At 46.7% G+C, this 115343-nt stretch carries 93 protein-coding genes, 6 tRNA genes, 9 rRNA genes, 2 pseudogenes and 1 riboswitch (2 of these 111 cut by a window edge); of the genes and pseudogenes, 74 read left to right on the top strand and 36 right to left on the bottom strand.

Annotation, left to right across the window (positions count from 1 at the left end):
* From CTT30_RS14990 to CTT30_RS14975, 4 genes are all read right to left on the bottom strand, one after another.
* Positions 1–1970, bottom strand: the 5' portion of a protein-coding gene (locus tag CTT30_RS14990) for a LodA/GoxA family CTQ-dependent oxidase (RefSeq protein ID WP_252035525.1). It extends 58 nt beyond the left edge of the window; only the first 1970 of its 2028 coding nucleotides appear in the window; the start codon lies at positions 1968–1970; its stop codon lies beyond the left edge, outside the window.
* 36 nt (positions 1971–2006) lie between these two features.
* Positions 2007–3362: a hypothetical protein gene (locus tag CTT30_RS14985; RefSeq protein WP_252035524.1), complete on the bottom strand. Its 1356-nt coding sequence runs from the start codon at positions 3360–3362 to the stop codon at positions 2007–2009.
* A gap of 430 nt (positions 3363–3792) precedes the next feature.
* Positions 3793–5148: a glutathione-disulfide reductase gene (gorA, locus tag CTT30_RS14980; protein WP_252035523.1), complete on the bottom strand. Its 1356-nt coding sequence runs from the start codon at positions 5146–5148 to the stop codon at positions 3793–3795.
* A 173-nt stretch (positions 5149–5321) separates the two neighbouring features.
* On the bottom strand, positions 5322–6161 hold the full coding sequence (locus tag CTT30_RS14975; protein ID WP_252035522.1) for a 23S rRNA (adenine(2030)-N(6))-methyltransferase RlmJ: 840 nt from the start codon (positions 6159–6161) through the stop codon (positions 5322–5324).
* A gap of 160 nt (positions 6162–6321) precedes the next feature.
* Here CTT30_RS14975 and prlC point away from each other — a divergent pair, with 160 nt between their 5' ends.
* Entirely contained in the window at positions 6322–8364 is a 2043-nt protein-coding gene (gene prlC, locus CTT30_RS14970) for an oligopeptidase A (protein ID WP_239876833.1), read from the top strand.
* Between the two features lie 58 nt (positions 8365–8422).
* On the opposite strand, the gene CTT30_RS14965 is transcribed toward prlC, so the two are convergent.
* The 4 genes from CTT30_RS14965 to bufA1 form a co-directional block, all read right to left on the bottom strand.
* Positions 8423–8878, bottom strand: a complete 456-nt coding sequence (locus tag CTT30_RS14965; RefSeq protein ID WP_239869720.1) for a DoxX family protein — start codon at positions 8876–8878, stop codon at positions 8423–8425.
* Between the two features lie 17 nt (positions 8879–8895).
* On the bottom strand, positions 8896–9657 hold the full coding sequence (locus CTT30_RS14960; RefSeq protein WP_252035521.1) for an HvfC/BufC N-terminal domain-containing protein: 762 nt from the start codon (positions 9655–9657) through the stop codon (positions 8896–8898).
* Positions 9654–10514 (bottom strand): MNIO family bufferin maturase, encoded by an 861-nt coding sequence (gene bufB, locus CTT30_RS14955; RefSeq protein ID WP_252035520.1) that lies wholly within the window; start codon positions 10512–10514, stop codon positions 9654–9656. The genes CTT30_RS14960 and bufB overlap by 4 nt, the downstream gene beginning before the upstream one ends.
* A gap of 71 nt (positions 10515–10585) precedes the next feature.
* Positions 10586–10846 carry a BufA1 family periplasmic bufferin-type metallophore gene (bufA1, locus tag CTT30_RS14950; protein WP_006957632.1) on the bottom strand — a complete coding sequence of 87 codons (261 nt, stop codon included), beginning with the start codon at positions 10844–10846 and terminating at the stop codon, positions 10586–10588.
* 308 nt (positions 10847–11154) lie between these two features.
* Here bufA1 and uvrD point away from each other — a divergent pair, with 308 nt between their 5' ends.
* A complete protein-coding gene (gene uvrD / locus CTT30_RS14945; RefSeq protein WP_252036655.1) occupies positions 11155–13329 on the top strand; it encodes a DNA helicase II in 2175 nt (724 codons plus the stop codon).
* 719 nt (positions 13330–14048) lie between these two features.
* Here the strand turns inward: uvrD and ggt are convergent.
* The 4 genes from ggt to rarD form a co-directional block, all read right to left on the bottom strand.
* The gene (gene ggt, locus CTT30_RS14940; protein ID WP_252035519.1) at positions 14049–15797 is read right to left on the bottom strand and encodes a gamma-glutamyltransferase; all 1749 of its coding nucleotides are present in this window, start codon (positions 15795–15797) and stop codon (positions 14049–14051) included.
* A 95-nt stretch (positions 15798–15892) separates the two neighbouring features.
* Positions 15893–16561: a LysE family translocator gene (locus CTT30_RS14935; protein ID WP_252035518.1), complete on the bottom strand. Its 669-nt coding sequence runs from the start codon at positions 16559–16561 to the stop codon at positions 15893–15895.
* Positions 16562–16624: 63 nt separating this feature from the next.
* A complete protein-coding gene (locus CTT30_RS14930; protein WP_252035517.1) occupies positions 16625–17425 on the bottom strand; it encodes an AraC family transcriptional regulator in 801 nt (266 codons plus the stop codon).
* A gap of 71 nt (positions 17426–17496) precedes the next feature.
* On the bottom strand, positions 17497–18411 hold the full coding sequence (gene rarD, locus CTT30_RS14925) for an EamA family transporter RarD (RefSeq protein ID WP_239869706.1): 915 nt from the start codon (positions 18409–18411) through the stop codon (positions 17497–17499).
* A 153-nt stretch (positions 18412–18564) separates the two neighbouring features.
* On the opposite strand from rarD, the gene recQ reads away from it, so the two are divergent.
* The 3 genes from recQ to CTT30_RS14910 all read left to right on the top strand — a co-directional run bounded on the left by recQ (position 18565) and on the right by CTT30_RS14910 (position 21629).
* On the top strand, positions 18565–20400 hold the full coding sequence (recQ, locus tag CTT30_RS14920) for an ATP-dependent DNA helicase RecQ (RefSeq protein WP_252035516.1): 1836 nt from the start codon (positions 18565–18567) through the stop codon (positions 20398–20400).
* The gene (locus CTT30_RS14915) at positions 20393–20713 is read left to right on the top strand and encodes a DUF3630 family protein (protein WP_252035515.1); all 321 of its coding nucleotides are present in this window, start codon (positions 20393–20395) and stop codon (positions 20711–20713) included. Before recQ ends, CTT30_RS14915 begins: the two co-directional genes overlap by 8 nt.
* 247 nt (positions 20714–20960) lie before the next feature.
* Positions 20961–21629, top strand: coding sequence for a 7-cyano-7-deazaguanine/7-aminomethyl-7-deazaguanine transporter (locus CTT30_RS14910; RefSeq protein WP_252035514.1), 669 nt, complete (start codon positions 20961–20963; stop codon positions 21627–21629).
* Between the two features lie 60 nt (positions 21630–21689).
* Here CTT30_RS14910 and gppA read toward each other — a convergent pair whose 3' ends face one another.
* Complete coding sequence (gene gppA / locus CTT30_RS14905; protein ID WP_252035513.1) at positions 21690–23180, bottom strand: guanosine-5'-triphosphate,3'-diphosphate diphosphatase; 1491 nt, start codon at positions 23178–23180, stop codon at positions 21690–21692.
* Positions 23181–23187: 7 nt separating this feature from the next.
* A complete protein-coding gene (rhlB, locus tag CTT30_RS14900) occupies positions 23188–24489 on the bottom strand; it encodes an ATP-dependent RNA helicase RhlB (protein WP_239838688.1) in 1302 nt (433 codons plus the stop codon).
* A 112-nt stretch (positions 24490–24601) separates the two neighbouring features.
* On the opposite strand from rhlB, the gene trxA reads away from it, so the two are divergent.
* From trxA to CTT30_RS14850, 10 genes are all read left to right on the top strand, one after another.
* Positions 24602–24928: a thioredoxin TrxA gene (trxA, locus tag CTT30_RS14895; protein WP_239838687.1), complete on the top strand. Its 327-nt coding sequence runs from the start codon at positions 24602–24604 to the stop codon at positions 24926–24928.
* A gap of 202 nt (positions 24929–25130) precedes the next feature.
* Positions 25131–26390 (top strand): transcription termination factor Rho, encoded by a 1260-nt coding sequence (rho, locus tag CTT30_RS14890; RefSeq protein WP_004745495.1) that lies wholly within the window; start codon positions 25131–25133, stop codon positions 26388–26390.
* Positions 26391–26493: 103 nt separating this feature from the next.
* Positions 26494–27489 (top strand): hypothetical protein, encoded by a 996-nt coding sequence (locus CTT30_RS14885; protein ID WP_239876845.1) that lies wholly within the window; start codon positions 26494–26496, stop codon positions 27487–27489.
* Between the two features lie 81 nt (positions 27490–27570).
* A complete protein-coding gene (gene ubiD / locus CTT30_RS14880) occupies positions 27571–29427 on the top strand; it encodes a 4-hydroxy-3-polyprenylbenzoate decarboxylase (protein WP_252035512.1) in 1857 nt (618 codons plus the stop codon).
* Complete coding sequence (locus CTT30_RS14875) at positions 29424–29693, top strand: 2Fe-2S iron-sulfur cluster-binding protein (protein ID WP_021458071.1); 270 nt, start codon at positions 29424–29426, stop codon at positions 29691–29693. Before ubiD ends, CTT30_RS14875 begins: the two co-directional genes overlap by 4 nt.
* A 14-nt stretch (positions 29694–29707) precedes the next feature.
* Positions 29708–30421: an NAD(P)H-flavin reductase gene (gene fre, locus CTT30_RS14870; RefSeq protein WP_043006652.1), complete on the top strand. Its 714-nt coding sequence runs from the start codon at positions 29708–29710 to the stop codon at positions 30419–30421.
* A gap of 519 nt (positions 30422–30940) precedes the next feature.
* A 16S ribosomal RNA gene (locus tag CTT30_RS14865) occupies positions 30941–32492 on the top strand.
* Between the two features lie 315 nt (positions 32493–32807).
* Positions 32808–35697: ribosomal RNA gene (locus tag CTT30_RS14860) — 23S ribosomal RNA — on the top strand.
* A gap of 164 nt (positions 35698–35861) precedes the next feature.
* Positions 35862–35977, top strand: a 5S ribosomal RNA gene (gene rrf, locus CTT30_RS14855).
* Together the 16S, 23S and 5S rRNA genes with 1 tRNA gene alongside form the textbook arrangement of a ribosomal RNA operon.
* A 31-nt stretch (positions 35978–36008) precedes the next feature.
* A tRNA-Asp gene (locus tag CTT30_RS14850) sits at positions 36009–36085 on the top strand.
* Between the two features lie 408 nt (positions 36086–36493).
* On the opposite strand, the gene CTT30_RS14845 is transcribed toward CTT30_RS14850, so the two are convergent.
* Genes CTT30_RS14845 through hemC form a run of 4 tightly spaced genes read right to left on the bottom strand, consistent with a single transcriptional unit; the run spans position 36494 to position 40563 of the window.
* Complete coding sequence (locus CTT30_RS14845) at positions 36494–37672, bottom strand: heme biosynthesis protein HemY (protein ID WP_252035511.1); 1179 nt, start codon at positions 37670–37672, stop codon at positions 36494–36496.
* Complete coding sequence (locus CTT30_RS14840) at positions 37672–38877, bottom strand: uroporphyrinogen-III C-methyltransferase (RefSeq protein WP_252035510.1); 1206 nt, start codon at positions 38875–38877, stop codon at positions 37672–37674. The genes CTT30_RS14845 and CTT30_RS14840 overlap by 1 nt, the downstream gene beginning before the upstream one ends.
* A 14-nt stretch (positions 38878–38891) precedes the next feature.
* Positions 38892–39620 carry a uroporphyrinogen-III synthase gene (locus tag CTT30_RS14835; protein WP_252035509.1) on the bottom strand — a complete coding sequence of 243 codons (729 nt, stop codon included), beginning with the start codon at positions 39618–39620 and terminating at the stop codon, positions 38892–38894.
* 4 nt (positions 39621–39624) lie between these two features.
* Positions 39625–40563, bottom strand: coding sequence for a hydroxymethylbilane synthase (gene hemC, locus CTT30_RS14830; RefSeq protein ID WP_252035508.1), 939 nt, complete (start codon positions 40561–40563; stop codon positions 39625–39627).
* A gap of 335 nt (positions 40564–40898) precedes the next feature.
* On the opposite strand from hemC, the gene CTT30_RS14825 reads away from it, so the two are divergent.
* Positions 40899–43427 (top strand): class I adenylate cyclase, encoded by a 2529-nt coding sequence (locus tag CTT30_RS14825; protein ID WP_252035507.1) that lies wholly within the window; start codon positions 40899–40901, stop codon positions 43425–43427.
* Between the two features lie 61 nt (positions 43428–43488).
* Here the strand turns inward: CTT30_RS14825 and cyaY are convergent, their stop codons facing one another.
* On the bottom strand, positions 43489–43803 hold the full coding sequence (gene cyaY / locus CTT30_RS14820; protein WP_239838972.1) for an iron donor protein CyaY: 315 nt from the start codon (positions 43801–43803) through the stop codon (positions 43489–43491).
* Between the two features lie 74 nt (positions 43804–43877).
* On the opposite strand from cyaY, the gene lptM reads away from it, so the two are divergent.
* The 6 genes from lptM to yigB are packed head-to-tail and all read left to right on the top strand — an operon-like array spanning position 43878 to position 48471.
* On the top strand, positions 43878–44000 hold the full coding sequence (gene lptM, locus CTT30_RS23460; protein ID WP_006957333.1) for an LPS translocon maturation chaperone LptM: 123 nt from the start codon (positions 43878–43880) through the stop codon (positions 43998–44000).
* Between the two features lie 23 nt (positions 44001–44023).
* Positions 44024–45277, top strand: a complete 1254-nt coding sequence (gene lysA / locus CTT30_RS14810) for a diaminopimelate decarboxylase (RefSeq protein WP_239838973.1) — start codon at positions 44024–44026, stop codon at positions 45275–45277.
* Between the two features lie 10 nt (positions 45278–45287).
* On the top strand, positions 45288–46118 hold the full coding sequence (dapF, locus tag CTT30_RS14805; RefSeq protein WP_239876592.1) for a diaminopimelate epimerase: 831 nt from the start codon (positions 45288–45290) through the stop codon (positions 46116–46118).
* 25 nt (positions 46119–46143) lie between these two features.
* A complete protein-coding gene (locus CTT30_RS14800; RefSeq protein ID WP_252035506.1) occupies positions 46144–46848 on the top strand; it encodes a DUF484 family protein in 705 nt (234 codons plus the stop codon).
* Entirely contained in the window at positions 46820–47749 is a 930-nt protein-coding gene (gene xerC / locus CTT30_RS14795; protein ID WP_252035505.1) for a tyrosine recombinase XerC, read from the top strand. Before CTT30_RS14800 ends, xerC begins: the two co-directional genes overlap by 29 nt.
* Positions 47749–48471, top strand: coding sequence for a 5-amino-6-(5-phospho-D-ribitylamino)uracil phosphatase YigB (gene yigB / locus CTT30_RS14790; protein ID WP_252035504.1), 723 nt, complete (start codon positions 47749–47751; stop codon positions 48469–48471). The genes xerC and yigB overlap by 1 nt, the downstream gene beginning before the upstream one ends.
* Positions 48472–48499: 28 nt before the next feature.
* Here yigB and CTT30_RS14785 read toward each other — a convergent pair whose 3' ends face one another.
* Positions 48500–49099, bottom strand: coding sequence for a tRNA-uridine aminocarboxypropyltransferase (locus CTT30_RS14785; RefSeq protein WP_252035503.1), 600 nt, complete (start codon positions 49097–49099; stop codon positions 48500–48502).
* A 1-nt stretch (position 49100) separates the two neighbouring features.
* Positions 49101–50621, bottom strand: a complete 1521-nt coding sequence (locus CTT30_RS14780; RefSeq protein ID WP_252035502.1) for a COG3650 family protein — start codon at positions 50619–50621, stop codon at positions 49101–49103.
* A gap of 39 nt (positions 50622–50660) precedes the next feature.
* Between CTT30_RS14780 and CTT30_RS14775 the strand changes: the two genes are divergently transcribed.
* Positions 50661–51119: an EVE domain-containing protein gene (locus CTT30_RS14775; protein ID WP_239871249.1), complete on the top strand. Its 459-nt coding sequence runs from the start codon at positions 50661–50663 to the stop codon at positions 51117–51119.
* On the opposite strand, the gene CTT30_RS14770 is transcribed toward CTT30_RS14775, so the two are convergent.
* Positions 51120–51947 carry a Cof-type HAD-IIB family hydrolase gene (locus CTT30_RS14770; RefSeq protein WP_239876599.1) on the bottom strand — a complete coding sequence of 276 codons (828 nt, stop codon included), beginning with the start codon at positions 51945–51947 and terminating at the stop codon, positions 51120–51122.
* 113 nt (positions 51948–52060) lie between these two features.
* Positions 52061–53050 carry an alpha/beta fold hydrolase gene (locus CTT30_RS14765; RefSeq protein ID WP_252035501.1) on the bottom strand — a complete coding sequence of 330 codons (990 nt, stop codon included), beginning with the start codon at positions 53048–53050 and terminating at the stop codon, positions 52061–52063.
* Between the two features lie 86 nt (positions 53051–53136).
* On the opposite strand from CTT30_RS14765, the gene rhtB reads away from it, so the two are divergent.
* From rhtB to CTT30_RS14725, 8 genes are all read left to right on the top strand, one after another.
* Positions 53137–53754: a homoserine/homoserine lactone efflux protein gene (rhtB, locus tag CTT30_RS14760; protein ID WP_239871243.1), complete on the top strand. Its 618-nt coding sequence runs from the start codon at positions 53137–53139 to the stop codon at positions 53752–53754.
* Positions 53755–53775: 21 nt separating this feature from the next.
* A complete protein-coding gene (gene cdgJ, locus CTT30_RS14755) occupies positions 53776–55002 on the top strand; it encodes a cyclic di-GMP phosphodiesterase CdgJ (RefSeq protein ID WP_239838984.1) in 1227 nt (408 codons plus the stop codon).
* 107 nt (positions 55003–55109) lie between these two features.
* Positions 55110–55451 carry a metalloregulator ArsR/SmtB family transcription factor gene (locus tag CTT30_RS14750; RefSeq protein ID WP_239838985.1) on the top strand — a complete coding sequence of 114 codons (342 nt, stop codon included), beginning with the start codon at positions 55110–55112 and terminating at the stop codon, positions 55449–55451.
* Between the two features lie 23 nt (positions 55452–55474).
* Positions 55475–56476: an ArsJ-associated glyceraldehyde-3-phosphate dehydrogenase gene (locus tag CTT30_RS14745; RefSeq protein ID WP_252035500.1), complete on the top strand. Its 1002-nt coding sequence runs from the start codon at positions 55475–55477 to the stop codon at positions 56474–56476.
* A 12-nt stretch (positions 56477–56488) separates the two neighbouring features.
* Complete coding sequence (locus CTT30_RS14740) at positions 56489–56980, top strand: cyclin-dependent kinase inhibitor 3 family protein (RefSeq protein WP_252035499.1); 492 nt, start codon at positions 56489–56491, stop codon at positions 56978–56980.
* 74 nt (positions 56981–57054) lie between these two features.
* Positions 57055–58275, top strand: a complete 1221-nt coding sequence (arsJ, locus tag CTT30_RS14735; protein ID WP_252035498.1) for an organoarsenical effux MFS transporter ArsJ — start codon at positions 57055–57057, stop codon at positions 58273–58275.
* 97 nt (positions 58276–58372) lie between these two features.
* Positions 58373–59386, top strand: coding sequence for an acyltransferase (locus CTT30_RS14730; protein WP_252035497.1), 1014 nt, complete (start codon positions 58373–58375; stop codon positions 59384–59386).
* Positions 59387–59558: 172 nt separating this feature from the next.
* A complete protein-coding gene (locus CTT30_RS14725; RefSeq protein ID WP_252035496.1) occupies positions 59559–60536 on the top strand; it encodes an amidohydrolase family protein in 978 nt (325 codons plus the stop codon).
* Position 60537: 1 nt separating this feature from the next.
* Here CTT30_RS14725 and CTT30_RS14720 read toward each other — a convergent pair whose 3' ends face one another.
* Entirely contained in the window at positions 60538–60867 is a 330-nt protein-coding gene (locus CTT30_RS14720) for a DUF2500 domain-containing protein (protein WP_239838991.1), read from the bottom strand.
* A gap of 307 nt (positions 60868–61174) precedes the next feature.
* Between CTT30_RS14720 and CTT30_RS14715 the strand changes: the two genes are divergently transcribed.
* The 4 genes and pseudogenes from CTT30_RS14715 (at position 61175) to CTT30_RS14700 (ending at position 64084) form a co-directional block, all read left to right on the top strand.
* The gene (locus CTT30_RS14715) at positions 61175–61540 is read left to right on the top strand and encodes a DUF4145 domain-containing protein (protein WP_239838992.1); all 366 of its coding nucleotides are present in this window, start codon (positions 61175–61177) and stop codon (positions 61538–61540) included.
* 938 nt (positions 61541–62478) lie between these two features.
* The gene (locus CTT30_RS14710) at positions 62479–63102 is read left to right on the top strand and encodes a lysoplasmalogenase (RefSeq protein ID WP_239871223.1); all 624 of its coding nucleotides are present in this window, start codon (positions 62479–62481) and stop codon (positions 63100–63102) included.
* A gap of 63 nt (positions 63103–63165) precedes the next feature.
* Positions 63166–63401 (top strand): annotated as a pseudogene (locus CTT30_RS14705) (YecH family metal-binding protein).
* A gap of 98 nt (positions 63402–63499) precedes the next feature.
* Complete coding sequence (locus CTT30_RS14700; RefSeq protein WP_239871217.1) at positions 63500–64084, top strand: YhgN family NAAT transporter; 585 nt, start codon at positions 63500–63502, stop codon at positions 64082–64084.
* A 52-nt stretch (positions 64085–64136) separates the two neighbouring features.
* On the opposite strand, the gene CTT30_RS14695 is transcribed toward CTT30_RS14700, so the two are convergent.
* Entirely contained in the window at positions 64137–64403 is a 267-nt protein-coding gene (locus CTT30_RS14695) for a DUF1145 domain-containing protein (protein ID WP_239871214.1), read from the bottom strand.
* Positions 64404–64415: 12 nt separating this feature from the next.
* Entirely contained in the window at positions 64416–65015 is a 600-nt protein-coding gene (gene rsmD / locus CTT30_RS14690; protein ID WP_252035495.1) for a 16S rRNA (guanine(966)-N(2))-methyltransferase RsmD, read from the bottom strand.
* Positions 65016–65225: 210 nt separating this feature from the next.
* On the opposite strand from rsmD, the gene ftsY reads away from it, so the two are divergent.
* The 6 genes from ftsY to glpG all read left to right on the top strand — a co-directional run bounded on the left by ftsY (position 65226) and on the right by glpG (position 70685).
* On the top strand, positions 65226–66413 hold the full coding sequence (ftsY, locus tag CTT30_RS14685) for a signal recognition particle-docking protein FtsY (RefSeq protein ID WP_252035494.1): 1188 nt from the start codon (positions 65226–65228) through the stop codon (positions 66411–66413).
* A gap of 28 nt (positions 66414–66441) precedes the next feature.
* Positions 66442–67116, top strand: a complete 675-nt coding sequence (ftsE, locus tag CTT30_RS14680; protein ID WP_239871204.1) for a cell division ATP-binding protein FtsE — start codon at positions 66442–66444, stop codon at positions 67114–67116.
* Entirely contained in the window at positions 67106–68074 is a 969-nt protein-coding gene (ftsX, locus tag CTT30_RS14675; protein ID WP_239839000.1) for a permease-like cell division protein FtsX, read from the top strand. The genes ftsE and ftsX overlap by 11 nt, the downstream gene beginning before the upstream one ends.
* Positions 68075–68244: 170 nt before the next feature.
* The gene (gene rpoH / locus CTT30_RS14670; protein ID WP_239839001.1) at positions 68245–69102 is read left to right on the top strand and encodes an RNA polymerase sigma factor RpoH; all 858 of its coding nucleotides are present in this window, start codon (positions 68245–68247) and stop codon (positions 69100–69102) included.
* A gap of 417 nt (positions 69103–69519) precedes the next feature.
* Positions 69520–69846 (top strand): thiosulfate sulfurtransferase GlpE, encoded by a 327-nt coding sequence (gene glpE / locus CTT30_RS14665; RefSeq protein ID WP_239839002.1) that lies wholly within the window; start codon positions 69520–69522, stop codon positions 69844–69846.
* An 8-nt stretch (positions 69847–69854) separates the two neighbouring features.
* Positions 69855–70685 carry a rhomboid family intramembrane serine protease GlpG gene (glpG, locus tag CTT30_RS14660; protein WP_252035493.1) on the top strand — a complete coding sequence of 277 codons (831 nt, stop codon included), beginning with the start codon at positions 69855–69857 and terminating at the stop codon, positions 70683–70685.
* Positions 70686–70719: 34 nt separating this feature from the next.
* On the opposite strand, the gene CTT30_RS14655 is transcribed toward glpG, so the two are convergent.
* Entirely contained in the window at positions 70720–71127 is a 408-nt protein-coding gene (locus tag CTT30_RS14655) for a flagellar basal body-associated protein FliL (protein ID WP_239839004.1), read from the bottom strand.
* 164 nt (positions 71128–71291) lie between these two features.
* Here CTT30_RS14655 and CTT30_RS14650 point away from each other — a divergent pair, with 164 nt between their 5' ends.
* Positions 71292–71831 carry a chorismate lyase gene (locus tag CTT30_RS14650; protein WP_252035492.1) on the top strand — a complete coding sequence of 180 codons (540 nt, stop codon included), beginning with the start codon at positions 71292–71294 and terminating at the stop codon, positions 71829–71831.
* Positions 71832–72688, top strand: a pseudogene (gene ubiA, locus CTT30_RS23425) (4-hydroxybenzoate octaprenyltransferase). It begins immediately after the preceding gene.
* A gap of 55 nt (positions 72689–72743) precedes the next feature.
* Here the strand turns inward: ubiA and plsB are convergent.
* Positions 72744–75179: a glycerol-3-phosphate 1-O-acyltransferase PlsB gene (plsB, locus tag CTT30_RS14635; RefSeq protein ID WP_252035490.1), complete on the bottom strand. Its 2436-nt coding sequence runs from the start codon at positions 75177–75179 to the stop codon at positions 72744–72746.
* A gap of 205 nt (positions 75180–75384) precedes the next feature.
* Between plsB and CTT30_RS14630 the strand changes: the two genes are divergently transcribed.
* The 4 genes from CTT30_RS14630 to dinF all read left to right on the top strand — a co-directional run bounded on the left by CTT30_RS14630 (position 75385) and on the right by dinF (position 78851).
* Positions 75385–75747: a diacylglycerol kinase gene (locus CTT30_RS14630; protein WP_252035489.1), complete on the top strand. Its 363-nt coding sequence runs from the start codon at positions 75385–75387 to the stop codon at positions 75745–75747.
* A 98-nt stretch (positions 75748–75845) separates the two neighbouring features.
* Positions 75846–76460 carry a transcriptional repressor LexA gene (lexA, locus tag CTT30_RS14625; RefSeq protein WP_239839009.1) on the top strand — a complete coding sequence of 205 codons (615 nt, stop codon included), beginning with the start codon at positions 75846–75848 and terminating at the stop codon, positions 76458–76460.
* 195 nt (positions 76461–76655) lie between these two features.
* Positions 76656–77468: a class I SAM-dependent methyltransferase gene (locus CTT30_RS14620; RefSeq protein WP_370689706.1), complete on the top strand. Its 813-nt coding sequence runs from the start codon at positions 76656–76658 to the stop codon at positions 77466–77468.
* Between the two features lie 27 nt (positions 77469–77495).
* Positions 77496–78851, top strand: coding sequence for an MATE family efflux transporter DinF (gene dinF, locus CTT30_RS14615; RefSeq protein ID WP_252035487.1), 1356 nt, complete (start codon positions 77496–77498; stop codon positions 78849–78851).
* Positions 78852–78893: 42 nt separating this feature from the next.
* Here the strand turns inward: dinF and sthA are convergent, their stop codons facing one another.
* Positions 78894–80294 carry a Si-specific NAD(P)(+) transhydrogenase gene (sthA, locus tag CTT30_RS14610; RefSeq protein WP_239876612.1) on the bottom strand — a complete coding sequence of 467 codons (1401 nt, stop codon included), beginning with the start codon at positions 80292–80294 and terminating at the stop codon, positions 78894–78896.
* A gap of 282 nt (positions 80295–80576) precedes the next feature.
* Between sthA and fabR the strand changes: the two genes are divergently transcribed.
* Positions 80577–81218: an HTH-type transcriptional repressor FabR gene (gene fabR / locus CTT30_RS14605; protein ID WP_239871174.1), complete on the top strand. Its 642-nt coding sequence runs from the start codon at positions 80577–80579 to the stop codon at positions 81216–81218.
* The gene (locus tag CTT30_RS14600) at positions 81218–81595 is read left to right on the top strand and encodes a YijD family membrane protein (RefSeq protein WP_252035486.1); all 378 of its coding nucleotides are present in this window, start codon (positions 81218–81220) and stop codon (positions 81593–81595) included. The genes fabR and CTT30_RS14600 overlap by 1 nt, the downstream gene beginning before the upstream one ends.
* A 59-nt stretch (positions 81596–81654) precedes the next feature.
* Here the strand turns inward: CTT30_RS14600 and trmA are convergent, their stop codons facing one another.
* On the bottom strand, positions 81655–82764 hold the full coding sequence (gene trmA, locus CTT30_RS14595; protein ID WP_252035485.1) for a tRNA (uridine(54)-C5)-methyltransferase TrmA: 1110 nt from the start codon (positions 82762–82764) through the stop codon (positions 81655–81657).
* A 190-nt stretch (positions 82765–82954) separates the two neighbouring features.
* Positions 82955–83157: riboswitch (cobalamin riboswitch) on the top strand.
* Between trmA and CTT30_RS14590 the strand changes: the two genes are divergently transcribed.
* The 3 genes from CTT30_RS14590 to murI all read left to right on the top strand — a co-directional run bounded on the left by CTT30_RS14590 (position 83157) and on the right by murI (position 86589).
* Positions 83157–85031, top strand: coding sequence for a TonB-dependent receptor domain-containing protein (locus tag CTT30_RS14590; RefSeq protein ID WP_252035484.1), 1875 nt, complete (start codon positions 83157–83159; stop codon positions 85029–85031). It overlaps the preceding riboswitch by 1 nt.
* Positions 85032–85080: 49 nt before the next feature.
* Positions 85081–85752, top strand: coding sequence for a Dph6-related ATP pyrophosphatase (locus tag CTT30_RS14585; protein ID WP_252035483.1), 672 nt, complete (start codon positions 85081–85083; stop codon positions 85750–85752).
* A gap of 45 nt (positions 85753–85797) precedes the next feature.
* Positions 85798–86589, top strand: a complete 792-nt coding sequence (murI, locus tag CTT30_RS14580) for a glutamate racemase (protein ID WP_252035482.1) — start codon at positions 85798–85800, stop codon at positions 86587–86589.
* Here murI and CTT30_RS14575 read toward each other — a convergent pair.
* Positions 86555–86995 carry an RNA recognition motif domain-containing protein gene (locus CTT30_RS14575; RefSeq protein WP_239871100.1) on the bottom strand — a complete coding sequence of 147 codons (441 nt, stop codon included), beginning with the start codon at positions 86993–86995 and terminating at the stop codon, positions 86555–86557. The two genes, murI and CTT30_RS14575, sit on opposite strands and share 35 nt — an antisense overlap.
* Positions 86996–87549: 554 nt before the next feature.
* Between CTT30_RS14575 and CTT30_RS14570 the strand changes: the two genes are divergently transcribed.
* From CTT30_RS14570 to CTT30_RS14520, 11 genes are all read left to right on the top strand, one after another.
* A 16S ribosomal RNA gene (locus tag CTT30_RS14570) occupies positions 87550–89101 on the top strand.
* 335 nt (positions 89102–89436) lie between these two features.
* A 23S ribosomal RNA gene (locus tag CTT30_RS14565) occupies positions 89437–92325 on the top strand.
* Between the two features lie 90 nt (positions 92326–92415).
* Positions 92416–92531: ribosomal RNA gene (gene rrf / locus CTT30_RS14560) — 5S ribosomal RNA — on the top strand.
* 381 nt (positions 92532–92912) lie between these two features.
* Positions 92913–94464 (top strand): 16S ribosomal RNA (locus CTT30_RS14555).
* 89 nt (positions 94465–94553) lie between these two features.
* Positions 94554–94629, top strand: a tRNA-Glu gene (locus CTT30_RS14550).
* Between the two features lie 2 nt (positions 94630–94631).
* Positions 94632–94707, top strand: a tRNA-Lys gene (locus CTT30_RS14545).
* A 28-nt stretch (positions 94708–94735) separates the two neighbouring features.
* A tRNA-Ala gene (locus CTT30_RS14540) sits at positions 94736–94811 on the top strand.
* A gap of 35 nt (positions 94812–94846) precedes the next feature.
* Positions 94847–94922 (top strand) — tRNA-Val (locus tag CTT30_RS14535).
* A 281-nt stretch (positions 94923–95203) separates the two neighbouring features.
* Positions 95204–98092: ribosomal RNA gene (locus tag CTT30_RS14530) — 23S ribosomal RNA — on the top strand.
* Positions 98093–98252: 160 nt separating this feature from the next.
* A 5S ribosomal RNA gene (gene rrf / locus CTT30_RS14525) occupies positions 98253–98368 on the top strand.
* A 31-nt stretch (positions 98369–98399) separates the two neighbouring features.
* A tRNA-Asp gene (locus CTT30_RS14520) sits at positions 98400–98476 on the top strand.
* Positions 98477–98715: 239 nt separating this feature from the next.
* On the opposite strand, the gene argE is transcribed toward CTT30_RS14520, so the two are convergent.
* A complete protein-coding gene (gene argE / locus CTT30_RS14515; protein WP_252035481.1) occupies positions 98716–99852 on the bottom strand; it encodes an acetylornithine deacetylase in 1137 nt (378 codons plus the stop codon).
* A 155-nt stretch (positions 99853–100007) separates the two neighbouring features.
* On the opposite strand from argE, the gene argC reads away from it, so the two are divergent.
* The 4 genes from argC (at position 100008) to argH (ending at position 105262) form a co-directional block, all read left to right on the top strand.
* Positions 100008–101012, top strand: a complete 1005-nt coding sequence (gene argC / locus CTT30_RS14510) for an N-acetyl-gamma-glutamyl-phosphate reductase (protein WP_252035480.1) — start codon at positions 100008–100010, stop codon at positions 101010–101012.
* A 23-nt stretch (positions 101013–101035) separates the two neighbouring features.
* The gene (gene argB, locus CTT30_RS14505; protein ID WP_252035479.1) at positions 101036–101830 is read left to right on the top strand and encodes an acetylglutamate kinase; all 795 of its coding nucleotides are present in this window, start codon (positions 101036–101038) and stop codon (positions 101828–101830) included.
* 95 nt (positions 101831–101925) lie between these two features.
* The gene (locus CTT30_RS14500; RefSeq protein WP_019276996.1) at positions 101926–103140 is read left to right on the top strand and encodes an argininosuccinate synthase; all 1215 of its coding nucleotides are present in this window, start codon (positions 101926–101928) and stop codon (positions 103138–103140) included.
* Positions 103141–103387: 247 nt separating this feature from the next.
* Positions 103388–105262 (top strand): argininosuccinate lyase, encoded by a 1875-nt coding sequence (argH, locus tag CTT30_RS14495; RefSeq protein WP_252035478.1) that lies wholly within the window; start codon positions 103388–103390, stop codon positions 105260–105262.
* A gap of 189 nt (positions 105263–105451) precedes the next feature.
* On the opposite strand, the gene CTT30_RS14490 is transcribed toward argH, so the two are convergent.
* Positions 105452–105712 carry a DUF3624 domain-containing protein gene (locus CTT30_RS14490; protein WP_206376273.1) on the bottom strand — a complete coding sequence of 87 codons (261 nt, stop codon included), beginning with the start codon at positions 105710–105712 and terminating at the stop codon, positions 105452–105454.
* A gap of 64 nt (positions 105713–105776) precedes the next feature.
* Between CTT30_RS14490 and CTT30_RS14485 the strand changes: the two genes are divergently transcribed.
* Complete coding sequence (locus CTT30_RS14485) at positions 105777–106124, top strand: RidA family protein (RefSeq protein ID WP_252035477.1); 348 nt, start codon at positions 105777–105779, stop codon at positions 106122–106124.
* Positions 106125–106181: 57 nt separating this feature from the next.
* Here the strand turns inward: CTT30_RS14485 and CTT30_RS14480 are convergent, their stop codons facing one another.
* Positions 106182–107639: a dihydrolipoyl dehydrogenase gene (locus tag CTT30_RS14480; RefSeq protein WP_252035476.1), complete on the bottom strand. Its 1458-nt coding sequence runs from the start codon at positions 107637–107639 to the stop codon at positions 106182–106184.
* Between the two features lie 133 nt (positions 107640–107772).
* Positions 107773–108504: a redoxin family protein gene (locus tag CTT30_RS14475; protein WP_239838580.1), complete on the bottom strand. Its 732-nt coding sequence runs from the start codon at positions 108502–108504 to the stop codon at positions 107773–107775.
* 173 nt (positions 108505–108677) lie between these two features.
* Between CTT30_RS14475 and oxyR the strand changes: the two genes are divergently transcribed.
* Entirely contained in the window at positions 108678–109568 is an 891-nt protein-coding gene (gene oxyR, locus CTT30_RS14470) for a DNA-binding transcriptional regulator OxyR (RefSeq protein WP_252035475.1), read from the top strand.
* Between the two features lie 54 nt (positions 109569–109622).
* Here the strand turns inward: oxyR and CTT30_RS14465 are convergent, their stop codons facing one another.
* Entirely contained in the window at positions 109623–112136 is a 2514-nt protein-coding gene (locus tag CTT30_RS14465) for a penicillin-binding protein 1A (protein ID WP_252035474.1), read from the bottom strand.
* A gap of 139 nt (positions 112137–112275) precedes the next feature.
* On the opposite strand from CTT30_RS14465, the gene pilM reads away from it, so the two are divergent.
* The 5 genes in view from pilM to CTT30_RS14440 are tightly spaced (at most 6 nt apart) and all read left to right on the top strand, a layout consistent with a single transcriptional unit that may run on beyond the window.
* Entirely contained in the window at positions 112276–113193 is a 918-nt protein-coding gene (gene pilM, locus CTT30_RS14460; RefSeq protein ID WP_252035473.1) for a type IV pilus assembly protein PilM, read from the top strand.
* Complete coding sequence (locus tag CTT30_RS14455) at positions 113183–113740, top strand: PilN domain-containing protein (protein WP_252035472.1); 558 nt, start codon at positions 113183–113185, stop codon at positions 113738–113740. Before pilM ends, CTT30_RS14455 begins: the two co-directional genes overlap by 11 nt.
* Complete coding sequence (locus tag CTT30_RS14450; RefSeq protein WP_252035471.1) at positions 113733–114314, top strand: type 4a pilus biogenesis protein PilO; 582 nt, start codon at positions 113733–113735, stop codon at positions 114312–114314. Before CTT30_RS14455 ends, CTT30_RS14450 begins: the two co-directional genes overlap by 8 nt.
* Positions 114304–114798, top strand: a complete 495-nt coding sequence (locus tag CTT30_RS14445; RefSeq protein ID WP_252035470.1) for a pilus assembly protein PilP — start codon at positions 114304–114306, stop codon at positions 114796–114798. The genes CTT30_RS14450 and CTT30_RS14445 overlap by 11 nt, the downstream gene beginning before the upstream one ends.
* 6 nt (positions 114799–114804) lie before the next feature.
* On the top strand, positions 114805–115343 hold the 5' end (the start) of the coding sequence (locus CTT30_RS14440) for a type IV pilus secretin PilQ (protein ID WP_252035469.1). The gene runs 838 nt beyond the window's last position; only the first 539 of its 1377 coding nucleotides appear in the window; the start codon lies at positions 114805–114807; its stop codon lies off the right edge, out of view.

The raw sequence follows: 115343 nt of genomic DNA, 5'->3' as shown, positions 1-115343 counted from the left end.
TACTGGCTAGCGACTTCAATGAACTTGTCTACTCCGTAGTTGTTCCCTTGCTCAGCTTTGACTTGTATCCCTTGGATCACGAAACCTGTTTTGTGCCAGTTTTCAACGTAATCAATGTATCTTTGAAAGCGACCACGATTTTGTGGGTAATCGGTTTCTGTTCCTTCCCCGCGAACGCTGAAGAGCTGCCTGCCGAGAGACCAAGTCTGGCTGCTCTCGTCGAATGTGCATAAATCTACGGGATAGACTTGTACAGGGCGCTGCGCCGGCCAAGACCAATAAAGCGTATTGTTCCCCGGTGGATTAGGATCTGGCTCGTGTACTGCACAACTGTTGTAGTCGGTATGCCAAGGCTGAGCCATGAATTTAGATAGATCCCCAGGCTCGACAGGGTCTTTGTTTAGTGGAATGTAACCTATGTTTAGGAAGGGTTGATCAGGAGTGGCATCTTGATAATCGAGTCTTTGTTGGTTAATGCGAAATGGCCCTGCTTCTCCTTGCCACTTCTGCTGGTAAAGGTTTACATCACGAACAATGAAGGTGAGATCGATTCCGGGTGAATAACGTCCTCCCAAGCAGTTTTCTAAAACCACTTTATCCAGTTTTTCCCCAAGGCTGAGTGATGGGGCTTCAGCTTCGCTTATGCCGTTATGCCATTGCTTTAAAAGAAAATATTGAGTTGTGGAAAGTGATAAAAAGCTTTTTTGCGCATCACCTAATGAAAGCGGCATCATACGACCTTGCTCACTTTGAGCGGGATCGTTGGGATTGCGAATCAAACTGTCAAAGTTGGGAAATTTTACCTTAGGATCGTCAGACGGTTTGATTGCAGCTACAAACCGGTGACCGTTAATCGCTTGTCCGGGAAGATTGGTATTCCACTGTTGCAAAAAAGCGCCGTGAAATACTGGGAGTACATCTCCATAGAAAGAGGCGGCGTATTCAGGGTTGTATTTGCCATCAGCAAAAAGGTTTGGGATGAGATCTAGCTGTTCTACCCAAGTATTGAAAATATCATCCCAGGTTGAGACGACATTACGTGTCTGTGGCGCGTAGCTTGGATCGGTGCAGACAAACCATCCTGCAACAACGCTTGCTTGGCTACCATCATTAAATTTAATGATCGCGTTTACCGGACCGTCTGAGACATCATCGAACCAACCATCGTTATCGAGTGGATCTTCTAATGTTGGCTTATTGCCATCTGCATCGACAAAGGCAAATGCGTTACCGTAGCCCCCTGTAATGATCAATCTGCCGGTATCTGGCTCAATTTGTAATTGTCCAAGAGTGGTAATGTCCCCTGAGTTTGGGTTTTGATTTTCAAAATGATCGGCGGGGAAGCTAACTGGGTAATCGCAACTGGCTATATTACCTTCACTGTTGATATAGGTGCTCGGTGTTTTGGCGTCAAACTCGACAATTTTTCCTGACTCGGAAGATTGAATAGTGCGTGGTCCTGGGTCAATGACCAGTTTTGTCATTCTGTCATTGGTGTTTAGTACAGTGCCGTAAGAAGGATTACGAATTGGTGGTGTCTGACCATTGCGATAGGCATTTATGCCTTCTTCTTGCCCATTGGAGCTCTGGATTCCCCAGTTGTTGTTCTTTTTGTTGGCAACATGTACTGACCAGATAATGTCTTCGATGGTTTTGCCATTGACTACATCACCAATTTTCACTTCTTTACCGGCAGTATTACTCGGATAGCTATGTTGCTCGTCACTGTAGGCGAAAATACGAAAACGAGCTGCTTGACGTTTCACTTTTTTGTCGGGAGTGGAGTCGCGGAAGTCTTCGGCAGTGATAGGGGTATCTTCAGTGCCTGGTTTGATTGGTAATCCACCGAAGAGCCCTGTGTCTTTGTCTAACAACTCGCCCGCAGCGGTCTCTGGCGCAATGTAATACTCTTCACTGTTTCCGACTCGTGCGAAATTGATAGCCGGATGTACTCTAAAAATACTTGTCATAATTGTCTTTCCTTAGTGTTTGACTATTGCCCGTCATTACTTAGCTTTTTTGGCTTGCTTCAACTCTTGATCCCAGAAGTAGATATTCATAAAGGCATGGCTGATATTAAGGTTCGTTCCGGGTAGGGGATCCAAATTGACGGCTGGGGGAAAACGTTGTGATGTATTGTGACAGCGAAAGCAGTTGTTCATTGTGCTCTGGCTTTGAGTAAAGGTTTCAATAGTTGAGTTTGATAAACGTAACCCTCCAATAAGCAACTGGTTACCTGATGAGTCGACATCAGTCTGTAGATCCATATCAGGGACGAGGGCGTTCTCTTGGCGGAACCAAATTGCAGAAACCTCGAAGTAGTTTGACCAAACATCATTCTTATTCAGTTTACCGAGAACACTTTCATTCAGTTGATTGACGACTTTGATATTCGTTGGAACTGCAAACGACATTTGGGTTGCGAGATTGCCATCTTCGAATTGTCGACACACTTGCGTTACTGGCGATAGCTCTTGTGTTGCTTCATCGAGGGTGAGTGCACCGCCTTGGTTTAAATTACATTGCGAAAATGGAGTCTTCGCTTGATAAAACGTCCAATCCTTGTCAGATATAATGGTGCTTGGTGAATATTTAGAGGGAACGTTAGGAGCATTATTTTTATGTTCGAACGTTGCCCAGATCATTTCAGGGTGGTTTTTAACGACGCCTGCAATATGAAAACCGACTAGTGCCAATTTAACGTTAAGTGATTTGGAATCATCAACGACAATTTTGCCTCCTGAGTTTTTTAGCGCATAGACTGATGAGTCCATAGTATAAAAACCCGAAACATCTTCATTCGGCTGAACTATTTTCCAAGAAGCTTTAAATTCAGCCACATTGATTGGGAAAGTAGTTTCAGGATGCTCTTTTGCAAGCTTTTGAACCGTTTTATAGTTGGTTAAGTCGCTATCTTTCATGAAGTTAACGAATTCGGGGTTGATGTATTGAGAGTAGTAAACGGCACGACCATCTTGGTCCACTAATATTCCTTCCGTACCTGCTTGTAGGTATTCATCCATACTGTGAGCGGTCATGGTTTTCGTCATGCGAGGCATTAAATGTTCGCGATCAGAAATTCCAAGTAGATCATAGGGAGTGTCGAAGCCAAGAAACCTGGGTTTACCGTTTTCTTCTTGCGTTAGCCATAAAAACATTTGCCAAGACCAGCGATGAAAGTCGCAGCTAGTGTCATCTGAAAATTCATTACCATCAGGGAACGGGGTTTGTTCGTGTGGAAACCAATTGGTTTCGGCGACACATTGCTTATCGGAAGCGGGAGGCTCTGAGTCGGCGTATGCGACGGGAGCAGTAAGGGTACATAGTAGGCCTAGCCATGCGCAGTGTATTTTGTTGAGCATTTTTTATCTCCGTGTGAATGTTTATATTCAACTGATTTATTATTCATGGTTGAGTATAGGCCGGAGCTTATGGTTGGCCGGTTAAGGGAGGATTATTTGGCTTGGAATGGTCAAAATATATTCAAGTATTAGATTTAAAGCACAATAAATGCCCACTTAAACTTCAGCAGTATCAATAGCTCCTTAACGACTGCCTATTGTTTTAAGTGTTTGCTTTTAAATGATGTTTTTGTTTTTAATGAGGGAATTTGAAACGAATGACGCGAACTTTTTGACTAATGTTAGATAAGAGGCTAAGAGGATTAAAACTCGTGTGTGATGGTTTGGAACGGTATGAGTATTGAAGTAGTGAAAATCAAGCAGCACAGCAAGACCTGATTGCTGTGCTGCTTCCAGTATTATTTACCTGTGTAGGATGTTTTTCCTAGGGCTATCTCATAGTAACAAACTCTTCTGAGCCTGTTGGGTGGATAGCCACCACAGAGTCGAAGTCGGCTTTGGTTGCGCCCATCTTCATTGCTACACCGAAGCCTTGGATCATTTCATCTACCGTGAAGCCGATGCCGTGTAGGCCGACGACGGTTTCTTCTTCACCGGCACAGACGAGCTTCATCTTACATGGTTGACGATGCTTAGTAACCGCTGTGTACATTGCGGTAAAGCCAGACGTGTAGACTTTAACGTTGTCTTTACCGTACTTCTCTTCGGCTTCTTGGGTTGTTAGGCCGATAGTGCCGATTGGCGGGTGGCTGAATACCACCGTTGGCACTAGGTTGTAGTCCATCTTGGCTTCTGGTTTGTTGTTAAACAGACGCTCAGATAGCTGACGACCCGCTTTAACGGCCACTGGCGTTAGCTCAATACCGCCTTCCATGATGTCACCGACACAGTAGATACCAGGCACGTTGGTCTGCTGGTATTCATCGACTTTGATGTAACCACGGTCATTGGTTTCAACACCTGTTGAGGCTAGGTTGATAGCATCGGTTGCCGGATGACGACCAATCGCCCAGATCAGCGTATCGACGTTTTGAGTATTGCCGTTCTCTAGGTGAAGCGTTAGGCTGCCATCGGCTTCCTTAACCACTTCTTTTGGTACTGAGTGAGTGTGCAGTGTTGGGCCTTCCGCTTCCATCACTTCAACCAGCGTCTCAATGATCATCGGATCAAAGCTACGCAGTGGTGATTCTTTACGGCAGAACAGGTGAGTCTCTGTGCCAAGAGCGCTTAGTACGCCAGCAATTTCAACGGCGATGTAACCCGCGCCAATAACTGCTACGCGTTTTGGTTGCTCGCTCAGCTCGAAGAAACCGTTTGAGTCGATGCCGTGCTCTGCACCTGGGATGTTAGGAATCGTCGGGCGACCACCTACAGCGATTAGGATGTGATCAGCGGTGTAGTGCTCGCCGTTCACTTCTACCGTTTTCTCATCAACAAACTTAGCGAAACCTTTAATAACATTAACTTTGTTGTTGCCAAGTACGCGATCGTAAGATTGGTGAATGCGACCGATGTAAGCTTGACGACTTTCAACCAGTTTGCTCCAGTCGAAGCCTTTCACATCAACATCAAAGCCGTAGTCTTCAGCGTATAGGTTCATCGCTTCGGCCACCTGCGCACCATGCCACATGACTTTCTTCGGAACACAACCAACGTTGACACACGTACCGCCTAGATCCTGAGCTTCAATCAACGCAACTTTAGCACCATACATCGCTGCTCGGTTTGCTGAAGCAATACCACCACTACCGCCACCGATACAGATATAGTCAAAATGAGTCGCCATTACTTTCTCCAATTATTTGCGGGATGAAGCTGCTGTGCGATATGAGCTGCCCAGCGACAAACTCCCTGCGAGTTTTAATTCATTGTCTTTGATATGGAGGATAGATCGGTTGAACTCAATCTATCCTGTTTAATTTTTCTTCTGCCCACGCTGTATCTGAGCGCGAGTGTCCGTTATTCCGGTACGATCCAGTCTACTTTGAAATGACCGGTTGCAGGCGCGATGGCTTCTTTGAGGAAAGGCAGAATGGCGTTCATCTGGCTCTCCAGCTTCCATGGTGGATTAATCACAATCATGCCTGATGCGGTCATCCCGTGCTCATTACTGTCTGCCGCGACACCCAGCTCAATTTGTAAGATCTTACGGATGCCAAGGGCTTCAAGACCTTCAATCATGTCTTCAATGTCGCAGCGATTAACGACCGGATACCAGATAGCATAGATGCCCGTGGCCCAGCGTTTATAGCTCTGATAAATCGCTTGGACGACATCACGGTATTCCTTCGCCAGTTCGTAAGGCGGGTCAATCAGTACCAGCCCACGACGCTCCTGTGGCGGTAAACTTGCCTTGAGGCGCTTGAAGCCATCTTCCTTATAAATACTGACCTGACGGTCGCGATGAAATTCCTGCTCCAAAAGTGGGTAATCGCTTGGGTGAAGCTCCGTCAAGACCATGCGGTCCTGTGGGCGCAGGTGCGCGCGAGCCACTCGCGGTGAACCAGGGTAGTAACGCAGTTTGTCACCGTTATTCAGTGCCTTGATAGATTCAAGGTAGCTTTGGATATCTTGTGGAATCTCAGTTTGTTGCCAGACACGTGCGATACCATGCTTGTACTCACCTGTCTTTTCTGACCATTCGTGGGTTAAGTCATAGCGACCCACTCCTGAGTGGGTATCATGGTAAACAAATGGTTTATCTTTTTGCTTGAGCGCATTAAGGATAAGGCTTTGAACAATATGCTTAACCACGTCAGCATGATTGCCTGCGTGGAAACTGTGGCGATAACTTAACAAATTGACACTCTCTAACGGGTGACCGCACTGGGTAATTTAATGGCTGATAGTATACGCCACTATTGAAAATTGCTGAACCTACCTATATTTACTATTTAAGACGAACTAGCAATAACCTAGACGAACTCGTCAGTTCGCTTTGCCAATAAAAGGAATCTTTATGTCTAATCCTCTTCTTAGCTTTACCGATTTGCCCCCATTTTCTGAAATCAAACCTGAACATGTGAAACCAGCCGTTGAACAGGCGATAGCAGATTGCCGTGCAAAAATCGAACAGGTATTAGAAGGAAACAGCGACCCAAGTTGGGAAAATGTCGTTGCGCCAATTGAAGAAGTGGATGATCGTCTCAGCCGCATTTGGTCACCCGTGAGTCATATGAATTCGGTGATGAATAGCGATGAGCTGCGTGAAGCGTACGAAAGCTGCTTACCGCTACTGTCTGAATACGGCACTTGGGTTGGTCAGCACAAAGGTTTATTTGAAGCTTACAAAGCGATTAAAGCGAGCGAAGCGTTTGCAGGTCTGACGCAGGCACAGCAGAAAACCATCACAGATTCCTTGCGTGATTTTGAGCTATCAGGCATTGGTTTGCCAGCGGATGAACAGCACCGCTATGGTGAGATCAGCAAGCGTATGTCCGAGCTGGGTTCTAAGTTCTCCAACAATGTATTGGACGCGACTATGGGTTGGACCAAACATGTTGAAGATGAAAAACAGTTGGCAGGTATGCCGGAGTCTGCGTTGGCAGCTGCCAAAGCAGCAGCGGAGTCTAAAGAGCTGGAAGGTTACCTGCTGACGCTGGATATTCCGTCTTACCTTCCGGTGATGACTTACTGTGACAATCAGGAATTACGTAAAGAGCTGTATGAAGCTTACGTCACCCGCGCCTCAGATCGTGGCCCTAACGCAGGAGAGTGGGATAATAGTGAAATCATTAACGAGCAGCTAAAGCTGCGTTATGAAATTGCCCGTATGCTGGGCTTCAATACTTACAGTGAGAAGTCTCTGGCGACCAAGATGGCCGAAACGCCATCGCAAGTCTTGGGTTTCCTCAACGACCTTGCCAGCAAAGCCAAGCCGCAAGGCGAGCGTGAAGTTGAAGAGCTACGTCAGTTTGCCAAGAGTGAGTTTGGTGTTGAAGAGCTCAACTTATGGGACATTGCTTACTACAGTGAAAAGCAGAAGCAGCACCTGTTCCAGATTTCTGACGAAGAGCTACGCCCTTACTTCCCAGAACAAAGAGCTGTCAGTGGCTTGTTTGAAGTCCTCAACCGCGTATTCGGTATGAGTGTCAAAGAGCGAGAGGGCGTTGATGTTTGGCATGAGTCAGTACGATTCTTTGATATTTTCGATGCCAATGATCAGCTTCGAGGCAGCTTCTACCTTGACCTGTATGCGCGTGAGCACAAGCGTGGCGGTGCATGGATGGACGAATGCCGTGTGCGTCGAATCAATGCGAAAGGTGAGCTGCAGTCTCCTGTCGCGTATCTGACTTGTAACTTTAATAAACCGATTGGTGATAAGCCTGCGTTGTTTACTCACGATGAAGTGGTGACTTTATTCCATGAGTTTGGCCACGGTATTCACCACATGCTGACTCAGGTCGATACTGGGGCAGTTTCAGGTATTAATGGCGTGCCATGGGATGCGGTCGAACTGCCAAGTCAGTTCCTAGAGAACTGGTGTTGGGAGGAAGAGGCACTGGCGTTTATCTCCGGTCACTTTGAAACGGGGGAGCCATTACCAAAATCGATGTTGGATAAGATGTTGGCAGCGAAGAATTTCCAGTCGGCGATGTTTATTCTTCGTCAGCTAGAATTCGGTTTATTTGATTTCACGCTGCACACCGAATTTGACCCTGAAATGGGGCCTCGCGTGCTAGAAACCTTGGCTGAGGTCAAATCTAAGGTCGCAGTCTTGCCAAGCCTAGAGTGGAATCGATTCTCACACAGCTTTAGCCATATTTTTGCCGGTGGCTACAGTGCAGGCTATTACAGCTACCTATGGGCAGAAGTGCTTTCTTCGGACGCGTTCTCCCGCTTTGAAGAAGAGGGTATTTTTAACACAGAAACCGGTAAGAGCTTCCTAAACAACATTCTTGAAATGGGTGGTAGTGAAGAGCCAATGGAGCTATTCAAGCGGTTCCGTGGCCGTGAGCCGCAAATCGATGCCTTGCTGCGTCATTCAGGGATTCGTGCTTAAGCACTAAGGTTTGAGACTAAAATCGCCCTCCAACTAGGAGGGCATTTTCGTATGGGGTTTAGCCTTGTAACTTACTCTTAATTAGCTTATCAAGAGAAACCAAGCCCGGTCCCCAGACTACAACGTTGAGAATCATCAGGCCCCACAACTGATGGTCGTAAAAGCCTTTCTCCCACAGCAGTGGGTAGGATACGACGGCAATGATATTGAACACGAACAAGATGGCCGCCATTGGGCGGGTCAACAGGCCGAAGGCGATAAAGACAGGCAAGATCAGCTCAGCGGCGGTACCCATGTAAGCCGCTAATTGCCAAGGTAAAATCGGCACCTGATATTCGTACTCAAATAGGTACAGAGTACTGTCCCAAGAGGCAATTTTGGTCAGGCCAGAATTGAAAAAGACCCAAGCAACCCAGAGTCGACAAAACAGCAGTAGCAGAGGCACAAAGACGCATTGGGCTTTATCGACTAAGGCGTCGTAGCTCTCGATCATATTTTTTATTGCGTTAGACATAGTAACAATCCTTATTCTTATTGGGCGAGAGAAAACCCAGAAATTAACTGGTTCTCCAGCAGCACTCCCAGATAAGGCAGGTGTGTTTCCGGGATTTCCCCTAGCGTGCAACCTGAGCTGAGATACTGAAGCAGTTCAAAAGGCAGCTGTTCGAGTGACATAGTCCAACATTGACCGTCGGGTTGACTGATGATCACGCCGTATTCAGCCTGATTGAGCGTCAGCTGTTCGAAATCATTATTCTCAATGGCCAGACGCAATGAGTACACCGCGTAGGGCGAATGAAAAGGCAAAGTGCCGGGCGAAAGATGAAAATGGATGTAAGGCTGCTGTTGCTCTGCGACTTCCGCCAGGCGAGCAATTGGCAAAATATCCTCTGGTGCTTTGACACCACCTTGAAGTTGTTGAGAGACATCGATTTGCCATTCAAAACGCGCCACATCCGCTGCATAAGGCGCAGCCTCAACCACGGCAGGGAAAGCTTCTATGGTGGTTGCGAAATGTTCACCATAGTAAGTCACGTCGCCAGAGCGAAGAGGGTGGTTGAGCACATGCTGACGAGCTAATTGTTCAAAGCACTCTTCACCCACCAGCGCCAGCACCATAGGGTAAGTGGCCTGAAGTACTTCGCTTAAGCTGATGATAAAATTGTTGCGGTAAATCTGGATTCGTTCGTCGGCACTGAAGGTATCAGAGCAGATATCACAGGTATCACCCGTTGCCTGATAGTGCAGAGCACTGGCAAAGTTTTTTTGCAGTTCTGCTAGGGATTGAGTCATGACGCCTTTCTCCCCTGCAGAGCGTCAAACTGAATCAGCCTCTCACTGGCTTTATGACATTCTGCCAGTAATACGTCAGGCTGGGGAATATCCAGATCCCATTCAATCAGCGTATGGCGTGGACCGTGAGTTGTCAGCCATTGTTCGTATAGCGTCCATACTTCATCAGAAACAGGCTGACTGTGGGTATCAATCCAGATTTCACCTTTTTCCAGCTGCTTAATCGTAAAGCCTGCCAAATGAATTTCATCGACTTTATCGGCGGGAATCGCGTTGATGTAGGTCTGGCTATCAAAACCGTGATTAAAGGCGGAAACGTGAATATTGTTGAGATCAAGCAGTAGTCGGCAGTCGGTGCGCTTTTGTACTTCAGCCAGAAATTCCCACTCGGCAATCGTAGAGTGAGCAAATTTCACATAGCTCGAAGGGTTTTCTATCAGCATTGGGCGCTGAATATAATCCTGAACTTCGATGACATTGCGACAAAACACTTCCAAGGCTTCTTCTGTATAAGGCAGTGGCAGAAGATCATTGAAATAGTGGCCGCCATTTTCACTCCAGCTGAGATGATCGGAGACCAAAAATGGGTCGACTTCATCAATGAGCGATTTGAGCTGTTTAAGGTGATTGGGATTGACTCTTTCAACGCTGCCCAGCGATAAACCAATACCGTGACAACTGATCTGGTAGTCATCCATCAGTTTGCGCAGGCTTTGTCTGGCTGGTGAATAGGGCTGAAAGTAGTTTTCACTGTGGATCTCCAGCCAAGATACGGCAGGCTTATTGTCAGTGAAATAATTGATATGAGGAGAGCGCAGTCCTACACCCACCTGGTCGTGGTAGTTGTCCTTATTCACGAACTCTTCCTATGCGAGTAAAACAAAAATAAAGGCGACCGGGTTGAGCCTAGGTCGCCTTATCCAATCGATTAAGAAGACTGAGTGCTACCGCCAGCTAGCTTGCCACATAGCCCTTTAGGAACGACTACAAAAGCATCTTTCTGGTTATCTTCTTTTGCAGTACCTGCACAAGAACTGGTTTTGGTTGCACAATCATTTTTACCTGCTTTCGAAACGCCGTAGCATTTCTCTTTTTCTGCAGCAACAGCCGGTGCAGCAGTGAGCATTGTGCCACCTAGAGCGAGTAGACCAGTAACAGCAGCAGTAACAGCAAGATTAGACTTTTTCATAGTAATTTCCTCAGACTTTTCCTTTCTTAGTGAATACCCAAGTAATCTCCGTCAAAGCGGTTCTTTAGAGGTCACTTGGGTATTTTTCACAAGCTAATTCATCAACTTGCTTAATTAAAAGGATAGAAAAAGCGCAAATAAACTTTCAGAAAAATAATAAAAAAACACTCTCTTATTACTTTTGTATATTTAAGATTATGTTTTTTAAAGAAAATGCAACATAAAAAATTTGTGTTTTTTCTTCTGAAATAGGCAGGGTGTTTAGGTTATAATCGATTTTCATGTATAGATAACCAGTAGCTGAATTCATAATGGATCCTTCATTACTTCTTGACGGCCTTAACGATAAGCAGCGTGAAGCTGTTGCCGCTCCACTTGAAAATTTACTTGTCCTAGCGGGCGCGGGGAGTGGTAAAACCCGGGTGCTGGTGCACCGTATCGCTTGGCTGATGTCGGTGGAGCAGGCGTCTCCTTTTTCCATTATGTCGGTGACGTTTACCAATAAAGCCGCAGCGGAAATGCGAGGCCGTATTGAAGAGCTGATGATGGGCAGCGCTTCTGGGATGTGGAACGGTACCTTCCATGGTATCTGTCATCGCATTCTGCGTGCGCATTACCTTGATGCCAAGTTACCGGAAGATTTTCAGATCATCGATAGCGATGATCAGCAAAGGCTGTTGCGCCGTCTCATCAAAGCGCAAAATCTGGATGAGAAGCAGTGGCCAGCGCGCCAGGTGAGCTGGTGGATCAACGGCAAGAAAGACGAAGGCCTGCGTCCAAATCATATTGATGCTTACCATGATCCTGTGACCAAAACCTATCTGCAGCTCTATACGGCTTATCAGGAAGCGTGTGACCGTGCGGGTTTGGTCGATTTCGCTGAAATTCTTCTCCGTGCTCATGAGTTGTTGCGTGATAACAAGTTTATCCGCGATCACTATCAGGCACGCTTTAAACATATCTTGGTAGATGAGTTTCAGGATACCAATAACATTCAGTACGCTTGGCTGCGAATGATGGCTGGTCCAGAGTCACACGTGATGATTGTCGGAGACGATGACCAGTCTATATATGGTTGGCGTGGCGCTAAGATTGAAAACATTGAGAAGTTCACCCGCGAGTTCCCAAGTGTAAATACCATTCGTCTGGAGCAAAACTACCGCTCGACCAAAACTATTCTGGAAGCTTCCAACACTCTGATTGCCAATAACACAGAGCGTATGGGTAAAGAGCTATGGACTGATGGTGTCGAAGGTGAGCCCATCTCTGTTTACTCTGCTTACAATGAGTTGGATGAAGCCCGCTTCGCAGTCAACAAAGTTAAAGAATGGCAGGAAAAAGGTGGTGCACTGAATGATGCTGCCATGCTTTATCGTAACAACGCCCAGTCTCGTGTACTGGAAGAAGCGTTAATTCAGGCCGGCTTGCCATATCGTATTTACGGTGGCATGCGATTCTTCGAGCGTCAGGAGATCAAAGATGCGCTGAGCTATCTACGCTTGATGGCGAACCGCAATGATGACGCGGCGTTTGAGCGTGTGGTTAATACGCCAACACGTGGTCTCGGGGATAAAACCCTAGAGACGATTCGCTTCGCGGCTCGTGATCGTGGCTGCACTATGTGGGAAGCCAGTGTTGCTTTGTTGGATGAAAAAGTCTTGGCGGGTCGAGCGGCGGGTGCTTTGGGCCGTTTTGTTGAGCTGGTTAATGCATTGGAAGATGATACCTGTGAAATGTCACTGCATGAACAGACCGACCACGTGATCAAGTACTCTGGTTTGTTTGCCATGTACGAGCAGGAAAAAGGTGAGAAGTCCAAAGCACGCATTGAGAACTTGGAAGAGCTGGTAACGGCAACGCGTCAGTTTGAAAAGCCGGAAGAAGCGGAAGAGATGACCTTGCTTACGGCATTCCTGACCCATGCTGCACTAGAGGCGGGTGAAGGTCAGGCCGATGAATTCGACGATGCGGTGCAACTGATGACCTTGCACAGCGCAAAAGGCCTGGAGTTCCCATTGGTGTTTATGGTCGGCGTCGAAGAGGGCATGTTCCCAAGCCAGATGTCCGCTGAAGAAGCCGGGCGTTTAGAAGAGGAACGTCGACTTTGCTACGTGGGGATGACACGAGCGATGGAGAAACTCTACATCACTTACGCTGAGATACGTCGCTTGTACGGTCAGGACAAATACCATAAACCATCGCGCTTTATTCGCGAATTACCAGAAGGCTGCTTAGATGAAGTGCGTATGAAAGCACAAGTCAGTCGCCCGGCAAGTTCGGGGCGCTTTAGCCAGACTGTGGTCAAAGAGAGCTTCAATGAAACGGGCTTCAGCCTAGGTGCAAGAGTGATGCATCCTAAGTTTGGTGAAGGGACGATCATCAATTTTGAAGGTAGCGGTCCACAGAGCCGAGTTCAAGTCGCTTTTAATGGTGAAGGCATTAAGTGGCTGGTGACGGCTTATGCCAAACTGGAAAAGATGTAGATTAGAGAGATGTTTCAGAGGATGGCTCTTTGACTCGACTACATCGAGCCTGATCCTGTGCATAGGAAGCCAATGTACAGGGGCAAAACCTGAAGAAAAATAGATAAAGAAAACCCCGAGGGCTTGCGCCCATCGGGGTTATAGTCTTACTCGCAGCAATCCGGCTACTAGAAGTGCTCCATGCATCAAATCCTTGATAGTATGCTGACGTCCTTCAGCTTAGTCCATTCATCGCCATCCTAGCGGTGTCCTTGACCCTATCCTGGTCTGCTAACAATCCTCGTTAGCTCACTTCGCTTGTTCCTTGAGCGGTGTCCTTTTCATCATCCTGATGATAAGTCCTTTCCTCGTCCAGAGGTGTCCATTTCCCATCCTTAGTAGTAACCATCCTAGTTACTATTGAGTCCGTTCAATGTCCTATTTGCTATCCTTGCCGATTGTTCATCCTGAACAACCGAATCTTCTTCCTGAAGATTACCAAATCCGTGGTAATTCCTGTTCCGTGTCAGCATCCTTCCGACAGGTTTAATATTACGTTTTTGACGGTATTCAGCAATAGCACAGAATTTGACTTATTGAATAAAAGTTTGGTTAAAATTAGAACGTTTTCTTTTATTACAATGACATACGCTTCGTAAGTTGTAATCTTCTCACTAAAAAAGCTATTTTTGCTCACCAGCCTGTAAGAGATCTCGCACAAGCTGGTGAGCAGATCGACGCTATTGGCCGATAGCGGCACCTTCGCGTCTTGGGTCTGCAGCGCCTTCTAATTCATTATTTTTGAATAGAATTGCGTGTAGGCCAGAATTCAAGTCACGAATATTCACTTCGAAACCCATTTTCTCTAACTCTGATTTGAATTTTTCTGCCTCTGTTCCTTGCTCAATATCTAATGTACCGAAGCGATTTAGCAAGTGTGGCTGGTTGATGGCTTGTTGAATATCCATATCCCATTGCGTGTGAGCAATGATCGCTTGGGCAACATAACCTATGATACGGCTGCCACCCGGAGAACCGATCGCCATATAAGGTTTATCGTCTTGCATGATGATGGTCGGTGCCATTGAGGAGCGAGGGCGTTTGCCCGGCTCTAAGCGGTTGGCGATAGGGTAACCATCTTTGTGTGTACGGAAAGAGAAGTCGGTCAGCTCGTTATTGAGCAGGAACCCATTGGTCATCAAGCGTGAACCAAACGCGTTCTCAATCGTGGTTGTGATCGACACCACGTTGCCCTCTTTATCAACCACATTGAAGTGGCTGGTAGATGGCAGTTCGATGGATTCATCACGGCTTTGGCGCTGAGCGTAGTCCCAAGGTGGTGTGCCTGCTGGTGCTGACTCCAGTGCTTTCCCTGGCGTGATCAGTTTCGCGCGCTGTTTAAGGTAGTCTGAATTGATCAAACCTTGAGTTGGCATAGGGACAAAATCTTCATCGGCCATGTACATGCCGCGATCCGCAAAGGCTAAGCGTGAAGCATCGGCGATAACTTGCCAAGATTTTGCGTTATCAGGACCCCAGTTTTTGAGGTCAAACTGCTCTGTCATCGCCAGAATCTGACCCACGGTAAGGGCGCCAGAACTTGGTGGACCCATTCCACAGATGTCGTAGCTTTGATAAGCGGAACAGACAGGTTGACGCTGTTTGATTTGGTAAGCATCGAAATCGGCTTGCGCTAGTACGCCCGGGTTGCCAGCGGCTGACTGAACGGTGTTGATAATATCGCTAGCAATCTTGCCTTGATAAAACGCATCCGCACCACCTTTGGCGATGGCTTCGAGTGTCGCCGCGTATTCAGGGTTCTTAAGTAATGTGCCTTGCTGTTTGGCAGAGCCATCACTATTAAAGAAGTAGGCTTTTGTGGCAGGGAAACGCGACAGGCGCTCTGCATCTTTTTCAATTAAGGTTGCTAGACGAGGGCTGATAGTAAAACCGTTCTTAGCGACTTCGGCCACAGGTTCAATCAGCTTTTTCCATTCAAGCTTGCCGTATTTCTGATGAGTATCCCACATCAGTTTTACGGTACCTGGCGTACCGACAGAACGGCCACCTACGACGGCATCGTAAAACTGCATCGGTTCGCCCTTCTCATCTTGGAATAGGCGAGGGGTTGCGGCTAGAGGTGCGGTTTCACGGCCATCATAAGTCGTTAACTGCTGCTTTTTGGCATCCCAGTAAACCAAGAAAGCACCGCCACCAATCCCTGAGGATTGCGGTTCAACCAGACCCAGCATGAGCTGAGTGGTGACCATAGCATCGATAGCGTTACCGCCTTGCTTGAGGATATCAGCGCCCGCTTGTGTCGCGAGCGGGTTGGCGGCGGTGACCATCCAGTCTTTGGCCTTAACCAGTTGCTTTTGTTCTAAGCCACTACTGTGTTCTGGGGCAACTGAATCGGCAGCCTGATTCGCGGCAGCACCAACGGACGTTAATAATAGGCATGTCGTTAGAAAAGTACGTTTCCACTGCATCTTGTTCTCCTTGTTATTTATGCAGCGACAAGAGTGACAGTGGAGTAACTTTGAGTCTAAGGATTTGTTATGAAAATGTAATCTCGAATCAAATTTTAGACACTTGAGAGCAGGGCAGACAGGGATTGCCACAAAATGCTCAGGCCGATAAGGGTGAATAGGACGCCACAAAGGCTATCGATATATACGGCCAGAGAATGAATTTTTCGCTGCATACGTTGAGTTGATAAGGCCCAAGCAAGAAATGAGAACCACAGTAAAGACAGCCCCCAAAGAATAACCAATGCCATTCCTTTACCGGTTAGTGACATGCTGGCTGGCACTAAGCTCGACATCAGGCTGACAAAGAACACCAACGCCTTTGGGTTGAGGATGTTGGTGGCAAAGCCGCGCGAGAAAGCCTGACGCTTGTTACTCAGTAATAAGCTGGTTTGAGCGGATGGTTCGTCGTTTTGCTTGTTGTTACGTAGTATTGACCAACTGGCCTTGAGTGCGCCATAGCCTAGGTAGAATAAGTAACTGCCGCCAGCGAGTTGCAGCACCGCAAATAAAGTCGGCTGCTGGTGAACAAGGTAGCTGACGCCCGTTAGGCTCAGTACTGAGTGAAGCAGAATGCCAAACGATAAGCCAAGTGCAATGTATAAACCGGTCTGGCGACCGTAACGTGTTGCGTTTTGTACCACTAGCGCGAAATCCGGCCCCGGGCTCATTAAAGCGATAAAGTGTACAGTGGCTAACGTGGCAAGAATGGTCAGTTCGTTCATGGTAATACTCTTTGATAATTTATGACCGGATTGTGCCCTGTTCGAAAGCACAATAATTGTAAATTATTGGCACTGAACCTTAGAAGGGGGAACACCATAAGTGGCTTTAAACGCTTTGCTGAAATGGGCTTGGTCGTAGAAGCCAATCTGGTGTGCCACTTCGGTACCGCAGACACCGCTTTTGAGTAGCTTAAACCCCTGCTCTAAGCGCAGGCGGCTCAGCCAGGCGTAAGGTGTCAGACCTACTTTGGCTTTGAAGTGGCGCTGGAATTGCGTTGGGCTGAGGTCACACAACTGGGAGAGTTGTTCAAGTCTGACCGGCTGCGCCAGATTCTCCATCAGATAGTCTTTTAACGTTGAGACTGACTGATTACCTAGCGGGACGATAGGCTTTTGATCCAAAGCGCCATAATGAGTGAAAAGCTGTTCAAAGCCTTCATAAGGCAGGCAGTCTTTCGCCAACTGACTGAGTTGGTTATCGGCTAATGCACTGTGCAGCTGAGCGAGAGGGTTGAAGATGCGCGAATTGGAGACAATCAACTGATTGAATTGGATCTGAGCATTGTTTTGCTTCAGCTCGGCTAATTCACTGAACCATTCCGGCTCGACGGAGAACACACGTACTTGATAGCCGCTGTCGAGCATTGAGCGCCCATCATGCAGTTCATCTGGTGGCATGATGACGATTTGCCCGGCACCAACATTGTGGCTCTGACCTTGATAATGGAATTTTTGCTGGCCATGTGTGATCAACCCGATATGAAAATCAAGATGATAGTGGCGCTGAAAGGCAAACTTCTGATAGTTGGCTTCAATCAGGCTAATCTCTTTATTTTGTGTCGTGTGGTAGTTGACCTGATCCATAAAACAAAAAAGCTTGGTGAAACTTTCACCAAGCTTATATCGGTTGTGTCACATTGTCTTGTAAAAAACGATCACTTTACCGTTGCGATTTTTCGTGATTGTTTATTGGTCTTAAGCCCGTCAAAGCTAAATACCATGAGTGCGCCCCAGATAAAGGCAAAGGTAATGGCCTTGTCTGTGGTAAAGGCTTCGCCATATACCAGTACTGCCAGTAAGAACATCAGGCTTGGGCCAATGTACTGAAAAAAGCCTAAAGTGGAGAGCTTAAGACGGGTAGCAGCCCCAGTGAAACACAGTAGTGGCAAGGTCGTAATGATCCCAGCGGAGATTAGCAGCAGGTTAAGGTTCATCGGGTTCGCTGCAAAATCGGAAGTGGAAGAGTCAGCAATCCACAGTAAATACACCGCGGCGGCAGGTAGCATGATCAAAGTCTCAATAAATAAGCCTGTTTGGGCATCTAGGCTGACTTTCTTACGTAATAGTCCGTAAAAACCAAACGTCAGTGCCAGAGCAATGGCGACGGTGGGGACTGAACCAAAAGCGATCAACTGAACCATGACACCGCAAGCCGCAAGTGCAACGGCAAACCATTGTAGCTTGCGCAGTCTTTCGCCTAAGAACAACATACCGAGCAGGACATTAATCAAGGGGTTGATGTAGTAACCGAGGCTGGCATCTAACATGTGATTGGCATTCACTGACCAGATGAAAATTAACCAGTTCACTCCCACGAGCAGTGAGGTAGAAACCAGAAATAGCATTTTGGTTTTGGAGCGGATCACATCGCGCACACCACGCCAGCGACGGCCAACGTGCAGTAACACGGCCAGTAGAACAAAAGACCACACAACGCGGTGACCTAAGATTTCAAACGGTGAAACTTCACTGATGGTTTTAAAATAGATCGGTGCAATCCCCCACATGGTGTAGGCACCGATGGCGAGAAGGACGCCTTGCCGTGCTCTCTGTTGCTCTTCTGCTGTCATTGACGTTTACTCAAAGGGTGATTTTTAAAAAGGAAGCATCCAGTATACGAATGAGTCAGTTAATCACCTAGCAATTTGCGGTTTTATTCATATCGTAACACTACTACAATGTGCCCTTTGCTTTCCTCCACTCTTGGCGCTATCGAGATATCAATGACCGCGACGCTGCTTGCTGAACAATCTGACCCTTCACTGACACCACAAAGCGTACTTGAGGATGTGTTTGGTTATCAGTCATTCCGAGACGGCCAACAGGAAGTAATCGATGCCGCTGTTGATGAACAGGACAGTTTAGTCATCATGCCGACGGGTGGCGGTAAGTCACTCTGTTATCAGATCCCAGCACTTGTCCGTGATGGTCTAACTTTAGTGATTTCGCCGCTGATTTCATTAATGAAAGACCAAGTCGATCAGCTTAAAGCCAATGGTGTGGCGGCGGAGTGTGTCAACTCAGCTATGCCTCGTGAAGATTTGGTTTCTGTATATAACCGTATGCGTTCAGGTCAGCTTAAACTGGTGTATGTGTCACCAGAGCGTGTCTTGATGCGTGACTTTCTCGAGCGCCTGGAAAGCTTATCCCTGTCGATGATTGCTGTAGATGAGGCGCATTGTATTTCCCAGTGGGGGCACGATTTTCGGCCGGAATACGCCTCACTCGGGCAAATCAAACAACAGTTTCCTCATGTGCCTTTTATGGCGCTGACAGCAACGGCCGATGATGCAACACGCAGTGACATCATGCACCGTCTGCAGCTCAATGACCCACACATCTATTTGGGCAGTTTTGATCGCCCTAACATCCGCTACACCTTAGTAGAAAAGCACAAACCGATTTCTCAGGTGATCCGGTTTCTCGATACACATAAAGGCCACTGTGGCATTATTTATTGTGGTAGCCGCAAGAAAGTCGAGATGGTGACAGAAAAACTGTGCAACAACCATATACGTGCGGCCAGTTATCATGCTGGGTTGGATGTTGATGAACGTGCCTATGTGCAAGAAGCGTTTCAGCGTGATGATATTCAAATTGTCGTCGCGACTGTGGCGTTTGGTATGGGGATCAACAAACCCAACGTGCGCTTTGTGGTTCACTTTGATATTCCGCGCAACATTGAATCCTATTATCAAGAAACTGGTCGTGCAGGTCGGGATGGCTTACCTGCGGAAGCGATGATGCTGTATGACCCAGCGGACATCAGCTGGCTAAGGCGCATGTTGGATGAAAAAGATGACGGGCCGCAAAAGCAGGTGGAAGCGCATAAACTCAATGCGATGAGTGCTTTTGCTGAAGCGCAGACGTGCCGCCGTCAGGTGTTACTGAATTATTTTGGTGAGTACCGTGAGCAGCCTTGTGGCAACTGCGACATCTGTTTGGACCCGCCCAAGCATTTTGATGCCACCGAGCAGGCACGTAAAGCCTTGTCTTGTGTCTATCGGGTCAATCAGAGTTTTGGTATGGGGTATGTGGTTGAAGTTCTGCGCGGAATGCAGAATATCCGCATCCGTGAAAATGGCCACGACAAGCTGACTACTTATGGTATCGGGCGTGAAAACAGCCACGACTATTGGGTGAGTATTTTCCGTCAGTTGATCCATAAAGGGATGCTGTTCCAGAACATTACTCGCAACTCGACCTTACAGCTTACTGAGGAAGCGCGCCCACTATTGCGTGGAGATACCGCTCTTGAATTAGCCGTGCCTCGTCTGGATACCGCCGCAAGAGCGGCTAAGTCCGATAAGCTCACCAGTAAAAACTACGACAAAAAGCTGTTTGCCAAGTTGCGTAAGTTACGCAAAGCCATTGCCGATGAAGATGGCTTACCACCGTACGTGGTATTCAGTGATGCCACCTTGATTGATATGGCGGAAATTTTGCCAACCTCTTATGGTGAAATGCTAGCGGTCAATGGAGTAGGGCAACGTAAGTTAGAAAAATACGCGGACCCATTCTTAGATTTAATTCAGGAGCACATTACTCATCATGGTTGATTCAGGGCAACAAACGGAATTTGGTTTACTTGAGTATCAAGCGCAGCAAGGTCGTATCATCATTCGAGCTCCGCGTTTTGATTTTGATAGTTTTCCTCAGCTGGCCGATAAGCTAATAAAACTCCTCTCTGCGTCTGTGATTGAAAAGCAATGGGATGCTGATATTCACTCATGGTTGATTGATTTTGAGGGGTGTCAGCTGTTTCTTAAGTCCGAGCATTACAGCGAAAGTATCTGGTTGGAAGCTCTGAGTATAGATGCCAGCAAAGAAGAGTTAGATTACCTAGCGGGCCTGTTTCAGCGTGGATTTTAGCTAGGTTAACGATTGCGTAAAACCTGCCTATTGCGACTCATATTGGTTAATGTATAATCGCCCGCCGCGATATTTGTCGTGTCGGAGGTTTTTGCAATGTAATAGCTGAGTGTCAGTTTGCACAAACGGTACGACTTAAATATCACATTGATTTTTCATTTTACATTGTTGGTCAGAGTCCTTCCGTGGCTTGGAAGTGATTCGATTTGGGTTCCCTCACCCCCAAACCAAACTAAAAAGGTATCGCATGAGTAACTTTACCCCTGCGCAGCAGCGCAAAGCCCTTTTCTTATTAGTCCTGTTCCACCTGATCATTATTGCATCAAGTAACTATCTGGTTCAGCTTCCGTTCACCGTGTTCGGGTTTCATACCACTTGGGGCGCTTTCACTTTCCCGTTTATCTTCCTAGCGACCGATTTGACGGTGCGGATTTTTGGCACGCAACTAGCTCGTAAGATTATCTTCTTGGTGATGCTGCCAGCTCTTGCGGTGTCTTACGGCCTATCCGTTCTCTTCTATGAAGGTGCATTCCAAGGCTTTAGCCAATTAGGCGAGTTTAACTTGTTTGTGGCACGAATCGCGATTGCGAGCTTTATGGCTTATTTGCTGGGTCAGATTTTGGATGTGCACGTATTTAACCGTCTACGCCAGCTAAAGCAGTGGTGGGTTGCCCCAACGTGCTCAACCTTATTTGGTAATGCGCTCGACACCATTGCGTTTTTTGCGATTGCGTTTTACCAGAGCCCTGATCCATTTATGGCCGAGCACTGGACAGAAATAGCGCTGGTGGATTATGGATTCAAACTGGTGATCAGCTTAGGTCTGTTTGTGCCTATGTATGGCGTCTTATTGAATTATTTGGTGAAGAAGCTGACAGCCGTTAACCCAGAATTTAAAGTGGTCGGCGCTCAGTAAGCGTGAATCAAAACAAAGCCCGGTGGAGAATACTCTGACCGGGCTTTTTTATCGGGCTTGCTACTTAGCAATGATATTCAAGGGCCAGCCAATATCACTTTGGCGGTTGGCTTCAATTTCTAACTCTGCGGCAGTCAGAGGGTTGGCTTTCAGCCATTGTTCCGCGATAGTCAAAGTTAGCTTATCGCCTTGAGATTGAAGAGTGATGCTTGGTTCTAAATCTGGGTTGCGACGATGAGTGAGAAGAACCGCCAAACGCAACAGGCGCAGGACTCGTTTAGCACTATTACCCGACAGTGCGTGTTGCTCTGGTAGAGATGTGAGCTGCTCACGGTAACGACGCGAGATTTCACCTAGAAAGTGTTTTTGTGCTCGGGTATAACCCGGAAGATCAAGGTTTTGTAGCAGGTAAGCACTGTGTTCGCCGCCTTTCTTGAAATCAATCGTCAGACCGATCTCGTGCAGCTTGGCCGCCGTTTCGAGCAAAATACTTCCCTGAGCTTCTGTAATCCACTGGGCTTCACATTGATCAAGTAATTTACTGGCTAAAGTAGCCACTTGCTCCCCGTATGCGGTATCAATCTGATAGCGACTTTGTACACTGGCAATTGTGCGAGCACGAATGTCATCTTGCTTGAGCTCATCGACCATTTCATACACTAAGCCCTCACGTAATGCGCCGCCCGCCAGTGTCATCGAATCAATTTCTAGCAGTTCAAAGATAGCGATGAGAATCGAAAGACCGCTTGGGAATACCAATGCGCGCTCTAGCGTTAGCCCTTCAATCTCCAGCTCTTCCAAATGATCCGCCAGCATGGCTTGTTTTTGCAGACGCTTGAGTTTGGCGTGAGTAATGACCTCGTCCATACCTTGCGCCAGCATAATTTCCTGCAAGGCCTGAACGGTACCAGAAGCACCAACGCACACGTCCCAGCCAATTTGAGTGTATTGCTCAAGGATAGGTCTCAGCGCTTCTTTGGCCGCTTCAATCGCATGATTAAAATTGGTTACGGTGAGTTGACGGTCTTTAAAGTGACGTTCCAGCCAAGTGACACAACCCATCTTCAGGCTGGTCAGCGCTTTGGCTTCAAAACCTTGACCGATAATAAGTTCAGTACTGGCACCGCCAATATCGACCACCAAACGTCGTCCGCAGCCACCTGATGTGTGGGCGACCCCTTTATAAATGGTCGCGGCTTCCTCCTCACCGCAGATAACGTCAATCTTGTGGCCGAGAATCTGATTCGCTTTCTCAACAAAGACATCCGCATTGGTTGCGGTGCGCAGTGTAGCGGTACCCACAATGCGAATGTGTTGAGCTGGGATATCCTGAAGTCGCTCGGCAAAGAGACTCAAGCAGTCCCACCCGCGTTGCATGGCCTCTTGGCTTAACGCATTGTTGCTGTCTAACCCTGCGGCAAGACGAACCTTACGTTTGATTTTGGCCATAGTTTGAACGCTGCCATCAATATGACGCACAACGAGCATGTGAAAACTGTTCGACCCGAGGTCGATGGCAGCGTAGAGCGGAGAAGAAACTGCTTGGCTCATAGACGACTTAAGAATCCTTTTGTTGACGTTGACGAGAGCGGTTGTGGTTACGACGGTTGCCTGAGCGTGAGCCACCAGTATTAGTGCGACGTTGCTGCGGACGGTTAGAGCGCAGACGTAACGGTGCTGGTAGATCTTCAATCAAAGCACTTGGGTCGTAGTCAGACACAGGAATCGTGTGTTCAATATACTCTTCAATTGGCGGAAGGTTGATCGCATAATCTTCACACGCAAAGCTGATTGAGTGACCACTGGCTCCTGCTCGACCTGTACGACCGATGCGGTGTACGTAATCTTCGCAATCGTCAGGTAGGTCGAAGTTAAACACGTGAGTCACTTGAGGGATGTGGAGACCACGAGCTGCCACGTCTGTCGCCACTAGCAGGTCAACTTCACCTTTAGTGAACTGCTCTAAGATGCGTTCGCGCTTCTTCTGTGGTACATCGCCCGTCAATAGGCCTACACGGTGGCCATCAGCGGCTAGGTGACCCCATACGGATTCACATTTGTGTTTGGTATTAGCAAAGATGATCGCGCGCTCTGGCCACTCTTCTTCAATAAGAGTTTGTAGCAGAGACATCTTGTGTTCGTTAGACGGGTAAAACAGCTCTTCCTGAATGCGGTGACCGGTTTTGACTTCCGGTTCCACCACAACGTGCTCTGGGTTGTGCATATGTTCGAAAGCCAGCTCTTGAACACGGTATGACAGTGTTGCTGAGAACAACATGTTCAAGCGCTCTTTGGGTTCAGGCATACGGCGGAATAGGAAACGGATGTCTTTGATGAAACCAAGGTCGAACATGCGATCGGCTTCATCAAGCACAACAGCCTGAATATTGTTCAGGTTGAAGACTCGTTGCTTATAGAAATCAATAATGCGACCTGTAGTGCCAATGAGTACATCGACGCCTTGCTCAAGCTTCGCCAACTGCTTGTCGTAGCTTTCACCACCGTAAGCTAAAGCTGCTTTGATGCCTGTGCTTTGGGTGAGAGGTTCTGCATCGTTGTAAATCTGAATTGCCAGTTCACGGGTCGGTGCCATGATGATGGCACGTGGTTGCGTTGGTTTACGACCCTCGTGCTCTGGAGTGTTCAGCAAATGGTTAAAAGTAGCCGTCAGGAAGGCTAGGGTTTTCCCTGTACCTGTTTGAGCCTGACCTGCGATGTCTTGGCCGGTGAGCAGTACCGGCAACGCCAAAGCTTGGATTGGGGTACAAAACTCGAACCCTTTTTTCTCCAAACCTTCAGTAACTTGGGGGTGTAAACCCAAATTGGCGAACTTTTGCTCTGTGATATGCGTCTTTTTCATGGCTATAGAATATCAGCTTAAGCTTGCAATACGAAAGTAAATACATTCCAATAGGGCATCTAAATACTGGTTATCATCCAACCAGTTCCGAAAAAACACATTGGAGTGGAAGATGAGTGATAAGATTTTGCAGCTAACTGATGACGGTTTTGAAGCCGACGTACTAAACGCTGCAGGCCCGGTTCTTGTTGATTTTTGGGCAGAATGGTGTGGTCCTTGTAAGATGATTGCTCCTATTTTGGACGAAATCGCCGACGAGTACGAAGGCAAACTCACTATCGGTAAACTGAATATCGACCAAAACGCAGGTACTCCACCGAAATTTGGTATTCGTGGTATCCCAACGTTACTACTTTTCAAAGATGGTAGCGTGGCAGCGACGAAAGTAGGTGCTTTATCTAAGACTCAACTAAAAGAGTTTTTGGACGCGAACCTATAAATAAGTTGTTCAGATAAGACCGTACATTGACCTCAATGTGCGGTTTTGTTTTTGAAGGCTAACAAAATCTAGACTAGGCTAGTATTTAGTGCTAATTTATCGCACGTTAAATAAACAAGTATCTCTTCTTGGTCGATCCTGTGACCAAATTCATCTTAACTAAATAACAGATCCTATTTTGACTAAAAAAGTATCCACCACAATGAATCTAACAGAACTGAAGAACAGACCTGTGTCTGATCTTGTCAAACTTGGCGAAAGCTTGGGCCTTGAAAACCTGGCACGTCTAAGAAAGCAAGACATCATCTTCGCCATCCTTAAAGCACATGCAAAAAGTGGAGAAGATATTTTTGGCGACGGGGTTCTGGAAATACTTCAAGACGGTTTTGGCTTCTTGCGTAGCGCAGACAGTTCTTACTTGGCAGGTCCAGACGATATCTATGTCTCTCCAAGTCAAATCCGCCGTTTCAACCTTCGTACTGGTGACTCGATTGCCGGTAAGATTCGTCCACCAAAAGACGGCGAGCGTTACTTTGCTCTGTTGAAAGTTAATACAGTTAATGATGACAAGCCGGATAACGCACGTAATAAGATTCTATTTGAAAACTTAACGCCACTGCACGCCAATGAGCGTATGGTGATGGAACGTGGTAACGGTTCGACAGAAGATATTACAGCTCGTGTTTTAGACTTAGCCTCTCCAATCGGTAAAGGTCAGCGTGGTCTAATCGTAGCTCCGCCAAAAGCGGGTAAAACAATGCTGCTGCAAAACATTGCTCAAAGCATTGCTTACAACCACCCTGAGTGTGAGCTAATGGTACTGCTTATCGACGAGCGTCCAGAAGAAGTAACCGAGATGCAGCGCCTGGTTAAAGGTGAAGTGGTTGCGTCAACGTTTGATGAGCCAGCGTCTCGTCACGTACAAGTTGCTGAAATGGTGATCGAGAAAGCGAAACGCTTGGTTGAACACAAGAAAGACGTAGTTATCTTACTTGACTCTATCACTCGTCTAGCTCGTGCATACAACACGGTAGTTCCTTCATCAGGTAAAGTTCTGACTGGTGGTGTCGATGCAAATGCCCTACATCGACCTAAGCGCTTCTTCGGTGCTGCACGTAATGTAGAAGAAGGTGGTAGCCTAACGATTCTTGCGACGGCTCTAGTTGATACTGGTTCTAAAATGGATGAAGTTATCTACGAAGAATTTAAAGGTACAGGTAACATGGAAATCCACCTGAACCGTAAGATCGCTGAGAAACGTGTTTTCCCTGCTATCGACTTCAACCGTTCAGGCACTCGTCGTGAAGAACTTTTGACTAAGAATGAAGAGCTGCAGAAGATGTGGATTTTGCGTAAGATTGTTCATCCGATGGGTGAGATCGACGCGATGGAATTCCTAATCGATAAGCTCGCAATGACTAAGACCAATGATGAGTTCTTTGATGCTATGCGTCGTCAGTAAGAATTTGTGATTCCAAACGCCATCGACATTGTCGGTGGCGTTTTTGTTTGCATTCTCATTTGATAGGGCTCACAATGAGCGAGAATGTTAAGAGGAGGTTAACATGCAACAAGGAATGTTGTCGTCGGTTCTCCTATGCACATCTTTATTGATTGGAGCGCCAACGGTTGCTGCGATGGAAATGCATCCAGACAAAGCCGAACAGTTACTTCAGGATCAGCAGATTCACTATAAAGTCGCTGAACTTCTCCAATATGCTGTCGAAAATAATATCGACTCGCTCAATTTCGCTCTCGAAAGATTGTCGCTTCCTCAACAAGAAGTGGCTCGCTACCTTTTACTCAAGAAAATTGAAGACCAAAATGTCATCTTGACACCGAAAATGGCTTTATTCGTTGAACAGCAAAAAGCCATGGTGCCGACCTATCAGGTGCTGGAAAGAGGGGACGGATATGAATTTTCTGTTCCTGCGTTTAATTATCCGGCAATAGCCAGTCGGTTGCTCAAGCAGTGGCACCAAGATCAGTCCACGCTCGATTTTGTTCTGAGTGCCGAGCGCGGTGAATTGGAACTGAAAAAGTGGCTGTCTGGTAGTGATTACCAGGTACAGGCTCGGGAAGCATTACTCATCCGTGAGTTGGACAGCTTATCACCTGAGGCGGTTGATAATTTAGTCGTTCAGTTGACCGGAGAAGCGGTTACCAGCTGGTTACCCTCTTCTCAAGTCATGGTTCGTTTAGCTCAGGTCAGTGAAAATCCAGAAGTCTATAAACTCCTTTGGTTGATGCGAGCAGATTTCCACAGCGAGACGGAGCTAAGCCGATTAGCTAAGGTGGGTGATGTCTTTGCAGTTAACCAGATCATGCATGCTGCTCATAACCCCAGTCTTAAAGAGCAAGCCATTAAAGAGTTGACTCGAATTAAACCCATGACTGAAGAAGTGAAAGCCTTCTTGATCGATAGAATGGCGATTCGTGATGAGGCCTCCATGGTGGCCACGGAATTAGCCAACCAGGGTTATTCCACTTGGCTAGAAGAGCTTGCTAGCCATAATCAAAAGGTACGTAGCAGCGCGATTTTGAACGTATTATCACAATAAAAATAACCTTATAGAAAAGAGGGATCGGAAGATTCCTCTTTTTGTTATACTGCTTGCACTTTAATCAGTCACAGAAGACCTATGAGTTTTAAGGATTTACGCGACTTTATCGCTCACCTTGAGCAGGAGGGGAAGCTTAAACGCATTTCCGAGCCTGTCGATCCACATTATGAAATGACAGAGATTAGCGACCGTACTTTACGTGCAGGTGGCCCGGCATTGTTGTTTGAAAATCCCATTGGCTACGATGTACCTGTGCTGACCAACCTGTTTGGCACCCCTGAGCGGGTCGCGATAGGTATGGGGCGCGAAGACGTCAAAGATCTGCGTGAAGTGGGTAAATTGTTGGCTTATCTCAAGGAGCCCGAGCCACCACGTGGTTTTAAGGACGCGTTAGAGAAACTGCCTGTTTTTAGACAAGTCTTGAACATGCCTGCCAAAAGGCTACGTAAAGCTGCGTGTCAGGAGATTGTTTGGCAAGGTGACGAAGTTGATCTCGATAAAGTCCCGGTGATGAGTTGTTGGCAAGATGATGTTGCGCCTCTGCTTACGTGGGGGTTAACCGTGACTCGAGGGCCACATAAAAAGCGCCAGAATCTAGGAATTTACCGTCAGCAGAAAATTGGTAAGAACAAGATCATCATGCGTTGGCTAGCGCACCGTGGTGGAGCCCTTGATCTGCGTGACTGGATGGAAACCAACCCGGGAGAACCCTTCCCTGTTTCAGTCGCATTTGGTGCTGACCCAGCCACCATATTAGGCGCGGTAACACCAGTACCAGATACCTTATCTGAGTATGCGTTTGCGGGCTTGCTTCGTGGCAGCAAAACTGAAGTGGTTAAATCTGTAAGTAATAATCTTGAGGTGCCTGCTAGCGCAGAGATTGTGCTTGAGGGTTACATTGACCCGAATGAGTATGCGGACGAAGGGCCTTATGGTGACCACACTGGTTATTACAACGAAAAAGAAAAACACCACGTCTTTACTATTACTCACATTACCATGCGTAAGGACCCGCTCTATCACAGCACCTACACAGGGCGTCCGCCAGATGAACCTGCTGTATTGGGTGTTGCGTTAAATGAAGTGTTTGTTCCTATTCTGCAAAAGCAGTTTCCTGAAATAGAAGACTTCTATTTGCCACCAGAAGGCTGTTCGTACCGCATGGCGGTGGTAACAATGAAAAAGCAATACCCAGGGCATGCTAAGCGAGTAATGATGGGGGTATGGTCTTTCCTTCGCCAGTTCATGTACACCAAGTTCGTTGTAGTGTGCGATGAAAGTGTTAATGCGCGCAGTTGGGATGATGTCGTGAAGGCCATGTGTGAGCATATGGAACCTGTTCGCGATACCTTAATGATTGACAACACGCCTATTGATTCTCTCGATTTCGCCTCACCAGTAGTGGGACTTGGCTCTAAGATGGGCTTGGATGCAACGATTAAATGGGATGCCGAGAAGGCTTCTGATCCAGAGTTAACATCCGCAAGCCAAACAGCGATTACGGATGAGCAGCTACAACAACTTCGTCAGGCATTTCCGGAAATTGTTGATATTGCTTTACCAGAATCTGCTGGCGCCGATCGCTTCATGGTGGTATCGATGAAGAAAACGCACGCGATGCAATCGAAAGCGGTGCTCAATGGCGTGTGGGAGTTTCTCAAGCAGTATACGGATGCCAAGTTTGTTATTCTCTGCGATGATGACGTCAATGTGCACGATTGGAATGACATTATCTGGGCAATTACCACGCGAATGGACCCTAATCGTGACACCGTAAAAATAGAAGCAAAAGAAGGTCGCAGTTCTAAGTTAGGTTTGGATGCGACCAACAAGTTTGAGGGAGAAGTCCAGCGAGAGTGGGGCATCCCAATCAAGAAAGATTCTCAGTTAGTTGCGCAGGTCGATGCAAAATGGAGTAAGCTGGGAATATTATGAGCCATTTGGTGACCTTGCAGCCGCAGAATATACAGTTCGATGTGCAGGAAGGGGAAACGGTATTGGAAGCTGCGCTCAACAATAACATCAGCTTCCCAAACCGTTGCCAAGTGGGAGCGTGCGCAGCGTGTCTGTGTCGGAAAATAGAAGGTCGAGTCACTTACCAGCTTGAGCCAATGCTCACAGAGAAAGAGCAGCAACAAGGCTGGGTGTTTGCTTGTCAGGCCTTCGCAGAAAGTAATTTGGTACTTACTTTTGAGGAGTAAGTAAGAGGAATAACATGACCATCCAATGTAAAGTAAAGTCTATTGAGCCGTTAGCTTGTAATACCCATCGAATTCTGTTGCATCCAGAGACACCAGTCAGCTTCAAAGCTGGCCAGTATCTAATGGTTGTGATGGGAGAAAAAGATAAACGTCCATTCTCTATTGCAAGCAGCCCTTGCCGTCATGAAGGCGAGCTAGAGCTTCACATTGGTGCAGCAGAGCATAACGCGTATGCTCTTGAAGTTGTCGAAGCGATGCAAAACGCATTGGAAAATGATGGTGACATCAGTATTGATGCGCCTCATGGCGATGCCTGGGTTAAAGAAGAGAGTGAACGTCCTCTACTTTTGATTGCTGGTGGTACAGGATTTAGTTACGTACGTTCGATATTGGACCACTGCGTGGCTCAAAATAAAACCAATGAGATCCACCTTTATTGGGGTGGCCGAGATGAACGCCAACTATATGCTAAGGACGAACTGGATGGTATCGCGGCACAGTTCAGCAACGTGCATTTTATTCCAGTAGTAGAAGAAGCGACTTCTGAATGGCAAGGCAAAGTCGGAAACGTACTTCAAGCCGTCAGTGACGATTTTGATTCTCTTGCAGAATATGACATCTACATTGCTGGACGTTTTGAAATGGCGGGTGCGGCTCGTGAACAATTTACCCAGAACAAAGGTGCTAACAGCGACCGCATGTTTGCTGACGCGTACGCATTCATTTAAAACTGAATGAAATAGATAGATAAAAGAGGGCTTTTTGCCCTCTTTTTTGTTGTTTTGAACACATTTTCAACGAGCGATGAGTTTTTTCAATTTTTTTTGAAAAAGGGCTTGCGCTATCAGAAGGACTCCCTATAATGCGCATCCACTGACACGGCAGACGCCACAAGGCTTCAGCAGTGTTAGAGAGGTGAAAAGCTTCTGAGAAAATAAGTTTGAAAAAGTGTTTGACTCTTCAAATTATCTCGCTAGAATGCACCTCCGCTTTGAGAGGAAGCCTCTTGAAAAGCACAGCTCTTTAACAATATAAACCTATCAATCTGTGTGGGCACTCGTTGATGATAATCCAAATAGTTTCTTCGGAAACAATTTAGGTTTCAATGATACGAAGTGACCATTCGAATTGGGAAGCAGCCTTGAGCTGTTTTGTTTTACTTTTTCAAAAGTGAAAACCAATAAGAGCACAGTCAATTCAAACATTACTTATGTAATGTTCAGTATTCATTGAGCCGACAAAATCTTAAATTGAAGAGTTTGATCATGGCTCAGATTGAACGCTGGCGGCAGGCCTAACACATGCAAGTCGAGCGGAAACGAGTTAACTGAACCTTCGGGGAACGTTAACGGCGTCGAGCGGCGGACGGGTGAGTAATGCCTGGGAAATTGCCCTGATGTGGGGGATAACCATTGGAAACGATGGCTAATACCGCATAATAGCTTCGGCTCAAAGAGGGGGACCTTCGGGCCTCTCGCGTCAGGATATGCCCAGGTGGGATTAGCTAGTTGGTGAGGTAATGGCTCACCAAGGCGACGATCCCTAGCTGGTCTGAGAGGATGATCAGCCACACTGGAACTGAGACACGGTCCAGACTCCTACGGGAGGCAGCAGTGGGGAATATTGCACAATGGGCGCAAGCCTGATGCAGCCATGCCGCGTGTATGAAGAAGGCCTTCGGGTTGTAAAGTACTTTCAGCAGTGAGGAAGGTTCATACGTTAATAGCGTATGGATTTGACGTTAGCTGCAGAAGAAGCACCGGCTAACTCCGTGCCAGCAGCCGCGGTAATACGGAGGGTGCGAGCGTTAATCGGAATTACTGGGCGTAAAGCGCATGCAGGTGGTTTGTTAAGTCAGATGTGAAAGCCCGGGGCTCAACCTCGGAATAGCATTTGAAACTGGCAGACTAGAGTACTGTAGAGGGGGGTAGAATTTCAGGTGTAGCGGTGAAATGCGTAGAGATCTGAAGGAATACCGGTGGCGAAGGCGGCCCCCTGGACAGATACTGACACTCAGATGCGAAAGCGTGGGGAGCAAACAGGATTAGATACCCTGGTAGTCCACGCCGTAAACGATGTCTACTTGGAGGTTGTGGCCTTGAGCCGTGGCTTTCGGAGCTAACGCGTTAAGTAGACCGCCTGGGGAGTACGGTCGCAAGATTAAAACTCAAATGAATTGACGGGGGCCCGCACAAGCGGTGGAGCATGTGGTTTAATTCGATGCAACGCGAAGAACCTTACCTACTCTTGACATCCAGAGAACTTTCCAGAGATGGATTGGTGCCTTCGGGAACTCTGAGACAGGTGCTGCATGGCTGTCGTCAGCTCGTGTTGTGAAATGTTGGGTTAAGTCCCGCAACGAGCGCAACCCTTATCCTTGTTTGCCAGCACTTCGGGTGGGAACTCCAGGGAGACTGCCGGTGATAAACCGGAGGAAGGTGGGGACGACGTCAAGTCATCATGGCCCTTACGAGTAGGGCTACACACGTGCTACAATGGCGCATACAGAGGGCGGCCAACTTGCGAAAGTGAGCGAATCCCAAAAAGTGCGTCGTAGTCCGGATTGGAGTCTGCAACTCGACTCCATGAAGTCGGAATCGCTAGTAATCGTAGATCAGAATGCTACGGTGAATACGTTCCCGGGCCTTGTACACACCGCCCGTCACACCATGGGAGTGGGCTGCAAAAGAAGTGGGTAGTTTAACCTTCGGGGGGACGCTCACCACTTTGTGGTTCATGACTGGGGTGAAGTCGTAACAAGGTAGCGCTAGGGGAACCTGGCGCTGGATCACCTCCTTATACGATGATTATTCACGATGAGTGTCCACACAGATTGATGGTTTTGAAGCGAAAGCTTCGAGCTATGATTGCTCTTTAACAATTTGGAAAGCTGACGAATAACAACAATCCCCATCTCTATGAGATGCGTTGTTATTCAATTAAAAGTTCTCAAATCCTAAATCTTTATGATTTAGGTACCAACACACATTCAAGTGTTCTTGGAAGTATCGAAAGATACTTAATATTTGAGTCCGGCAAAATCGAGTCTGCATCATGTTTAAATAATTGCAGACAACTTTGGTTGTTTGACTAGAAGACCCTTTGGGGTTGTATGGTTAAGTGACTAAGCGTACACGGTGGATGCCTTGGCAGTCAGAGGCGATGAAGGACGTATTAACTTGCGATAAGCCCAGATTAGACAGTAAAAGTCATTTGAGTCTGGGATTTCCGAATGGGGAAACCCAACTGCATAAGCAGTTATCATTATCTGAATACATAGGGTAATGAGGCGAACCGGGGGAACTGAAACATCTAAGTACCCCGAGGAAAAGAAATCAACCGAGATTCCGAAAGTAGCGGCGAGCGAAATTGGATTAGCCCTTAAGCCTATAATGCGTCAGGTGAAAGTTCTGGAAAGGTCTGCGATACAGGGTGATAGCCCCGTAACCGACAGCGCATTTTAGGTGAAATCGAGTAGGGCGGGACACGTGATATCCTGTCTGAATATGGGGGGACCATCCTCCAAGGCTAAATACTACTGACTGACCGATAGTGAACCAGTACCGTGAGGGAAAGGCGAAAAGAACCCCTGTGAGGGGAGTGAAATAGAACCTGAAACCGTGTACGTACAAGCAGTAGGAGCACCCTCGTGGTGTGACTGCGTACCTTTTGTATAATGGGTCAGCGACTTATATTCAGTAGCAAGGTTAACCATCTAGGGGAGCCGTAGAGAAATCGAGTCTTAACTGGGCGTCGAGTTGCTGGATATAGACCCGAAACCAGGTGATCTAGCCATGGGCAGGTTGAAGGTTGAGTAACATCAACTGGAGGACCGAACCGACTAATGTTGAAAAATTAGCGGATGACTTGTGGCTAGGGGTGAAAGGCCAATCAAACCTGGAGATAGCTGGTTCTCCCCGAAATCTATTTAGGTAGAGCCTCGGACGAATACTACTGGGGGTAGAGCACTGTTAAGGCTAGGGGGTCATCCCGACTTACCAACCCTTTGCAAACTCCGAATACCAGTAAGTACTATCCGGGAGACACACGGCGGGTGCTAACGTCCGTCGTGGAGAGGGAAACAACCCAGACCGCCAGCTAAGGTCCCAAATTACAGCTAAGTGGGAAACGATGTGGGAAGGCTTAGACAGCTAGGATGTTGGCTTAGAAGCAGCCATCATTTAAAGAAAGCGTAATAGCTCACTAGTCGAGTCGGCCTGCGCGGAAGATGTAACGGGGCTAAGCTGTAAACCGAAGCTGCGGCAATACCATTTATGGTATTGGGTAGGGGAGCGTTCTGTAAGCCGTTGAAGGTGGATTGTAAAGTCTGCTGGAGGTATCAGAAGTGCGAATGCTGACATGAGTAACGATAATGGGGGTGAAAAACCTCCACGCCGGAAGACCAAGGGTTCCTGTCCAACGTTAATCGGGGCAGGGTAAGTCGACCCCTAAGGCGAGGCCGAAAGGCGTAGTCGATGGGAAACGGGTTAATATTCCCGTACTTCTTACAATTGCGATGGGGGGACGGAGAAGGCTAGGTGGGCCTGGCGACGGTTGTCCAGGTTCAAGTGCGTAGGCTTGAGAGTTAGGTAAATCCGGCTCTCTTTAAGGCTGAGACACGATGTCGAGCTACTACGGTAGTGAAGTCATTGATGCCATGCTTCCAGGAAAAGCCTCTAAGCTTCAGATTGTAAGGAATCGTACCCCAAACCGACACAGGTGGTCGGGTAGAGAATACCAAGGCGCTTGAGAGAACTCGGGTGAAGGAACTAGGCAAAATGGTACCGTAACTTCGGGAGAAGGTACGCTCCTGTCGGTGAAGTCCCTTGCGGATGGAGCTAACGGGAGTCGCAGATACCAGGTGGCTGCAACTGTTTATTAAAAACACAGCACTGTGCAAAATCGTAAGATGACGTATACGGTGTGACGCCTGCCCGGTGCCGGAAGGTTAATTGATGGGGTTAGACGTAAGTCGAAGCTCTTGATCGAAGCCCCGGTAAACGGCGGCCGTAACTATAACGGTCCTAAGGTAGCGAAATTCCTTGTCGGGTAAGTTCCGACCTGCACGAATGGCGTAATGATGGCCACGCTGTCTCCACCCGAGACTCAGTGAAATTGAAATCGCTGTGAAGATGCAGTGTACCCGCGGCTAGACGGAAAGACCCCGTGAACCTTTACTACAGCTTGGCACTGAACATTGACCCTACATGTGTAGGATAGGTGGGAGGCTTTGAAACCGGTACGCCAGTATCGGTGGAGCCGTCCTTGAAATACCACCCTTGTAGTGTTGATGTTCTAACTTAGACCCGTTATCCGGGTTGAGGACAGTGCCTGGTGGGTAGTTTGACTGGGGCGGTCTCCTCCCAAAGAGTAACGGAGGAGCACGAAGGTGGGCTAATCACGGTTGGACATCGTGAGGTTAGTGCAATGGCATAAGCCCGCTTGACTGCGAGAATGACAATTCGAGCAGGTGCGAAAGCAGGTCATAGTGATCCGGTGGTTCTGTATGGAAGGGCCATCGCTCAACGGATAAAAGGTACTCCGGGGATAACAGGCTGATACCGCCCAAGAGTTCATATCGACGGCGGTGTTTGGCACCTCGATGTCGGCTCATCACATCCTGGGGCTGAAGTCGGTCCCAAGGGTATGGCTGTTCGCCATTTAAAGTGGTACGCGAGCTGGGTTTAGAACGTCGTGAGACAGTTCGGTCCCTATCTGCCGTGGGCGTTGGAAGATTGAAGGGGGCTGCTCCTAGTACGAGAGGACCGGAGTGGACGAACCTCTGGTGTTCGGGTTGTCATGCCAATGGCATTGCCCGGTAGCTAAGTTCGGAATCGATAACCGCTGAAAGCATCTAAGCGGGAAGCGAGCCCTGAGATGAGTCTTCCCTGACCCCTTGAGGGTCCTAAAGGGTTGTTCGAGACTAGAACGTTGATAGGCAGGGTGTGTAAGCGTTGTGAGGCGTTGAGCTAACCTGTACTAATTGCCCGTGAGGCTTAACCATACAACACCCAAAGGGTTTTGATGGACTCAAAGCAAGAACAGATTGAATGTGTAAACACAGAACTTAAAACAGCTTTCCGAATTATTCGATTTGCAAGCAAATCTCACCCTAAAGGGCCGCACTAAAGTGCGTTTGAATTTGCGAGCAAATTGATAAAGAATTTGCTTGGCGACCATAGCGTTGTGGACCCACCTGATTCCATGCCGAACTCAGAAGTGAAACGCAATAGCGCCGATGGTAGTGTGGGGCTTCCCCATGTGAGAGTAGGACATCGCCAGGCTTTACATTTAGACTTAGTGTCTAACCAGTGCGGAGCGGTAGTTCAGTTGGTTAGAATACCGGCCTGTCACGCCGGGGGTCGCGGGTTCGAGTCCCGTCCGCTCCGCCACTTATTCAGAGAAAGCCCTAACAGAAATGTTAGGGCTTTTTCGTATATGAAATATTATTGTTGGTCTGTGGCCAACGACTCCCCTCCCAGCTGTCCATAATCCTGAACTAAGTCTTTCCACTACTGCTAGCCACTTATTGAGAAATTCAGCCCGAAGGCTGGGTTTGTTGTTTAGAGACAATGGTGTCGATTATTCGAAAAGTGGCAGAGCCTCCCACGATAAATCTCCGGCCTTTGACTCTTAATGCTTTGCCATTCTAAGGCGACAACCTTAGTGACGAAGCCTTTGTTTATAGTGATTTGTTGTGTGGAACCACTTAGTTTGATGACTAGGTGTAGTCACGAATATTACTCATACGCACAAAAAAGCCGACCATCAGGTCGGCTGAAGATAATATCGCTAGGGTGCTAAGCTTGGACTAACGTCAATGCTTTCTTTGATACTTCATGAGCAGCCTTCGTCATGTTTTGTTTTTCTAACGCATCAGCTAAAGATGAATAATCCGCTACGCTTGAGCGAACAGAAAGCGCTTTTTCTAAATGCTGTTGTGCCTCAGACCAGTTTTCATTTCTTAAATGGAACTGAGCAAGGGCACTGTGTGCGTGGGCGTTGTTACCATCTTTTTTGAGAGCCTCTTCTAGGAAGACTATAGCTGGATGTTCATCGGCCAAATTCATATCGGGTAATAAAGTGTATAGGTTGGAAGCTGGATGTTTCTTAAGACTCTCTTTTACCAACGTGAAGGCCTCATTGTCTGCTTTACGAGCCATTAGCTGTTTTGCAAAACATTCGACTAAATGAGTATCGTTTTTTTGTTTACGGGCAAGACTGTTCCAATGGGTGAGCAGCCCTTCACTGCCTTTTTGTTCAGCGACTTGCTCTAACAGACCGCACTGAGCACGTTGGTTCAATTGCTCCTGCTCATCTTTCGCAATGATTTTATTTTTTGCTAGGGTAGGCAAAGTGTCCAGCAGTGGCTGCCACATTTTTAGCTCGACATAGACAGTCTTAAGTAGGTTAAGAACAATGCGGTTTTCTGGGTAGTCGGATTTTAGTTTGGTTAGGGTGTCTAAGGCATGTGTGTATTGCGCTTCTCTTACCTGCTGTTTTGCTCTGGTCAATTCAACGGCCAGTTGAGCATTTTCCTGCTCAGATGCCAGCGTTAAGTAGTAATCACGTTTTTTCTTATCGCCCATTCCTTGAGCTGCTTCAGAAGCGACCAAGTAGCATAGTAGGGGCATGTCGTGATGATTAGCCCAGCGAGTGGCTTTCTTCTCTGCCGACTTGAAGTCACCTTCAAGTAATTTGATGATCCCTTCATTGGTATAGCGGCGAGAACGGCGCATCTTACGCACACTGAAATAGTTCCAAGTTGCTGAGCTGGCCGAGAACGTTTTCTTGATTAAAAATTCCAAGCCAAAAAGTGAGGCTAAAGTTGCAATCATGAAGATTACTAACGTTGTGACACTCATCTCGATGGTTTTATCGGCCACCGAGATCAGTACGTAGCCCTGCTGACCCGCATATTGGGTTCCGGCAAACAGCCCAGCCCCTAAGACAAGGAAGAGAAAAATGATTCTGAACATTATTTTTCCTCCGTAACCAGAGTGGTGACTTCACGGCGCAGGCGATCACGAATCACGTCGGACAGAATTTGCTGTGTTTCAAGTTTCACTGGGTAGTCGACTTGTACATTCTGCTTGCTTAGCATTTCCAGAGTTTTATTGAACTCGATAACGGTGTTGGCGTCTTGGTTGAAGAATGCACTCGACCATTTGTCGGCAGTGGTTAATGCTGTTTGATAAATATCTTGCTGCTCAACGTACACCGCTTTAATCGCTGTTTCTAATTTGGCCTTAATGTTTTCTTTAAGATAAAAATGTTGTTCAGGCGATAACAGAGGAATGACATTGCCATCTCGAGTGCGGAAGGTAATGAAATTCTCCGAGAAGTCTTTGAGTGAAGTCATCAGGTTATCTTTCCAATCATAGATGTCTTCGGAGACCTGTTGCTCTTTCTGCTCTGGTGCCTCAGGAAGAATGGCATTGGCTAACGGCAGGCTGTCAACTTGCTGTTGTAGTGCTGTTAATCTGAGAACAAGGCCCTCGCGGTCGATAATGGGCACAGACTTAAGCTTCGTAATGTCATTCGCCATTGATTTACGTAACGGCACCAAGCTTGGGTCATTCAGTGCTGCGATACGCTGATCGGCACTTTCCATCAATTTAGTGGCACTGACTGCATCATGTTCTAGAAATAACTTACGGCCTGCTAGTTTGACGAGGTAGTCTGCCTCGGCAAGTAGCCAATCGTTGGGGCGACGGCCTTTGACATCAGCAATTGCAAGTTGCAAGCTTTCGATACTTTTCTGCTGTTGCGATAAAGCGGTTTCGGTTTTATGAGTGATTTCCGTTGCTTTTTCTAAGGTTACTTTCTGAGTAGCAATGAGGTCTTGCTTAACGGAGGCTGTGGTTTGCTCTAGTTGTGTCCTAAGTGATTCAATTTGGGATTGATATTGAGCGCTTTGTTGCTCCATCTGAATGGTTAAGCCGCCACCAAATATCAGTGAAATCACAATGGCGGCAGCACCGAGTTTAACCCCGCGCTTTGCATTTTTTTCTTGTTTGGCAGTGTCTGTTGACGCTGTAGGCTCAGACTTTTTATCGGAAGACGTAGAGGGAGATTCAGACGCATTGGAAGTATCGTTGGAAGACTGTTGAGTCTCAACAGGTGATGCTGTTTCTTGGTCTTTCTCAGGTTCAATGTGGTCGTTTTTATTTTTACTTGTCATTGGTCTTGTCCTGTTCACTTTGGCCGGAGAGTAGCCAGTAAATCTTTATTGGAAGCGCTGCCGGTATTATTTACATGGAGAAACCCCAGCTGTTGCGCTTCATTCGCGATACGTTCACTCGGTACATAGAGTTGCAACCCGAATGCCCAGTTCAATTGCGCTGGCGTCAACTGAGATACAAAGTAACTTAGCTGACCTGAACTGGTGATGACTAATTGTTGAATGTCTTTATCCTGCCATAGAGGTACCAACAAATCTGAGTCAAAAGCGAGGTTTTCTCGTTTGTATACCTCAAAGTAGCGGACTTGAGCTCCTCTGGATTTGAGCGATTCATAGATGAGTTCTCGACCACCATTGCCTCGTAGGATAACCACCTTTTTGTCTTTGACGTTTTTAAGTATGTCCAGCTTGAGCAGGTGCTCGCTGTCACCAACGTCAGGGTAGTGTACTTTTTGCTGGCTAAGTTTGCTTAAAACATGTGCGGTTTTTTGACCGACGGCAATGTAGGACGCTGCTTTCGGCCATTTTTGTTGAGGTAGGAAAGCCTTTTGTGTGAGCGTTACCGCATGTTGACTGACAGCAATAATGAGGTCGAATTGTGCGAGCTGAGATGAAATGCTGGGGAGATCTTCCCCAGGTCGAATTTCAATAAGACAATGGTGTAACGCGCAGACTCCTGCGCGATTGAGTTGATGGCAGAGTGCGCGGCCTTGTTCACCGGGCCGAGTGACCAACACTGCCATCGGCTTACTCGTGATCCGCGTACAGTCTGGTCAATATATCACGCGCCCCATCGTCAAGTAATTGATTGGCTAAAGTGACACCCAGCTTTTCGGCTTCGGTACGTGGACCTTTGATCTCACCACGCACAATCTTTGAACCATCGGGCTCACCGACTAGAGCTCGAAGCCAAATATCATCACCATCTAGAAGAGAATAACTACCAATAGGCACCTGACAGCCACCTTCTAGTGTGAGGTTCATGGCGCGTTCGCACAGAACGCGATCGGCGGTATCTTTGTGGTTGAGTGGCTCAAGTAGTTTGATCAGACGCTCGTCATTAAGGCGACATTCAATGCCAACAGCCCCTTGTCCTACAGCAGGCAGAGATTGCTCTGGTTCGATAAAGCTGCGGATTCGTTCTTCAAGTTCGAGGCGTTTTAGGCCTGCTGCGGCAAGGATGATGGCATCATATTCTCCGGCATCAAGTTTACCCAAACGCGTTCCAACGTTGCCGCGAAGCTCTTTAATCACTAAGTCAGGACGATATTCTTTAATCTGGCACTGACGACGCAGGCTGCAAGTACCCACTATTGCACCTTGTGGTAATTCGTCAATGTTGTTGTAGGTATTGGATACGAAAGCATCACGCGGGTCTTCACGTTCGCAAATCGTGACCAGCCCTAAGCCCTCTGGAAAATCAACGGGCACGTCTTTCATTGAATGGACCGCCAAATCTGCGCGTCCTTCTAACATGGCGACTTCAAGCTCTTTTACGAATAAACCTTTACCTCCAACTTTCGCCAGAGGAGTGTCGAGAATAACGTCACCTTTGGTGACCATGGTGACAAGTTCAACTTGTAAGCCGGGGTGTGCAGCTTGAAGTGCATCTCGTACATAATAGGCTTGCCAAAGGGCGAGAGGGCTTTTGCGTGTGGCAATTCGAATTGGAGTCGATTGTGTCATGATGGTCTTTGGATAACAGTTTAGATGAGGCTAATCCTACCATTCTCTAAGAAAAAGTCTTCCTGCTAGATCGTCTCGTTGAAAGTGAGTTATTGGGCTAGCAGAAAATATTCAAAATAGTGTGATGAGTATCTCGTTTGTAAAATGGGCTATTATTACAAAAGGTAGATACGTACCACACTATGTCGCGAGAATATTGATGAACAAAACAGTGTCGATTCGATCGTACATTTCTTTACCAAACGAAATAAAAGTGTTAAATTGATCACGTTTTGTTAGTGCTTTAGAGCAATTTATCGTCAGAGCACAGTTAGGAATTAACCAAGGAATCACCCTTGCAGGCTTATACAAAGACGCTTATTCAAAGACTTGATAATCTAAACCAGCAGCGTATTGAGCGCGCGCTGGCTCTTATGGATATGCAAAGTCAGCGTGTATTCCATCTTATTCCTACTCTTCTTCATTTCAATCATCCAGTCATCCCAGGTTATTACGACTCCCAAGTCCCTTTTGGTGTATACGATCTCGAATTTAATGAGGTGCAACAGCAGTTTGTCGAAGACACAGAATTGACGATTGGTCAGTCACTTCGAACCAGCGTTGAGCCCGCTATTCTTGGCTTGTATACCATGGGAAGTACTTCTTCCATTGGGCAGAGCACTTCAAGCGATCTCGATATCTGGGTATGTGTATCTCCCTCAATGAGCTGTGAAGAAAGAGAATGCCTGACCAATAAATGTTTGTTGATCACCGATTGGGCTCAGAGCCAAGGGGTTGAGGCGAACTTCTTCCTGATGGATGAAGAACGTTTTCGCACCAATCGTTCTGAAGAAATGACAGGGGACAACTGTGGCTCATCCCAGCACCTACTATTGTTAGATGAATTCTATCGTTCCGCGGTTCGTCTTGCGGGCCAGCGTTTGTTGTGGCAAATCGTGCCACCAGAGATGGAAGAGTGCTACGACGAATACGTGCGTGATCTGTGCAGCCAAGGTTACATTGATTGCTCACAATGGATTGATTTTGGTCAGTTGAATCGCATTCCGGCTGAAGAGTATTTTGGCTCGAACTTATGGCAGTTGTATAAGAGCATCGACTCTCCATATAAGTCCGTGCTAAAAGCCATCTTGCTTGAAGCGTATTCATGGGAATACCCTCATACGCAACTTCTCAGTCTTGATACCAAACGTCGCTTCTTTGCTCATGAGCCAGATCTCTACGGCATGGATGCTTACTACTTGATGCTTGAAAAGGTGACCCGCTATCTTGAACGCATTGGGGACTACAATCGTCTTGATTTGGTACGTCGCTGTTTTTATCTCAAAACGCACGAGAAGTTGTCTCGCGAACCTGGAATGGGTTCCGTTGCTTGGCGCCGTGAAGCGATGAGCGACATGATCAAAACATGGAATTGGGACCACTCCGTGCTTGTTGAGTTGGACGATCGCCGTAACTGGAAAGTAGAGCAAGTTAAAGTGGTTCACCATGCTTTGCTTGATGCTTTGATGTTGAGCTACCGCAACCTGATTCAATTTGCTCGTCGTAATGACATCACTTCTGCCATCAGTCCACAAGACATCAGTATCCTAGCGCGTAAGCTCTATGCGGCGTTTGAGGTTTTACCGGGTAAGGTAACTTTGCTGAACCCGCAAATTTCTCCTGACTTACACGAGCCAGACCTGAGCTTTATTGAAGTCAGGCCGGGCCGTACAAACCGAGCGGGTTGGTATCTCTATAAGCAACCCCTTCAGCCCGATCGTATCCTTGGTCAACCATTCCTTGAGCACAATGAATATCTCAGTAAGTTGGTTGCTTGGTCATTCTTTAATGGTTTGATTACAGAATCGACGCGTCTGCACTCAGTGGTTCGCGATGCTCATCTGGATATTGATAAGTTTTATCAGATGGTCAGTGATTTGCGTAATACCTTCTCATTACGTAAACGCCGCCCAACGATGCAGGCCCTGGCGAGTCCTTGTGAAATTAGCCAACTGGCGATGTTCATCAACTTTGAGGATGACCCAACAGCGGAGCTGAGTGGCCGTGCTCTGAAGGTAGATCTGAAAACGACCGATATTTTTAGCTTCGGCTCAAAGCAGACTTGTCTGGTCGGTAGTGTTGATCTGGTGTATCGCAATTCTTGGCATGAAGTCCGTACGCTGCATTTCAAAGGTGAAACGGCCATGCTCGATGCGCTGAAAACCATTCTGGGTAAAATGCACCAAGATGCGTTGCCTCCTGAGTCAGTTGATGTGTTCTGCTACAGTAAAAATCTACGTGGTGTGATGCGCAACATGGTGTATCAACTACTGGCGGAGTGCATAGATTTGCGTCTCAAGCCGATTGAACAAGAGAAGCGTCGTCGCTTTAAAGCGCTGCGTATTGCTCAGCAAACCTATGGCTTGTTTTTTGAGCGTCGGGGCGTGTCTGTGCAGATGTTGGAAAACTCTATTGATTTCTATCGCAGCATCTCGACCAGCAAGTTAAAAGGACCACCGTTGCTGGTCTTGGATAAAGAACAGGACTACCAGTTGCCGGAGATCGTTGACAGTTTTGCCAGTGAGGGGCTGATTCAGTTCTTCTTTGAAGATTCTGAACAGGGCTTCAATATTTACGTGCTGGATGAAGCGAATCGCGTTGAGGTATACCATCAGTTCAGCGGTATGAAAGATGAGATGATCGCCAGTGTGAATAGTTTTTACACGTCAGTCAAAGATGACAATCAGTTGTCGACTCAGTTTATTAACTTTAATTTACCGCAGTACTATCAAATTGTTCACCCTGAAGAAGGGGATTCTTATATCGTGCCATATCGTAATGATGGCGCGAACTATTCCAAGCCAAGTCGGGCGGTGAATGCGTAATTCGAATCGATGAAAAAGAGCACGTTATGTGCTCTTTTTTGTATCGGAGTTTTACAGGGAATTAAACCCACTCGATCTCTTCATCTGAATGCTTTTCACATTCCTGCTTAACCATCGCAATCAACTCTAGGCCTGTTTTGGAACAAACCCATTGTTCGTTGACCATCGCGAAGTGGAAGCCACCAGATTTGGATGCCAGCCAGATTTCTTTCATTGGTTCTTGGCGATTAATAATGATTTGGCTGCGATCCTCAAACTCTAGAGTCATTACATTGCCAGACGTTTCGTAATCAATGTCCGCGCCTGAATCATCAATCATTTCTTCGATGATTTGCATTTGAACATCTGCCTGCTGATGAAATTCAGTCTCGTTCATCTTTTTATCCTATTGCTTTTCCTGAGTGTGGTGCGATTATAGGGGGCATTGAAAGATTAATCACGACACAACCCATGAAAAAATCACTCATCGCTCTGTTTCTTTTATCTGTTCTGGGTTTGGCCGGCTGTGGTCAGACAGGTCCTCTTTATATGCCTGAAGATGCCTCCCAGAATGAGCAGCCTTCACAACAATAAATAACAACATAAGGGATAGCATTTTGGATTACTTCAACTATCAGGATGATGGCCAACTTTGGGCCGAAGATGTTCCACTGACAGACTTAGCAGAGCAATTTGGAACGCCACTATACGTATATTCCCGCGCAACGTTTGAGCGTCACTGGAATGCATTTGATAAATCCGTGGGTGAGCACCCACACCTAGTGTGTTATGCGGTCAAAGCGAATTCGAATTTAGGTGTGCTCAATACGCTGGCTCGTCTAGGTTCCGGCTTTGATATCGTTTCAGGTGGTGAACTGGAACGTGTTATTGCTGCAGGTGGTCAAGCAAGTAAAGTGGTTTTCTCCGGTGTGGGTAAGACAGCGGCTGAAATGAAACGCGCCCTAGAATTGGGTATCAAATGTTTCAATGTTGAATCTGAACCGGAACTAGAGCGCCTTAACAAGGTGGCGGGTGAGCTAGGGGTGAAAGCGCCTATTTCACTACGCATTAACCCAGATGTTGATGCCAATACGCACCCTTATATTTCAACGGGTCTGCGTGATAATAAGTTTGGCATTGCCTTTGATCGCGCGCCTGCGGTATATCAGTTTGCACAAAGTCTCGAGAATTTGGAAATCAAAGGTATCGACTGCCACATTGGCTCTCAGCTTACAGATATTGAACCATTTATTGATGCCACTGATCGCTTGTTGGCGCTTATTGATGATTTAAAAGCGCAAGGTGTCAATATTGAACACCTTGATGTGGGTGGCGGTCTAGGTGTGATTTATCGCGATGAATTACCACCTGAGCCTTCTGAGTATGCCAAAGCACTTCTAGGTAGACTGAAGAATCACCAAGATCTAGAACTTATTTTTGAACCGGGCCGTGCTATCGCTGCTAACGCTGGGGTGTTACTGACCAAGGTTGAATTCCTAAAACATACCGAACATAAAAATTTCGCCATTATCGATGCTGCGATGAATGACCTGATGCGTCCGGCTTTATATCAAGCATGGCAGGACATCGTCCCTGTCATTCCTCGTCAAGGGGAACCTGTGACATACGATCTGGTTGGCCCTATTTGTGAGACAGGCGATTTCCTTGGTAAAGATCGTGCTTTGGTGTTGCAAGAGAATGACTTGCTTGCGGTTCGTTCAGCTGGTGCGTATGGCTTTGTGATGTCATCGAACTACAATACACGTACCCGGGTCGCTGAAGTGATGGTCGATGGCAATAAAGCTCACCTAGTACGTCAGCGTGAAGAGCTGTCGAGCCTTTGGGCCCTAGAAAACATTCTTCCGGAGTAATTGGCGTCTTATGCATTTCCACTTTTCTAAAATGCATGGTTTGGGTAATGACTTTATGGTCGTTGACTGCATTACTCAGAACATCTTCTTTTCTCCTGATTTGATCCGTCGCTTGGCGGATCGTCATACAGGAGTCGGCTTCGACCAGCTTTTGGTGGTGGAAGCCCCTTATGATCCCGAAACCGATTTCCACTACCGCATCTTCAATGCCGATGGCAGCGAAGTGGAGCAGTGTGGTAACGGTGCGCGCTGTTTTGCCCGCTTTGTGCGTATGAAAGGTTTGACCAATAAATACAGCATTAGTGTCAGCACTAAAAAAGGCAAGATGGTTCTCAATATCGAGGAAGACGATCAGGTGACGGTTAACATGGGTGTACCGGAATTTGAGCCAAGTAAGATCCCATTCAAAGCCAAACAGACTGAAAAAACGTACATCTTACGAGCTGAAGACAAAACTTTGTTCTGCGGTGCGGTGAGCATGGGTAATCCTCATGTTGTGACCGTGGTTGATGACACTCAAACCGCCGATGTGGATACTTTAGGCCCACTGCTGGAATCTCACGAACGCTTTCCTGAAAGAGTCAATGCGGGTTTTATGCAGGTGTTAAGTCGCAATGAAGTCAATCTCAGAGTCTATGAGCGCGGTGCCGGAGAAACTCAGGCGTGTGGCAGTGGTGCTTGTGGTGCGGTTGCAGTGGGCATTGTGCAGGAACTGTTGGATGAGAAGGTCACCGTCAATCTGCCCGGTGGATCGCTAAAAATTAGCTGGCAAGGACCAGGTAAACCACTTTACATGACTGGCCCAGCCACACATGTATTCGATGGTCAGCTAAGCTGTTAATAAGAAAATAATTAAAGGAACGAACGTGTCGCAGATTGAAGCGGATGCGCTGACCGCAGAGGTTGTTGCTGAATATTTACGTGACAACCCAGATTTTTTTAGTACCCGATGTGACTTAGTTGATCGCCTTGCTTTACCCAATCAGGAGCAGAGCGCCGTTTCGTTGGTCCACGTCCAAATGACTAGGCAGCGCCAACGTATCGAAGAGTTGGAAGAAGAGATCACGACTCTGATGTCGCTGGCGAAAAACAATGACCGTACTTTTCATGAATTTATGAGCCTACAGGAGCATGTTCTGACTTGTGATGCGCTGCTTCCTGCGATAAAAGCCGTGGAAGAAATGGCGAAATCTCTAGGCTTAGTCGCCTATGTACGTTTGCTAGACAGTGAATCGTCGTATTATTCGCTCGATAAAGACAATTATCATCGATTCGCGACCAATCATCTCAATGGTAAAAGCGCTTATTTGGGAAGAATGCGTAAAGCGGATCGAGAGTTGTTATTTGGTGAAACAACGCGTGCGCCAGAGATGGGGTCTTACGTTGTGTTGCCACTGAACAAGAAAACACTACAAGGTGTTTTAGCCTTTTCCAGCAGTGATGGCGGACATTTCCAGCCGCACATGGACACTTTATTCTTGCGCCATCTTGCTCTGGTGCTTTCTCACTTGATTGAAACCCTTCCATGGCAAAGCGATGACCATGAGCGACTCAGTAATACCTCTGCCTAACGGACTCCAAAGCCCTCTCAATCGCTTCTACGAGTATTTGAGAAGTGAGAAAGGGCTGAGTCTTCATACCCAGCGTAACTATAAGCAACAACTGGAAACCATGGCCCATCACCTAGTCTCTATGGGATTGAAAGATTGGTCTCAGGTCGATGCTGCTTGGGTGCGTCAGCTGGCAAGCAAAGGCATGCGTGATGGCATGAAAGCGAGCAGCTTAGCGACCCGATTGTCGGCGCTGCGTAGTTTTTTTGATTTCCTAATCCTGCGTGGTGAGTTGACTGCAAACCCTGCTAAAGGGGTATCGGCTCCACGTAAGAAAAGGCCTTTACCCAAGAATCTTGATGTGGATGAAGTGGGTCAATTACTTGAAGTGAATGAAGATGACCCGCTGGCGGTACGTGACCGCGCCATGATGGAACTCATGTATGGGGCTGGTTTACGTCTGGCGGAAATGGTCAGTGTTGATGTTCGCGATGTGAGCCTATCATCGGGTGAGATACGCGTTGTAGGTAAAGGCGACAAAGAGCGCAAAGTGCCTTTTGCTGGGATGGCGGAGGAGTGGGTAGCAAAGTGGCTCAAAGTTCGTAGTGCATTGGCTAATGCCGATGAAACTGCCCTGTTCGTGTCTAAACTGGGTGTACGGATTTCGCATCGAAATGTGCAGAAACGTATGGCGGAATGGGGACAAAAGCAGTCTGTTGCGAGCCATATTAGTCCGCATAAACTTCGTCACTCATTTGCTACTCATATGTTGGAGTCAAGTAATAACCTCAGAGCCGTTCAGGAATTGCTAGGACACGAGAATATTTCTACTACTCAGATCTATACGCATTTGGATTTCCAACACCTTGCTGATGTTTACGACCAAGCCCATCCAAGAGCCAAAAAGAAAGAGAGCGAGTAATGCATTTCTATCGTCAGCTGCCGGTCATTGAAGCGATGACGTTTGACCTTGATGACACCTTGTATGACAACCGCCCAGTGATACGTCGAGTCGAGAAACAGGTGACGACTTGGTTGCACAAACATCATCCGTTGTCTGCCAGTAAGCCTTCAAGCTGGTGGCGTGAATTGAAGATGGAGTTGGCAAAGGCCGATAGCTGGCTGATGAATGATATGACGCTATGGCGTCAGACTCAGATTAAACAAGGCCTCTATCGCCTTGGTTATGAGCAAGCCGAGGCTAAGCATGCTGCTGAGCAAGCGATTGAAGAGGTCCTCCGTCTACGCAGTGATTTTTCAGTCCCAGAGCAAACGCATCAAGTGATGCAGCAACTGGCGAAACGCATGCCTTTAGTCGCCATCACCAATGGTAATGTGGATGCTGAGCGAATCGGTCTTTCCCCATACTTTTCTTTAATCCTCAAAGCTGGCCCCGATGGATTTGCTAAACCTCATCCACAGATGTTTAATAAAGCAGCCCAACATCTTCAATGCCCTGCTCATCGCATTTTGCATGTAGGTGACCATTTGGTGAGTGATGTCCAAGGAGCCAAGCGTAGCGGTTTGTCGGCATGTTGGTTTAACGATCAGAATGCCAGCCTTATGCAGCATCGTAGGGCTCGGACCCTACCTGATGTTGAGATTGCCAGTTTGTCAGAGTTACTGTTGTTGATTGAGAGCTAAGTGATGCCTTGATAAACAAGGCATTTGGCTATTTTAATCGGTGGCCGCTTTTGTCAGCTTGGAATGCTTGCATGTAGTGGCGGAGAAATGCACGCAGTTGCTCAGCTTGATGTTGTTGCCCTAAAGTGCGGATGATTTCCGCTCCTACTTCCAGTGTACAGAGGTTTCCCGCCTCCTGATTCCGTCTGAGCTGGTAGCAAGACTCACTCTCAGGAGCGAGGTGAACGCTTGTCAATTCTCTGAGCCATGGGCTTTTGCGCAGCATCTTTTTGGCTTCCTGCCAAGTCCCATCCAAAATAATGAACAGTGGTATTCTTCCTTGCTGGCTGGCGTTCTCAGCCTTAGCCTTCAGAGGCTGACTTTCCTCACTGGGAAACACCAACAGTGGTTGATATTGTTCATCCGAGATGAGTCTGCTCAGTTCAGGGCAGGGCAGTGTACGTTGCCAAACATGTTGGCTGCTTGGTTGAATGGCTTTGAGTAGCCAGCGTCCGGTATTGGTTACGCGGTGTTGCTCATTTTCGTGTATGAGTGTTGCAATATGAAAAGAAGCACTCACGGAGGGTAAGTGCTCACATACACAATTATAGTTTAGTAAACAGCCTGGGCATGGAGTGAGGGCTTCCATATTAAAGTGTGACTCCACCCTGATGCGGCGTCAGTCCATCGGAAAAAAGTTGAACTGGGCTGATGTCATCATAATTTGCCACTGGAGCCATGCTTGGATTGAGTGGGTATTGGTTACCGTCAAATTGCAACGTATGTTGATTAGGGACGGCACCTCCGCCACTGACAAACATCACCAAGTCACGCCAATGATGATGCTCTTGTGTCCCCAGATTTAATGGGGTTTGAACCAGCGTGATGCGACTGTTGAATTGCCACTTCTGATTAACATGGTTAAAAATCAATAAAGTGCAACCACCTGAGCCACACCAGTCTAACTGAGCCAGTAGCTCTTTTTGGCCATCACCATTGAGATCATAGGTGAGCCAGCGGTAGCGTGTTCCCGTTGGATCTTGTTTTTCGCTTTTGAAGTAGTCACGTAATGCCCGATCAACCTGGGGATTGAATTCGGCATTGGATGGAATTTTATTACCGCTCTCACTGGTGGTAGGGGGCAAGTGGACGTCGTTCGCCTTAAAAAGTGTCAGTCCACCATCGGCAATATCGTAGATAACGTCACCTACTTTTTCCTGTGCAGCATTCAATTGATTGTTCTTTTTGGTGTAGATACGCTCTGACTTTAATTTCTGTCCTTGTAGGTGAGTACTTACAACCTGGACTTGATGGCGGTTTAACTGTTGCCAGAAACCTTTCTCTACGGTATCTGCACCGCCATTTGGATAATGATAAGTGGTACTCGCAGTGTGATCTGAGTTCATAGACAAAGTAACGCTAAATGGAGAGCTTTGACTGGCTTGCGCTTGGTACGTGTCGGCCCATTGCTGAGTGGCGTCTTGATTAGACAGTGTGGAGCAGCCGCGATAGGTTTTCTCTCCTACCTTTAACGAAGCACGCCAACCATACAGACTGTCACTCATACCATCATTGCAACTGCGTTGATTTAGCTCTAATTCACCCTGTTGGAACGTATAACGGCGGCGATCAGCTTCAAGTTTGGTTGAGGTCAGTTCAAATTGTTGTGCTTCCTCACCCATCACAGTGAATTTCAAAGCATTACCCACAAATTGTACCGACCAAAACGGTTCATTACCGAATGCTTTGGTGGGTTGAGTTGGTTGAGTGCAGCGATGAGGGTTTTCAGCTGTGAGTAAGTTGATTTTGTCGACTACAAAGCGTGCTGCATAGTCAGCATCGAAGCCCTCTTTCCCTGGGGCTTCAAGATGACCAATCACTTCACCATACAAGGGTGAATAAGGCGAGCGTACGAGCTTCATTCCTTGCTGGAAACGGTCTGCAGGTAGATCCAACCAATATTGCTGTTGGCTATCACAGGGGACAATGGAGCGGACTTCATGACCAAGGACGACTTCGCCACGCATAACAAAAGTCTGAGGTTTGATTGAGGAAGGGTTATTCAGTGACGCTTGTGGAGCCTGTAACTTTTCTGCATCGGATTGAAAACCGGAACAGGCCTGAAGGGCCAGTAAGATCGTGAGTGCGACTGGGTTTCTTAACGCCTTCATGCTATATCTTCCTCATCATAAAATCATTCGGACGTCATTATGGCATATTGGCTATTCAAAACAGAACCTGACACTTTCTCTATTGACACACTTCGAACACAAAATATCTCTTGCTGGGAAGGTGTGCGTAATTATCAGGCGCGCAACATGATGCGAGATGAGGTGAAAGAAGGTGATTTGGTATTGATTTACCACTCCTCTTGCAAAAAGGTTGGTGTGGCTGGGATCGCAAAAGTCGTCAAAGAGGCTTATCCGGATCATTTTGCCTTTGATCCTGAGAGTGATTACTTTGACCCTAAGTCGTCACCAGACAAACCTCGCTGGGTCATGGTCGACGTTGAATTCGTGCGTAAGACCAAGCGATTGATTCCTTTGTCGGTCATGAAAGCGATGCCAGAACTAGAGAACATGCCGCTAGTGAAGCGAGGCAATCGCCTGTCGATCATGCCGGTGACTGAGCAGGAATGGCAGGCGATCCTAGAGAAGGAAGTACTCTGACTAGAACAGGTGAGTATGTAGGTAGTGAGCGACCGCATCGTCGGCATTGCTACCTATCACTTCATTCTCTGGTAAAGCCTGTTTTACTTTAATGTGGGACGTTTCCATCACTAAGCCTTTCCCTGCCATTGACAACATCTCGACATCGTTCATGCCATCACCAAAAGCAATGCAGTTTTCCAGTGTCAGATTGAGAGACTCAGCGACAACTTTAAGGGCTTCTCCTTTCGATACCTCAGCGGCCATTACCTCAAGACACCAAGGTGTGGAGAACGCGATATTGAGCTGGTCACCAAACTTGTCATTTAACTGTTGCTCAAACTTAACCAAGTGCTCGTGATCTTTGGCTGGATGAGTGAAGAAGATTTTTGCAATCCCGTCTGTGGGTGCGGCCTTTGCTTCAAAGAGTTGATAGGCAAAACCGGAGTCGCTATGAAATTTCGCTAGCATGTCGTCTTCACGGTCCAGCAGCCAGCTTTCGTTTTGGTACATGTGGATAAAAATGCCCGGATCTTGCCTGATCACATCGATCACTGGCTGCACAAGTTCTGATGGGACATTATGGCTGTACATCAGGTTGTCATGCTGATCATGAACCCGAGCCCCATTGGAAGTGATCATGTAGGCTGGGATCGCCGTTTGCTTTCGGATGCCCGCTACATCGACGTGGTGACGACCTGTCGCAAAGATAAAGGTGTAGCCTTTCTGATGCAGTTCACTCAGCGTTTGTTTCGAGAATTCACTGAGCTGGTGGTTAGGGGCCAGTAAAGTACCATCAAGGTCGGAAGCAACCAATTGGAAAGGCGTCTCTTTGTGTGTGTCTGTCATATCACCCTCATGCGTAATGCGTTAATAGCCCCCGGAAAGGCAGAACCGTCATTCTACTGGAACTGAAAGGGGAAAAAGAGGGTAAAGTTCACTCTCCATTGTTTCCTGTTTTATCAATGCTGATGGAAGAAAGATAGGATAGCGTCCAAGGCTTGATCGCGATATTCATCTTTCTCAAACAATACTTCATGACGAGCGTTGTAGATGATTTTGAGCGCACATTGATAATTGGTTTTAGCTAATTTCTTGATGAATTTGATCTGGGCTGGATTAGAAACAATTTGATCACCGCTGGCTTGAAGTAACAACAATGGAATCTTGATATGGCGAGTCATCAAGTGACACTTTTTGGCAGCCATCAACCCTTGCCATACCCACTGTGTACTGGCACCACCAATTTTCAGTTCAGGCTTTTGTTCATAGAGATCACGAAACCAGTGGTAGCGAATCTGGCTTTGAGTGAGGAAGTTACCGTCAAATGGTTTTGGGTAATAGGGAGCCTGACCGGGGGCAAAAGTCGGCTTAGGCGCAAGCGCTGTCATGATTTGGCCAAGGGGGATTGCGATTGGTTTTAGATGCCAGGGCAGATTGACGCCAAACATGGGTGCACTGAGTGACACCGCCGAAAATGAATGATCTGGATAGCTCTGCAGGTAACGAGTGGCGATATTGCCTCCCATTGAATGGCCGAGCAAGTAACGTTTATCGTAACCACTTAAGTCAAAGTGCTGAATCAAACCATGTAAATCTTGCACATAGTCTTCGAAATCCTCGACATAACCCATTTGCTGGTCTTCAATCAGTCGATCTGACAGGCCCTGACCTCGATGGTCGAAGGAATAGATATCATAGCCTTGTTGGAACAGGTCATAGAATAATTCCTGATATTTCCAGGTGCACTCTATACGGCCATTAACCACGACGATCGCTTTGGTGTGCTCAGAAGAGGTAAGTTTCACCCAGAACAGCCGGGTTTTATCAAATGATTTAATAAACCCTTCTTCACGAGAGTGCCAGAATTGAGCAATATTGCTATTGATTGCTTGCTCAAAATTCGACTCTTGAGTATAAGGTGACTTAATGCTGAAGCTCGATTCATTCATGATATCGGGGGCCTGCTTTCAATACAGAGAAGTGAACACGTCTAAATTATGTGTGGCTAAAGTATTTTAGTCGAGAGGAAAACACGATGGATATGCATGTTTGGTTAGCCTATGTCGTTACCGCAGTGGTATTCAGCCTTGCACCAGGTTCAGGCACCGTCAATTCAATCAGTAATGGTTTGAGTTACGGAACTCGTAAATCTTTGTCAGCAATAGCGGGGCTTCAGATTGGTCTGGCGTTGCACATTGTGTTGGTTGGGGCCGGGATTGGTGCCTTGGTGGCTCAATCGGCAACAGCCTTTACAGTGATTAAATGGGTGGGTGCGGCGTACTTAGTATGGCTAGGTATTCAGAAGTGGCGTGATACGTCGGGTCTGGCTACCGCTACTGAAGGGCAGAGCCTGTCGGGTAAAACCTTAATGCGCAACGCCGTACTGATTAACCTGACTAACCCTAAATCGATCGTGTTCTTGGTTGCATTATTCCCGCAATTTATTGACCCAGCCAAAGATCAACTGACGCAATTGGCAGTGTTGGGAGTGACGACGGTCGTGATTGATTCGATTGTGATGCTAGGATACACCTCGTTAGCCTCCCAATTGGGGCGTTTTATCCGCTCTGATAAGATTATGAGTAAGATCAACAAGGTATTTGGTTCCATGTTTGTCGGTTGTGGGGCATTATTAGCGGCTGCCAAAGCATAGTATTTGGGGATGTAATAGCGAATGCGCGATACCTATGTGGCTCGTCAGCCCATTTTTAACGCCAAAAGACAAACTCTCGGCTATGAATTGTTGTTCCGTGACGGAGAAAACAATGCATACCCAGCTCATGTCGATTCCAACCGTGCAACGTATCGTTTAATTGTTGAGAACTTTCTATCTCTGGGTATGAATCCCGCTTTGCCGCAATCACGCAGTTTTATTAACTTCCCTTATAAGAGCCTGATCCGCCGTTTACCACTTGTGCTGCCTAAAGAGCAGATTGTTGTGGAAGTGTTGGAAACCTGCCCGCCAACGGATGAGTTGTATGAGGCAATCAAAGAGCTCAATTCCTCAGGGTACATCATTGCTTTAGATGACTTTGTATATAGCCCTGAATGGGAGCGCTTTCTGCCGTTCGTGCAGATCATTAAACTTGATATCATGGCGATGGGTTTAGAGGCGGCTTGCGAATTTGTCAAAGAACGGCGCTCCCGGGGTATTCGACGTAAATTTCTTGCGGAGCGGGTGGAAACCGAAGAAGAGTTCTTAACTACACGCTCTGCTGGCTTTTCGTTTTTTCAAGGCTTCTTCTTCAGTAAACCTGAAATCATTCGTCAGCAGTACATCAGCCCAGAGCAAGTGATCGCAATGGAGCTGCTCAGTGAGGTGTGCAAGACCAACGTCGATTTTGAAAAGGTCGAAGCGATTGTTGCCAAAGATGTCGCCTTATCTTACAAATTACTTCGCTTTGTCAATACGATGTCGGAGAGGCTCGAAGTCACCATCTCATCGTTTAGGCAAGCTTTGGTGTACCTTGGCGAAGATAAGCTACGTATTTTTGTCTCACTGGCGGTGGCGTCGTTTATCTCCGCTAAAAAGCCTAAAGAGCTGTATAACCTTTCCTTACAACGAGCTCAGTTTTGCCAGTTGATGGCGAACGAAAACCCTTTCAGCCAGTTCCGTGAACAGGCGTTTTTGATAGGTCTATTCTCTACTCTAGACGCTTTACTGGATTTATCGCTTGAAGAGTTAGTTCAGCAATTACCTCTTAATCAGGCGATTAAGGTCGCTTTACTTGAGCGCCAAGGGCCTTATGGCATCTTGCTTGGATTGGAAGAGTGCTATGAACGCGCAGACTGGCAGGGTATGCAAGATGCGTGTCAACAGCTCAACCTTTCCGTTGATGATGTCATGCCGCGCATTTCAGAGGCGCAGCGCTGGAGTCAGGATATCAACCGCCTCGTGTAAAGCGGCTTCTCCATTGTGTGAATATTTTATGACAATCTGACAGGGACATTGATCTTCACTTTTATTTAAATAAATATATACGCATATCCGTATATGAGTATGTATAAATGCTACCACATCAGTTTTTCAAATTATTATCCGACGAAACCCGAGTTCGCTGCCTGATGCTGATAGAACGTGAAGAATGTTTATCGGTCGGGGAGCTGACAGAAGCCCTTCAAGAAAGCCAGCCGAAAATTTCTCGTCATCTTGCTCAGTTACGCTCGAGTGGAATTCTGGTTGACGTTCGTCAGGGCCAATGGGTGTTTTATCGTTTATCTGCAGATTTACCGGGTTGGATGAAAAAACTGATTGATGATCTTGTCGCGTCTAACTGCCTGAAAACAGAGTACCAACAAGATATAGAAAGACTTCATGCTATTCAGGCTCGTCCTGTTTGCTGCCAGTAATTTGAAATAAGAGAGATAGAAAGATGACAGTTAAAGTCGGAATTAACGGTTTTGGTCGTATTGGACGTTTAGCGCTACGGGCGGCGTTTGATTGGGAAGAGCTGGAGTTTGTGCAGATCAATGATGTGGCGGGTGATGCTGCAACACTCGCACACCTGCTGGAGTTTGATTCAGTTCAAGGACGTTGGAGTCACGAAGTCAAAGCGGAAGGCGATAACATTTTGATTAACGGTCAGGTTATCAAAACGACGCAAGAGAAAGACATCGATGCTATCGACTGGTCTGGTTGTGACGTCGTGATCGAAGCGACCGGTAAACACCGTAATACCTCGCTTCTTAACAAGTATCTAGCTCAAGGTGTGAAACGAGTCGTGGTTTCTGCGCCGGTTAAAGAGGAAGGTGTGGCGAACATTGTGGTCGGTGTGAATGATCATATCTTTGATCCAGCAGTGCATCAGATTGTTACGGCTGCGTCTTGTACGACCAACTGTATTGCGCCAGTGGTTAAAGTGATTCATGAGAAATTAGGTATCTCGCAGTCTTCTTTTACCACTATCCATGACCTGACCAACACACAAACTATTCTTGATGCGCCACATAAAGATTTGCGCCGTGCCCGTGCTTGCGGCATGAGCCTTATCCCGACAACGACTGGTAGTGCAACAGCGATTGTGGAAATTTTCCCAGATCTGAAAGGCAAGATTAACGGCCACGCGGTGCGCGTTCCTCTGGCCAACGCGTCACTCACAGACATCATCTTTGATGTGAAACGTGATACTACGGCGGAAGAAGTGAATGCGTTGCTAAAAGAAGCATCACAAGGTGAGCTGAACGGTATTCTTGGTTTTGAAGAGCGCCCGCTGGTATCGATTGATTACAAAGGTGACCAACGTTCAACCATAGTTGATGCTCAATCAACTATGGTGGTAGGTAGTCGCATGGTGAAGATCTACGCTTGGTACGACAACGAAATGGGCTACGCGACACGTACTGCTGAGTTGGTACGTAAAGTGGGCTTGGCATAAGGAGTAATTGAGATGACACATCCAACTTGGCAATTGGACCTTGAGCAAGGTGCGTTAGTACTTACTCCTTGTCCGGGTACTAAAGGTGTTGATCTGGAAGCTTCGCTTGTGCAGCTAAAAGAGCAAGGTGTTGAAGCGATAGTGACGGCTCTAGATAACACAGAATTGGAGAACAAAGGTGTAGCTCAGCTTGGTGAAGCGACAGAAAAACTAGGTATGCAGTGGTTTCAGATTGAAATTGAAGATGACTGCGCACCGGGTGATGATTTCGCCGTGAAATGGCAGCAAGCCAGCTCTGCTCTGCATCAGGTTGTCGATAATGGCGGTAAAGTTGCGATGCATTGCATGGGCGGGTCAGGTCGTACGGGCCTGTTGGCGGCACATCTGCTGTTAGAAAAACAGTGGTCGCTGAGCGACATTGTCAAAGAGGTTCAAGCGCTACGTCCGGGTGCTTTTACCAAACCTGTTCAGGTTGATTACATCAGCGCAGTCGCGGCGAAATAATCCCTTGAGGAGCTTTTGGATCATAGGTGTCTGAAAGCTCCCATCGCTGTACATAAGAGAAAATTGGGTACTCTATGATCGCAAATCTGAGTAAGAGTGTGCGTCAGTATATGCTGGTGACGTTCAATTACTGGAACTTCACCGTTACTGACGGCGCACTGAGAATGCTGGTGGTGCTGTATTTCCATGATCTGGGTTACAGCACGTTAGAAATCGCATCCCTGTTTTTGTTCTACGAGTTCTTTGGTGTGGTAACCAACTTGATAGGTGGTTGGCTTGGCGCGAGGCTTGGCTTAAACAAAACCATGAACCTTGGACTGGCGATGCAGATAGTGGCACTGGCGATGCTGGCAGTTCCCAATGTCTGGCTGACCATACCTTGGGTGATGCTGGCTCAGGCGTTGTCTGGTATTGCTAAAGATCTCAATAAGATGAGTGCCAAAAGTTCCATCAAGGCACTGGTGCCTGATGAGCAGCAAGGCGCTTTGTATAAGTGGGTCGCGATTCTGACGGGGTCTAAAAATGCCCTTAAAGGTGTTGGCTTCTTCATCGGTGGTTTGCTGCTGTCTCTGATAGGCTTTAAGTATGCGGTGCTGCTAATGGCGGGTGTGTTGACACTGGTTCTGATCGGCAGCTTAATCGGCCTTGAAAGTGATTTGGGTAAAGCCAAAAACAAGCCTAAGTTCAGCCAGATTTTTTCTAAGTCGAGTTCAATCAATATCTTGTCTGCAGCACGTATGTTCCTGTTTGGGGCACGAGATGTTTGGTTTGTTGTCGCTCTACCTATCTATCTGGGCAGTGTGTTTGGCTGGGATCATCTTTGGGTTGGCGGCTTCTTAGCAACTTGGGTGATTGCCTATGGTTTTGTCCAAGGTTTTGCCCCTAAGATCACCGGTAAAGCACAAGGTAATGTCCCTGACGGCAGTGCAGCGCTGATGTGGGCTGGCTTGTTGGCAGTGATTACCGCGGGAATTGCTTACGCAGTGCAAATTGGCTGGCAACCTCAGTTGGTTATCGTAGTTGGACTCTTGATTTTTGGCGCGGTGTTTGCGGTGAATTCATCTCTGCATTCTTATCTGATCGTCAGCTATGCCAAAGGGGATGGCGTATCACTGGATGTCGGCTTCTATTATATGGCGAATGCCATGGGGCGTTTAATTGGCACAGTGCTGTCAGGTTGGATATTTCAGGTTGCGGGTTTGGCCGCGTGCTTATGGGTTTCCTTTGCATTTCTTGCGCTGACTACTCTGATTTCCATCAAGCTGCCTAAGGTGAGCAGTCCCGCAACTGCTTAAATTAAGAACAATTTCATGACTAAAAGTTGACCAAGGTTACACCGTGGTCAACTTTTTTATTGCTATCTTCAATAAGTTAATCAATGAAGGTGGCTATATGAGAAATAGGGTACTGTTCTTCGATTTGCTGCGATGTGTCGCTGCTGTGGCGGTTATCGCAATTCATGTTCTTGCCCCCTATCGACAGGAATTAGGCAGTATTCCTTTCTCTGAATGGGCCACCGCAATCGGTATAAATAGCATAAGTCGTTGGGCTGTCCCTGTGTTTATTTTGATCACCGGAGCGTTGATGCTCAGTGATACCCGGCCATTTGATGCCAAATACTACGTCAAACGTCGATTAGGCAAAGTTTTGGTGCCGTTTATTGTTTGGTCGCTGTTCTATGCGTATCTTTCGGGGTGGAGCTTGAACGGTTTTAATCCTGAAGAAACCAAGCAAGTGCTTGCCAATAGTGCTTCTCACGCCACTTATTATCATCTCGGTTTCTTCTACTACTTCATTCCTTTGTATTTCGTCATTCCGTTTTTTCAATATGTGATCAGGCAGTATGGTGATAGCTCGTTGTATTCCTATGTAGTGATTTGGTTGGTGACGACCTTACTGTTTTTAATCGGTATTGATGGGCCTTGGAGTCATCAAATGTGGCTCTACAGCGGCTATTTACCTCTAGGGTACTTGCTGTATAAAAGAGTGCCTCTGACTTCGCCTTATGTCGCCATGTTCGCGGTCGTGGGAATAGGGGCTCTTATCATGACGGGATACGCGGTCATCACCAACAGTGTTGAAGCACAAGAATATACCGTAGGGCGATGGCTGTCGTATAAGACACTCAATGTGATACTGGCTGCGAGCATGATTTTCATGTTATGTCGTTATGTTGGTGAAAACTTGCCTGATAAGGCCAACAAAGTGATCGGCTTCATTAGCCAACACAGTCTTGGCATTTACATTCTCCATCCGATCTTTCTCTGGCCAATGAAAGAGTATGGCTGGTACCAAGGCCACCCCGCTTGGGTGATTCCTGTGTGGATTGTCTTGAGCGGTTCTGGTGCGCTAGTGATGAGTTGGATGGTGTCTAAATCCCGACGTACTCGCTGGTTGTTGCCTTAGTATTGCTCGCCATTGATTGGTGCTCGCTTATATTTCCAAAACCGTAACCGATTAAATTAAAAAGGTTTATGTCTAAAACATGGCATCAATCTGCCTGAATCATCAGGTTAATTGTTATATTGAATACTTAATCGCTGTGAGGTGAGCGGTAATACTAGTTCAGGAAGGGAATATGAACAGAAAATGGTTAGCGAGCTTAATGTTGTCAGTAGCCCCATTTGCCTACGGGTATGACGGCGGTTTTAATGATGCCGAGATCCATTATGTTGATTTTTTTCAGCGTACCGATGGCATCAAATATCTGGTGCATAAGATGGATCAAAGCAACATTGAACATGCGTTTGTAATGGGTCTGCCGATTATGAAAAAGTGGAATGCTCACGATCCTGTCGCACCACGTTATGAATTTGGCGATGACTCACCCGTCTATTACTACTCACGTACCGATGAGATTCTCTACCGAGCGTTGAAAGACTCGCCGCATCAAGAGCGACTGTTTCCTTTTATTACCGGCTTTAACCCTACGGATATGTTCGCAGCGGAACAAGTCGAACAGATGATTGAAAGCGACCCCGGTTTCTGGAAAGGAATTGGTGAGATTCTGACTCGTCATGATGGCTTGTCTGCGCTGACATTAGGCGAACAAGCCAGAGCGAATCATCCTGCTTTGATGAAGGTGTATCAGGTGGCGGCGAAGCACAAAATGCCGGTGATTCTGCATACCAACATCACATCTGAGCGAGAAACGCACCCGTTGTACAAGCATGAGCTGGTGGAGGCGTTAGAAGAAAACAGCAAAACCAACTTTATCTGGGCGCACGCGGGGACGAGTTCGACACTGCTACGACGTCAGAATTTGTCTTTTCTCATCGATGAAGTCAGCGAGCTGCTGGATGATTACGATAATCTCTACATCTTGGCATCTTGGAGCTTACGTGATGTGATACTGGCGAGTCCTGAATCGAAGAAAGAATGGGTGGCGTTGATTAAAGAGTATCCCGATCGTTTCATGATTGGCTCTGATGTTGTAGGTCGCTTTAAAATTACGGGTGAAGTGTTATCTCGTTGGGATGAAGTATTGGAAGCGCTGCCGGATGACGTGGCCGAAAGCATGGCGAAAAACAACATGCTCAAGATGGTGAAGCGCTAGGTTAGCGCTTCATGGCAAAATGGATAAATTTATCACCTTGGTAGGTCAGTGTGCCTTTATCACCAGGGTTTAAAGCGTGGAAATAATGAATGCCAACCTGAAACTCACGCTTTGGCCCTAAACGCCCTTTCTGTACGTAGATCCAATACTCCTGATCCTCTTGTCCTGGTTGAGTATCCTGAATATCTATCGACTGTTTATCCAGTACAGTCACATCTGCGGTTTGTTCTGGCGCATCTTCTCCTTGAATATGTCGACGATAGAATCGACTAAACGCCCAGCCGCTGGCTATAACAAACACGATAATAGCGATAAATAACGTTAATGGCATTGTCGCTCTCCCCAAAAAGCCGATGGGTTATTTTAGTGCTAATTTGGACTCAGGTTGGGGCTTTGAACACAACTGTGAGCTTCTGTTGTTGTCCTTTGTATCATTCTTCGAGACACATCACACGCTAGTAGTAATTTTGTCATTATGCTGATAAGGCTAGTCGTTGATTCCTTTACATTAATTTACTTGCAAAGGACAGTGAAAATGGGGCTATATAGTAGGTAATGAGACAGATTGTTATTGACTAAACTACTGGTTGGAAGAAGCCAGTTTCACCCCTTAGACTTACTAGTGATGGAGGGAAGCCATGTCTGATATCGAACAAGTGGTGACAAGGACACGTAAAATTGAAAAGCTGCTTCGCACGCAATATCACGCTGAAGGAAAGGGATTGCATCAGTTGATCACCAGCTGTGAAGAGCGATTACCGCATGATGTGATCGATAAGCTGCGCTATATCGCTACCATCCGAAATAAAATTGTACATGAAGAAGATTATAAATTAGAAAGCAGTCATGACTTTCTCTCTGTGTGTGATCAGTGTGAAAAAGAGCTCACGCCACGTAGTAGTCGCTTTATCTGGAGAGCTGCGATCACACTCATGACGCTGATTACCTTGGCTGCGCTATTTTTCTATTATGCGCACTGGGATATTTTGTCTAAACACTTATAACAAAAGCCTTAAAAGATAAGGTTTTAGCTAAATAGTTAAACTTAGAAATCCGTTGGATTTATAAGCGGGTTTTGTGTGAAAAATCTGCTGAATAACAAAAAGGGACGCTAAAGCGTCCCTTTTTGTTTTTGTATGTATGACTTAGTACATCATCGGCAGTGTCATGAGGCCAACAACAACCGCGATCATTACAAGTCCTTGTTTTTGTGAAGAAGTAATCATAACTCTGCTCCTATTTAGTGATGCTTAACTGTATGTAATTTAGAATAGCAGTATTTTTGTGCTTTGATCAAGTTTTTATTTTCCTAAGCCTTAAAAGTTTAATTTGTAAATCGATAAAATGACGGTTTTTAGTGGTTTTTTTACTGTGATTTCTATGCTTTTTACTCTGATTTAAAAGTGTTCCGTTCGTTGTTATTTTGTTTTAAGTTGTTGATTTTAAAGTTTTTAATTATTGTTTGTTGTTTGTTAATTTAAAGAGATTGTTGTTTTTACAATAAAATTGGATTGTAAGTGTCATTATCGGGTTAAATTGATAGTTATAGGCTTGGTGTTTCTTAAGATGAGAGTGATTCTCTATTGGGCTAAGTCTTAGTCCCCTTTTATAGACCGAAACTTTTAAGCTTTAAATGGCTAACTTTATGGTTTTGTTTTTATTTGTTTGATTTTTTTGTGTTTTTTGTCTTTATTTAAAGTGCCCTGTTAGTTTTTTTAGGTTTGTTGTTGGCTAGGTGTTCAATTTGCTAAAAAGTCGGATTTCTATAACCTGAATGAGCAGCGAAGGCATAGAAGAATGGAGTGGTAGGTTTAAACCGCTAGTTTAATACTGGCAAAGCCAGTATTTCAGAAGCCAATCAAGATCCAAGTTTTGCTTTCCATTTCTGGACATCTTTATCTGCCTGCCTACACTGGCGACTCAGTTTAAAAGAGGTGGACCCATGTGGAGCTGGCTTTCAGTCGCGCTATCAGGATTTATTAGTATTTCTGCTAATGAAAGCAACCAGAACAAACAAGCGGTCGTGTTTAAAACATTGTCGTTAGCTATGCTCGTCGTCATGCTCTGGAGTCAGAGTGATGCGATTGGTATATCGGTCTGGTGGGTGACCCTAGGGTTGTTGGTATCCATGTTGGCTGATGGCCTTTATATCTATAAGCGACATCAAAAGCTGTGCTTTGCTGCGTTTGTCGGGGCTCAGCTTTGCTATAGCACCTCTTTTTGGCTCCAATTATCCGGTGAGATAGTCTGGTGGCTTCCTGCTATGCTGCTGGCGATTGGTATAGTGGTATTTTTCCTAATGCTACCTAAAATTGATCGTCTGATCTTTCCGGTTGTGATAATGGGCATGATGCTGTTGCAACTCAACTGGGCTGCGGGTGAAGTCTGGTTATTGACTGGTACCTTGGCTAGCCTATTAGGTTTCTTTGGAACTCTGACACTTACTTTATCAGCAGGGCTTCTTGCCGTGCATGATTACAAACACTCCATTCACTATGGTCGGTATCTTATTTCGGGTAGCTATCTGTTGGCGCACTCACTGGTTACCGCTTCGTTGATTATTTGAAATCAAAGTTGACTTGATAGTCTCAGGTTATGCTCATTCCACTGATCATAAGTGGAGAAAGTTATGTCTAATGAAATACACGCACATCAAGTTCTAAACTTACTGCATGAACGACCAATGGCAATGCAGGAATTACGCGAGGCTGTTTGCGCTGCATTTGGTGAGCAAGCAAAGTTCCACACTTGTAAGCTGGATGGATTAGATCTGGACGCATTGATTGCCTTTTTATAGAGCGAGAGAAAATTGTTGCGGTGGGTGATAAGTGGGCGTTGAACTTAGAGCGTGTTTGTAGCCATTAAAAACTCTGCTTTTGGCCTCCAAATTGTCAAACGGTGTTGATATACTTCGCCGACTTTTTGCTCTGCTGTTGAGAATCTTTGGCTTTGGAGGCTAATTCATGGAAATTCTTTCTGCCGCAACCATGTTGTTCCTTATCATGGATCCGCTTGGCAATCTTCCTATCGTCCTTTCTATTCTCAAGCATCTTGACCCAAAACGCAGACGCAAGGTGCTTGTTCGTGAGCTGTGTTTTGCGTTGATCATTCTCATGCTATTCCTATTTGCAGGTAAGGCGATTCTGAGCTTCCTTCATGTTGAACCAGAAACGCTGAGTATCTCTGGTGGCATCATTCTGTTCATCATTGCGATTAAGATGATCTTCCCAAGTGCGGGCAGCATTACAGGCCTTGCGGCGGGTGAAGAGCCATTTATTGTCCCTATGGCCATTCCTATGATCGCTGGACCATCGGTGATTGCTGCATTGCTACTTCTGTCGACACAGCACCCGGACAAATTGCTTGAGCTGTCTGGCGCTGTCTTGCTGGCGTGGGGAGCGACCTTCTTTATTTTGATGTTTTATAACTTTTTCCACCGTATTTTAGGTGAGCGTGGTCTGAAGGCGATAGAACGCTTGATGGGGCTGCTGCTAGTGATGATTTCCACCCAGATGTTCCTAAACGGAGTTAAGGGGTACCTGAGTTAAAACAAGAACGCCGCTTATCATGAGCGGCGTTCTTATATTAGAGATGGTGATCTTACATCATGTACTTGCGACGAATATCGAGCAGGGCGAAAATGCCGAAAATTAGAATCGACCATTTTTCCCAACTGGTCATCTTAATCTTGTCACCAAACGCGCCGATAAAGATGGCTGATTGCAGGCCATGCATGATGAACAGGAAAGCCGTCATGATGTAAAGCGCAATCGCCGCTTTGCCCGGAAAGGGCATAAAGAAGTTCAGGATCAGGATGAACCACACAAAGCCAATCGCGGCTTTGGCCAGTAAAAGTAGAGCTTTCATGAGACTTCCTTTTTAGTCTTGTTGTCTTTCAAATAATCGGTAACTGACTTGACCTGCCGTTTTTTCTCGGTGTAGGTGCCAGTTGGTTGGAATGCCTTCCAACTCAAGTTCTTTCTCAGTTTCAATGTAAATCATGGCATCGTTGGCCAACCAGCCATTACTTTCCAGCAAAGTGACGGTTTGTTCCAGCAAGCCTTTACGAAATGGTGGATCGATAAATACCACATGATGCGGTGTCCCAGCTTGTTGGAGAAAGCTTAACGCATCGCTGTTAATCGCGGTCAGGTTATCTGAATTAAGAGCCGCAATGTTTTTTTCTAACTGCTTGAATGCATTTGGGTTGAGCTCAATCATGGTGACACTATCAGCCTGACGCGAAGCCGCTTCAAAGCCTAATCCGCCGGAACCGGCAAACAAGTCGAGGCATTTTGCTTGAGGCACATCCTGAGCCAACCAGTTGAAAAGGGTTTCTTTTACACGATCGGTTGTCGGGCGCAGCCCTTCTGCATCATGAACAGGCAGTTTTCTCCCTCTCCATAAGCCGCTAATAATTCGAACAAAGCCTGTTGAAGGCTTTTTTTGTGATGTGTTTTGCTGGCGACGCCGTACCATAGATTTTTTGACCGCTAATAAAGTGATACTATACCCAGTCGCTCAGTGAGTTCATCCTGAGTACAGCCCAAATTTTGTTGATGACAAAGTGTATACCATCGTTATAACGCTGGAAACTTTTCACTCTGTTGTCATGTTTCTTTTCTTAACCGGGGCAATACCTCGGCGAAAAGTGTCAGAATAAATTAAGACAATCTAGGATATCCCCAGATGACGGAAAAAAAGAAGCGCGGATTACTTTCTTGGCTTGGCTTCGGTGACGAGGAACAACAAGCTAAGCAAGCTGCTGAAGAAAACCAATCGGACATTGTTGAGGAAGTCGCAGCAGAAGCGCAAACCGTTGACGAAGCTCAGTCAGAACCTCAGGCTGACCTAGCAGAAGCAGAAGCAGAAGCAGAAGCAGAAGCAGAAGCAGAAGCAGAAGCAGAAGCAGAACCGCCACAAGAACCTCGTGTGAGTGAGCAAGACAAGCCAAGCGAAAGCTTTTTTGCTCGCTTAAAGCGCAGCTTGGCACGCACCAAAGCGAATATTGGGGCGGGCTTCTTTGGTCTATTCAAAGGCAAGCAAATTGATGATGAGCTGTTCGAAGAACTGGAAGAGCAGTTATTGATTGCGGATGTCGGTATGGATACGACGATGAAAATCATCGACAGCCTGACTGAAAAAGCTTCGCGTCAGGATTTGAAAGACGGTGAAGCACTGTATGGCCTGTTAAAAGAAGAGATGGCAGGCATTCTCTCGACCGTTGAAAAACCGCTTGAAATTGATACCAATAAAACCCCTTACGTTATCCTGATGGTTGGCGTGAATGGTGTTGGTAAAACGACAACGATCGGTAAGCTGGCTAAGCAATTCCAATCACAAGGTAAAAAAGTCATGCTGGCTGCAGGTGATACCTTCCGTGCTGCGGCTGTCGAACAGCTTCAAGTATGGGGTGATCGCAACCAGGTACCTGTTGTGGCGCAGCATACAGGTGCAGACAGTGCATCGGTTATTTATGACGCCATTGAGTCTGCAAAAGCCAAAGGTGTTGATGTAGTGATTGCCGATACTGCGGGGCGCCTACAAAACAAAGCCAACCTGATGGAAGAGCTGCGCAAGATTGTCCGTGTTATGAAGAAAGTGGATGACTCAGCACCGCATGAAATCATGCTGACACTGGATGCGGGCACTGGCCAAAATGCGATTAGTCAGGCAAAACTGTTCAGTGACGTAGCGCCACTGACTGGCATTACCTTAACCAAGCTTGATGGTACCGCAAAAGGTGGCGTTATCTTTGCCTTGGCCGATCAGTTCCAGATCCCAATCCGTTATATTGGGGTGGGTGAAGGTATTGATGATCTACGCCCATTTGAAACTCAGGAATTTATTGACGCATTATTCAGCCGCGAAGACTAATCAGTAGCTCAGGTAAGAGGAACGACGAGTGATAAAGTTTCAGCAAGTAAGTAAAGCGTACCGCGGCGGCAAACAGGCGCTGCAAAAGGTGGACTTCCACCTACGTCGAGGAGAGATGGCCTTTCTCGGTGGTCACTCTGGGGCGGGGAAAAGTACTTTGCTCAAGTTGATTTGTGCTATTGAGCGTCCGACGGATGGCAAAATCAGCTTCAACGATCACGATATCACTCGTATTCCAAATAAAGACATTCCTTTTTTGCGTCGCAACATAGGCATTGTTTTTCAGGACCACCGCTTACTGATGGATCGCTCGGTATTTGATAATGTCGCGTTGCCAATGCGCATTGAATCCATCTCTGAGAATGAAATTAAACGACGTGTATCTGCGGCACTGGACAAGACAGGGTTATTGGACAAAGCAAAGTGTTTACCGAGTCAGCTATCTGGTGGTGAGCAGCAACGTGTTGGCATTGCTCGAGCCGTAGTGAACCGGCCAACGCTGCTGTTGGCGGATGAACCCACGGGTAACTTGGATCCGGATCTATCAAACCGAGTGATTAAATTATTTGAAGAGTTTAACCGAGCGGGTGTCACCATTTTACTGGCAACGCACGATATTGGGTTGGTTAATACTCGCCCGCAATATCGTCATCTAGAGCTGAACCAAGGCTTCCTGAGTGAGGTAGAAGATTATGGCTGCTAACGTGCGTAATAAGAAGGCGACTAAAAGTCGTCCCCAGAATCGAGTGAAGCGCGATAGTTTTTTTACCGTGCATTTCAAACAGGCGAAAGCTTCGTTCTCGATGATGTGGTCTCGTCCTTTAGGGAATATTCTTACTTTAGCAGTGATCTCCATGGCATTAGCTATGCCAGCGGTCATGTATTTGCTGGGAAAAAATTTGGCCGTGGCTTCTACTAATGTTACCAGTCCATCAAAAGTGAGTGGCTATATTGAGGAGCAAACGCCGGAAGCACGCGTTATGGTGCTCAAAGACCAGCTAGAAAGTATGGATGAGGTGGCCAAGGTGGAATACATTTCTCCTCAGCAAGGTCTGGAGGATTTAAGCCAATACTCAGGATTTAACCATGCCCTTTCACTCTTAGACGACTATGCGCTACCGGGTGTGTTGATCATCACGCCAAGTGTTGAAGATAACGAGAAGATCAAGCAATTGGCGGCGACGATTGCCAAGGAAGAAGAAGTGACGGACGTTCGTCTTGATGAAGATTGGTTAACCCGCTTAGATGCGATCAAGAATTTAGTCAGTGGTATTGTGATCACTCTGTCTGTACTGATGCTGGGATCGGTGTTTCTCATTGTGGGCAATACGTTGCGCTTTAACGTGCTTGCGAATAAAGAAGAAATTCAGACCATGAAACTGATCGGTGCGACTAACCGCTTTATTTTACGCCCTTATCTTTATTCTGGGATGTGGTTTGGCTTATTGGGCGCATTCACAGCTTGGGTCATGACCGCTATTATTACCGTAGTTCTGAACAGTAGCGTCGAACAACTGGCTCTGTTGTACGATAGTCGTTTCCGCCTGATTGGACTAAGCTGGGATGAAAGTTTGTTGCTATTGATGCTTGGTACATTCCTTGGATGCTTGGCTGCGAAAGTGTCAGCGCAGCGCCACTTGAAAGAAATTGAACCTGTCTAAATAGCAAATGTCTTACTCTTACTTGAAAAAGTACACGCTACCGTGTACTTTTTACTTGTATAGCTGAAAGGTTTATGCATAATAACTTTCCCTGCTTGAATCTTGTTCATTTTAGGTTCAAGATTGTTGGGTTAAAACTTACTCCAGATCAGATATTGATGAGGAATTGAATGACTAACCAAGCGTATCCAATGGCTGTAGTGACACAAGATAGCTTAGATAGCTATATCCGCACAGTGAATGGCTATCCAATGCTAACTGCTGAAGAGGAACGTGAACTGGCTGAGCGACTACACTATGATGGCGAAATTGAAGCGGCAAAGGGCCTGATTCTTTCGCATTTACGTTTTGTAGTGCACGTAGCTCGTGGTTACTCTGGCTATGGTCTGCCCATGGCGGATCTGGTACAGGAAGGTAATATCGGCTTGATGAAAGCAGTAAAACGCTTTAATCCAGAAGTCGGCGTACGTTTGGTCTCATTTGCAGTGCACTGGATTAAGGCTGAAATTCATGAATACGTACTGCGTAACTGGCGTATTGTGAAAATAGCGACCACCAAAGCGCAACGTAAATTGTTCTTCAATCTACGTAAGTCTAAAAAGCGTCTTGGTTGGTTCAATAACGGTGAAGTGGAAACTGTTGCAAAAGAGCTGGGTGTGGAGCCATCTGAAGTGCGCGAGATGGAATCTCGTCTAGCCGCTCAAGATGCCGCTTTCGAAATGCAGAACGATGATGATGATTCAGGCGTATCTTACTCGGCACCTATGCTATACCTCGAAGATAAAGCCTCGGATGTGGCTGACAATGTTGAGGCAGCTAACTGGGAAGCTCATACCAATAACCGTTTAAGCTTAGCATTATCTAGCCTTGACGAACGCAGCCAGCATATTGTTCGTTCTCGTTGGCTGGAAGATAACAAGTCTACGTTACAGGAGTTGGCAGAAACCTACAGTGTGTCAGCAGAACGTATCCGCCAGTTAGAAAAGAATGCCATGAAAAAACTCAAAGCGGCAGTCGGCGACTTCTAACTTTTAGTTAAAGCAAAAATTCAAAAAAGCCGAGATCTAATGATCTCGGCTTTTTCAGTCTCTGGGATCCAGAAATTATCTATTTCTCTCTTTTTATGGATCGAATTTTGCCGTGTTGCCTGTGGGTAACTCTGTGATAAATTTCTTTGCTATATGTCAGAAAGGCGGGTGAACAAAGGTGTCAGGAGTAATGAGCCTATGGGGATACTTTTACTTTTACACACAAAAAAATAAGGATCATCACTACATATTGTGGATCCAGAATTGTAAAACTACTTTATCAACGTAATTCACAGCTTTATCCACAAACGGTGAATAAATGATCGCAAGTGGATAACCCTACAGCTGCGGTGTACTTGTTAACCACTGGATAGGTTACAATGACAATCAACAATGATTCTTTTCAAGAGACAGCAAATGGACCAGTTTCAACACATTGATGTCGCAGGGGCGCAGGCATTGCTGGAGCAAGGTGACGCTCGCCTTGTCGACATTCGCGATCCGCAGTCTTTCGCTGTGGCTCACCCACAGGCTGCATACCATCTAACGAATGACACGATTGTTCAACTTATGGATGAAGTGGAGTTTGAGCAACCTATTCTAGTGATGTGCTACCACGGCATTAGCAGCCAAGGCGCAGCACAATATTTGGTTAACCAAGGCTTTGAGCAGGTGTATAGTGTGGATGGAGGCTTTGAAGCTTGGCAACGCGCTGATTTGCCTATTGAATCTCACATGCCATAGGAACCGCTATGATAAGACTGATTTCGATTTCCAATCCGCGCATGGCACAAGCGTTCATTGATTATATGGCCTCGCGCCGTATTGATGTGAAAATGATGCCGGAAGGAAGTGGTCAGTTTGCACTGTGGCTCAGCGACTCTCAACATCAGGTGGAAGTCGAGGCTGAGCTACAGCACTTCCTCGATAATCCAAGTGATAGCAAATATCAAGCTGCTTCGTGGGAGATGGCAGAGACGCGCACCAGCCAATTTAGCTACCAGTCGCCGAGTATGTTGTCGATGGTCAAAGCCAAAGCAGGTCCGATAACATTAGCGGTTATGTTGATCAGTGTTGTGATTTTTACCTTGCAGCAGTTTGGCGCTGGGCAAGCAGTGTTTTCAGCGTTGCACTTTCCCGCACTCGCTGGACAAGAATGGCAGTTATGGCGCTGGGTCAGTCATGCGGTTTTGCATTTTTCTGTCGTACACATAGCGTTTAACTTGTTATGGTGGTGGCAGCTTGGTGGTGATATTGAACAGCGCCTAGGAGCGAAAAAGCTTTTACAGCTATTTTTGGTGTCGGCAGCGCTTTCTGGAGCAGGGCAATACTGGGTTGAAGGTGCAAACTTTGGTGGATTGTCAGGTGTCGTGTATGCCTTGGTTGGGTATTTATGGATGCTCGGATACAAAGCCCCTCAGCTTGGCTTGAACATACCTAAACCGGTTATTGGTTTCATGTTAGTGTGGCTGGTGTTGGGGTTTGTTCAGCCGTTTATGGCAATTGCTAATACAGCTCACCTGGTGGGGTTACTTTCTGGAGTTGTATTGGGCTTGGTTGATGCTAGCCGATCCAGAACATAAAAAAGCGGCTTCGGCCGCTTTTTTGTTCGTCAGGTTATTGATAGAGGTACTTGGTAAACAACAAGTCAGCAATAATGGTGCGCCCTGTTTCGGGTAGTAGAATCGAGTTCAATTGCTCGACTAAGTTTTTACGCAAGTCTTCACGACCAGCTAAAGAGGTGATCGTATCTGAAGACTGCTTGCCAAGTAGCTCGATCACCGCATCTCGAATCAAAGGCTGGTGAAGCTCGATGATGGCTAAGTCACTTTCGTTGGCCACCATGATATCAATACGAACCTGAATGTAGCCCAGCTTTTTGCCTTGGGTATAGAAATTAGTGGTGAGATCTGGCTCAAGAGTAAAGTACGCCAGTTTCGGCTCTCCGCTTTCTTCTGCCATGGATGGAAAACTGGCCAAGACGCACAAGGCGACAAATATTTGGACTAAGTAACGTTTAATCATATTTCTGTCTTTTCTTTCTTCTAATCACGATACTCGAATCGCCTGAGTCTTGTTACAATAGAGCATCTATTTGTAATAATTATGCGTTAAACACTCGATGAGTGGTTAACAACAAAGATCAAAGCTTTATTGTACGATGATAAGGCTACTTATTGAATACTAGTATGAATCAATCTACTTCGCTTTATTTATCTGCCCTTCGTCAGGTTGAATGGCAAGATCCTGATAAGTTTAGCTTTCCTACACAGAGTGCGGAAAATTGGTTGTTAGAACAGGGCTCATTGTCACGTTTATTGGAGTCCCACTGCCAAACGTTAAGTGTCGACTTATTGCACAACAAAGTGGTTAAAGCTGAGAAGCTCACGTCACAGGAGATTCAGTTACTGGCAAAAGAAGAATGTTTGCTGCGTAAAGTGGTCTTGAAAGGCGATAAGCAACCTTGGGTGTTGGGCAGAACCTTGATCCCACAGTCATCAATGGATGGTCAACAGTATGATCTGACCCGTCAGGGAGAGATCCCTCTGGGGCTCACGGTGTTTAATGCCGAAAATGTCCACCGTGATGCACTCCAAGTGGGCTGGGCAAAAACGCCCGATGGTGAGTTTCTTGCTCGTCGCTCTCGTTTATGGATGAACCACAAACCTATGCTAGTGGCAGAGCTGTTTTTGCCTACTGCACCAATGTACTCAAAGGAGAGCGTGTAAATGACGACGGCCACTAAAGCTCAGGCGTATTGGCAGTTGATGCGCATGGATAAGCCAATTGGCACCTTGCTGCTACTTTGGCCAACCATGTGGTCGTTAGTGATCGCGGCACAAGGCGTGCCTGATCCCATCGTGCTGGTTGTGTTTGCCCTTGGCGTATTGTTTATGCGTTCAGCGGGGTGTGTGATCAATGACTTTGCGGATCGTAAAGTGGATGGCCACGTTAAGCGTACCAGTGCGCGACCTCTGCCTTCTGGGCGTGTAACACCAAAAGAGGCTCTCGGCTTGTTTTTAGTGTTATCGGTGGCGTCGTTCTTATTAGTGCTGACGATGAACGCGCTGACCATTCAGCTCTCTTTGGTTGGGTTATTTCTCGCCTTTATTTATCCTTTTATGAAGCGTTATACGCACTTACCTCAGTTGTTCCTGGGTTAGCTTTTAGTTGGTCGATTCCGATGGCTTGGGCTGCTCAAGCGAATGAACTACCTACGATGGTGTGGTTTATCTTCGCGATAAATGCGTTGTGGACGATAGCCTATGACACGCAATATGCGATGGTTGATCGAGATGATGATTTGAAAATTGGTGTTAAATCGACAGCGATTCTATTTGGCCGCTACGACAAAATGATCATAGGTGCATTGCAGCTGGTGACGATGGCGATGTTAATTACGCTGGGTAATTGGTATCAACTGGGAGCGAGTTACTACTGGAGTCTATTGGTTGCGGGTGCTTTGTTTGTTTTTCAGCAGCACCTTATCCGTCATCGTCAGCGAGATTTGTGCTTCCAGGCATTTCTCAACAATAACTACGTTGGGATGGTTATTACTATCGGATTGTTGACGGCATTCTGGTAAGCAAAAAGGAAGGGCATCCAATGAGGATGCCCTTTTTATGTGTCTTACTCAGTGATCACACGGCTTCACTTACCTGACAAATACTTTCTTTTATTGTCAACCGCACTTCGGGATAAAGCATCGAATAAAGAAGATCGGCAAGTATCTGACTTTTCTCCTGATCGCAGTTGCCTTCATTGTCCAAATACGCTTGCTGTTTGAGAGTGGTAAACATGGACGAGAAGACACCTTTATCAAAAAACTCAGGTGCGTTGATACCATGCAAACGTCCCAAACGTTGTGCGATTTCTTGGCTCTTTTGCTCTAGATCCGCTTTACCCAACTCAGGGTTGGCTGTCAGCAAGTTGAGAGTGATTGAGTAACGTTGCAAAGTTTCTGTGATCGTGCGGCCTAGCAGCATCAGCACCTGAGTATTCCCCTGCTTAAGTGACACGTTTTGCTCCGTATCAATCACCACCAATCCAAGACGAGCAATCTCTTCGATGTAGGCTTCGGTAACATCGCCAAGCTGCTCTTCTTCAATACTCAGGAATAACTCTTGTTTTAAGAATGGGTAAACCAAGGCCACATTGGCTTTGATTTTTTCCAGGTTCAGTTGCTGATGACGGATCAGCATTTGTGCGATGAGAGATGGAATTGCGAACAAATGAATAATGTTGTTGCGATAGTAAGTCATCAGAATGGACTGATTGCGATCAAGAGAGACAATGTCGCCCATGGTATCTGACTCAATCACAAACTTATCGAGTGACTCGGCATGTTTGACTAGCGCTTCTGCATCCTCACTTGGCACTGTATACGTGGATGAATATGGCACGTTCTTGAGTAAAGAGAGGTAACATTCGATTTGTTTCACTAAGCTGTCGCGAGACAACGCGCGTTGACGTGAAGCCAGCAGCGCGGTAGCACACAAAGTTAATGCGTTAGTTGCAGCGGCATCATTGATGTGCGTCATCATCTTAATCGCAAGGTCATTGACCACAGGGTTTAGCCATTGTGGCTTGGTTGTACCCATTGGGTCTATGTCTTGTGTCCATTCTGGCGCGTTCTCATTGAGATATTGATTCAGAGGGATAGGTTCACCAAAGTTCACGTAGCCCTGGCCGAAGTTACGTAGCTTACGAATTGTTCGTAGGACCAGCCCAGCGTTTTCTTTTTCTTTACGCTTACCACGCAGTTCCTTGGCGTAGGTGCTGACTTCCATTACGTGTTCATAACCAATGTATACTGGCACCAGTGTCACTGGGCGGTTGAGACCACGTAACATGGCTTGAATAGTCATCGCCAACATGCCAGTTTTTGCCTGCAGCAGTCGGCCAGTACGTGAGCGTCCGCCTTCACTGAAGTACTCTACCGAGTAACCTTTTGAGAACAGTTCTGCGAGGTATTCACGGAAAATGGTCGAATAGAGTTTATTGCCTTTAAAGCTACGGCGAATAAAGAACGCACCACCGCGACGGAATAGTGGTCCGGCTGGGAAGAAATTGAGGTTAATACCTGCTGCGATATGCGGAGGTACCATGCCTTCATGGTACAAGACGTAAGACAGCAGTAAGTAATCCATATGACTGCGATGACATGGAACATAAACAATCTCGTGGCCGTCTTGAGCTAGCTTACGCACGGTTGAGGCATTGTTTATGTTTAAGCCCTGATAGATACGGTTCCACAGCCAGCTCAGTAGGCGATCGCCATTTCTGACCAAAGAGTAGGAAAAATCAGCAGCAATTTCATCCATGATGTTGTGAGCTTCTTGGCGCGCTTTATCAAGAGATATTCCCTTCGCTTTTGCCTCATCTTCAATTACTTTCTCAATCGCTTTGGACTTCATAAGACGATTAAATAGCGCTTGACGATTGGGTAAGTTAGGGCCAGAGGCCGCAAGCTTTTGCCGCGAGAAATGGATACGTGCGACGCGGGCTAACTTGTGCGCTATCGCCGTGTCGGTGCCGTGTGAGTCTGCCATATAACGTAAAGAAACTACGGGGCTGATACGTACCAAGCAATCTCGACCTGATCTTAATACAGCTAACGCTTTTTCGGGGCCATTGAGTGACTGCAAGTAAGGCGTTTGCTGTGACTCTTTTCCTGGTTTCCGACCCCATAACACGGTGGTAGGAAGGACTTGAACGTCCAGTTCACGGTCAAATTTGTGCTGTTCTAGTAAATCAGAGAAGAGCGCAATGGATTCGTTAGGAACACCTTGGTCGCTATTCATTACAGTTTGACGTGAAGAGGTAAATACATAACGCTGGAACGACTTACCATTGATCTCGACGGGTTCAAGTGGATCTGGTAAGCCTAAGCGAATGACCTGCATTTGTAGCGTGATTAAATCGACACTTGAGCGATAAGGCAGGGCATAGATAATGGGTTTGTTTACATCAATGCTATGATCTTCAATAGGATTTGAAGGAATCGCGGTTCCTTTGACCATCACCGACAAAGGCAGCTTTAGTAAGGAACTCGATAGTGGTTGTCCGGAAGACATAAGGTTCTTGGCCTCAAAAAACAGATAAATCGCAAAAGCCGTGTTCCATCTTCTTTATTGTAGAAGCAGACGCTGTACTTAAGCTGATATTTTCAAGGCTGCAAGGATATCAGAAACTGGTCGAACCTTTTACTGTAAATTGAACACGAAAACGCCAATTTCACCAAACTCAAATCATCTACTTAATAATTCAAGAGAAAATGCTGTGCCGCAAAAAACACTTCATGGTTTTAAACGTATTAAAAATGCCACCCGTTACTCATGCCAAGGCTTAAAGGCCGCCTTTCAAAATGAACCTGCATTTCGAGAGGAAGTGGTACTTGCTGCGTTGATGATTCCCACGGCATTTTGGCTAGATGTCACTCAAAGTGAACGCATATTGCTGATTGCGACTGTGATGCTGGTTTTGATTGCTGAGTTATTTAATAGTGCGATTGAAGCTGTTGTTGATCGTATAGGTCAAGAGCAGCATGAGTTGGCTGGTAGAGCGAAAGATATTGGATCAGCTGCGGTTATGATCACTATGCTATTGACTGGTTACGTGTGGGTGGAAGTATTGTTTTTCTAGTCAAAAGTTTAACTCTATCAAAAAACCAGCAATTGGCTTTTCATTTAAACCATTACTGGATATACTCACAGTTAACTGTATAAAAAGACAGGTGACTTATGAAGCCGCTAACGCCACGCCAGCAACAAGTATTTGATCTGATAAAGAGTAAAATTGATGACACAGGCATGCCTCCAACGCGTGCCGAAATTGCCCGCGAGTTGGGTTTCCGCTCTGCGAATGCTGCTGAAGAGCACCTGAAAGCTCTCGCGCGTAAGCAAGCCATTGAGATTATCCCTGGTGCCTCCCGTGGGATTCGTATCTTGCTAGAAGAGGCGGCTAATGATGGCTTGCCTTTGATTGGTCAGGTTGCCGCGGGTGAACCCATTTTGGCTCAGGAACATGTCGAGGCGCACTATCAGGTTGACCCTGCTATGTTCAAACCACAAGCAGACTTTCTACTGCGTGTGAACGGCGAAAGTATGAAAGATATTGGCATTATGGACGGGGACCTGCTTGCTGTGCATAAGACACAAGATGTTCATGACGGACAGGTTGTGGTCGCTCGGGTAGATGAAGATGTGACAGTGAAGCGATTGGAGCGTAAAGGTTCAACCGTGTTGCTGCATGCTGAAAATGAAGAGTTTGAGCCGATTAAAGTTGACCTAACTTGTCAGCACCTTGCAATTGAGGGCTTGGCGGTAGGTATTATCCGCAATACAGATTGGATGTAATACCCGTTAGTTATTGGCCGTAACGGTAGTTGTTTTCAACGTTAGTAATTAGAGTTACTGACGTTGAACGACTGATGACAGAAAAATATCACAGTGACTCAGCCTTTTAGACTGAATTGAGATCTATTCTCAATATCTTGCCTTTGTAATTGATATTCATTATCATCTTGACTCTGGTATGGAAGGAAGATGATAATGACTGCTAAGCAAAAAGCATCAACTCATCGCTATCAAATCCCGGCTAATCTGCTGCAGCCTCTCTGGTTTCGCAGCAGAGAAAGCTTGGTAGATGATGGCTTAGTATACGACCCGATCGCGGCAAGTGCATGTCAGCGCTGTCAGCTTGCGCCGGAATGTTTATCCGGTGACGTCGATCAGAAACAACTCCTTCACGCTACCCTGACTCAAATTTGTGATGAGCAGGTCAACCATTTTATCTCTCGTAATCCTGATGGTTGGATAATTAACGTTGGTGCTGGATTGGATACACGCTTTTACCGTGTTGATAACGGACGCTGCCACTGGCTTGAACTGGACGTGACGGAGAATTTACTCTGGCGGCAAAAACTCTTCCATAAAAGTGAGCGTTACCAGCATATGTGTGGCAACGTTGACGACTTATCTTGGCTAGATAATTTACCTGTCCCAGAAAAATCCCCTGTTTTGATCGTTTGTGAGCATGCTTTGCTTGATTGCACCGAAAAGCAGGTAGGCAAATTCATACAGGCGTTGGGTTGCCACTTCGATTCAGCCAGAGCGTGTGTAGTGCTTGCTGGTGATTTAACGGCCAGTAAGTTAGGCCAAAAGACGGGAGCAGGCCGTTACAACCATGGCTACGCTTCTCCCGGAGATGCAACACTGAACTATCTGCCTTGGGCTCGCTGGGCGAAAACCTTCTCACCGCTTGATAAACACTGTGGGCGCTGGAAATTGTGGCAACGCTGGCTGACTAAATTCACTTCTCTGAAGCACAGACTCACTCCCGTAGTAGTTCAGCTTCGTTGGTAATCCGGTTACACTTTGCACTCTTCTTTTATGACGAGTGCAAACGTGCCATTACTTCAAACTCTTTCCGATAAAGCACTGCATAAGCAGGTTCTCCTGCTGGCGATTCCTATGGTGCTCTCCAACATTACCGTCCCTTTACTTGGGCTTGTTGACGCCGCGGTGATAGGGCACCTCGAACATGCTTGGTACTTGGGTGGCGTTGCCCTTGGCAGTACTATGATCAGTGTGACTTTCTGGCTACTGGGCTTTTTGCGGATGTCGACCACTGGGCTGGCGGCGCAGTCGTATGGCGCTCAAAGTGGTAAACAACTCGGCTTAGTGTTCACTCAGGGTGTTGCGATGGCCTTGGGTTTTGCATTGCTGTTTCTCATTTTTCATCAACCGATTTCTAATCTGGTGTTTTCGCTGAGTAGTGCGAGTGATGAAGTTAAATTTTATGGTGAGCAGTATTTTGCCATTCGGGCTTGGAGTGCCCCTGCCGCGCTGGTGAATTTTGTTTTACTCGGATGGTTGTTGGGTACACAGAATGCACGAGATCCCATGTGGATGGTGATCATTGCTAACGTCACGAACATCTTTCTTGATGTCTTATTAGTGATAGGCTTTGGTTGGAAAGTTGAAGGCGCAGCCTTGGCGTCGGTGATTGCCGATTACAGTGGTATGAGTTTTGGCCTTTGGTGTGTATGGCGTACTTGGCATAAGCGTCAGCTACCGTCACTGGTCTCATTGTTGAAGGAAACTACCCACGGATTAAGTCGTTTTGTCAAACTCAACCGAGATATCTTTCTTCGTTCATTGTGTTTGCAAGCTACCTTTACGTTTATGACCTTTCAGGGGGCAAGCTTTGGTGATGATATCGTTGCGGCTAATGCGGTATTAATGAGCTTTTTGATGATCATTTCCTATGGCATGGATGGTTTTGCTTATGCGATGGAGGCTATGGTTGGCAAAGCCATTGGGGCTAGGGACAAACATCAGCTTAGTGCATCACTGGTAGGGACTTTTTTCTGGAGCTTGATCATTTGTTTGGGATTAACCCTTATATTTGGCTTTGCTGGATCAACCCTGATCGGCATGATCACTGGTATTCCTAGCGTCCATTATACGGCATTGGAGTTTCTGCCGTGGCTGATGGCAATGCCATTGGCCTCGATGTGGTGCTTCTTGTTGGATGGGATATTCATCGGGGCCACGAAGGGCAGGGAAATGCGCAACAGCATGTTTTTCGCCATGTGTGTGTTCTTTGGTGTTTTTTTCGCTCTAGCCAGCTTAGGTAACCATGCATTGTGGTTGGCGATGTTGAGCTTTATGGGGATGAGAGGTGTGACACTGGCGTTAATTTTTTATCAGCAGTGGCGCAGCGAACGTTTCTTTACCGCTTGAGATAAAGCCGCAGCGAAACTGCGGCTTTAGTCATATCTCTAATTAGAACAATCGGTTGAGACCATTCAGTGCTGCGACACGATACGCTTCGGCCATGGTTGGATAGTTAAAGGTCGTATTAACGAAGTATTCAATCGTATTGGCTTCGCCTTTTTGCTCCATGATAGCTTGCCCGATATGGATGATTTCCGCGGCACGTTCGCCAAAGCAGTGAATACCGAGAATTTCTTTGGTTTCGCGGTGGAAGAGAATTTTTAAGCTGCCGATATCTTTGCCTGCAATCTGCGCACGCGCCAGATGTTTGAAAGAAGAACGGCCGACTTCATAAGGGATTTTAGCCGCCGTCAGCTCTTGCTCTGTTTTACCTACTGAACTTATCTCTGGGATGGTATAAATACCCGTTGGAATATCTTCAATCAAACGGCCGTCAGCTTGACCCTTGTTGATCGCTTGGGCAACAAATCGACCCTGGTCATAAGCTGCGCTCGCTAGACTAGGGTAACCGATCACATCACCAACCGCGTAGATATGTTCAACTTCTGTTTGGTAATTACTGTCGACTTTTAACTGGCCTCGAGAATCCGCATTGAGCCCCACCGCAGATAAGTTGAGCTTGTCGGTGTTACCAGTACGCCCATTGGCGTAAAGAATACAGTCAGCACGCATTTTTTTGCCCGACTCTAGGTGGATGATCACTCCATCTTCAGTGCCTTCAATTTTCTCATAAGTTTCGTCGTTGCGGATCACGACACCACTGTTCCAGAAGTGATAGGAAAGCGCATCGGATACTTCATTATCGAGAAAAGACAGCAATCGATCTCGGGTGTTGATAAGGTCAGTTTTCACACCTAAGCCACGGAAAATCGATGCATACTCACAGCCGATAACGCCGGCACCATAAATGATGATATGACGAGGATCGTGCTTCAGGCTCAAGATAGAATCGCTGTCGTAGATGCGTTCATGCATAAAGTCGACATCAGCTGGCTGGTATGGGCGTGAGCCTGTTGCAATCACAAATCGATCAGCGCTGTAGAGTTCTTCGGTGCCGTCTGCTTGAGTGACAGCAATGGTGTATTTGTCCGTAAAGCGTGCAGTACCGAAAATCAATGAACACTGATTACGGTCATAGAAGCCTTGTCGTAGACGAGTCTGTTTATCAATCACAGACTTTGCGTGGCCCAGTATATTAGAAAAGGTCGAATGTAGGCTGGTGTTGTTATGGCAAAACAGCGGGTTGTTATTGAATTCGATAATCCGACTAACTGCATGACGCAGTGCTTTTGAAGGGATAGTTCCCCAGTGAGTGCATCCGCCACCGACGCTGCTCTCTTTTTCCACTATGGCGACATTGAGTCCCGCTTTGGTTAGCCCCATTGCTGCCCCTTCACCACCAGGGCCACTACCAATAACGATCACGTCAAAGTGGTTACTTTCCGCCATAACTTTTCCTTTGTTATATTGTCTTAACATTGCTTTAGCGAGATTTTAACTGATTTCACGATAGAGCACACGGTTGGCATACTAGAGAGTGGAAGTGATCACGCAGAAACTTACCGATCTGACTTTGGTATGGTGGTATGTCTCTAAACCAATGTTAAGTGGTTGAAAAAGATAGCAGGCTGAGTTTAATTGTCACGCGGTAGTCAAAGCTGACGATTTTGGCTTATGTCCTTAAGGCAATCGTTGTATATTAACTGCTATAAACAAATAAGCAGAAAACAGATGAAATCCATGGGAATCCGTGCACAGCAAAAAGAAAAAACGCGCCGTTCATTAATTGATGCTGCGTTTAGCCAGCTTAGCGCTGACCGAAGCTTTTCGAATTTAAGCCTGCGAGAAGTGGCTCGGGAAGCAGGGATTGCCCCGACCTCATTCTATCGTCATTTTAAAGACATGGATGAATTAGGGCTGACCATGGTTGACGAAGGAGGTTTACTGCTTCGTCAGTTGATGCGCCAAGCGCGGCAACGAATAGTCAAAGAGGGCAGTGTGATCCGCACGTCTATCGAGACGTTTATGGAGTTCATTGACAACAACCCCAATGTGTTTCGTCTATTATTGCGAGAGCGTTCGGGAACATCGTTTGACTTTCGTACTGCGGTTGCGAGAGAAATTCAGCATTTTGCCGCTGAACTGACCGAGTATTTGATCAGCACCGGAATGTCGCGTGATGAAGCCTATACTCAGGCAGAAGCGTCAGTCACTCTGGTATTTAGCTCGGGCGCTGAAGCATTAGATTTGAATCGACGTGAGCGCGATGAGCTTGCGGAACGATTGATTATGCAATTGCGAATGATAGCCAAAGGGGCTTTATGGTATCGCAAAGAACGTGAACGTAACCGATTAAAAGGTGGGATTGATTAATGTCTAATGAAGTAAACCAAATTAATCGTGGTTCAGAGAAGAAAACCCTAGTATTGGCCTTAGTTGCTGGTATGTGTGGTGACGCTTTATTGTCTTGGCTGACAATGAGCGAAGTGTCTTTCTCTATTTTTCCACTGATTGCGCTTGTGCTGTCTGTGCAGACGCTGTACCAAGAATATCTACGTAATCCTGTCTCTGAAGACATACCGCTGGTTGGCCTAGCGTGTTTCTTCGTTGGCGCCTTTGGCCACTCTGCTTTTGTCAAAGCGCAGCACCCAGATGCGGGGTCTAACTTCTTTGCCATTATAGTGTCGCTACTACTGCTGCTATGGATTGGTAAGAAGCTCGGCTTTATGGGCCGTTCCGCTAGTGAGTAGTGCTACTTCGAATACAAAAAACGAGCCAAATGGCTCGTTTTTTGTATTCGCTTATCAAGCTACGCTTTGCGTTCCAGTAGCACACCCGCTTCCATATGGTGGGTATAAGGGAACTGATCAAACAGGGCAAAACGTGTGATGTTGTGTGTTTCGCTTAATACATCAAGGTTGTCCTTGAGCGTCTCTGGGTTACAGGAGATGTAAAGGATGCGATCATAGCCCTGAACCATCTTACAGGTATCGATATCCATACCTGCGCGAGGAGGGTCGACAAAAATCGTATTACAGTTGTAGCTTTTCAAATCCACACCCGCGTCTTTTAGACGGCGGAATTCACGTTTACCTTCGATTGCCTGAGTGAATTCTTCCGCGGATAGACGCAGGATCTGCACGTTATCAATGTTATTAGCTGCAATATTGTACTGCGCAGATTCAACGGAAGGTTTGGCCAGTTCGGTTGCCAGTACACGATTAAAGTTCTGCGCGAGTGCCAGTGAGAAGTTACCGTTACCACAGTAAAGCTCGAGTAAATCGCCTTGGCTTTCGTTGGTACAGTCGATTGCCCACTCCAGCATCTTTTCAGCTACTTTGCCGTTGGGTTGCGTAAAGCTGTTCTCGACTTGTTGGTAAACGTACGGTTGGCCATTGACGTCGAGTTTTTCAATCACGTAGTCGCGATCCAGAACAATCTTCATTTTACGTGCACGACCAATCAGGTTCAGGTTGAAGCCTTCATCGTTCAGACGTTGCTTGAGTGCTTTTGCGTTCTTCGTCCACTCATCATCCAATTGACGGTGGTACAAAAGAGACACCAGAATCTCACCGCTCAGTGTCGATAGAAAATCCACTTGGAACAGTTTACGACGCAGAGAGTCGTTGTCTTTCATTGCATCAATCAGCAATGGCATCAGGTCGTTGATCAGACGGCTGGCTGCAGGGAACTGGTCAACGCGGTATTTTTCACGCGTTTCCTGATTGAACATGATGTAGTAAAGGTCTTCCCCTTCATGCCAAACACGGAACTCAGCGCGCATACGATAATGTTGCTCTGGGGACTCAAACACTTCCAGTTCTGGGACGTGGTAGGGCGCAAACATCTGATTGAGACGTTCGACCTTTTCCGCCAGTTGTTCTTGGTAGCGCTGTGGATTTACTTCAAGAGTCGCCATGTTTATTACCTTTCAGGTGCTGAGTGCGTTTGTTTTAGGAGCGCAGATTTTATTCAATATCTGCGACATGTCCAGCTTTGTCACTCTCCTCGGTTCAACATCGTGTGTAAACATGTTTCCATGTGAGAGTGATAAAGCCATTGGTTATATAAAAGCACAATATTGGCTGGACAAAGGAATGATAGCTGAATAACATTTGCGCCTAGCTGGTGCTATCTAGCAGTATAGATGGCTGAAAAGGGAATCTGGTGGAAATCCAGAACTGACGCGCAGCGGTAAAAGAGAACGAAAGCTCAAATGACACTGCATAGAGATTTATGTGGGAAGTCGAGTGATTAGGTGGTGATACTGAGCTCTTGAGTCCGAATACCTGCCAGCAGCTGAGCCAATCAATGGAAGCAAGTGCTCCAAGCTCGGTAGGATTTACGCGATTTAGGATTATAAAAATGAACCGTTCTATTCTGGCGATAGCAGTGGCATCGCTACTTCCGCACGCCTCCCTTTCATATGCCCAAGAAGCCTCAGCCGATGAGACTATGGTGGTGACGGCGAACCGTTTTGAGCAGTCAGAAGCAAGTGTCTTAGCTTCGGTTACTACAATTACACGAGAAGAAATAGACACTCTTCAAGCAAAATCTTTAACAGAGGTTTTTAAGTACGTCCCAGGCGTCCAGCTCGGGGAGAGTGGCGACTCCTTTCACACGACCTCTATTTTTATTCGGGGCTCTGAAAGTAAACACTCGCTTATTCTTTTGAATGGCGTAAAAATAAATAGCGCGTCTCAAGGGGGCTTTGACCTTTCTTTGTTGCCTGTTGAGATCATCGAGAGAATTGAAATTATTCGCGGGCCTAGAGCTGCAGTTTACGGTGCCGACGCTATTGGTGGTGTTATCAACTTCATTACTCATCAGACAGGTGATTCACTGCATCAGATTAAAACGAGTATGGGAAGTGATAGTTATTATCAGACGTCGTGGCAATCTCGTGGACAACTAAATGAAAAAACTTATGGGACGTTTTTTGTAAATTACAAAGAGACGGACGGATATAACATTAAAGCTGGCACATCAGCAGATATTGGTGGTGAATACGGCGGGGAGTCGAAAGACTTTACCGCTTCACTTTTTCATGAAATTTCTTCTCAGGTTCAGTTGAATCTAGATGTGTTCTACAGTGATAGTTTATCTGAATTCAATGGTAGCAATAGTTCATTTGCAACAACTCTAAATGAACGAGATGCAGATTTCTTCCAAGTAAGCGGTGGCGCATTATATAGTAATGATGTGTTGTCTAGTCGTCTCAGCCTTTCAAAATCTATCCAAGAAAGTACCTCCTACCCTGTAAGTGAACGTGAGCACGTATCAACCTATAAGACGAATCGTACCTCTCTAAATTGGCTGAATTCATTTATCGTTGAAGATGGCTTCAAAGTGAATGCTGGTTTAGATGTGGTAAATGAGGATGTTTCTAGTGGTACGGTTGACTATGTAAAAAAAGACAGGACGAATACAGGTGTATTTGTTACTTCAACCAAAGAGCTAGGTCAGTTTACGTTAGATGGTAGTGTAAGATTCGATGATGATACAAGTTTTGATAATTTCACAACTTGGTCTGCTGCGGTTGCATATAATTTCAATGAAAAGTTGAGGGCATATGGTAGCTATGGGACAGCGTTTAAAGCACCTTCTTTTTATGATTTATATGAGCCAACTTCAGGCAACCCAAACCTGAAAGTTGAAGAGTCTGCTTCAACTGAGATTGGCTTAATTGGTCAGTTCGAAGTGATTGATTGGAGATTGAGTGCTTACGCTTCTGAATTGGAAGATATGATCATTTACTATGAGCATTTAAACTGGGCACCAACAAATACTGATGCAGACATTTCCGGTATAGAATTTGAAGGTAGTTTTGATACCGGCCCTGTTTACCATACTATTGGTCTTGCTTACATGAACCCTAAGGATTCTGAAGGAAAGCAGTTGGCCCGAAGAGCAAAAGAAACCGCATCTTGGATTGGAACATTTACCCAAGACTCGTGGGATCTGTCTTTAAGCATGGTGTATCAAGGTGATCGTTATGATGACTATAGTAACAATAACAAGTTAGAAGCTTACTCACTATGGAACCTATCAACAAATTACTATGTGACGTCGAATATCACCTTGTCTGGAAAAGTGAACAATCTGTTTGATGAAGATTACCAGACAGCGAAAGAATACTTAACACCGGAACGTAGCTACTACCTCAGTGCTTCATACCAATTCTAATTACCTAAGCCGCCTTCGGGCGGTTTTTTCTTATCTATAGGCAGTAGCAATGAAAAAGAATGTCATTATCAGCTGGTCGAGCGGTAAAGATTCGACTTTGACCTTAGAAAGGTTGATTGAAAGCGAAGAGTATCAAGTGGTCGGTCTATACACGACTTATGTCAAAGATGAAGTCCCATTTCAAGCCACACCTGTTGAAGTGCTCGACATGCAAGCTGCCTTACTTGGTTTGCCTCTAATAAAGATTGAAATGCCGGAAATATTTCCGCCTAATGATGTTTATCAGTCGGCCATTATTGATGCACTAAAAAACAGTGCGCTCGATATTCAAGCTGTGGCTTTTGGTGACATGTTTTGTAATGGGATTGAAGCCTATCGCCGCAGCTATATTGAACCTGCTGGTTGGGAGTGTGTTTTTCCTCTCATTGGACAACACAGCCAAGACCTTGCGGATGAGATATTAGAGCGTGGCATTAAAACCTTGGTGGTAACGACGGATGGTCAGGCTCTTGACCCAACTTATTGCGGGCGATGGTATGACCGAACCTTCATTGATTCTCTACCGCGCGGCGTGGATCTATGCGGTGAGGATGGAGAGTTTCATACGTTAGTCACACAAACCCGTAGCTATCAAGGCAAGATAGAGTTGAGCTTAACTACCCTTGACGTCGGAGAGCGTTTCTCTCATCAACGTTATCAAGCGAAGATATTGCCAAACTAATTTGTGTGAGTATGATTGCCACATCGAAATGCGTGGGTATATCAAGTGTCACAACAACCAAAAGTATTAATTTTTGACTCTGGCGTCGGTGGGCTTTCTGTTTTCCAAGAGATAGAAAAAAAGCTCCCTCAGCTTGATTATATATACCTGTTCGATAACGCTGCCTATCCCTACGGTGAGCTGAATCATGAAACTTTAGTTTCTCGAGTGGAAGCGTTGGTTTCGCAGTATGTCGCTGAGTACCAAGTCGATTTAGTTGTGATTGCATGTAATACCGCAAGCACCATTGTACTACCTTCATTGAGAACGTTGCTCTCCATTCCGGTTGTCGGTGTCGTACCTGCGATTAAGCCAGCTTCCAATTTAGCGAATAAAGCGGTTGGCCTGATAGCAACCCCTGCGACGGTGACACGTCAATACACGCAGGAATTGATTCGCGACTTCTCGCAAAGCAAACCCGTTGAATTGTTGGGCTCTACTCGACTGGTTGATATGGCAGAAGAAAAGCTTCGTGGTATCCCAATCTCGACTCAAGAACTGACGGATATTTTATCCCCCATGATTGGTAAAGTAGATGTTGCCGTACTCGGGTGTACACACTTTCCGCTGATTAGGGAAGAAATTCAGTCGGTGCTGAGTGAGCAGGTTGTATTGATGGACTCGGGAGAAGCCATTGCACGCCGTGTGCAGGCTCTACTGAATCTTGAGAGAATAAAAGAAGAGAAGGGGAAACGAGAGATTTTCTCAACGGCTCCCCCTTATGAAGAAGGAGCGTTGAATCAAGCGTTACAAGTTTTAGGGTTTAATCCAGTTCGGCTTGAGATTTTGGATCGTTAGCAATACGTACTTTTAACGTACGCTGCATATAATCCTTGTCATTTAATCCTTCTATGGCACCGGCAGCATCGGTCGCTGCCATTACAACAAAACCAAATCCTCTTCTTTTACCTGTGCGTTTGTCTTTCATCAAACGTACAGCGAAAACTTCCCCATGTTTGGCAAATAATTCTTTTACGTGTGACTCATTTGCTTTGTAAGGAAGGTTGCCGACATAAAGAGTTTTGGTCGCGGGTTCATTAACGGTTGCTGGCTCAGTTGAGGTGTTTGAAAATTTAAAAACAAAAGCAGAAGCAAAAACACCGATAACAAAGCTGAGCGCAGGAGAAATAGCAACCTGCGAAAAGATGATTCCACCCAATACCGCTAGGGCGATAATCATTAAGGTCGATTTATTTGAACTCATATTCGAATACAACTTTGTAGTTTAAGAAAAAATGTCTAGATGTTAACAAAATAGACACACGGATCTTACGTATATGGTTGTTGTTTTTCCAACCTATTGATGTGACATGATTCAAATGTTGAAATTTTATTCTATTTTCAGCCCTTTGTTTTCTTTTTAACCAAACAGAAAGTAATTTCTAAAAAACACTTGTCATCTTCTCAGACCTCCCTATAATGCCGCCTCACCGACACGGAGTGAGACGAGAGTCACAAACCGAATCGGAATTTAAAGAGGAAATAAAGTTAAATAAAACGCTTGACTCTTTAAGCGGGAAGCGTAAGATACGCACCCCTAGCCAAGAGGTATTAAATATCGATTTGGTTAGCACAGCTCTTTAACAATATAAACCTATCAATCTGTGTGGGCACTCGTTGATGATAATCCAATTCGATACTTCGGTATCAAATTAGGTTTCAATGAAACGAAGTGACCATTGAATCTTCGGATTCAGCACAGTCAATTCAAACATTACTTTATGTAATGTTCAGTATTCATTGAGCCGACAAAATCTTAAATTGAAGAGTTTGATCATGGCTCAGATTGAACGCTGGCGGCAGGCCTAACACATGCAAGTCGAGCGGAAACGAGTTATCTGAACCTTCGGGGAACGATAACGGCGTCGAGCGGCGGACGGGTGAGTAATGCCTGGGAAATTGCCCTGATGTGGGGGATAACCATTGGAAACGATGGCTAATACCGCATAATAGCTTCGGCTCAAAGAGGGGGACCTTCGGGCCTCTCGCGTCAGGATATGCCCAGGTGGGATTAGCTAGTTGGTGAGGTAATGGCTCACCAAGGCGACGATCCCTAGCTGGTCTGAGAGGATGATCAGCCACACTGGAACTGAGACACGGTCCAGACTCCTACGGGAGGCAGCAGTGGGGAATATTGCACAATGGGCGCAAGCCTGATGCAGCCATGCCGCGTGTATGAAGAAGGCCTTCGGGTTGTAAAGTACTTTCAGCAGTGAGGAAGGCGGAGTCGTTAATAGCGGCCTCGTTTGACGTTAGCTGCAGAAGAAGCACCGGCTAACTCCGTGCCAGCAGCCGCGGTAATACGGAGGGTGCGAGCGTTAATCGGAATTACTGGGCGTAAAGCGCATGCAGGTGGTTTGTTAAGTCAGATGTGAAAGCCCGGGGCTCAACCTCGGAATAGCATTTGAAACTGGCAGACTAGAGTACTGTAGAGGGGGGTAGAATTTCAGGTGTAGCGGTGAAATGCGTAGAGATCTGAAGGAATACCGGTGGCGAAGGCGGCCCCCTGGACAGATACTGACACTCAGATGCGAAAGCGTGGGGAGCAAACAGGATTAGATACCCTGGTAGTCCACGCCGTAAACGATGTCTACTTGGAGGTTGTGGCCTTGAGCCGTGGCTTTCGGAGCTAACGCGTTAAGTAGACCGCCTGGGGAGTACGGTCGCAAGATTAAAACTCAAATGAATTGACGGGGGCCCGCACAAGCGGTGGAGCATGTGGTTTAATTCGATGCAACGCGAAGAACCTTACCTACTCTTGACATCCAGAGAACTTTCCAGAGATGGATTGGTGCCTTCGGGAACTCTGAGACAGGTGCTGCATGGCTGTCGTCAGCTCGTGTTGTGAAATGTTGGGTTAAGTCCCGCAACGAGCGCAACCCTTATCCTTGTTTGCCAGCACTTCGGGTGGGAACTCCAGGGAGACTGCCGGTGATAAACCGGAGGAAGGTGGGGACGACGTCAAGTCATCATGGCCCTTACGAGTAGGGCTACACACGTGCTACAATGGCGCATACAGAGGGCGGCCAACTTGCGAAAGTGAGCGAATCCCAAAAAGTGCGTCGTAGTCCGGATTGGAGTCTGCAACTCGACTCCATGAAGTCGGAATCGCTAGTAATCGTAGATCAGAATGCTACGGTGAATACGTTCCCGGGCCTTGTACACACCGCCCGTCACACCATGGGAGTGGGCTGCAAAAGAAGTGGGTAGTTTAACCTTCGGGGGGACGCTCACCACTTTGTGGTTCATGACTGGGGTGAAGTCGTAACAAGGTAGCGCTAGGGGAACCTGGCGCTGGATCACCTCCTTATACGATGATTACTCACGATGAGTGTCCACACAGATTGATGGTTTTGAAGCGAAAGCTTCGAGCTATGATTGCTCTTTAACAATTTGGAAAGCTGACGAATAACAACAATCCCCATCTCTTTGAGATGCGTTGTTATTCATTGAAAAGTTCTCAAATCCTAAGTCTTTATGATTTAGGTACCAACACACATTCAAGTGTTCTTGGCTTTTTATTTTCACTTTTTATAAAAAGTAAAATAAAAAGATATTTGAGTCCGGCAAAATCGAGTCTGCATCATGTTTAAATAATTGCAGACAACTTTGGTTAGTTGACTGTAAGACCCTTTGGGGTTGTATGGTTAAGTGACTAAGCGTACACGGTGGATGCCTTGGCAGTCAGAGGCGATGAAGGACGTATTAACTTGCGATAAGCCCAGATTAGACAGTAAAAGTCATTTGAGTCTGGGATTTCCGAATGGGGAAACCCAACTGCATAAGCAGTTATCATTATCTGAATACATAGGGTAATGAGGCGAACCGGGGGAACTGAAACATCTAAGTACCCCGAGGAAAAGAAATCAACCGAGATTCCGAAAGTAGCGGCGAGCGAAATTGGACTAGCCCTTAAGCCTATAATGCGTCAGGTGAAAGTTCTGGAAAGGTCTGCGATACAGGGTGATAGCCCCGTAACCGACAGCGCATTTTAGGTGAAATCGAGTAGGGCGGGACACGTGATATCCTGTCTGAATATGGGGGGACCATCCTCCAAGGCTAAATACTACTGACTGACCGATAGTGAACCAGTACCGTGAGGGAAAGGCGAAAAGAACCCCTGTGAGGGGAGTGAAATAGAACCTGAAACCGTGTACGTACAAGCAGTAGGAGCACCTTCGTGGTGTGACTGCGTACCTTTTGTATAATGGGTCAGCGACTTATATTCAGTAGCAAGGTTAACCATCTAGGGGAGCCGTAGAGAAATCGAGTCTTAACTGGGCGTCGAGTTGCTGGATATAGACCCGAAACCAGGTGATCTAGCCATGGGCAGGTTGAAGGTTGAGTAACATCAACTGGAGGACCGAACCGACTAATGTTGAAAAATTAGCGGATGACTTGTGGCTAGGGGTGAAAGGCCAATCAAACCTGGAGATAGCTGGTTCTCCCCGAAATCTATTTAGGTAGAGCCTCGGACGAATACTACTGGGGGTAGAGCACTGTTAAGGCTAGGGGGTCATCCCGACTTACCAACCCTTTGCAAACTCCGAATACCAGTAAGTACTATCCGGGAGACACACGGCGGGTGCTAACGTCCGTCGTGGAGAGGGAAACAACCCAGACCGCCAGCTAAGGTCCCAAATTACAGCTAAGTGGGAAACGATGTGGGAAGGCTTAGACAGCTAGGATGTTGGCTTAGAAGCAGCCATCATTTAAAGAAAGCGTAATAGCTCACTAGTCGAGTCGGCCTGCGCGGAAGATGTAACGGGGCTAAGCTGTAAACCGAAGCTGCGGCAATGCATTTTATGTATTGGGTAGGGGAGCGTTCTGTAAGCCGTTGAAGGTGAGTTGTAAAGCTTGCTGGAGGTATCAGAAGTGCGAATGCTGACATGAGTAACGATAATGGGGGTGAAAAACCTCCACGCCGGAAGACCAAGGGTTCCTGTCCAACGTTAATCGGGGCAGGGTAAGTCGACCCCTAAGGCGAGGCCGAAAGGCGTAGTCGATGGGAAACGGGTTAATATTCCCGTACTTCTTACAATTGCGATGGGGGGACGGAGAAGGCTAGGTGGGCCTGGCGACGGTTGTCCAGGTTCAAGTGCGTAGGCTTGAGAGTTAGGTAAATCCGGCTCTCTTTAAGGCTGAGACACGATGTCGAGCATCTACGGATGTGAAGTCATTGATGCCATGCTTCCAGGAAAAGCCTCTAAGCTTCAGATTGTAAGGAATCGTACCCCAAACCGACACAGGTGGTCGGGTAGAGAATACCAAGGCGCTTGAGAGAACTCGGGTGAAGGAACTAGGCAAAATGGTACCGTAACTTCGGGAGAAGGTACGCTCTTGACGGTGAAGTCCCTTGCGGATGGAGCTATTGAGAGTCGCAGATACCAGGTGGCTGCAACTGTTTATTAAAAACACAGCACTGTGCAAAATCGTAAGATGACGTATACGGTGTGACGCCTGCCCGGTGCCGGAAGGTTAATTGATGGGGTTAGACGTAAGTCGAAGCTCTTGATCGAAGCCCCGGTAAACGGCGGCCGTAACTATAACGGTCCTAAGGTAGCGAAATTCCTTGTCGGGTAAGTTCCGACCTGCACGAATGGCGTAATGATGGCCACGCTGTCTCCACCCGAGACTCAGTGAAATTGAAATCGCTGTGAAGATGCAGTGTACCCGCGGCTAGACGGAAAGACCCCGTGAACCTTTACTACAGCTTGGCACTGAACATTGACCCTACATGTGTAGGATAGGTGGGAGGCTTTGAAACCGGTACGCCAGTATCGGTGGAGCCGTCCTTGAAATACCACCCTTGTAGTGTTGATGTTCTAACTTAGACCCGTTATCCGGGTTGAGGACAGTGCCTGGTGGGTAGTTTGACTGGGGCGGTCTCCTCCCAAAGAGTAACGGAGGAGCACGAAGGTGGGCTAATCACGGTTGGACATCGTGAGGTTAGTGCAATGGCATAAGCCCGCTTGACTGCGAGAATGACAATTCGAGCAGGTGCGAAAGCAGGTCATAGTGATCCGGTGGTTCTGTATGGAAGGGCCATCGCTCAACGGATAAAAGGTACTCCGGGGATAACAGGCTGATACCGCCCAAGAGTTCATATCGACGGCGGTGTTTGGCACCTCGATGTCGGCTCATCACATCCTGGGGCTGAAGTCGGTCCCAAGGGTATGGCTGTTCGCCATTTAAAGTGGTACGCGAGCTGGGTTTAGAACGTCGTGAGACAGTTCGGTCCCTATCTGCCGTGGGCGTTGGAAGATTGAAGGGGGCTGCTCCTAGTACGAGAGGACCGGAGTGGACGAACCTCTGGTGTTCGGGTTGTCATGCCAATGGCATTGCCCGGTAGCTAAGTTCGGAATCGATAACCGCTGAAAGCATCTAAGCGGGAAGCGAGCCCTGAGATGAGTCTTCCCTGACCCCTTGAGGGTCCTAAAGGGTTGTTCGAGACTAGAACGTTGATAGGCAGGGTGTGTAAGCGTTGTGAGGCGTTGAGCTAACCTGTACTAATTGCCCGTGAGGCTTAACCATACAACACCCAAAGGGTTTTGATGGACTCAAAGCAAGAACGAATTGAATGTGTAGAGAATGCATTAACAGCTTTCCAGATTAAAGAATTTGCTTGGCGACCATAGCGATTTGGACCCACCTGATTCCATGCCGAACTCAGAAGTGAAACGAATTAGCGCCGATGGTAGTGTGGGGCTTCCCCATGTGAGAGTAGGACATCGCCAGGCTTTAATTTCGACTTTGCTTATTTGATAAGCAAGTCACCATAGAGTTCTAAATAAACTTAGAATTTTATGTTGACTTTCAAAGTAGAAAGCGTATTATACGCGTCCTGCTTAAGTGCTAAGGCGCTGAAAGCTATCTCTTTTTAGAGAATTGCTCTTTAACAATATAAACCTATCAATCTGTGTGGGTACTCGTTGATGATAATCCAAATAGTTTCTTCGGAAACAATTTAGGTTTCAATGAAACGAAGTGACCATTCGAATTGGGAAGCGGCCTTGAGCTGTTTTGTTTTACTTTTTCAAAAGTGAAAACCAATAAGAGCACAGTCAATTCAAACATTACTTTATGTAATGTTCAGTATTCATTGAGCCGAACAAAATCTTAAATTGAAGAGTTTGATCATGGCTCAGATTGAACGCTGGCGGCAGGCCTAACACATGCAAGTCGAGCGGAAACGAGTTATCTGAACCTTCGGGGAACGATAACGGCGTCGAGCGGCGAACGGGTGAGTAATGCCTGGGAAATTGCCCTGATGTGGGGGATAACCATTGGAAACGATGGCTAATACCGCATAATAGCTTCGGCTCAAAGAGGGGGACCTTCGGGCCTCTCGCGTCAGGATATGCCCAGGTGGGATTAGCTAGTTGGTGAGGTAATGGCTCACCAAGGCGACGATCCCTAGCTGGTCTGAGAGGATGATCAGCCACACTGGAACTGAGACACGGTCCAGACTCCTACGGGAGGCAGCAGTGGGGAATATTGCACAATGGGCGCAAGCCTGATGCAGCCATGCCGCGTGTATGAAGAAGGCCTTCGGGTTGTAAAGTACTTTCAGCAGTGAGGAAGGTGGTAGTGTTAATAGCACTATCATTTGACGTTAGCTGCAGAAGAAGCACCGGCTAACTCCGTGCCAGCAGCCGCGGTAATACGGAGGGTGCGAGCGTTAATCGGAATTACTGGGCGTAAAGCGCATGCAGGTGGTTTGTTAAGTCAGATGTGAAAGCCCGGGGCTCAACCTCGGAATAGCATTTGAAACTGGCAGACTAGAGTACTGTAGAGGGGGGTAGAATTTCAGGTGTAGCGGTGAAATGCGTAGAGATCTGAAGGAATACCGGTGGCGAAGGCGGCCCCCTGGACAGATACTGACACTCAGATGCGAAAGCGTGGGGAGCAAACAGGATTAGATACCCTGGTAGTCCACGCCGTAAACGATGTCTACTTGGAGGTTGTGGCCTTGAGCCGTGGCTTTCGGAGCTAACGCGTTAAGTAGACCGCCTGGGGAGTACGGTCGCAAGATTAAAACTCAAATGAATTGACGGGGGCCCGCACAAGCGGTGGAGCATGTGGTTTAATTCGATGCAACGCGAAGAACCTTACCTACTCTTGACATCCAGAGAACTTTCCAGAGATGGATTGGTGCCTTCGGGAACTCTGAGACAGGTGCTGCATGGCTGTCGTCAGCTCGTGTTGTGAAATGTTGGGTTAAGTCCCGCAACGAGCGCAACCCTTATCCTTGTTTGCCAGCACTTCGGGTGGGAACTCCAGGGAGACTGCCGGTGATAAACCGGAGGAAGGTGGGGACGACGTCAAGTCATCATGGCCCTTACGAGTAGGGCTACACACGTGCTACAATGGCGCATACAGAGGGCGGCCAACTTGCGAAAGTGAGCGAATCCCAAAAAGTGCGTCGTAGTCCGGATTGGAGTCTGCAACTCGACTCCATGAAGTCGGAATCGCTAGTAATCGTAGATCAGAATGCTACGGTGAATACGTTCCCGGGCCTTGTACACACCGCCCGTCACACCATGGGAGTGGGCTGCAAAAGAAGTGGGTAGTTTAACCTTCGGGGGGACGCTCACCACTTTGTGGTTCATGACTGGGGTGAAGTCGTAACAAGGTAGCGCTAGGGGAACCTGGCGCTGGATCACCTCCTTATACGATGATTACTCACGATGAGTGTCCACACAGATTGATGGTTTATGTAGTTTAAGAGAACGAACATCCCCCAAGATGTTCAACTTAGTGTCCCGTTCGTCTAGAGGCCTAGGACACCGCCCTTTCACGGCGGTAACAGGGGTTCGACTCCCCTACGGGATACCATTGGGTCGTTAGCTCAGTTGGTAGAGCAGTTGACTTTTAATCAATTGGTCGCAGGTTCGAATCCTGCACGACCCACCATTTCTTCCTTAGAAATGATTCTCAAGATGGGGCTATAGCTCAGCTGGGAGAGCGCCTGCCTTGCACGCAGGAGGTCAGCAGTTCGATCCTGCTTAGCTCCACCATTCTTGACGTCTTCCACAAGACGAAAAACTCATGTGGGCGATTAGCTCAGTTGGGAGAGCACCTGCCTTACAAGCAGGGGGTCACTGGTTCGAGCCCGGTATCGCCCACCATTTTTAAGCGTACTTAGTAAGTGCTTTTAAAAATGGTTACCTCATTGAGGTGATTTGCTCTTTAACAATTTGGAAAGCTGACGAATAACAACAATCCCCATCTCTTTGAGATGCGTTGTTATTCAATAAAAGTTCTCAAATCCTAATGACTTGTTCATTAGGTACCAACACACATTCAAGTGTTCTTGGAAATTTGAGTCCGGCAAAATCGAGTCTGCATCATGTTTAAATAATTGCAGACAACTTTGGTTAGTTGACTGTAAGACCCTTTGGGGTTGTATGGTTAAGTGACTAAGCGTACACGGTGGATGCCTTGGCAGTCAGAGGCGATGAAGGACGTATTAACTTGCGATAAGCCCAGATTAGACAGTAAAAGTCATTTGAGTCTGGGATTTCCGAATGGGGAAACCCAACTGCATAAGCAGTTACTGTTAACTGAATACATAGGTTAACAGGGCGAACCGGGGGAACTGAAACATCTAAGTACCCCGAGGAAAAGAAATCAACCGAGATTCCGAAAGTAGCGGCGAGCGAAATTGGACTAGCCCTTAAGTCTATAATGCGTCAGGTGAAAGTTCTGGAAAGGTCTGCGATACAGGGTGATAGCCCCGTAACCGACAGCGCATTTTAGGTGAAATCGAGTAGGGCGGGACACGTGATATCCTGTCTGAATATGGGGGGACCATCCTCCAAGGCTAAATACTACTGACTGACCGATAGTGAACCAGTACCGTGAGGGAAAGGCGAAAAGAACCCCTGTGAGGGGAGTGAAATAGAACCTGAAACCGTGTACGTACAAGCAGTAGGAGCACCTTCGTGGTGTGACTGCGTACCTTTTGTATAATGGGTCAGCGACTTATATTCAGTAGCAAGGTTAACCATCTAGGGGAGCCGTAGAGAAATCGAGTCTTAACTGGGCGTCAAGTTGCTGGATATAGACCCGAAACCAGGTGATCTAGCCATGGGCAGGTTGAAGGTTGAGTAACATCAACTGGAGGACCGAACCGACTAATGTTGAAAAATTAGCGGATGACTTGTGGCTAGGGGTGAAAGGCCAATCAAACCTGGAGATAGCTGGTTCTCCCCGAAATCTATTTAGGTAGAGCCTCGGACGAATACTACTGGGGGTAGAGCACTGTTAAGGCTAGGGGGTCATCCCGACTTACCAACCCTTTGCAAACTCCGAATACCAGTAAGTACTATCCGGGAGACACACGGCGGGTGCTAACGTCCGTCGTGGAGAGGGAAACAACCCAGACCGCCAGCTAAGGTCCCAAATTACAGCTAAGTGGGAAACGATGTGGGAAGGCTTAGACAGCTAGGATGTTGGCTTAGAAGCAGCCATCATTTAAAGAAAGCGTAATAGCTCACTAGTCGAGTCGGCCTGCGCGGAAGATGTAACGGGGCTAAGCTGTAAACCGAAGCTGCGGCAATGCATTTTATGTATTGGGTAGGGGAGCGTTCTGTAAGCCGTTGAAGGTGGATTGTAAAGTCTGCTGGAGGTATCAGAAGTGCGAATGCTGACATGAGTAACGATAATGGGGGTGAAAAACCTCCACGCCGGAAGACCAAGGGTTCCTGTCCAACGTTAATCGGGGCAGGGTAAGTCGACCCCTAAGGCGAGGCCGAAAGGCGTAGTCGATGGGAAACGGGTTAATATTCCCGTACTTCTTACAATTGCGATGGGGGGACGGAGAAGGCTAGGTGGGCCTGGCGACGGTTGTCCAGGTTCAAGTGCGTAGGCTTGAGAGTTAGGTAAATCCGGCTCTCTTTAAGGCTGAGACACGATGTCGAGCATCTACGGATGTGAAGTCATTGATGCCATGCTTCCAGGAAAAGCCTCTAAGCTTCAGATTGTAAGGAATCGTACCCCAAACCGACACAGGTGGTCGGGTAGAGAATACCAAGGCGCTTGAGAGAACTCGGGTGAAGGAACTAGGCAAAATGGTACCGTAACTTCGGGAGAAGGTACGCTCTTGACGGTGAAGTCCCTTGCGGATGGAGCTATTGAGAGTCGCAGATACCAGGTGGCTGCAACTGTTTATTAAAAACACAGCACTGTGCAAAATCGTAAGATGACGTATACGGTGTGACGCCTGCCCGGTGCCGGAAGGTTAATTGATGGGGTTAGACGTAAGTCGAAGCTCTTGATCGAAGCCCCGGTAAACGGCGGCCGTAACTATAACGGTCCTAAGGTAGCGAAATTCCTTGTCGGGTAAGTTCCGACCTGCACGAATGGCGTAATGATGGCCACGCTGTCTCCACCCGAGACTCAGTGAAATTGAAATCGCTGTGAAGATGCAGTGTACCCGCGGCTAGACGGAAAGACCCCGTGAACCTTTACTACAGCTTGGCACTGAACATTGACCCTACATGTGTAGGATAGGTGGGAGGCTTTGAACCCGGTACGCCAGTATCGGTGGAGCCGTCCTTGAAATACCACCCTTGTAGTGTTGATGTTCTAACTTAGACCCGTTATCCGGGTTGAGGACAGTGCCTGGTGGGTAGTTTGACTGGGGCGGTCTCCTCCCAAAGAGTAACGGAGGAGCACGAAGGTGGGCTAATCACGGTTGGACATCGTGAGGTTAGTGCAATGGCATAAGCCCGCTTGACTGCGAGAATGACAATTCGAGCAGGTGCGAAAGCAGGTCATAGTGATCCGGTGGTTCTGTATGGAAGGGCCATCGCTCAACGGATAAAAGGTACTCCGGGGATAACAGGCTGATACCGCCCAAGAGTTCATATCGACGGCGGTGTTTGGCACCTCGATGTCGGCTCATCACATCCTGGGGCTGAAGTCGGTCCCAAGGGTATGGCTGTTCGCCATTTAAAGTGGTACGCGAGCTGGGTTTAGAACGTCGTGAGACAGTTCGGTCCCTATCTGCCGTGGGCGTTGGAAGATTGAAGGGGGCTGCTCCTAGTACGAGAGGACCGGAGTGGACGAACCTCTGGTGTTCGGGTTGTCATGCCAATGGCATTGCCCGGTAGCTAAGTTCGGAATCGATAACCGCTGAAAGCATCTAAGCGGGAAGCGAGCCCTGAGATGAGTCTTCCCTGACCCCTTGAGGGTCCTAAAGGGTTGTTCAAGACTAGAACGTTGATAGGCAGGGTGTGTAAGCGTTGTGAGGCGTTGAGCTAACCTGTACTAATTGCCCGTGAGGCTTAACTATACAACACCCAAAGGGTTTTGATGGACTCAAAGTAGAACAGATTGAATGTGTAGAGAACACAATAACAGCTTTCCGAATTATTCGATTTGCAAGCAAATCTCACCCTAAAGGGCCGCACTAAAGTGCGTTTGAATTTGCGAGCAAATTGATAAAGAATTTGCTTGGCGACCATAGCGTTGTGGACCCACCTGATCCCATGCCGAACTCAGAAGTGAAACGCAATAGCGCCGATGGTAGTGTGGGGCTTCCCCATGTGAGAGTAGGACATCGCCAGGCTTTAAATTTAGACTTTAAGTCTAACCAGTGCGGAGCGGTAGTTCAGTTGGTTAGAATACCGGCCTGTCACGCCGGGGGTCGCGGGTTCGAGTCCCGTCCGCTCCGCCACTTATTCCAGACCTCAGCAGCAATGCTGGGGTCTTTTTGTATCTACCGTATTATTTTTACTCCTGAGGCCAACGAGTCCAGTTTGAGCACAAATCCGGACTCAGTTATCACTTATTAGGTGTCCCCACCATCAGGCACTTATTGATAAACCCAGTCGAACTGAAATTTAAAGCCCGTTGCTGACGCAACGGGCTTGTTTGTATCTGGAGATGAGTGCTGAAGTACTCGCTTTAGGTTGGCTAGAAGCAATATTTATACATAGCCTTGGAAAGTATCTCGATAGTAGGGTCGATAAATTCAAACGCCAGAAATTCATCCGGTTGGTGAGCTTGGTCAATAGATCCTGGGCCAAGGACTAGCGTTGGACATAGCTGTTGAAGGAAGGGAGCTTCTGTACAGTAATTGACAGTTTCTGAGTCAGTGCCACATATCTCTTCTACACCTCCTATAAAAGGATGATCATGCTGACATTCGTAACCAGGAATTGGTTCGTGTAGAGGCGTTATATCAATACGGCCAGGCCATTTGTCCTCGATTTCTTTTAAGGCGCCACGAAGCATGTTATCCAAGCCATCAAGGCTTATTCCAGGCAGAGGGCGTACGTCATAATGAAGCTCACAACAACCACAGATGCGGTTAGCGCTGTCTCCACCGTGAATGTGGCCAAGGTTAAGTGTCGGGCTTGGAATCGCAAACCCAGGATGGTGATACTCTTTGATGAGCTTGTCACGCAACTGCATCATGGCAAAAAGGATTTCATGCATGATTTCAATGGCGTTGACCCCTAAAGCCGGATCTGATGAATGACCAGATTTGCCTGTGACTCTAATGGCATTGGCAACATGGCCTTTATGGCCTCGTATCGGAACCAAGCTCGTAGGTTCGCCGATAATGCAATAGTCAGGTTTGAACGGTGTGTTATCGGTAAAATGACGTGCACCAAGCATGGTTGTCTCTTCTTCACAAGTTGCTAAGACATATAACGGCTTAACTTGTTTACTCCAGTCAACCTTCTTTACCGCTTCAAGAATGAAAGCAAAGAAACCTTTCATATCAGCCGTTCCTAGACCATAGAATCGGTTATTCGCTTCTGTGAGGGCGTGAGGTTCGTAATTCCAGCGGCCTTCATCGAAAGGTACTGTATCGCTGTGACCAGCCAGCAACAGCCCCCCTTCACCGCTTCCAATTTTACCGAGCAGATTAAACTTCCCGGGTTCGACCTCGATAATGTCGACTTCAAAACCTATGTCTTGCATCCAACTGGCAAGCTTTTCAATGACTTTGGCATTCCCTTCATCCCAACTCGGATCGGTTGAACTGATGGAAGAGGTAGAAATCAGGCCTTTGTAGACCTCAAGAAAACTGGGTATTTGCATATTAAGTTCGCTTTGCCTGTTGACATAAATCAATAATGAAGGTAAAAAAACATAATAAATCAGTTTTAATGAATAAAAAACCACTAAAAGCTAAGTTTATTAAATTTATAGTCACTGGTTGTGTGACGATTTTAAGGTCTTAATGGATGTCTGAGATGCTCAAAACTACAATTATTGGCGCCAGCGGTTATACCGGAGCTGAGTTAGCACTGATGGTGCATAAACACCCACAACTTACGCTATCAGGTTTATATGTATCCGCCAATAGTGTTGATGCCGGTAAATGTATCTCTGAGCTACATGGAAAACTGGCAGTTATTATCAGTCAGCCTGTAGAGCCTTTGAAAGATATCAATGATGTAGCGGCGGAAAGCGATGTGGTTTTTCTTGCTACTGCCCATGAGGTCAGCCACGACATCGCGCCTACGTTTTTGACACAAGGTTGCCAGGTATTCGACTTGTCGGGCGCTTTCCGAGTTAAGAAACACGGCTTCTATAACGAATTTTATGGCTTTGAGCATCAACATGAAGATTGGCTAGATAGCGCAGCTTACGGTCTTGCTGAGTGGAACCACAGCGCTATTAAACAGAGCCAGCTCATTGCTGTGCCAGGCTGTTACCCAACAGCCTCACAGCTTGCGATTAAACCTTTGGTCGAGGCGGGTTTGCTGGATTCTGTTCAGTGGCCAGTAATCAATGCAACCAGTGGTGTCTCAGGAGCTGGTCGAAAAGCATCGATGACCAACAGTTTCTGTGAAGTGAGTTTGCAGCCTTACGGTGTGTTCTGTCACAGGCACCAACCTGAGATCGCGACTCATCTGGGGACTGAGGTAATTTTCACCCCTCATTTAGGCAATTTTAAGCGCGGGATCCTTGCGACCATCACCATGAAGTTGGCTAGCGGAGTGGGTGAACAGCAGGTCTCACAAGCATTTAACACGGCATATGAGAATAAACCTGCGGTTCGTCTGCACCAAGCGACGTTACCAAGTATTCAACATGTTGAAAATACGCCTTTCTGCGATATTGGTTGGAAGGTTCAAGGCGAGCATATCATTGTCGTTTCTGCGATTGATAACTTGCTTAAAGGTGCATCGAGTCAAGCGATGCAATGTTTAAATATCCACTACGGATTTCCAGAGTTAACTGCCCTTGTATAAACAAGTCGGTAAAGGGAAAAGTAATGACAGATAACAAACCAACTCCATTAGTGATCAAATTGGGCGGTGCTGCCCTTTCGTGTGCTGAGACGTTAAGTCAGGTTTTTAGTGCAATTGCTGACTATCAGAAGCAGGCTCAGCGACGAATCGTGATCGTCCATGGAGGAGGTTATCTAGTGGACGATCTTATGGCCCAGCTTCAGATGGAAACGCTGAAAAAAGACGGCCTTCGTGTCACTCCCTATGAGCAAATTCCCTTAATAGTAGGTGCCTTAGCCGGCACGGCGAACAAGATGCTTCAGGGGCAGGCGATCAAAGACGGTTTGAATGCTGTCGGGTTATCCCTTGCTGATGGTGGGTTGTGTCAGGTTGAAGAGTTGGATCCAGAACTTGGTGCTGTTGGCAAAGCAACACCGGGTAACTCAAAGGTATTACAGGCGATTCTAGCTGCTGATACATTACCAATCATTAGCTCAATTGGCCTGACTGCAGAAGGTCAGATGATGAACGTCAACGCTGACCAAGCGGCGGTTGCCGTTGCAGGTGCCTTGGATGCTGAGCTTGTTTTGTTGTCAGACGTCAGTGGCGTTTTGGATGGCAAAGGGCATTTGATCAAAAGCTTAGATGAGCAAGAGGCACAAAGTTTGATCAATGGGCAGGTAATCACTGATGGCATGATCGTCAAAGTCAATGCAGCATTGGAAGCGGCTAATGATTTAGGCCGACCAATAGAAGTGGCTACCTGGCGTTATCCAGAAAAGCTCGCCGAGCTGTTTGCCGGACAAAGCATCGGGACACAATTTTTACCTAACAATTAGTCGCTTGTGTTAAGACACGAGCACAACAAAAAGAACGAAAAGTCACCCGTAGCACTGACCGCCACGCGCAGAGCCGGGATTTTGGAGAAAAGAAAATGAGCAAGTTAAAAGTAAATAAAGTAGTAGTCGCATATTCTGGCGGTCTGGATACTTCAGTGATTATCCCTTGGTTGAAAGAAAACTATGACTGTGAAGTGGTCGCGTTTGTCGCCGATGTTGGTCAAGGCGCTGAAGAATTAGAAGGTATTGAAGCAAAAGCGAAGGCTTCAGGTGCATCTGAGTGTTATGTCGCGGACCTGAAAGAGGAAATGGTCGCGGACTACATCTACCCGACGCTGAAAACAGGTGCTTACTACGAAGGCAAATACTTGTTGGGTACATCGATGGCTCGTCCAATCATTGCGAAAGCTCAGGTTGAGGTTGCGCGTAAAGTAGGCGCCGATGCCCTTTGCCATGGCTGTACAGGTAAAGGTAACGACCAAGTACGTTTTGAAGGCGCTTTTGCCGCTTTGGCCCCTGATCTTCATGTGATTGCTCCTTGGCGTGAATGGGATCTGGTTAGCCGTGAAGAATGTCTGGACTACCTTGCTGAGCGCAACATTCCTTGTACGGCTTCACTAACGAAAATTTATTCACGTGATGCCAATGCATGGCACATCTCAACAGAGGGTGGAGTTCTGGAAAATACGTGGAATGCGCCTAATGAAGATTGCTGGGTGTGGACAGTCGATCCTGAGCAAGCTCCGAATGAAGCTGAATACGTGACGCTGAAAGTCGAAAAAGGCGAAGTGGTTGGCGTAGATGGCGAAAACATGACGCCTTATAACGCACTTGTTTACCTGAACGAAAAAGGTGCTAAGCATGGTGTTGGCCGTATCGATATTGTAGAAAACCGTCTAGTTGGTATGAAGTCTCGTGGTTGTTATGAAACTCCGGGTGGCACGATTATGATGGAAGCGCTGCGTGCCGTTGAGCAACTGGTACTGGATAAGACCGCATTTGAATTCCGTGAAGAGCTAGGCGTTAAGGCTTCTCATCTTGTGTACGATGGCCGTTGGTTTACACCATTGTGTAAATCGATTCTCGCTGCGTCAGAGGAACTGGCTCAAGACGTAAACGGTGAAGTCGTGATTAAGCTGTATAAAGGTCAAGCTACGGTGACCCAGAAGCGCTCAGTGAACAGCCTTTATTGTGAAGAGTTTGCTACCTTTGGTGAAGATGAAGTTTACGATCAAAGTCATGCAGAAGGCTTCATTCGCCTTTACTCACTGTCTAGTCGCATTCGTGCGCTGAACAGTCAGAAAAAGTAACCCTTAACTTATTTAGCTGACGAGCCCATTTGCCTAGCAAATGGGCTCGTTATTTTTTGGTAACCAAAACAACAGCACTTAAAATGTTTATGAATAAATATGTGGCAATAATGAATTAATACTTTATTTTTGGTTTGAATTGCCGTAAGTTTGAACCATCAGAAAAATACTGGGTTTCACCCAGAAATAGCAATAGTTCAAAAACTGTTCGCATTGACAGTGAGCACCGGTAATCAGGAGATACGCAATGGCATTATGGGGCGGAAGATTTACCCAAGCAGCAGACACGAGATTCAAAGAATTTAACGATTCATTGCGCTTTGATTACCGATTGGCAGAACAAGATATTGTGGGCTCAATCGCTTGGTCGAAAGCGTTGTTATCAGTGGATGTGCTTAATGAAGAAGAGCAACAGAAGCTAGAACTGGCGTTGAATGAACTTAAGCTAGAAGTGATGGAGGATCCCCATCAGATCCTTCGTTCTGATGCGGAAGATATCCATTCATGGGTTGAGCAACAACTGATTGGCAAAGTGGGTGACTTAGGCAAAAAACTTCACACAGGCCGTTCTAGAAACGATCAGGTCGCGACTGACCTTAAACTCTGGTGTCGTCAGCAAGGTCAACAGTTATTGATGGCATTGGACCGTCTGCAATCTCAAATGGTATCGGTCGCGAAAGAGCATCAGGCAACAGTTTTACCGGGTTACACACACTTGCAGCGTGCCCAGCCGGTCACATTTGCTCATTGGTGTTTGGCTTATGTGGAAATGTTCGAGCGCGATTACTCGCGCCTTCATGACGCTATCGAACGTTTAGATACCTGCCCGCTTGGCTCCGGTGCTTTGGCGGGAACGGCTTACCCTATCGACAGAGAGCAGTTGGCACATAACCTCGGCTTTCGCCGCGCGACACGTAACTCACTGGATTCGGTTTCCGACCGCGATCATGTTATGGAGCTGATGTCGGTAGCCTCTATTTCTATGCTTCACTTGTCGCGTTTGGCAGAAGATATGATTTTCTACAACTCGGGTGAATCTAACTTTATCGAACTGGCGGATACTGTTACCTCAGGATCGTCGTTGATGCCACAAAAGAAAAACCCAGATGCGCTGGAGCTGATCCGCGGTAAGACAGGGCGTGTCTACGGCTCATTGGCTGGCATGATGATGACGGTGAAAGCATTGCCGCTTGCTTACAACAAAGATATGCAGGAAGACAAGGAAGGGCTGTTCGATGCGCTAGACACTTGGAACGACTGTATGGAAATGGCGGCGCTTTGCTTCGATGTCATCAAAGTAAACGGTGAACGTACATTGGAAGCTGCGAAACAAGGCTATGCCAATGCTACTGAGTTGGCAGATTATTTGGTGGCGAAAGGTATTCCATTCCGTGAAGCGCACCATATTGTGGGTGTTGCCGTAGTAGGGGCCATTGCGAAAGGCTGTGCGTTAGAGGAACTGTCGATTGCGGAACTGAAAGAGTTCTCCTCAGTCATAGAAGAAGATGTTTACAGCATACTGACAATAGAATCATGCCTTGAGAAACGTAGTGCTTTGGGCGGGGTCTCTCCAAAACAAGTTGCTCATGCGGTTGATCAAGCGGAAGGGCGCCTTATCAAACGGGATACCTCTGCGGTGAATGTTCGTCCTGCGCGTTTAACGGATATTGAAGCGCTGGAAGGTATGGTGACCTACTGGGCAAATATGGGAGAGAACTTACCTCGTTCACGCAGTGAACTGGTGAGAGATATTGGTTCTTTCGCGGTCGCAGAGCACCATGGTGAGGTGACCGGATGTGCATCGCTCTATGTTTATGACTCTGGGCTGGCCGAGATTCGTTCACTGGGTGTCGAAGCGGGCTGGCAAGGGCAAGGTCAGGGAAGCGCGATTGTACAATACTTGGTGGAAAAAGCGCGCCAGATGGCGATCAAGAAAGTGTTCGTTCTGACTCGTACTCCAGAGTTCTTTATGAAGCAAAGTTTCTTACCTACGTCGAAATCTCTGTTACCAGAGAAAGTGCTTAAAGATTGCGATCAGTGCCCTCGTCAGCATGCTTGTGATGAAGTGGCGCTAGAAGTGAATTTGGTTGAAAAATCGATTGCTCGATCAAATGTCGCATAATTTATTGTTCGGTAAGGATTTTCGAGAAAGATCAAAAAAGATCGAATATATTTGGGAACCTTATTAGAAAAGCAGGGTCTATTAAAGTACCACTGCTTTTTCTTAGAAGAATCTAAGAGAGCCCCAGAATCGACATTGATTTTGGGGCTTTTTTCTTTTCTCGTACCGAGAATGTTTCCCCAAAACCCATTACCTCTTACTTTTTTTGTTTCGGCGTCGCCAAGGTAAAATGACAAAGCGCATCCAAAGGTGAAGGAATAGCAAGCCATTGAATGCAAACCCTGCGATGATCAAAGCGATGGACTCTATGCTTTGAGGGTTATCCCTGAAGGCAAACCACCAGATGACCCAGCATAATACCGACAGCACAGTAAGCTGATCCATACATCGCTGACAACGGCCTATTTTTTTCCAGAACCAGTTGCTGTTTTTACAGTAGTCGCATGTCATGAGCATCGTTTATTGGGTAACATGTGCTTTGATAATATCTCAAGCTAACGTGAAAGTGATAAAAATGATCGAACGTCAACAAACTAAGCAACGTATGAGCCGTATCGTGAAACATAACGGCACGATTTACCTATGTGGACAAGTGTGCTCAGATGCGACTAAAGGCATTACTGAGCAGACGCAAACTATGTTGGACAAAGTTGAAGAGTTGCTGCTTGAAGCGGGTAGTGACAAGGAGCATATGTTGTCTGCGACGATTTATTTGAAGGACATGAAAGATTTTCAGGAAATGAATGCGGTATGGGATGCATGGGTACCTGAAGGTCACGCTCCAGCTCGTGCATGTGTTACTGCAGATATGGCTCGTGAAGCTTTGTTGGTAGAGATCTCCGTGATTGCTGCTGAGAAATAGCCAATCTATATGATAAAAAACGAGCCAATTGGCTCGTTTTTGATTTTCTGCTTAGGGTTAACAACCCGGTCCACAGTCAAGACAGTGCTTAATCATCTCTGGGCCTAAGTGCAGTTTCGCGTTCAGATCGCGCAGAGCTGTGCGAACCCCTTCCTCAATCACCGGGTGATAGAAAGGCATATCGAGCATTTTTGATACTGTCATCTTATTTTGATGTGCCCAAGCCAGCAGGTGCGCAAGATGTTCAGCATTAGGGCCAATCATTTCAGCTCCAAGGAAGCGTCCCGTTCCTTGCTCTCCATAGACGTGCAAGAGCCCCTTGTTACGTAGCATTACCCGAGAGCGTCCCTGATTTTCAAACGATACTTTGCCGATTTCAAAACAGCCGCAATTACCTAGTCGAGTTTCCAATTGCTTGAATGTTTCTCCGACCATAGCAATTTGTGGATCTGAAAATACCGCTGAGATGGACGAACGGCGTAGGCCTTGTATGATATCAGGGTAGAGACCAGCATTGTCGCCGGCAATTCGGCCTTGATCTGCCGCCTCGTGGAGCAACGGAATTTGATTACTGGCATCACCGGCGATAAAAATATGGCCTACTGATGTTTGCAGTGTGTAATGATCCGCTGTTGGTACGCCTCGTTTATCAAGGGTAACTTGAGTATTTTCGATGGCCAGCTTATCGACATTCGGACGGCGACCCGTTGCTGCAAGTACATAGTCAACAATGAAGTTTTCCAGCTTGCCATCGTGATTGATGAATTGGATCTCGACTTTATCTTCACCCTCTATGCGTTGCATACTTTCGACTTTCACGTCAGCATCAAGATAAAACTCTTCTTTAAACGCTTTGTCGGCATAGGCCATCACTTCAGGGTCCGTCAGTGGTCCTACTTGGCCACCTAGGCCGAACAGTTTGACCTTAACGCCGAGTCGATGCAGTGCTTGACCAAGTTCAAGGCCTATTACCCCCGGACCAAACACAGCCACGGATTGAGGAAGATCATCCCAATCAAATACATCATCATTAATAACCAAACGATCCCCTAGCTCATTCCAGACACTTGGATAAGCAGGGCGGGAGCCTGTTGCAATCACAATACGTTTGGCCGTGATTTGGGTATGGTCATCCACCATCAATGTGTGGTTGTCTATGAACTTGGCATAACCAGACACTTTATCTTCTGCTGGAATTTCATCGACACTCTCTAGAACAAAACCAACGAAGCGATCGCGCTCGCGTTTAACACGATCCATTACTTCGCGGCCATTCACACGAGTTTCGCCCTGAGGGTGAATGCCAAATCCGGGCGCTTTTTCAATCTGATGCACGCTTTCAGCTGCGGCAATAAGAAGCTTAGAAGGCATGCAACCAACACGAGCACAGGTTGTTCCGTAAGGACCGCCCTCTATCATAACGACACTTGAGGTATGAGCCTTAGCTGCACGGTATGCGCCAAGACCTGCTGTACCGCCACCAATAACTGCCACATCAACATTAAGCTGTTTCATTTTAGATTCCCGTTTAGTTTATCCAGGCTACCTCGATAAACGAGGAAACCCGAATGTGAAGGGTGAAATCCAAGGTGATACTGGATTGTAAAAAGCTTATCCGGCCGTCGAACAGCCGGAAGATCAAGGTGTTTTATTGACCGAGGTAAGATTCAAGCTCTTCGCTGCCACCAATGTGCTTACCGCCAATGAAAACTTGAGGTACCGTCGTGCGACCTGAAATAGCACGCAAACTGACGGTTGTTGCGTCTTTACCCAGAATCACTTCCTCATATTGAAGACCGTGGTCGATAAGGTTTTGTTTCGCCTTAGCACAGAAAGGGCAGCCCGGCTTAGTAAATACAGTAATAGATTCCTGAGTTTTGTAGTCGGGTGCGATGTAATTCAGCATAGTATCAGCATCAGACACTTTGAACGGGTCACCTGGCTCGTTTGGCTCAATAAACATCTTCTCTACAACGCCATCTTTAACTAGCATGCTGTAGCGCCATGAGCGCTTGCCAAAACCAAGATCGTTTTTATCAACCAACATGCCCATACCATCAGTGAATTCGCCATTACCATCTGGTAGGAAAGTGATGTTGTCAGCTTCTTGGTCGCTCTTCCAAGCGTTCATAACAAAGGTGTCGTTAACCGAAACACAGATGATTTCATCAACGCCATGGTCTTTAAAGACAGGAAATAGCTCATTGTAGCGAGGTAAATGGCTTGATGAACACGTTGGAGTAAAGGCACCAGGAAGGCTAAATAGAATCACGGTTTTGCCTTTGAATAACTCATCGCTGGTGACATTAACCCAAGCATCGCCTTGGCGAGTTGGAAAAGTAACTTGTGGAACGTTCTGACCTTCTTTGGATGTAAACATAATCGTACCTTTGGGTAAATTGGATTTCATTCGTATTAGAGCTTAGCGTGCTTTACGTAAGCTGCTGTCTTGCTATGGATTTATTATTAAAAATTTCCTTTGATAGCTCTAATCGTTTGATGCTATTGTTTTGATAGATTTTTTCTATCTTGTTGGGTGGTTAGGTTACTAAGATGAATATCCGAGATTTTGAGTATCTGGTTGCTCTTGCCGAGCACAACCACTTCCGTAAGGCGGCTGAAGCTTGTTTTGTTAGTCAGCCAACCTTGAGTGGTCAGATTCGTAAATTGGAAGATGAGCTGGGAACGGCCTTGCTGGAGCGTAGCAGCCGACGTGTCCTTTTTACGGATGCGGGGCTACAGCTGGTGGATCAGGCCAAACGTATTTTGTCTGAAGTAAAAACATTCCGCGATATGGCCAGTGGTCAGGGTGAAGCAATGACAGGGCCAATGCATATTGGCTTTATTCCCACCCTTGGTCCTTACCTTTTACCTAAAATCGTGCCAGCTTTGAAAGAGCAATTTCCTGATTTGGAACTCTATCTCCATGAAGCTCAGACCAATCAATTGGTACTCCAGTTGGAAGACGGAAAGTTGGATTGTTTGGTATTAGCTTCGGTGGCGGAAACTGCGCCTTTTAAAGAAATTGCCGTGTACGAGGAGCCTTTGAGTATTGCTGTTCCGTGTAAACATGAGTGGTCAGATCTGGACGAAATTGACATGTTAGAGCTCAATGGTAAAACCGTGTTAGCACTTGGTGATGGGCATTGCTTGCGTGATCAGGCTTTAGGTTTTTGCTTTGCAGCGGGCGCGAAAGATGACGAACGCTTTAAAGCGACCAGCTTAGAAACATTACGTAATATGGTGGCAGCAGGGGCGGGGATTACTCTTTTGCCTGAACTGTCTTTACCAAAAGAAAAACAGAAAGATGGCGTGTGTTACGTCAAAGCGACCAATCCGGTGCCTTCTCGAAGTATTGTGCTCGCTTATCGCCCAGGCTCGCCGCTGCGGTCTCGCTTTGAGCAACTCGCGTTGGCTATTAAGCACCAGCTAGAATCTCAGTAGTTCGGCAAAGTTAGAAAGGGCGGAGACCATGGTCTCCGACCTTATAGTTAGGATTTAGAACAGTTCTTCACTCTCGGCAGTGGTATAGATGCTGTCAGTGATTTCATCAGTAGCATATTCCGTTGGCTCTGTCCCTTGAAGAAAGTATTCAAACATCGAGCTGGAGTCGAATTTGTTGGTTAACAGACCCGAGTTGCGGTCAATGCGGACACGAACAATATTCGCAGGTATCTCCTTTTGCTGAACTGGGATATCGGCTAGGGCGGTATGCATGAAATCGACCCAAGCTGGCTGTGCGGTTTTCGCCCCTGACTCTGCTCCAGTGATAGGGTTGTTACTTAAGTTTGGATTTGACTTTGTTCTCCCTAACATCCTAGTGTGATCATCGAAGCCAACCCAGACTGTAGCCACTATACCCGGCGCATAGCCGCTGTACCAAGTGTCTTTAGAGTCGTTAGTGGTACCAGTTTTACCACCGATATCGCGGCGTTTTAGTTCTTGTGCGCGCCATCCCGTGCCATTCCAGCCTGTACCTTCACGCCAGTTACCGCCGCCCCAAGTGTTGCTGTACATCATTTCACGTACCAAGAAAGCTGTTTGTTCTGATATCACTTGTGGAGCATATTGTGGCTGTTGATCCTCAGGCTCCACATCCTGCTCTTGGTATTCATTGGTTACGGTTTCTGTCTTTTCACAATCTTGGCGACAGATAGTTTTAGGTGTTGCCGTAAACTCAAGATCACCAAAGGGTCCTTCTACCTTACTAATGTAATAAGGCTCGACATAGTAGCCGCCATTGGCAAAAACAGAGTATCCCTGAGCGACTTTTACTGGCGTTAAACTGCCAGCACCTAATGCAATGGTCTCTGACCGAGGAACTTGATTAATATCGAATCCAAATCGAGACAGATATTGACGTGTCTCATCTAAACCCACTTCACGCAGAACACGTATTGCCATCACGTTTTTAGACTGGGCTAAACCTATGCGTAAGCGGGTCGGGCCAATGTAGGTCGGCGGCGAATTTTTTGGCCGCCACGCAGTACCTTGGCTTTTATCCCAGTGGTTAATCGGCGCATCATTGATCAGTGTGGCTAGCGTTAGCCCTTTATCAATCGCTGCTGAATAAATAAAGGGTTTGATGCTTGAGCCTACTTGACGAATGGACTGAGTCGCACGGTTGAACTTGCTATGTACGAAGTTAAAGCCGCCTACTAGGGACATCACGGCGCCGTTTTCTGGGTTCATTGCGACGAAGGCTGTATTCGCATTGGGAACCTGACTTAGATGCCAGCTTATTTGAGGCTCACCTTCTTCGACGGGTGTTTCTACCTGGCGTACCCAGATTTGCTCACCTTCTGCGAGAACTTCGGTTGCTGCCTTCGGAGCTGGGCCTTGGCGATCATCGGTCAGAAACTTACGCGCCCATTTGATACCGTCCCAGTTAATGGTTTGTTCACCTCGGTTTTTCACCCACGCAGTTGCTTGTTGAGCGCTCACTTTTGTTACTACAGCTGGCAGTAAAGAGCCGTAGGTCGGGACATTGTCTAGAGTGTCGTCAATCTGCTCTTCATCCAATGCTGTCTGTCCGGTTTTCCACAGCACTTTTTCTGCGCCGCGGTATCCATGGCGTTGGTCATAAGCGAGCAAATTGTTGATAGCAGCTTCGTTTGCTGCGACTTGCAGTTTTGAATCTATGGTTGTGTAGATATTCATCCCTGAGGTGTAAGCCTCTTCACCATAACGTGACACCATCCATGCTCGCGCCAGCTCAGCTACGTAGGGAGCACTTAGCTCGATTTCTGCGCCGTGGTAACGTGAGGTGATCTCTTCAGCGCGAGCTTGATCGTATTCATCTTGGGTAATGTACTTTTCATCCAACATACGCGCGAGTACAACATTACGTCGATTAGTGGCACGATCGATGGAGTAGATAGGGTTCATGGTCGATGGCGCTTTTGGCATACCGGCCAAGGTAGCAAGCTCACTCAGTGTCAGATCTTTAAGATCTTTACCAAAGTAAGTCTGAGCGGCGGCACCAAAGCCGTAAGAGCGATAACCCAAGAAGATCTTGTTGACGTACAGCTCCATGATCTCTTCTTTGCTCAGCAGTTGCTCAATGTGGATCGCGATAAAGATCTCTTTGATTTTACGCATGATTTTCTTCTCATTAGATAAGAAGAAGTTACGCGCAAGCTGCTGAGTGATCGTACTCGCGCCCTGCTTTGCGGAACCAGAAAGAGCTACGACAACGGCTGCACGAGTAATGCCAATAGGATCGATGCCTGGATGATCGTAAAAACGGCTGTCTTCTGTCGCGATCAAGGCTTCAATTAGGTGTTGAGGGATCTCATCGTAAGTGACAGGAATACGGCGCTTTTCACCAAACTGAGAGATCAGCTTACCGTCTTGACTGAATATCTGCATTGGTGTCTGCAGTTTGACATCTTTTAAAGTTGCTACATCTGGCAACTCTGGTTTTACGTAGAGGTAAAAACCAAAAATGGTTCCGACCCCAAGTACCGTGCAAACCAATACGAAAATAAACAATCGCTTTATGAACTTCACCGGAGAATCCCTGATTAATTAAGCTTACGTTATGCAAACCTAGGTAGTTTAAGCTAAAAGTAGCTCAAATCTGTTTATGTGCTTACTAAATCAACGATTTAAGCCGAGGCGCTAGGCAAACTTTACGGAGCTGAGCTCAATGGTCAAATCATTAATTACAGGCATAGACATCAGCCACCAGAGTATCAAAGCGGTGGTCTTAAAGCCTGGAAAAGACACTTTCACACTTGTTAGTTATCACCAAATGCCAATTGAAGCGGACATTTTCACTGATAACTACAGGTTAAATTATCAGAAAATTGTAAAGAAACTCAAAGAACTAAGAAAGGCTTTGCCACTATTTAGTCGTAAAGTGTGCCTGAGTGTCCCTGACAGTTCAGTAATAAGTAAGCGATTACAAATAGATAGCGATATGAGCGATGAAGAGTGCCAGTTTGTTATTACTCGGGATTTTGCTCAGCAGTCTCCGGTTGAGGTTGAAGCGCTTTATCTCGATTTTATTGCTCTTTCTCATGAAAAGACGCAGGCGAAAATGGATTATCAGGTGTATGCGATTAGAAAGGAGTGTATCGATACGCGGCGTAAGCCGTTACTGAAGTCGGGTTTTACCCCTATTTTGATCAACCCCCATTCACACAACCTTATTCAGTTGTGGCGACGAGCGTCTAGGCGGTATGGAAACACAAACTGGCTATTGATGGATGTCCACTCAGATTGTGTAGCCTTGTGCTTTGAGCGTGAACATCTGGGAGTGGTCTATAAAGAATTTCCTTTAGAGGAAGAGGATTCATCGCTGGGTAAGGTATTAGAGCCCCTGCTTCTAAATATTGAGCTTATAGATGCTGAGTTGGAAGGTGTTTGGCTAAGTGGTGAAGCGAATCTGTTCTCGCAACTAACGTCTCTTTTGTTGCCTAGATTAGGGCTCACTTGCATGCCACTTGAGCTGTGTGATCTAGTCGATGCTAAGCACCAGCCAAAGATTGGGCCTCAATTTGCAATTGCACTCGGTTTGGCTTTAAGCGGTGCTTATTGGCTGGGGAAGCATCATGCAGCCTGAAATCAACTTAATACCTTGGCGTACTGATCAGCGTCAGCAGAGAATCCGTCATCTTGTCTTTTCTTTGAGCTCTGTGGTGCTGATTGCTTCGCTGGTGGTTGTAACTGGCGAGCACTATCTGCAATCACAAATTCGTCTTCAGCAATCACGTGTCGAGAAACTAAAGAACTGGAGTTCCCACTTAGATCAGAAAGTTAGCCAAGTAAATGCTATCGAGCAGAAAGTAGCAGCGCTAAAGGGGGAAATCATTGAGTTGCAGGAGCTGCACGCACAACGCTATTTCCCATTACAACTCATAGCGCTGCTTCCAGAACTATTGCCTGAAAGTGTGTATCTCGATCACATCAACTTGGTCGGTAGGCAAGTGAGTCTAGCTGGTATAGCTGAAACAGCTGAACAATTAAATGAACTGCTGGCTAACTTGCAACGTTCACCCATGATAGAGGGGGTGAAGTTGCAATCAGTTGTGCATGGTGTGCAGCGCTTTAGCAATATTTACCAGTCTTTTTCGCTGACGTTTGAGCTGGTGGAGCGTTCCTATGATTGAAGTGCGTGGTGTTAGTTTAGCTAGTTTATCTAAGTTACAACGGCTTTGGTTGTGTGGTACTTCTCTGTCGGTGCTACTGGCCTTAGGTTATTGGTTGGTGATTAGCCCGTCATTGACTCACTTGGAATCTTTATTAGTCAAAGAGCGGCAACAGAAAAGTATCATTGAGCAAAAACGGCAAACGGTCGCTTTGCTCTCGCAGCGTCGGTCTGAGCTGGAACAACTTGAGCAAAGAAAAGCGCAACAGCGGGTTCACTTTATTCAGACAATAGACGTCACGGGGGCATTGAGCATGATTAATCAAATCGCTCAGCAACATGCGTTGGTACTTTCCCATATGAATCAAACAGGCCATCGGCCCAAAGGTCCTTTTCTGCAGTCATCGCTGCAGTTCGAGCTGTCAGGTCAATATCAGCACATTGCTGCCTTTTTCCAGACGCTGGTCACGCGGCCTTATGCTGTTTATTTTGATGCACTGCGTTGGCGTCGCACGCAAAGTGATAGCTCGCAATTAAATTTGCAAGGTGAGGTGTATCTCCTTCTGCCTCTAAATGAGGTGAGCAGTGAGAGCTAGCCTAATTATCTGTTTGTGTCTTGTCTTGAGCGGCTGCAAAGCTAACCGTCAACCATTGGAATTTGCACAAGTAGAACAAAAAGAACCCCATGTTCTGTCTTTGACCAAGTTTAATCCGAAGCGTTTTCACGCTCTGCAAGATGTGAATTTATCTATTCAGCGCGACCCCTTTTTATTGCCAACCGCTTTGTTGGGAGCAGAGGCACCTATCTTAGGCTGTCACAAAGATGCTGTCGCCAACAGCACACTTAAAACCTATCCATTAGATCAGCTGCGCTTAGCAGGAGTGATGACGGTTCGGGGCAAGCATGCTGCGCTTATTGAGTTGCCTGATGGGGCGCTGATCACCAGAGTACAAGGAGAGTTTATTGCGGCGCATAGTCTCATCACTGATGTGACAGTAGAAGCTGTTGAAATTCGCGAGCCTGTGCAAGATAGCAAGGGTTGCCTTAGCTACAGAACAAGGCGACTGGTAATGAATTAGGTGAGAATGATGAAGGTATTTTGCATTGTATTACTTAGTTTGATCGCGATTTTGAAAGATGCTAATGCTCAAATTCACTCTCCGAGTCGTTCTGAGGTGGAGAGTGAAGTCCATAGTCACAGCACCTTATCTGTTAATTTTCAGGATATCCCTGTTCGTAAAGTGTTACAGCAAATAGCAGATCACAATAATTTTAATCTGGTTGTTTCGGATGCCGTTACGGGTAACCTGACATTGAGATTAAAGGATATCCCCTGGCCCCAGTTGTTGGATATTATCCTTCATATGGAAGGGCTTGAAAAACGCATGAAAGGAAATGTTTTACTGGTGGCGCCAGCGACCGAAATCGCGCAGCTTAAGCAGCAACAGTTGGAGCAGGTGAAAGTCTCATCAGAGCGACAGCCACTCACGTCAGAAATTATCTCTATACGCTTTGCTAAAGCGGCAGATATAGCCGAGATGTTAGGTGCACAGGCAAAGACGAACATGCTGTCTGAGCGTGGTTCGATTGCGATTGATACCCGGACCAATAGCCTACTTATTCG

The sequence above is a fragment of the Vibrio coralliilyticus genome (assembly GCF_024449095.1).
Taxonomy (GTDB): domain Bacteria; phylum Pseudomonadota; class Gammaproteobacteria; order Enterobacterales; family Vibrionaceae; genus Vibrio; species Vibrio coralliilyticus_A.
The sequence above is the reverse complement of the archived record's forward strand: the minus strand, read 5'-3'. Positions and strand labels throughout refer to the sequence as shown.

Bases quoted from the DNA above. Each gene is read 5' to 3' on its own strand.
- argB (WP_252035479.1), top strand. From the start codon at position 101,036: ATGACAGATAACAAACCAACTCCATTAGTGATCAAATTGGGCGGTGCT.
- ftsX (WP_239839000.1), top strand. From the start codon at position 67,106: ATGGCTGCTAACGTGCGTAATAAGAAGGCGACTAAAAGTCGTCCCCAG.
- CTT30_RS14720 (WP_239838991.1), bottom strand. From the start codon at position 60,867: ATGCCATTAACGTTATTTATCGCTATTATCGTGTTTGTTATAGCCAGC.
- ubiD (WP_252035512.1), top strand. From the start codon at position 27,571: ATGAGTTTTAAGGATTTACGCGACTTTATCGCTCACCTTGAGCAGGAG.
- CTT30_RS14715 (WP_239838992.1), top strand. From the start codon at position 61,175: ATGTCTGATATCGAACAAGTGGTGACAAGGACACGTAAAATTGAAAAG.
- CTT30_RS14770 (WP_239876599.1), bottom strand. From the start codon at position 51,947: ATGACAGACACACACAAAGAGACGCCTTTCCAATTGGTTGCTTCCGAC.
- rarD (WP_239869706.1), bottom strand. From the start codon at position 18,411: ATGACAGCAGAAGAGCAACAGAGAGCACGGCAAGGCGTCCTTCTCGCC.
- rpoH (WP_239839001.1), top strand. From the start codon at position 68,245: ATGACTAACCAAGCGTATCCAATGGCTGTAGTGACACAAGATAGCTTA.
- CTT30_RS14930 (WP_252035517.1), bottom strand. From the start codon at position 17,425: ATGGATCAGGTCAACTACCACACGACACAAAATAAAGAGATTAGCCTG.
- CTT30_RS14745 (WP_252035500.1), top strand. From the start codon at position 55,475: ATGACAGTTAAAGTCGGAATTAACGGTTTTGGTCGTATTGGACGTTTA.
- fre (WP_043006652.1), top strand. From the start codon at position 29,708: ATGACCATCCAATGTAAAGTAAAGTCTATTGAGCCGTTAGCTTGTAAT.
- CTT30_RS14590 (WP_252035484.1), top strand. From the start codon at position 83,157: ATGGAAGCAAGTGCTCCAAGCTCGGTAGGATTTACGCGATTTAGGATT.
- ggt (WP_252035519.1), bottom strand. From the start codon at position 15,797: ATGCAGTGGAAACGTACTTTTCTAACGACATGCCTATTATTAACGTCC.
- gppA (WP_252035513.1), bottom strand. From the start codon at position 23,180: ATGAGCCAAGCAGTTTCTTCTCCGCTCTACGCTGCCATCGACCTCGGG.
- prlC (WP_239876833.1), top strand. From the start codon at position 6,322: ATGTCTAATCCTCTTCTTAGCTTTACCGATTTGCCCCCATTTTCTGAA.
- CTT30_RS14480 (WP_252035476.1), bottom strand. From the start codon at position 107,639: ATGAAACAGCTTAATGTTGATGTGGCAGTTATTGGTGGCGGTACAGCA.
- CTT30_RS14840 (WP_252035510.1), bottom strand. From the start codon at position 38,877: ATGACAAGTAAAAATAAAAACGACCACATTGAACCTGAGAAAGACCAA.
- trxA (WP_239838687.1), top strand. From the start codon at position 24,602: ATGAGTGATAAGATTTTGCAGCTAACTGATGACGGTTTTGAAGCCGAC.
- CTT30_RS14695 (WP_239871214.1), bottom strand. From the start codon at position 64,403: ATGAAAGCTCTACTTTTACTGGCCAAAGCCGCGATTGGCTTTGTGTGG.
- CTT30_RS14835 (WP_252035509.1), bottom strand. From the start codon at position 39,620: ATGGCAGTGTTGGTCACTCGGCCCGGTGAACAAGGCCGCGCACTCTGC.
- CTT30_RS14845 (WP_252035511.1), bottom strand. From the start codon at position 37,672: ATGTTCAGAATCATTTTTCTCTTCCTTGTCTTAGGGGCTGGGCTGTTT.
- argE (WP_252035481.1), bottom strand. From the start codon at position 99,852: ATGCAAATACCCAGTTTTCTTGAGGTCTACAAAGGCCTGATTTCTACC.
- CTT30_RS14875 (WP_021458071.1), top strand. From the start codon at position 29,424: ATGAGCCATTTGGTGACCTTGCAGCCGCAGAATATACAGTTCGATGTG.
- arsJ (WP_252035498.1), top strand. From the start codon at position 57,055: ATGATCGCAAATCTGAGTAAGAGTGTGCGTCAGTATATGCTGGTGACG.
- argC (WP_252035480.1), top strand. From the start codon at position 100,008: ATGCTCAAAACTACAATTATTGGCGCCAGCGGTTATACCGGAGCTGAG.
- hemC (WP_252035508.1), bottom strand. From the start codon at position 40,563: ATGACACAATCGACTCCAATTCGAATTGCCACACGCAAAAGCCCTCTC.
- xerC (WP_252035505.1), top strand. From the start codon at position 46,820: ATGAGCGACTCAGTAATACCTCTGCCTAACGGACTCCAAAGCCCTCTC.
- CTT30_RS14585 (WP_252035483.1), top strand. From the start codon at position 85,081: ATGAAAAAGAATGTCATTATCAGCTGGTCGAGCGGTAAAGATTCGACT.
- CTT30_RS14785 (WP_252035503.1), bottom strand. From the start codon at position 49,099: ATGGAAGCCCTCACTCCATGCCCAGGCTGTTTACTAAACTATAATTGT.
- CTT30_RS14475 (WP_239838580.1), bottom strand. From the start codon at position 108,504: ATGTTTACATCCAAAGAAGGTCAGAACGTTCCACAAGTTACTTTTCCA.
- CTT30_RS14620 (WP_370689706.1), top strand. From the start codon at position 76,656: ATGACTGCTAAGCAAAAAGCATCAACTCATCGCTATCAAATCCCGGCT.
- sthA (WP_239876612.1), bottom strand. From the start codon at position 80,294: ATGGCGGAAAGTAACCACTTTGACGTGATCGTTATTGGTAGTGGCCCT.
- CTT30_RS14740 (WP_252035499.1), top strand. From the start codon at position 56,489: ATGACACATCCAACTTGGCAATTGGACCTTGAGCAAGGTGCGTTAGTA.
- oxyR (WP_252035475.1), top strand. From the start codon at position 108,678: ATGAATATCCGAGATTTTGAGTATCTGGTTGCTCTTGCCGAGCACAAC.
- CTT30_RS14655 (WP_239839004.1), bottom strand. From the start codon at position 71,127: ATGATTAAACGTTACTTAGTCCAAATATTTGTCGCCTTGTGCGTCTTG.
- CTT30_RS14935 (WP_252035518.1), bottom strand. From the start codon at position 16,561: ATGAACGAACTGACCATTCTTGCCACGTTAGCCACTGTACACTTTATC.
- glpG (WP_252035493.1), top strand. From the start codon at position 69,855: ATGATAAGACTGATTTCGATTTCCAATCCGCGCATGGCACAAGCGTTC.
- argH (WP_252035478.1), top strand. From the start codon at position 103,388: ATGGCATTATGGGGCGGAAGATTTACCCAAGCAGCAGACACGAGATTC.
- CTT30_RS14600 (WP_252035486.1), top strand. From the start codon at position 81,218: ATGTCTAATGAAGTAAACCAAATTAATCGTGGTTCAGAGAAGAAAACC.
- rsmD (WP_252035495.1), bottom strand. From the start codon at position 65,015: ATGGTACGGCGTCGCCAGCAAAACACATCACAAAAAAAGCCTTCAACA.
- dapF (WP_239876592.1), top strand. From the start codon at position 45,288: ATGCATTTCCACTTTTCTAAAATGCATGGTTTGGGTAATGACTTTATG.
- ftsY (WP_252035494.1), top strand. From the start codon at position 65,226: ATGACGGAAAAAAAGAAGCGCGGATTACTTTCTTGGCTTGGCTTCGGT.
- glpE (WP_239839002.1), top strand. From the start codon at position 69,520: ATGGACCAGTTTCAACACATTGATGTCGCAGGGGCGCAGGCATTGCTG.
- CTT30_RS14455 (WP_252035472.1), top strand. From the start codon at position 113,183: ATGCAGCCTGAAATCAACTTAATACCTTGGCGTACTGATCAGCGTCAG.
- rhtB (WP_239871243.1), top strand. From the start codon at position 53,137: ATGGATATGCATGTTTGGTTAGCCTATGTCGTTACCGCAGTGGTATTC.
- CTT30_RS14650 (WP_252035492.1), top strand. From the start codon at position 71,292: ATGAATCAATCTACTTCGCTTTATTTATCTGCCCTTCGTCAGGTTGAA.
- cdgJ (WP_239838984.1), top strand. From the start codon at position 53,776: ATGCGCGATACCTATGTGGCTCGTCAGCCCATTTTTAACGCCAAAAGA.
- lptM (WP_006957333.1), top strand. From the start codon at position 43,878: ATGAAAAAATCACTCATCGCTCTGTTTCTTTTATCTGTTCTGGGTTTG.
- CTT30_RS14910 (WP_252035514.1), top strand. From the start codon at position 20,961: ATGAGTAACTTTACCCCTGCGCAGCAGCGCAAAGCCCTTTTCTTATTA.
- CTT30_RS14485 (WP_252035477.1), top strand. From the start codon at position 105,777: ATGATCGAACGTCAACAAACTAAGCAACGTATGAGCCGTATCGTGAAA.
- rho (WP_004745495.1), top strand. From the start codon at position 25,131: ATGAATCTAACAGAACTGAAGAACAGACCTGTGTCTGATCTTGTCAAA.
- pilM (WP_252035473.1), top strand. From the start codon at position 112,276: ATGGTCAAATCATTAATTACAGGCATAGACATCAGCCACCAGAGTATC.
- dinF (WP_252035487.1), top strand. From the start codon at position 77,496: ATGACGAGTGCAAACGTGCCATTACTTCAAACTCTTTCCGATAAAGCA.
- CTT30_RS14965 (WP_239869720.1), bottom strand. From the start codon at position 8,878: ATGTCTAACGCAATAAAAAATATGATCGAGAGCTACGACGCCTTAGTC.
- yigB (WP_252035504.1), top strand. From the start codon at position 47,749: ATGCATTTCTATCGTCAGCTGCCGGTCATTGAAGCGATGACGTTTGAC.
- CTT30_RS14500 (WP_019276996.1), top strand. From the start codon at position 101,926: ATGAGCAAGTTAAAAGTAAATAAAGTAGTAGTCGCATATTCTGGCGGT.
- rhlB (WP_239838688.1), bottom strand. From the start codon at position 24,489: ATGAAAAAGACGCATATCACAGAGCAAAAGTTCGCCAATTTGGGTTTA.
- CTT30_RS14730 (WP_252035497.1), top strand. From the start codon at position 58,373: ATGAGAAATAGGGTACTGTTCTTCGATTTGCTGCGATGTGTCGCTGCT.
- CTT30_RS14700 (WP_239871217.1), top strand. From the start codon at position 63,500: ATGGAAATTCTTTCTGCCGCAACCATGTTGTTCCTTATCATGGATCCG.
- lexA (WP_239839009.1), top strand. From the start codon at position 75,846: ATGAAGCCGCTAACGCCACGCCAGCAACAAGTATTTGATCTGATAAAG.
- CTT30_RS14710 (WP_239871223.1), top strand. From the start codon at position 62,479: ATGTGGAGCTGGCTTTCAGTCGCGCTATCAGGATTTATTAGTATTTCT.
- CTT30_RS14915 (WP_252035515.1), top strand. From the start codon at position 20,393: ATGGTTGATTCAGGGCAACAAACGGAATTTGGTTTACTTGAGTATCAA.
- recQ (WP_252035516.1), top strand. From the start codon at position 18,565: ATGACCGCGACGCTGCTTGCTGAACAATCTGACCCTTCACTGACACCA.
- CTT30_RS14490 (WP_206376273.1), bottom strand. From the start codon at position 105,712: ATGACATGCGACTACTGTAAAAACAGCAACTGGTTCTGGAAAAAAATA.
- CTT30_RS14775 (WP_239871249.1), top strand. From the start codon at position 50,661: ATGGCATATTGGCTATTCAAAACAGAACCTGACACTTTCTCTATTGAC.
- CTT30_RS14575 (WP_239871100.1), bottom strand. From the start codon at position 86,995: ATGAGTTCAAATAAATCGACCTTAATGATTATCGCCCTAGCGGTATTG.
- gorA (WP_252035523.1), bottom strand. From the start codon at position 5,148: ATGGCGACTCATTTTGACTATATCTGTATCGGTGGCGGTAGTGGTGGT.
- CTT30_RS14765 (WP_252035501.1), bottom strand. From the start codon at position 53,050: ATGAATGAATCGAGCTTCAGCATTAAGTCACCTTATACTCAAGAGTCG.
- CTT30_RS14725 (WP_252035496.1), top strand. From the start codon at position 59,559: ATGAACAGAAAATGGTTAGCGAGCTTAATGTTGTCAGTAGCCCCATTT.
- CTT30_RS14750 (WP_239838985.1), top strand. From the start codon at position 55,110: ATGCTACCACATCAGTTTTTCAAATTATTATCCGACGAAACCCGAGTT.
- CTT30_RS14780 (WP_252035502.1), bottom strand. From the start codon at position 50,621: ATGAAGGCGTTAAGAAACCCAGTCGCACTCACGATCTTACTGGCCCTT.
- trmA (WP_252035485.1), bottom strand. From the start codon at position 82,764: ATGGCGACTCTTGAAGTAAATCCACAGCGCTACCAAGAACAACTGGCG.
- CTT30_RS14985 (WP_252035524.1), bottom strand. From the start codon at position 3,362: ATGCTCAACAAAATACACTGCGCATGGCTAGGCCTACTATGTACCCTT.
- bufA1 (WP_006957632.1), bottom strand. From the start codon at position 10,846: ATGAAAAAGTCTAATCTTGCTGTTACTGCTGCTGTTACTGGTCTACTC.
- CTT30_RS14960 (WP_252035521.1), bottom strand. From the start codon at position 9,657: ATGACTCAATCCCTAGCAGAACTGCAAAAAAACTTTGCCAGTGCTCTG.
- plsB (WP_252035490.1), bottom strand. From the start codon at position 75,179: ATGTCTTCCGGACAACCACTATCGAGTTCCTTACTAAAGCTGCCTTTG.
- CTT30_RS14450 (WP_252035471.1), top strand. From the start codon at position 113,733: ATGATTGAAGTGCGTGGTGTTAGTTTAGCTAGTTTATCTAAGTTACAA.
- CTT30_RS14885 (WP_239876845.1), top strand. From the start codon at position 26,494: ATGCAACAAGGAATGTTGTCGTCGGTTCTCCTATGCACATCTTTATTG.
- fabR (WP_239871174.1), top strand. From the start codon at position 80,577: ATGAAATCCATGGGAATCCGTGCACAGCAAAAAGAAAAAACGCGCCGT.
- cyaY (WP_239838972.1), bottom strand. From the start codon at position 43,803: ATGAACGAGACTGAATTTCATCAGCAGGCAGATGTTCAAATGCAAATC.